The organism is Bifidobacterium sp. ESL0682 (assembly GCF_029392815.1).
Lineage (GTDB): Bacteria > Actinomycetota > Actinomycetes > Actinomycetales > Bifidobacteriaceae > Bifidobacterium.
In genome coordinates, this window is record NZ_CP113942.1 from 1,036,030 (window position 1) to 1,151,372 (window position 115,343).

Genomic DNA, 115,343 nt, shown 5'->3' on the forward strand with positions numbered 1-115,343 from the left:
TTTGATGCTATCTAGCAGAGTCCAGATTAGTTTCAGTCCTCATCTGGCTTGATGTCGAAACTGTTGAAGGTTTCGTTCTTCTCAGCGTCATCAGCAGCTTTTTCCGAAAGCTGCGTTTCTTCTGCATTCTCAGAATAATCAGACTGAGAATTTTCAGATTCATCTGCAAAAGCATTTTCTTCGGTCACTTGTGCAGGTTCCTTGCTGGAAAACATCTGTGAAATGAAGATGACGATGGCGACAACGGCGGCAGCGAGAATCGGGCAAATCCAGAAGATCAGCAGCTGACTCAACGGCTTGACGGCAAGACCAGCATTGTTGGCGAAAATCGCGATACCAGTGGAACGTGCAGGATTCAGAGCAGAACCGGTAATCGGATAAGTGAACATCACTCCGAGAGCATACACAGCACCCATAATCACAGGGGAGTGCGAAGTGGACTTGCCATCCTCACCGATGGAATATACCGAGGCAGCCACGATGATAATCGATGCAGCGACTTCAACGATGACTGCGAAAAGAATGCCGAAATTGACACCGGCCTGCTGCAGCTGGGACGAGGAAATGGATCCCTTGTCATAGCCATTGACTGCATTGGAGAGCCACATCTTGGCCGGAGCGGCCTTGGAAGTCGGCAGAACAAGCGTGGTAACGGCGCCGGCTGCGATTCCGCCGAGAACCTGCGCAATGATATAGCAGATTCCGCTGAATACCTTAGTCTTGCCAAGAAGCATGGCTGCAAGGCTCACTGCCGGGTTGAACTGGCCGCCGGAGAACTTGCCGAAGATGAAAATCATGGCGGCATAGGCCAAACCGGTGGCCGCAGCGACCAGCAATGCGCTCGGGCCGTAAAGCGACGGGCTCAAAGCCGAAACCAGATAGATAGCCAGAAAAATCAGAAAACTACCGACGAATTCGCCGCCGATAGCCGAGAATGATATACCTTTCGCACCTTTTTGACCGGTGTGTTGTGCTTGTTGTTGCGTCATTTACCGTTCCTTTTATTGACACGTCGACGATTAACGCCATACAAGCCAACATAATAGCAAAGGGCTAGTAAGTACTGTATAATTATCTTGATTGATGACTTTACGACGAAAAGTCGGAAGCCAGCAGATTGAAATAGTACGCGACGGGCCGGTTTCAAGCCGTTCCCGCAAGGCCACGTTGGGAGAACGATGCCACACGCATATTCACGTGCCGAGAAGGCACATCAAGAAAATTATGATGAGGGAATTCGCCTTCAAAAGCTTCTGGCACAGGCCGGTTTCGGCTCGAGGCGCAAATGTGAGGAGATCATCACCGAAGGCCGTGTAGAGGTCGACGGGGAACTGGTCACCGAACTCGGCACGCGTGTCGATCCCTCCAGTCAGGAGATTCGTGTCGACGGGTCGAGAATCCGCCTCAACAACAAGCACATCACCTTGGCGCTGAACAAGCCCAAGAAGGTGCTTTCGACCATGGACGATCCGAAAGGGCGCTATACGCTCCGGGACATCGTGGGCGACAAATACGAGCGCATCTTCCACATGGGTCGTCTTGACTACGAAACCGAAGGCCTCATTTTGATGACCAACGACGGCGAGCTGAGCCAACATGTGATGCACCCGCGCTACGAGGTCAAAAAAACGTATATCGCCACGCTAGATGGACGAATCAGCGGTAATATCTGCCGTCGATTGGTGACCCAGGGCGTCAATCTTGATGACGGGCTTATTCGCCTCGACCATTGCGCCATCATCGATTCCTCTCGTGACCAGACCATCGTCAAGGTCGTGCTGCACTCGGGCAAGAACCGCATCGTCCGTCGTATCTTCGGAGCGGTCGGCTTCCCCGTGCGCAGGCTTGTGCGTACGCAAATCGGGCCCATCAAGCTCGGTGACTTGAAGCCTGGTTCCTATCGCGTGCTTTCGCAGACGGAAGTTCGTTCGCTGGCCAAGGAGGTGGGTCTGTGATCCGTGTAGCCATTGACGGGCCCGCAGGCGTGGGCAAATCCTCGACATCAAAGGCGTTGGCCAAGTATTTCGGCTATGCCTACCTCGACACCGGTGCCATGTATCGTGCCGCCGCCTGGTGGTGCCTCAAGCAAGGCGCCAATCTGGACGCTGATACCGTAGATGAGCAGGCCATCACCGAAATGGTGGGGGACCTGTTCACCGGCGACCATTTTGATATCGGCGTCGACCCGGACGACCCAAAGGTTCTGGTTGACGGTGAAGACATCAGCGAGGCGATTCGTGATTCGAATGTCTCGTCCCATGTATCGAAAGTCTCGAATATCGTGCCGGTTCGCCATCTGCTCATCGCAGCGCAACGGGCCTATATCGATCGCGAAGCATCTGTCGATTCATTCTCGAAAGGTGCAGGAATCGTTGCCGAAGGACGCGACATCACCACTGTTGTCACTCCGAACGCAGAAGTACGAGTGCTTCTGACTGCGCGGCCGGAAGTTCGCCAGGCGCGACGTACCGGTCAGTCTGCTGCGGGAGCGGGTGTGGGCGCTGACAACGTCATTGCCCGTGACAAGGCCGATTCCAAGGCCACTAGCTTCCTTGAGGCAGCAGACGGTGTAACAACCGTCGATAACTCCGATCTCACATTCGAAGAGACGCTTGACAAGCTCGTCGAACTGGTCGATGCCGCTGCTGAAGAGCAGTCATACAAGCAGTACGCAGCGAATCTCGAAGGTTATGATCTAGACGAGGAAGACGAGGCGCTGCTTTCCGGAGAAACGGTAGATAGCGACAATACTGCCAAACAGAAGGCCGTCGGCGTGCTCGCCGTGGTCGGGCGGCCGAATGTCGGCAAATCGACACTGGTCAACCGTATTCTCGGCCGTCGTGCCGCCGTTGTCGAAGATACTCCAGGCGTGACGCGAGACCGTGTCAGCTACGACGCAGAATGGGCCGGAACCGATTTCAAACTGGTCGACACCGGTGGTTGGGAAGCCGACGTTGAGGGCATTGAATCCGCCATCGCCTCGCAAGCTCAAGTGGCCGTGGGACTCTCGGATGCTGTGATTGTGGTGGTTGACGGACAGGTTGGCATTACCTCTACCGATGAGCGCATCGTTAAGATGCTCCGCGAAAGCGGCAAACCCGTCGTATTGGCCGTCAACAAGGTCGACGACGGTGCCAACGAATACCTAACCGCTGATTTCTGGAAGCTCGGATTGGGCGAGCCGTACGGTATTTCCGCAATGCACGGCAGGGGAGTGGGCGATCTGCTCGACGTGGCCGTGGATACGCTGAAAAAGGCCAAGAAAACCTCCGGTTTCCTGACTCCGACCAATCTGCGTCGCGTTGCATTGATCGGCAAGCCGAACGTGGGCAAGTCTTCGCTGCTTAACGAGCTGGCGCACGAAGAGCGCAGTGTGGTCAACGATTTGGCCGGCACTACGCGCGATCCTGTTGATGAGATCATCAGTATTGGCGACGAGGACTGGCTTTTTATCGATACTGCCGGTATCAAACGTCGTTTGCATAAGCTCTCCGGTGCCGAATACTATTCGTCACTGCGCACGCAGGCGGCCATCGAACGTTCTGAGCTTGCGCTGGTTCTGTTCGACGCTTCGCAGCCGATTTCCGACCAGGATCTCAAGGTCATGAGCCAGGCTGTGGATGCCGGACGCGCCATCGTACTGGTGTTCAACAAGTGGGACTTGATGGACGATTTCGACCGCCAGCGGCTCGAGCGCCTGTGGCAGACCGAATTCGACCAGGTCACTTGGGCCCAGCGCGTCAACCTCTCTGCCAAGACCGGCTGGCACACCAATCGTCTGCTGACGGCGATGAACACGGCACTGGAATCATGGGACAAGCGCATACCCACTGGCAAGCTCAACTCGTTCCTCGGCCGTATCCAGTCTGCTCATCCGCACCCGTTGCGTGGCGGCAAACAGCCTCGCATCCTGTTTGCGACGCAGGCCTCGACGCGTCCACCGCGTTTCGTCATCTTCGCCACTGGCTTCCTCGAGCACGGCTATCGCCGCTACATCGAGCGTCAGCTGCGTGAGGAGTTCGGCTTCGAAGGCACCCCGATTCAGATCTCGGTGCACATCCGCGAGCGCAAGGCGAAGAAGAAGTAAAGTCATAATAAGTTGAATACGTGGGTCGTGAGTTTGCTATTTAGCCTTACGACCCATTTCTTTATTTTCATTTGCTTGAGAAGCCGTTTATCGATTCGGGGTTTTAACCGGGCTTAGCTGCCAACATTCCTTACTCTTTAATCGGTAAAAGATCAGTTGAATTAGCCTCTACTAATTCGGTTTCGGAGTCCTTATGTATAGCAATACAAGGTTTTTGTCCGACTGCGCCACGCCGATAGTAGTGCCCATGTCGCTCTTGTGCTAAACTTTTCTTCCGGTGCTTTGCACTGTTCGGGTCGTAGCGCAGTTTGGTAGCGCACTTGACTGGGGGTCAAGGGGTCGCGGGTTCAAATCCCGCCGACCCGACTGAAAACCGCTGGAATCGTTAGGTTCCGGCGGTTTCTTGTTTTCGGACGAAACCCGTTCCGGTAACGATTAGTAACGATTGCATACGCAACCCACTATCCCTGCGTTACCAGGGACGCATCAGTCGGTTTCGGATAATTCTGTTTCCCGAGCCCTTCCAACGGCGTCCGCCACCTCATCCAGACGCTCCGGCCACAGCCTCGCATACGTGTCCAGCGTGATGGTCGCGCTCCGTATGGCGAACTTAAATAAGTGGATGCGTATACTCTCGTCATCCATGTCTGCGAGCTTGGGAACCGGGTATGGCGGCCAATTTCGCATATCCATTCTTGGACACCGAGAATCAGTCTGTCGTGCCCGTCGCTTGCTACGTCTGATTGACACGGGCACGCTCTCTTCTCCTCCGAATCCTTATCTGCACCCGCAACGTGAACGTCTTGCCAATCCTGGTTGTCACATACGTTCGTTTGGGTTGGGCTTCCTTATGCTGAATCGCATTTTTGATCTGTCATGTTCGTTTTCTACGTATTTACGGTATGCAGCTGTCCGTATCCTGTCTATTCGTTATAGTTAGGGACATGTCTAGACACGCAGAGCGGCAGCCGATGCCTATTAGAATTCTTAAGACCATTTCAAGAGTACTGGCTATAGTCTGCTGGATGGTGGCCGCTATGCTCTGCATCATATCATTTACATGGATAGGCAAGGACTTTGGTACGTTTCTGGTCGGAATTTTCATTCTCGTCCTTCCCGTAGGTCTTGTCGGCTGGGTCTTCTGGCACTTCTCCAAATTGCGTCAACCCAATAGGACGATGTCCCATTCGCAGCAGGTAATTGCGCAGTCTAAGCTAGCGAAACATGAAACGGTCCAAACTGAAGCTGACATGACGCCGAAGACCAACCCTCACGCTGTAAAGTCACAAAAGCCTGATTTGAGTTCTATGGACGGACGTACCAAGGTCATTAAAACAACGAGTACGGCACTCCACAGTTTCAGCCATTACAACCTCGACAAGAAATTTACCGTAGCTGCACGAACCGCTGTCTGCGCCGTCATCGATACAGAGACCACAGGCTTCGGCGGAACTTCGCGTCTTCTCGACATCGGCATTGTTCTCATTGACCGGGATTACCGAATCATGGCGACTCTCACCCAGCTTGTCAACCCGCACACACCCAGCGACCCTGGAGCCGAAGCCGTCAATCACATCACACTGGACATGCTCGAAAACCAGCCTACCCCGGATCAGGTGCTCCCGCAGATTCTTGACGCCATACGCACTCTTCCCCTCATTGGCCACAACCTCAGCTACGACATCGACGTCATCAACAGGGAGGCGGCAATCGCGGGCATACAAGGGCTAGAACCGCAGCAGATCTGCGACACTATGGAACTCAGCATGGAAATGTTTCCCGAATCTAGGCATCATGCGCTGCAGGACGTCCTCAACCGTCTCCACATTCCTGAACCGGAACAACACCGTGCACTCGCCGACGCACTCCAGACATGGCAGGCCTACGAAAAGCTCTGTGCCATGGATACGCCACGAGCCGAGACCGAGGAAGAACAACAACAAGCCAGACGAGTGAGAGAGGCAAAGACCAACGACGTGATGCGGGCCCGCTATACGAACGGCAACGACACGACCCCTGTCAACGACAAGCCAGAAGGAGAACCGCTCCAAGCCCAAGGAGGCGGCGAGAACCTCAGCGAATGTTTGAAGCACCAAGATGTCCTGAGCAGATATCCTCGAGGCTCCTGGTTCTGGGTAACTACTGTCAAAGGACGAATCCGTTCTGGCAAATACAAAGGGTATCCGACTGTATTCGTCTACCTCGATGGAGAGGAGATAGGCTTCCTTGGCGAGCCTCTCATGGCCAAGCACTGGGGGCAGATACCTGACATGCCGACCATCGCACTTGCACACACTGTAAACAACGCGGACGAATCCAAACCGTTTAAAGCCAGAATCGAGTTACCTAAAGCGCATCAGCCGATTAATCTGGAACAATACAAAAAGACTGAGTGAATGCTACTCAGACATCTATAGATATTTCGCTCTGATGGTTTGAATCATTGTTCGTATAGATGTTTTCGCGATTCTTTTGCCTTTCTTGTGACTTTCAACGAGTCTTTGCGCCCAATTAAAGGCGCGATAGCATTCAGGTCGGTTATGGGACAAACATATTTTCCGCGGATTCTGTTTCGAAACATAGCCTTTGGAATCTCATATTCCCATTTCGGCTATTTTCTTTTATATATCTTTTTATGACACTCCGTGAATTGCCATTTGATTACGAATGCAAGTAACTCTCTGGCATTCCTCGGCGTAATCGCTAACAGCGACAGCTTCAGCGGCAACTGTGGCCATGGTCGTCGGCACGAATCAGGTCGTCGCTTCTACGGGCGTTCCGCCGTCGATGCGTCCTCACCGATTGGTGAAGCTACGATGACAGTGCCGTCATGAGTATCGTCTGAAACATCTCAGGCGCCAACAAAAAGAAGACCACTTATGTGCGTTTGATACCTCAGAGCATCAGCAGGGGAGGAGGCATCCTCCTGCATCGCGGATCCCAGTGAATAAGTTGCCACGTACTGCCCCTAGGACCAGCAAGATGGCCGCATTATCAGTCACAAGACATTTTGCACTGGGCAGAAGCTTCTTTGAGATCGACTCCTCGTTGGATGAGCTATGGAAGCAACGCACCACGGGCGAATGGCGGCGGCAGGGCATGGCCGAACGGTGACCCCAGCGACCCCAAAATGCTCGCTTGGTGCTACTTCACCATCGTCTGATCATCAGTGCAGTAGCAACAGTATGACCAGTGCACTGTTGACTAAGGTTATCGTCGAATATATTCTTGACGCGTTGTCCTTGATGGTAGCAGATCCGAAAAACATGGCCAATACCACGATGAGATTTCCCCCAAAAACAAAGAACGCAAGCAAGACTCTCAGTATCTGCAGCACCTGCGTTCCGCTGTCTAACTGATAGATGATGATTCCTGCCATCGCAACGACCTCCATGATCAGGAGGGTCAAAGTCACTATTCCGTCCCATCCCAATCCATGGGAGCCGGCCGGAGTGGGCGAATGGCCATCATCGTCCATGTCGTTGAGCCTGCGCTCTAACTCCACAATTTTTTGATGGTCGTTATCAAGCTGGCGCCGCAGCTCTCCATAGGCTTTCTTTGTCCTCGATTTGCCCATCGCTCTTCCTTTACTCCCTAATGTTTGAAAGGACTATTTTCATGATTGACCAGATTACCGACAGACAGCAGGTACTCGTGCCGGATCCGATGGGTGACCCGACCCCTGGCGGCCAAAGTCGACAGGGTGGACGGCAAGTTCGATAACGACAACCGGCGGATCAACAAACTGGAGCAGTCCGGCACACGAGCGAGCTGTTCGCCCGCACGCAAGACCACAACCAGCACGAGCATCAGCTACAGGTCGGACGCGAATATGTCAGACGAGGCTTCAACGGGGCCTGCCATGTGAGAATCCAACAACTTGAGCAGGACAAACGCTGCCAGGCTCGACTGCAACGACTGGGGCTACAACACGATGCCCCGCAACGGTAATGAGGCGTTTCTCCCATGCCCGTTCTTGTTTTTGCCGTCGCCATTCCGGTGATGGCATTTTCATATGCAAAAGTAAGGAGAAGAAAAATACGATTATCCTCAACAAGGCTTGCCCGCATCACAAGCTGGGTGTCTATTACGCGCGTCATTCGGTGGAACGTGTGCGGCATGACCTGAGGCGTATGTTGGTGGCGTTGGTGACGGTGATGAGCATCGATACCGCGCAGGTTCCCCGCGATTTCGTCATCGTGGGTGTGGCTTGACCGAATAGCGGAACCACCCGCAGGGCTGAACGCGGATGCGAAGCACCAGCTCGATTGGGCGACTTCGGCAGGAAAGAAGACCGGCGTCTACGCCTACGCGCAATCCGGCGACGCCCACTAGCTAGGTCGACGGGTCTACAAGCGATCTTAAAACCGTGGCGAATGCGTCGCAGTAGGATGGTGCGATGCTTACATGGCCACATCCCTCAAATGAATTGTCATCACCATCTTGCCTGCCATCGCGAAGCTGGTTGCTGCCATCGGTTTATGAAGTCTGTCAGTCCACTGGCCTCACGATCCTGCTTATCACCTCTGCGGCGACTTGCATGGGTGCGTGTATCGGCATCAGTGTCCTGCATGCCAAACCAGAACAGTCTGACCGTCGATCGAGAATGTGAAGACCAAAGATCCAACCAAAAGCGTACTGTACTAGCTTTGATGCCGGTGCAGAACGCTTTTTATTTAGAGGCGGATTCCACCGGTAATGTCAATGTGACGTCAGAAATCTCATCCCAGGCTGTGGTGGATATCGATGTCATATCTCCGGCGATAACTGGCATGGCGCTGCAACGATCCATGTCATAGAGTGTCAACGTGATTGGTGGCATGCACAGATAGGTCAAAGCGCGGATTTCCCCACTGTTCCCAAGGGTTAGTGACCAGCCCATTGATGTCGCTGTGGAATCCTTGCCGATGATAGCCATGTATAATCGGTAACGCTCTGGGAAATTTCTTTCTTCTTTATTGAGGAGGTAGTCCTTGCAATCAGACAAGGCTCCTGCCTTGTTGATGGTGCAAAAGTTGGAGATTATCTGCTTGCAAAAGGCCAGTGGCCTAAAAGACGGGATCTGTATAGCCAGACTCTGGTATTCTGGTTTGAGCTCATTGATCACAATTGTGTTCAACTGGTTGAATACACGTGAGAATTCCGGAACATAGTGGCGGCCGAAGTAGCTATTGCATGAATTGCAGAGGGCATCGTATCCCATTCCTCGTTGCGATTGCTGGTAGTGGATACCCTCACCGTTGCCTTGTCTAAGTCGGGAAATCGCATCCTCGGAACGGTATATTTTCGTCTTATTGGTATTCCCGGCCGATTGGGGCGGGATGTGCTCGAAAGTCAGTGGCCCATACTTACCGCAAACATGGCAATGTCCAATAGTTTTTCGCATATGAAAATCATACTCGTTTTGGAATTTTATATGAGTAAAAAGGTTCGCTGTTTACCTGATCACAATATGTCCAGTCAACATTGGAACCGTAAAAGAGCGATTCTATCGTCTCTGTCGTTTTATTGCATGATTTGAGAAATGGCTTTATTGCAACGTTTATCGTCATTATCGTTTCTGACAGTTTTCGACATTTAACGTCCAGCAGCAACAAGGGGTCGCGGGTTCAAATCCCGCCGACCCGACGAGAAAATCCTGGAATTCCAACGTTTTTAAGACATCGGAATTTCAGGCTTTTCGATTCCAGACACGATGCTCACGGGTTATAGGCCAAAAATGTGTCTACAGTCGGTAGCGTTTGGATATCTGATTGAGCGTGAAACTCGTTCCTGTCAATGCTGGTGCCCTAGTGATGGTAAGTCTGCCCTCGGGCGAGTGCTTCCATGCCTGAGCAGACAGAGCTCCTCTATCCGCTCGTCGGTACAGCGTGTACGACGAGTCGTGCGTAGGATTCCGGTTCCGTGGTGTGCAAGTGGCACCACCATTAGATGGTTTTGATTTTACAGCTGCCCGATCATGATTGTCATATAAGAAAGGAGGAAGGCCAGAACTGCAACACATGAGATGGCAAACCCAAATGCTTCTTCTTTTAGTAGCAAGCGCTCACGGTTCCATAGACGCCGCCAAAAGTCGAACTAGAAAACTGTTCTACAAGGAATGAGGCAAAGTTGTGCTGATATCCTGTTTTTTCAATTAAAAACCAAACTTCAATATCTTCCTGCTCTTGCTTGGGAGACCGAGGCATGGTGCGCTGATACTCCAGATCATCTGATGCACTTTGACGGCTCGAGATTCATGGGTCCATACAATAAGTAGTGATTAAAACTTCAGTTGTCGGTTTGAACGATTGTAACTCATACCTAAGTTCGCGTAAATTATCGGTATATTAGAATTTGCTTATCATTTACTATTTATAGTAAATGATGTATATACATCAGTCATTGAATTATGAATGGCGAACAGCTTTTGTTAGGACCGCATTATGGGAGATCAAGACGAAACGTCTATTTACGTATTTGATTTGGGTGTTATTCCCGGGGCGGATTTAATTTTTAAAAAAGTGTTGAAGTCTTTTCAAGAAAAATCGGGATGGTCGGAATCGGAAAATACCGAGTCCCGGGATTTGAATCACATCCAACATTTCTCCAACAAACAGCTTTCTGCAGAGTTATATATCGATAATACAGGCTTGGGATATATTGCAATTGCCGGAAAGAGGCGGGATTCGTTTTCAAGTTCTTTTAAAGAAATCGAGAAGCTCTCGAAGAAAGTGAAAACAAACTCCAGTCCTGTCCTAACCTCTGTTCTATCTTCGCCAAAGCAACTGAGGCATGTTCCTGCTGGTATGTCTGTATCAAAAGAGTTATCGATTCTCATCAATACTGAAACAGAGAGGTTTTATGTCAAAACCTGTCAGGGAAAAATTAGACCCGATGTCGAGGCTGACATAGAAAGTCAAAAAGCTCGGGTCGGTCGTTTTAAAGTCTCTCCACTTTTCAACGAGAAAGATTCTGCCTCGTTGGAAGAATCTGATAAATATTTGTCTGCAGCTCAAGAATATGTTGCAGCGACCTTTTCTGATAGCGATTCCTTGACTCTCAAGGCTGGTATTTTAGCGATTGATCTAGCCTCAATAGCGACTGTCGCTCAGCTTTTATTTTCGCTGTGGGACACTTTGTTCTCACACTGGGGAACTACGAAATCATCAGCTTCAACATTAAGGGACTATGCCGTCGTTGCTTTTGTTATTCTGCTCTTTCTAGTATTTCTTTTTGTCCTCAATTGGCCAAGGAAAAAGAAGAACAGTTAATCTTCACCCAATATGAATTTACATGCCTTGTGGATGCGATGTCTTTGCGTAACATGGCTGACGATAAATATGATTTCATCAGCTATTAATTGTTCACCTCTGAATCACTTCATGATGTTGCAGATATCCTCTGTAAGGCCTTTTGACATCTTGCCTTTGATCAGTTTTCTAGTTGTTCGGACGAATGGTCGTAGGTTCTTTGGATCAAGGCCATAACGGCTGCAGGTTTCGGCGATGCCAGCAATCTCATAGAATGCAACAGCTTGGTCTCCGGCTTCGAGTGTTTTCGGCAAGGGAGTGTCAGCTGGGAATAGGCTGCTAGGACGTATGATTTGTCGTCCTGTCGATTTCACCAGGAAACCTATGCCTGTCACTTTTGCCTGTCCGGCTTGACCGACCTGCGTTGCCGTAATGGATATCATCGGAGGCGCGCCGTCAGTAAGAAATATTGCGCTTCCCGTCGATATTTTAATTTTCGCCTTATCGCGTTGATTGTTCCAGATGCTCCAGATTAGAGTACCCAAAGAGATTGCGATTGCAAGGACGGGAAGGATATAGTCGGTGAGTATATTAGAGCCGTTGACCAGTTCGACTCGTATCACTGCGGATACTACATTCATGACAAATAGTATAGAGTCAAGGTCGGAGAGATAATGAACTTCTTTACATCGATTTCTTGGATTCGAGTTTTCTTAAGCGAACGACGATGGGGTAGTGTCCGGTAGTTTACGCAAATTGGGTTTTGGGCTTTGATAGGGGGCGTGGCCCCTTGCCTGTGTACGATTTTCAATCGTTGACAAAGAAAACCGATTGGAAGACAGGCGGGAACCATGCCCGATAACAGAATCATACAGGTCGACGAGTCCAAGTTCGAGACCGAACTTGACCGGATGGTGTCGAAGAATGTCGAGGAGATACTCAACGCCGAAGCCGAACCAGGTCGCGTGGGGCGTATAGGGAAATCGTTTGAAGGTTTATGCTCTTTTTATAAGCTCTTGTCTGATAGGAGGCGTCTGCGCGTCCAGGATGGTTTGACCAGCAGGCCTTTCCGCTGTGCGTAGACGAGCAGTGCGATTCCGACGGCTCCCATGATGACGACTGGAATAATGCTGGCTTCGAGGCCGAATTGGCCGCCGGTCATGAGATCGGGTCCGGACCATCGGGGGATCAGCCACGATCCCTGCCTGCCGTTGCCGGAGATCACGGAGCCGAAGATCGGGCCTTCGGCGATGTTCCACATGGCGTGCTCCCCGATACAGACCCACAGGGAGCGGGTGACGAAATACAATGCGGCGGCCAGGATGCCGTCCTCGATGGCTATGGCAAGCCCGCCCCATAGCGAGCCGTCCTGATTGCCCAGATGCATCAGCCCGAACGCCAGCGCGGAGACGGCCACCGCTCCCCATGAGCCGAGCCATTCCTCGACCAGCCGCAACAGCATGCCGCGCATGATGATCTCCTCCGCAATACCGGCGCATATGCCGCTGGCGAACAGGTCGATCCACGGATTGTAACCGGTGTCGAATCCCGTGACACGGTAATCGCCGGCGATGGCGAGCACGCCGACGCACACTCCGACCGCCGCGAATCCTATGGCTGCGCCGGCCAGCAGGCCGGTCCAGCGTGACGCGCGCAATTCCACGGGCCGGTGCCGGCGTTCCATGAAATGCACGACAACGACATATCCGGCGACTGCCGCCACGACCTCGGCAAGCATCTCGAAGAACATGACCGGTGAGTGCATATCGCCCACGCCGGCCTTCGCCATGCTTCCGTATCTGGCGATGCACACCAACCTCAGCAGCATCGAAGCCAGGACAAGCACCGCCATGAACACGCCCAGAAACACCAGCCCGCGCAACAGCACATTGAGCCTGCGCGGCTCCTTGGTTTCCTTTCCGCGCTCATACATGCGGTCTGGATGGTCTATGGTAAGCAGGTCCGCAGTTCGGGCCCATTTGTTCATTTTCATATCTTCATAATAAGGAACCATCTCGAAGAGCATGCCTTCCAGATCATGCCTGGCATGGAACCACCGTCCATTTCCTCAAATCATATTAACCTGTCATGTTGAAAGCCCATGTCACCCACAACACCAAGCCGGTACATCCTGTGATGGCGAGTGTGTCCGGGCCTTCCGGGTTTGCTGCGACCGGGGATGACGTTCCGGTTTGCGACAAAGCCGGACAAGGCATTCGCAAAAGTCCTATACGACGGGAAGCCGTTTGTTCAGGAACAATCCGATGTGATTCCTATTCATTGCAGCCGCTTGACGCTTCCATCAGCCCGCAGATCGTGGCGATGAACGCCGCTACCGTGATGGTCTGTGCGCTCGTGGCATGGCTGGCGTCCCGCCGCAAGACCGACTTCATCCCCAACCGTTGAATACACGCGTTTATCGTCAGCCTACGTCGATGGCAGCGCGATGGGGTTCAGTTTTTGGCTGAGAAAATACTGCTTCGTTCTGGTAAGGCTCATGTTCGGAGTCATTTGCCTTGTGCGTAATTGAGCAACAAATCTTGGATTCTGGGCATTGCCCAATGGATAAGAGCAAGGTTGGCGTAAACGGCAACAAGAGCGACGACTTGCCAGAACAGGTAGATGGTAAGCGGCGAAGTTCCGACCCGTCAATACACACTAATGTGCCAGACCATGAACGGTAATTCGATGAGGGCGGTCAAAGCTCCGGGCACATAGCTGTGTGTAAGTGGGCAGACGGCAAGATGAGGCAAAAGGTGGAAGGTATAGGCCACACAGCATGCCAGATACAAAGTGGTGTTGTAGGTGATGCCGCAGATGACTGATACGGCAGTGAGCAAAAACATTTCCTCTGCAATGCCGGCACATAGTGCCGGCCCATGAGTTACTTCACCGAAGAACAGATGTTTGACACGTCCTGCCGTTGCAACGTCTCGACGTTTCCAATCTGGAGCGAGAATCATCTCTTCAAAGTCGTGCAGGATGAATGCGATGGGCAGTACCCAGAAGCTCAGAAACATCGACATGATTATTCTTTCTGTATGGTGACATCTGTTACCTTATTGAAAATAGGTTCTGGACATTGGCGGTGTCGAGTCGATGACACACATCTATAGTGATTGTCACCCTTGCGGCTAGACCCTGACAATAGGAGAGGATAACGATGGAAGACGGGATACCGAATTCGGAACGTATGATTGTCGATGCGTTGTTCTCCAAGCTGGAGACAGAAAGCTTCGATTCTCTGACGGTCACGGAGATTGCTGCCGAAGCGAATGTGTCACGCAAGACGTTTTACAGGCATTTCACCGGCAAGAACGATGTAATCCGTTTCTATCTTGAGAAACTTATGTCTGGTCTGGTTGATGAGGACGAGCTCATGGTTGCGGTGCCGTTCACCCGATTCATTGTCCATTATTTCGAATATTTCATGGCCAATGCATCACGTCTACGACTTCTGAAAAGGAACAATCTGCTTGCACTAGCCGCACCTATCCAGAATCAGGTGTTTTCCGAGAGATTTCCGCGGCTGCATTTGCCGTGGCATGATCCAGACTTGGGCGACGAGCAGCTTGTCGACTTGTTCATGATTGGCGGTCTATGGAACGTACTCATCGACAATCTCGACAGTCAGCCGTTCGTCGACTCCGGAAGACTCGCCACGGAGCTCATGCACCAAGCTGCCAAACGAACCAAATATCTCAAGTAAAAGAACCGTTAAGCCAAAAATCTCGAAAGCTTAACAAGCCTTTGATTTGCACGATAAATCTACCATGCCTTCAAAGAACAAAGAAAAGGGGATGTGCCGACACGCCACGATTGGTAACACTGTTATCCGGAGCGTTATGATAACGCTGTTATCTTTTGTGAAAGAAATGATATAGGACAGTTGATGAGCGATTCAGAACAACGGCTATTGACGGAAACGGTCAAAGCAATCGAACAACACGGGTACCAGAATATTTCCCTGCGCAGTATCGCTTCTGCCGCAGGGTTAACCACGGGCTCGCTCTACCGCCATTTCTCCACCAAGGAAGATTTATTGGTTCAGGCGGGCTACGTGGTGTCAGACAATCTAGCTAAAAGCATTCTTTCAAGCGATGAAGAGCATACCAACGCATTCGACATGCTTCTGCACATCGGCGCCGAGCTCCTTTCACTCACGCAGACAAACCCGAATTTGATCGATTTCTTCTTCTACGGGCCTTTGTACGGCAAAGCTGCGAAAGCAGAATACAATGGCAAGCCGCCGGCATTCCTATCGAAGTTGAGTACAATCGTCGCACAAGCCTGTCAACAGTATCCCGACAGTGAAGATCCGAACCTCCTACTCACACAGGTTTGGGCGTTCATTCAAGGCTATAGCTCGCTTATCTGCCATGGAGTTGTTGCATACGACGAACAACTGCTCAGCGTGACGCTGAAGAAGCTTTTAGGTGTACCGCATCGTTGAGTTGGTTCTGACTCAATATTTTGATGAATTAAATCGTTGCTGAATGGAAATTGTTACTAGTAACAACGCACAGGAAAGGACACAGGATATGAGCAACTACGTCGTTGTATATTGTCATCCATATGAAAAGAGCTTCAACCATGCCATCCTTAAACGGATTCTTGACTCCTTGAGGAGTCAAGGGCATACTCCGCAGCTTATCGATCTCTATGCCGATGGTTTCAACCCCGTTTACGACAAAGAAGAACTAAGACTTTTCCATACCGGTGGAACCCATGACCCAATGGTCAAAAAATATCTCGGTATGATTCGTGCGGCTGACGCCATCATATTCGTCACGCCTGTTTGGTGGAACTCTGTTCCCGGAATGCTCAAAGGCTTTATTGACAAGATTATGAAAGAAGGTGAAGGATTGAGTCACACAGTCACTCCTACTGGTATCCACGGTGAGCTGAGTAATATTCGGCATACTTATGTTTTCACGACCTCTACTTCTCCCACTATTTATCTTCGACTTATGGCGGGTAATGGCATTGAACATCTATTCATGAACTGCACTCTCAAGCAGCTCGGCATGAAGCGACGCAAATGGATTAATTTTGGCGGTATCACGGGCTCTTCTCTTGAACGTCGCCTCAAGTATCTTGACAAGGTTTCTGAAATACGTTTCAAATAGATGTCGGAATGGAACTTTCAAGCAAAATACAAATTGCATGTTCCTGAATTTACATCTTCACCGTTTGATAAATCAACAGTGAAGGCTACGCGATATGGCCACATCCATTGGTTTGAAGGGTGAAGCCTTTTAAATTTCGTAGGTCTGCATCATCTCTCCAATTGGCGCAGACCTACGCGGGACTGAACGTTTGCACAGTCATAGCTTTTTTATTTTTTCGTATCAGGGTATTGAGTTTCGTATTTGCACTTCCTAGGATGAGAAATCCGACATGAGAAGGGCGGATGATGAACAAGACGAAACGACGTATCACAGTGCTGGCGGCTTCGGAAACAGGCAATGCTCTGGATGTGGCCGGCTGGCTGACGACTGCGGCAGAAAAGGTGTGCAGCAGTGTGCAACTTATCGAAGCGGGGGATTACGACCCGTTGTGGCTCGCTGCTGAAGATATCCTGTTGATGGTCACTTCCACTCAAGGCATGGGCGAACCGCCGACGCGAGCGCAAAGTTTCTATGACTCGGTGATGGGTATGTCATCAAAGCCGATGCAACACGTCTCGTTTGCGGTGTTGGGGTTGGGTGACAGCGCTTATATGGATGATTTCAATCGCATGGCCCGTGAATTTGACCGTCAATATGAGCTGCTGGGTGCTAGACGACTGACCGAGCACGGCGAATGCGATTACGACTACGAACAGACGGGGCACCCAAGTGGATCGAGAGACTGATTCCCCTAATTAAAAAGGAAATCCACGCTGGCGCCGATACTCAAGGCAATACCACGTCAAAGCTCAACGACACCGCGTCCAATGCCAAGCGGAACAAAAACGATGGCACATTCGAAGCAACGTTGATCGGCCGCACTTTGCTGACTGCTTCAGCTTCCAGCAAACGAGTTTTCAACATCAAGTTGCAGCTTAATTCCGCCGCTTCCTGGGAGCCAGGAGATATGGTCAGCGTGACTTACCTCAATAATGAAGCCACAGTTGATGATATTCTTTCACGGGTCACTCATAGCGGTTCAACTGATTTGAAAGCAAATATCGCCGAGTCATTGCTGACCCGAGACATCACGAAAAACGGCTTGGCGCTGATGAAAAGATATGCTCAAGTAGGTGGAAACCAGCAGTTGTTGAAGCTCGTGGCTGATGAACGCGCAGCTGTGTGTTGGGCGAAGAATCACCCTGTCACGTCCTTATTTGACGAGTTTCCATCAGATCTTGCGCTCAATGATCTGATGGATATTTTCACTGGCAAAAATTCAAGGTTATATTCGATTTCCAACCCATGTCCGTCTTCTGACAATATCGTAGAGCTGACCGTGAGTGAAGTGCGCTATTCGGTTTGCGACAAAATTCGTCAAGGCGCTTGCTCAGGATATCTGGCGCAAGCGCCGATTGGTTCGAAGATTAGAATCTCGATTGTGCCCGACCCTCATTTCCACATGCCTTCTGATAGCCGAACCCCGATGATTATGGTGGCGTTTGGCAGTGCCATAGCTCCGTTCAGAGCATTTCTTAAGAGCAACACTGCTGAAGAAAGAAGTAGTAGGCCGACATGGCTGATCTTCGGCGACCGTTCGCCCGATGAGGATTTTCTGTATCGTGACGAGCTGGAGCAGTGGGAGAGTGGCGGCAACCTGACAAGATTGGATACGGTGTGGTCGCGATACGGCGCAAAGCACCATATTCAGGATGCTTTGCCTGAAATGGGCGCCGAGCTGTTGCGCTGGCTCGATGCAGGTGCCGAACTATACCTATGCGGACACAATCGCGACACCTTGCAATCAGTGCAGGAGGCATTGCAAACGTCCATTGCAATCGCTCAAGCCAACGCTTCAGCCATGTCGGTGGAACCGAATAATGACGACGTTGAATGGGCAAGAGCTTATATGGAACGTTTGCGTGGTGCCAGCCGCATCCATTGTTGAGGCACAGGGCGCAACCTTTTGCTCAAGTCATACCGGTATCAGTTCTGTAACAAGTGGATGCGCGATAAATACGGCATTTCGCGTGAACTGGCAAGCTGCCGTATTTATCGCGGAATTGCCGCCAGCACCTTCTGTTCGTAAGCCTTGCGGCGTTCAGGCGTGTCTTTGTGGGAGTCCATGTTGCCCAATACGTCGACATGGACGAGCTTGATTCCGCAGTTGCGAAGGATGAAGTGCTTCCAGCGAGTAACGAGCGTGCCAGGCATACGAATGTAAACAGCCGGCCCTTGGCAGCTGGTGGTGATCGATGCGGTTCGGCCTTTGAGCAGTCCTTCTTCGAGAAGCTTGCCGTCAACGTGTCGGTAAGCAACGCGTGGAGTAAAGACGCGTTCAATCCAACCCTTGAGAATGGAGGGTTCGGCGGTCCACCATACCGGGAAGAAGAACGCAAGATGATTGGCCCATTTCACCTGTTGCTGCCAGCGGTTGGGCAATGTTTCGTCGGCCATGTGCCGGCGGTAGCCATAGCGCAGCACCGGGTCAAAGTCCGGTTCTTGGCTCAGGTCGATAATCTCGACATGATGGCCGAGTTCCTTGGCTTTTGACATGTATGCATGGGCGAGTCCAGCACTCATGCTCTGTGGATCCGGAGACCCTTGAATGACGAGAATGTTCATGTTTTTCCTTTGCGTTGAACGGAAACGGCAGGCCAAGAAACGTTTTGGTTTCGAGATCAATCATTCGAAAATCCAAGAAAAGTTGCTTTCGGCACAACCGTTAATTTAGATGACATGTCATGTTTATGAAGAATATCATTCAGGTGACATGTCATGTATAATCGGCGTGTTGTAGATACTGCACGAAAGGAACAGACAATGGACGCAGCAAAATGCCTGGAATTCGTTCGAGAACTGCGCTCGTTGAACCACGTACTTGACGCGAGACTCAACGAGGGGTTGCGCCCGCTGGGCATTTCCTGCGTACAGGCCGATGCGCTGATGGCCCTGCATGAATTGCAACCCTGCACGCTGAAAACCTTGTCGGCTCATCTGATCGCCGAATCCGGACACCCCAGCCGGCTCATCTCGCGTATGAAGAAAAACGGCTTGGTCGACGTAAAGCCGTCCGCAGCCGACGGCCGTGCCATGCTCATCAGCCTCACCGATCAAGGCGAACGTCTAGCAATGCAATCATCCCAAATAAGGCAAGGAATCATCAATGAACTCGATCTTGATGTTCAAGACATCATCGACGCAACCAAGTTCCTGAAAACCGTAGCAAAACAGGTTTCAGCTCAATAAAACGAACATTTTTACTGTTCATTTACGTTTCATCGGCTTTCCGCCCAGCAAGCTTTCAGAAAAGATAGTACAGTTGAAGACTATGTTTATCGGTCGTCCTTCGTTGGACGCCGCCGATGAAGACATTGAAAATCGACCACGAAAGAGGTGCGGCTTGGAAGACGCCTTCGAAGCTTCAGCGCAAAAGATGCACGAAGCGCACATGAGTGATGTCGCCATTGCCCAATTCAAACGACTGTATGAGGAATGGCAGAATAACAACGACAGCAGCTGGATCCGCGAGGATGACATCGAGCCGCTGCAGAATGTGCCTAGCTTCCACGATGTGTACAAGACCATCGACCACGACCAGGCCGTACACGCCTTTGCGAAGACCGCGTTCCTCAAGCTCAACGGCGGGCTTGGCACCTCGATGGGCCTCGACAGGGCGAAGTCATTGCTCCCGGTTCGTCGCCACAAGGCCAGGCCTATGCGCTTCATCGACATCATTCTTGGCCAGGTGACCACCGCCCGCCAGAGGCTCAACGTCCCGCTGCCGCTGACCATGATGAACTCGTTCCGTACCTCCAAAGACACCATCGAGGCCCTCACGGAGACCAAGAATTTCCAGCAGGACGATATTCCCATGGAAATCGTGCAGCATCAGGAGCCCAAGATTGACATGGAAACGGGCAAGCCTGTCCAGTTCCCGGAAAATCCGGAACTGGAATGGTGCCCACCTGGCCACGGCGATCTCTTCTCCACAATTTGGGAATCCGGACTTTTGGATATTCTCGAGGACAAGGGATTCAAGTATCTGTTCATTTCGAATTCCGACAACCTTGGTGCCCGCCCCTCTCGTACACTGGCCCAGTATTTCGAAAACACTGGAGCACCGTTCATGGTTGAGGTCGCCAACCGCACCTACGCCGACCGCAAGGGCGGCCATTTCGTGCGCGACAAGAAGACCGGTCGTCTCGTGCTGCGTGAGATGACGCAGGTCAACCCCGAAGATAAGGCAGCTGCCGAAGATATCGAGCGTCATCCTTACTTCAACACCAACAGCATCTGGGTGCGTATCGATGACCTCAAGGCCAAACTTGCACAACACAACGGCGTTCTGCCCCTGCCGATCATCCGCAATTACAAGACCGTCGACCCGACCAACCCCGATACGACGAAGGTGGTGCAGCTGGAAACCGCGATGGGTGCGGCAATCGGGCTTTTCGACGGCGCGATCTGCGTGCAGGTCGATCGCATGCGTTTCCTTCCGGTTAAAACCACCGATGACCTCTTCATCATGCGTTCCGACAGATTCCATCTGACCGATTCCTACGAAATGGAAGACGGCAATTATCTTTTCCCGGACGTCAAGCTCGACCCTCGTTATTACCGCAATATCGAGGATTTCAACAAGCGTTTCCCCTATGCGATACCATCCCTTGCAGCCGCCAATTCGGTGACCATCAACGGCGACTGGACATTCGGGCATGACGTTGTGTTTTACGGCGACGCAGTCCTCGAAGACCAAGGCAAGCCGAGTTATGTGCCGAATGGGGAGTTTGTCGGGCCACAGGGAATAGAACCTGACGAATGGCTTTGGTAAATACGAACGAGTTGGAACCGTAACGAAAATAAAGGACAGGTTCCAGCTCGTTCGCAGCGCTTTGTTCGCATTCCCGTTGATGAGCATGACAAGAACCGAACAATCTTACTTTGATGATTCGGTTCGGAATCCTCAGAAAGCGTAGAACACGCGGCAAAACGTGAGAAAAAACATTAAATTTGCGAAATTCCGCAATTTACCGGAAAAAGCATCTAATATAGATAAGGGTGTGAGTCACAAGGCACGCACTTTTACCTGAACATTAACGATACGTGAGGACTAATGGCAGAAGGAAGCAACGGAAGGCGACGTTTTTCCGACAAGTGGGGCAAGCACGAATTGGACGTGCTGGCTGTCCTATCATCTGCGTTCCCACAATGGTTGACTTCACGGCAAATTGCGCAGCGCGTCAAGGCTTATGCCGATTCATACGGTGAACTTGCAGATCAGGCGGCAAAGGCGGCATTCGCCAAGCAATTCCAACGCGATCGTGCGAAGTTGGCGGCCATGGGTATCGCCATCGAATCGCGTCAGCCTGAATATTCCTCCAAGTCGGAAGGCCAGGACTTCGCGTCATACCGTCTGCAGCTGGGGGACGAGCCAAGGGTTCGTCTGCGCTTCAAGCAGGAAGATCTGCCGGTCCTTGCGGCAGCAAACTATTTGGCACGTTCCATGTCCATTTCCTCTTCCTCATCCAAGCATGAGGAACAACATACTTCTCGTACGGCACCTCGTGTGCCGCAGACACCGACACCAGGTCTTGGCCTCGATTCGATTGCGCCAGGGCTTGGCACCCAGCCTATTCCCGACAACCTGATGAAGATCGTCGATCAGCGTCGTTTCGCCGCTACCATCGATGTGGACGGCGGGCATATGAATGTCGCCTACACGGATTCTGACGATCTCGCGATGTTCATGCTTGAGCACCCTGGTTCCTCCGTGGTTTCGCCGCAGGAAGCGGCGGACGCCTGGAACCGTAGACTCCATGCGGCTGAAAATTTCAAACTTGCTGACACCAGTCAGGGCGATGTCAGAGAGAGCATCGTCACGCCTTCGATCAACAAGACGACGGTGAATGACGAAGTCGATTCGGATGGTTCCAAGTCCCATTCCAAACGCAATTCCTCATTCCAGACAGGTAGTGAAGTCGACCGCCGGCTGAGGCTTATGCTCTTCCTCTCCGCCCATCTCGGCGAAGAGTATTCCCTTGAAGAGCTTGCCGAGCGTTTCATCGGCGAACCTAAAACCGAAGACGAAAAGAAAAAGGGCGTAGCGGTCATCCGCAAGGACATCAACACCCTGACCACGGTTTCCGACGACGGTGAGATGGCTGGTAGCCAGTTCTTCGACATCGATTGGTCGCTTTTGGATGCCGACGGCATCGTCTCAGCTACCAATTCTCTGGGCCTCGAGCGTCTGGCAGGCATCTCGCAGCAGTACTTGAGCATGTTGACTGCTTCGGTGAGCTATCTGGCCCATTCTTCATTGCTGCCTACCGAGCAGCGTGAACAGGCCGAATCGCTGTATGTTCGTCTGCGCCAGCATGTCAAGCCAGGGGAGACCCCATGGCTGAGCCTTACCGGTTACGAAGTCGAGCCACGTAGTTTCAGCGTTGTCAAGCGCGCCATTTCCACTGACTCTCTACTGGATATGGAATATACCGATGGCACCGGCCGTACGCGCCGTAAGCTGGTCGCACCCTCCAAGATCTTCGTGGATGAGGGCGTCTATTATGTAGCCGTCTGGACGGATGTGGCCAAGGCCGCTCCGAAGGACGAAAAGAAATTCGTCTCCAAAGATACGACCATCAACAAGGCTAACGGTTTGCCTCGCATCTGGCAGGTACTGCGCCTTTCCCGCATCGAAAAGGCTGAACTCGTCAAGCCAATCGCACAAGTCGACATTCCCGATGTTCCCGTTGCGGAATTGCGCAAGTGGAGTTTCGACAATGGAACGCCGACGGTCTTCGTCACCGATCAGCCCGATCTTCCATTCATCAAGACCTTGCCAGGCGCCACGGTCGAACCTTGCGGCGACGGAGAGAAAGTGCACCTGACCGTTTCTTCGGATTCATGGTTTGTGGCCTTCGCCATTGCTCATGCCAGGCATATCACGGCCGTTGCTCCGGAACCGCTGCTGACGATGATTCAGGCGCGTGCGCATCGTGAGCTCAGTCTTGAAGAGGGCGACAACAAGCAAGACTGAGTGGACAGCAGCCACAACCTGAAAATCATTGGAAACTGAACAAACGAGTTCGAAAGCGTGAGGTGGTTCACATGCCTTGGTGGGGTTGGATCATACTGGCTGTCATTATGCTTGCTGTGTTCATCATCGGCCTGATATATGCAGGAATTCACGCCATACGCGCGGCTCATAGCATAGCCGATACCGGCAGCAACGTCCAAGGCTATCTTTCCGTCATGCAGCAATCCTCCGATACGGATGAGGAAACTGCCGAACCGCCGCTTTTCACGCAGCCGCTTTCCACTGCCGCTCACCGCTATAGTCTCGCCCAAACAGCAGTCGAGCAGAGAAGAATCACCAAACACAACCGTCATGCGGAACATTGGGGTGTCTGGAAGAATCATCGCGTTCCTTTTACTGAGCCTGCGGCCGACAAACAGAACAGCAACGAACATACGAGCTGAATCCATCCAATTGGTTCCGGCCATTTTCATGAATCGACAGTTTCATATTTATGAGTCATTCACATCATTATCGTCATAACAATCATCGTGCAGACAATTTCGCCGATTCCGAGAAGACACCACGAGAGCAGTCGCGGGACGAACCCACACTTTCACCTTCGCAACGCTATGCCGCCTTCAAAAAAGAAGCTCCTACGAACGATCCGAAGCAGCACGATTCGCCAAGACCTTGCCATTTGAACTCGACCCCTTCCAAATCGAAGCCAACGAAGCACTCGAGGCAGGCAAGAACGTCCTGGTAGCGGCCCCTACCGGAGCAGGCAAGACCATCGTCGCGGATTTTGCGATGCATCTGGCCCAGCGCAACAATGTCAAGGCGTTCTACACCACACCAATCAAAGCGTTGAGCAACCAGAAATACCATGATCTGGTCGACCTGTATGGCTCCGAAAACGTAGGTCTGCTCACTGGAGATACTTCCATCAATTCGGAAGCGAACCTTGTGGTGATGACCACTGAAGTACTGCGCAACATGCTCTACGAGAATTCGAAACGCTGCGAGCCCTACGGTATGTAATCCTCGATGAAGTGCACTATTTGGCCGATAAATTCCGCGGTCCGGTATGGGAAGAAGTCATCATCCATCTGCCGAAGACGGTCAAAATCGTCGGGCTTTCGGCGACTGTTTCCAATGTGGAGGATTTCTGCGCCTGGATCGAGTCTGTCCGAGGTGCCACCCAAACTGGTCGTCTCCGAAAAACGTCCTGTGCCATTGGAACAGCATGTGATGGTTCAGACCGATGACCAGCACGAGCCCGAGCTTTTGGACCTCTATCGGCACGACAAATCCGGCGTGCAAACCGACAAACTGAATGCCAAACTCGTTGACCGTATCGACCAACTCGATCGAAGAGCCGCTTCACGCGCTCATGAAGAGCGCAGGGGAGGCAGAAACCGTCATCGCAGGGGAGCGGAGAACCGACACAGAACCGGTCAGATGCGGCGCTATACACCGCGTCGGTGGGCTGTTGTCGATGAACTGAACTTCATGGGACTTCTGCCCGGCATCTATTTCATCTTTTCCCGTAACGGCTGCGACGAAGCCGTGGAGCAATGCCTGCGTGCCGGACTGGAACTGACGACCAAAGATGAGGTGAAACGTATCCGAGCCATCGTCGATGAGATGGTTGAAGGGGAACTCGATCATGCCGATCTTAAGGCATTGGGGTTCGCACGTTTCCGTTACGCACTTGAAGAGGGATTTGCTCCTCATCATGCGGGCATGGTGGCGCTGTTCCGACAGATCGTCGAACGCTTGTTCGAAGAAGGCCTGGTCAAGATGGTCTTCGCCACCGAGACTCTGGCTTTGGGCATCAACATGCCGGCCCGCTGCGTGGTCATCGAGAAGCTCGAAAAATTCAACGGCGTCGACCATGTCACACTGACACCAGGCGAATACACACAGCTTACCGGACGCGCCGGCAGACGCGGCATCGACACCATTGGCCACGCAGTCATTGTCGATCATCGAGATTTCGTACCAGCCACTGCCGCTTCGCTTTCCAGCAAACGTGTCTATCCGCTGCATTCAAGTTTCAAACCGACGTTCAACATGGCCGTCAACCTGCTCAATTCCAGCAGCTATACCACCGCTCGTGACACGCTCGACCATTCGTTCGCACAATGGGAAGCGAACGAATCCGCCGAGGATCTTGAATCTCGTATTCATACCTTGCAGCATGCGGTTGATGGATATGAACAGGCGTTCAAGTGCTCCCACGGTGATTTCAAGGAATTCATGACCCTGCGTCAACGCCTTTCGTATCTGCAGAAAGACGAACGACGGCACCTCAAGCGTCGCAATTTCAATAGCGACAAGGAACGCACACAGGCATTCCTCACTCTGGACCGCCAGATTGACCAGCTGAAGCAGCAGGAAAGCGAACATCCCTGCAAATCCTGCCCAGACTTCCAGAATCATCTCAAATGGGGCCATCGTTGGCTACGCGAGTCCAAGGAGCTGCGTCGTATCAAGGGCCGTTACGAGTCCCGTACAGGCTCTATGGCACGTCAATTCGACCAGATCTGTAAGGTGCTCTGCTCTTTGGGTTATCTCAAGGAGACGACGGAGGACTACACCAATGAGCTGGAAGCCGGCCGAAACGACACCAGGCGAGAGAGTATATCGGCCGGAATGAGTATGTCCACAAGATCTGCCGACATTCAACAGGTTGACGAGCAAAAGCATGACCGTGATTATCGCCTTACCATGCGCGGCCAATTGTTGAGGCATCTGTACAGCGAATACGATTTGGTACTTGCCGAGGCAATCAGCGACGGCTTCTTCGACGGCTTGGAACCAGAGGAACTTGCCGCAACGTTGTCCTCTTTGGTATATCACGCGCGCAGGGGAGGAGACAGCGAACCTCGTCGCTACCCTGGCGGTCCGGATGGCTCCGTAGCACGGGCTTGCCGGAGTCTGAGAGAAGTGTTCGCCGATGTCGAAATGATGCGCGAAGATGCCGACCTGGACGAGTTGGAACCGCTTGATTTCGGACTGGTCGATGTGATGTATGACTGGGCCAGGGGAGAGGATCTAGCGCAGATTCTGCATGGTACCGAGCTGACTGGAGGCGATTTCGTACGCAACGCCAAACGTCTTTCGGACATCCTTCAGCAAATCTCAACGGCCGCTCCATACTACGAACACGATGACCCGCATCTGGCCGAGGCCGCAAAGAAAGCAAACCAGCTCGTCAACCGTGGCATTGTGGCGTATTCAGGCGTGGACTGACGATCCACCAAAGATCTGACTACGGGAATAATCCAATCGTCCGAACTGTTCTGTACTTTAGAAATAGATAATTAACAAGGAGAATGTATGGCGGAACGCAGCCTGCGCGGTATGAGTATCGGAGCCAAATCACTCGAATCCGATGAAAATGTTGATTTTGCGGCAAGAACCGATGTGACGTATGTATGCCCGAAAGGTCATCGTACGATCCTTCCGTTCGCAGAAGGCGCCGAAGTGCCTGTCGAATGGGAATGCCGTTGCGGTGAAGTCGCCAAGCGCGACGATGCTGACCCAGACGAGATCGACGAGATCAAAAAGCCGACACGAACCCATTGGGACATGCTCATGGAGCGTCGTACCGAAGACGAGCTCAAAGAACTGCTGGACAAGCGTTTGAAGATGCATCGTGAAGGTTGGTTCCCGGATTACGAGTGAGTCCTGAGGCACTCCGATAAATTATTTTTATTATGGCGATGACTGATTGATTGAATACTTACCAGTCATCGCCGTTTTATTGTTACTTGTGTAGTCGTATCTCTTAGAATCGCGCTCAGAAAACTTGGCTGGATAACTGAATTACTATTAGCTATAGCTAAATCGTTACACGAACATGTATTTGGCTGAGCAAATAGCTTGTTATATATTAGTTCCATATATCACCGAAATAAACGAGAATCATATATACTTACACAAATATCCGATAATGTACGTTATGTCAGATTTCGAAGAAATCTCGACATAACGTCGTCATGTTATGTGGCAAGCAAGCTTGCTTACATAACATGACGCACGCCCCCTATTGTTTCAGTACGAAGATACATATACAGCAGTGCAACGCAAAAAGAACAGCAATTATATTTGTCTTGCTGTTTATCATTTATTATCTGCTAATATTTGCCTGAGCTGAGCGACGTCCTAATATGCAGGTTCGAAATTATTTACTGTGCCGACTGCCTAATAATGAACTATCGATGCCTCTATGCTTAGATGTTTAGTTGACCGTTGTGTGATGACGCCTGGAAAGAACTTCGTTGATGATGCTTCTTTGAGCTTGTTTGGCCTGCAGATACATCAGGACCAGCTCGGCTACAAAAAAGATGCCCAGAATGATTGCTGAAGGAATACCCAACACGGAATACCAATGCCGTATCTCACCGCTGATTTGGTCATGCATCAACTTGTAGACACCGTAAGGCGCACAGCAGAGGAACATCGAGACGATCTGCATGATTACGACTGACCATTGCACAGTCTCGACCTTGCGGGAATCGCCTTTTTGCGCAGCGCTCCGTTGACGATGCAGATTGCACAGATTCCAAGAGCCCAAAGCAAGGAAAAAATCCATAAAAATCCTGGCAATACCGCACTTATCATATTATTCCTTTAACTTGGAAGCTGGTCTGTCTCAGTATAGCAATCAATGGATTATCGCAAGTAAATCACGAATGTCCTAGAACTGGTTACGTATCCTATAACGAACGTTCACGACGCTGAGTCTCCAGCTTTTCACGCATACGTTCAGCCGCGATTTCATCAATGGGTGAGGTGTGCAATGATGAGATGGATGAATCTGCAGGGGTGACATCGACGTGTTTCTCGTTTTCCAGATCGTGCTCGACTTGATGCCACAACTTCCCCACTGAAACGGCGAACACCGCAGTCCCCTGGTCAATCAATGCGAGTACCTGGTCGCCGTCCTGGCATTCCTTGACATCCTGACCATCGCAGATGATGGTCATATGCTCAAGGTCGGCGGTGCGCCGTCGGCTCAGAAAGCCGATAGCAGCGGTGACATTCTGCAGGTTGACACCTGTGTCGAGCAGTTTCTTGAAACCGCCAGGATAAGGACATCCTTGAAGGAATACAGTCTGCGGGAACCAGAGCCATGCGATGGCGTGATGGAGGGAACAACAATCTGTTTGCGAGCCCAATAGTCGAGTTGACGGTAGGTGATTCCGGCAACCTTCGATGCAACTGTTCCTCGATAACCACGTGTGGCATCGTCCTCATCGGACGAAGAAAACAACTCCCCCTGTACCGGTTCAGCTGATGCCGATTTCTCTGATGCCGCAGTCGATACGCGAGCAGAGATAGAAAAAGAACGGGAAGGAGAACCGGCTGCAGACAACGTGTCGTCATTCACGTTCATAGCCATGTCCTTTCCGTTCTTCAGCTTCGGTTTACGATATATCGAATCCTAAAACGTGTTATTTCGCCGACTCGGTTTGCGGAGCAAAGAACACCAGACGGAACTTCCCTATCATGATTTCATCGCCGTTCTTCAGCGCCGTATGGTCGACACGCTGGCGATTCACATAGGTGCCATTGAGGCTACCGGAATCAACCACTTCGAAAGTATTGCCGACGCGACGGAACATCGCGTGCACACGTGAAACCGTAGAATCGTCGAGCAAAATATCCGCATGCGGGTCACGACCGACACTGACCTCATCTTCGTCAAGCAGGTAACGCGAACCGGATACCGCTCCCCTGGTCGAAATCAACAAAGCTGAACCAGGCGAAAGCTTGGTGATGGTGTCGAGATCCTCTTCGGTCAGTGGACGGTCTCCGGCGGAGGTAACAGGAATATTGACAGCAGGCAGGCCGATGATGGTCGTTTCACCCGCGCTTGGAATCGGATTAGTCATGGTTCTATTCTACCGTTTTTGCGTACTGATATTGACCAACATTGCGAGTCTCGCTGATATCTACACTATCTGAGGGTGTCACAGTGACATCGGCACCGAATTTCACCTTGAACCGTGAGCCGACACCGCCAGCGATATTGACGGCGTTCTGCAGATTCTGCGGGTCGCCGATGGCTTTGACTACATACGGCGCCTTGAGATTCTGTCCGTCACATTCAAGACCCTTTTTCGTGTCCGTCACATAGGTCGAGGTGACCACACGAACGTTGTCCAACTCCATGACCTCGACGCTGCGTTGCGTAGCTCCTCCAGAAGCTGGAACATGGTCGCAGCATCGATGTTTTCCTTGGAGCCCTGCGTGATGGTGATGACAACGCCTTTGCCCTGTGCCGGCAACCTGCCGGACAGGATACCGCTGGTATCCTCGTTCTCCTTGGCGATACGCTGGGCTTCCTGCTGCTTGTCTGCAGCAGCTTTGAGCGAGTTGAGCTGGCCAGTGAGCTCGGTTTTACGTTGCTGGAGGTTCTGGACCTGTGTACTGGTCTCGCTGATGAGTCTGGTCAGTTCCTCCTCACTCATCGTCTCATAACTCGAGGTCTTGTTGTTGAGCTGGATGGCATAGCTGAAGCCGAGCAAGGCACAAAGCAATACGATGAGCAGACTGGTCATCAGTCTGGAAGCAATACCGCCCCCGATCCGCCGTGGCGGCTTCTTCCTGACCACAGGGAAGGAACCGGTGTCGGTTCGGTCGTTCTCCTTGTCGTGCGCATGCTGGATATGCATACGGTTGAGGATGTCGTGAGTTTTGTTATGCTCCATGGTTCATCAGCCTTTGAAGATGAATCGGCGAATGGCGGAGACATTGGAGAAAATTCGTATGCCGAGCACAACGATGACGGCCGTCTGCAGCTGGGATCCCACACCAAGCTGATTACCGAGCAGCACCAGCAACGTCGCCGTCAGCACATTGGAGATGAAGGAGATGACAAAGACCTTGTCGGAGAACGAGCGTTCAAAATAGGCTCTTGCCGCACCGAGCAGCGCGTCGAGTGCAGCCACCACCATGATGGGCAAATACGGTTGCAGGACGATGGGGATGTCCGGCTTCACAAAGATGCCGATGATGACCCCGACGATCAAACCAAGCACTGCCGCCATCATTTGCTCCTTTTCGCTTCGGTCACGTTTGTGGCCTCTGCAGCGTTCAATTTCAACGAATAGGATTTCGACACCTGAGGGTTGATACCTGCGGCGTTAAGCGTTCGGTAAAGCCCTGGCTGGGACTGGCTGCTCATCTGATCGGCCAAGTCTTTGGGATTGCCTATCGCTTCTATCTTATAGGGACTTGCCACCTGATTCACGCCTATGAGAATTGTTTGGCCGGCAGTGCGTACCGACGTCGACACGCCGATGCGGTATCCGTTGATGGAAATCGCTTCAGCTCCGGCTTTCCAAAGCTGCAACACAATATCCTGCAAGTCGGCGTCGGTGACCACCCGGATATGATTGGCGTTGCCGTCCCGAGGACTTACACCGCCTGTTTTGCCGGCTGAAGCGATGGGATCGGCCACAGTCATGACGATGCCCGGCCCCTTGACCTTCAAGGCACCATTGGCCATCTCGTCCTTCTGCAATACCGGGTCCTCGGAGGTGCTGGGCATGGAATCGGACTTTTTCACCACCTGGCTGTGCAGGTCGGTGACTTCAGAGGTAAGTTTGTTCAAGGCTGTATTTTGCTGTTGCAATTCCGAGATTAGGCTCGCGCGCACTTGCTTGCGCGGATCGGTATTGAGCTGACGAACGAAGACGCTGCCTACGCACCCTACAGCCACGCAAATGATAAAGACGATGACGCGGGTAAACCAAACCGAGAACGCAGAATGCGGTTTTTGCTGGGTGAGCAGGGCGTCCGAGAACAGCGGATCAAGCGGACGATTGGTCAGATCATCGATAAGACGCAAACTGTCATCGTCGACCTTACGGCGATGCTTGCGAGTGAGAACCTGCTCGTCTTCTGTGTCCGCATGCCAAGGTCCGAGACCAACCACGGCCTTCGAAAAGACAGCGCGACGTTTGCTGGGCAGTTCATCGACTCCCACGGCAAAAGACAGCGGCTCCCGCTCGAAGCCAGTCATTACTTGCCTGAGTCATGGCGCAACAACGTTATGCCCTGACGAATGTAGATATAACCGGCAAGCCAGTAGAGAACAAGACCCCAGATACCTGCGGCCAATGCAGCCAGATGAATGATCTGGGTGAACGTGTTGCTCCACAAATCGGCGAAGATGAGTGCCGCAATCGAGATCATCAACAGCGCCGTCCCGGCCTTCCCGACGAAGTGGACCGGCAAGGGACCATAATCATGCTGTGCCAGAATGAAAATCAGGATGAGCAGGATGAGGTCTCGCAATCCGACGATGAACAACATCCACCAAGGAATGATTCCCGCCAATCCGAGAGCGAGGATACTGCAGAAAATCAGCAGACGATCGGCAATCGGGTCCAAGATCTGTCCGATTTTGCTGACTTGGTTCCATTTTCGGGCGATGATGCCGTCCAAGCCGTCACTTGCCGCGGAAATGGCCAGTACGATAAGCGCAGCGACCATCTTGTGTTGGGCCGTCAACCACGAAATTAAGGGGATGGAGACGATGCGCAACAGGCTGATAAGGTTCGGGACCGTCAGATAGATATCCCGTGCATCCGGACTGTAACGAGTGATATTCAATGGTAATTTCATAGCCAGAGTTCAGATTCTCGAAGCTTGCAAAGCGGTGACGATAATGGCTCGTGCGCCGACGTCGTAGAGCTTGTCCATCGTCTGATTCACCTTCTCACGTTCCACCATCGCGCGCACCGCGCACCACTGCTGGTCATGCAGAGGCGAGATTGTGGGACTTTCCAGGCCGGGTGTGAGTGCCACGGCGGCGCCTACTTTACTCATCGGCACATCATAATCCATCATGACGTATCGCCGAGCCGTGAGTACGCCTTCCAAACGCCGCTTGAAGATGACAAGCTGCTTATCGTCTTGAGAAATATGAGGCGATCGAATAAGAATTGCCTCAGAGTGCAGAATCGGCTCTCCGAAGGTACGCAGACCAGCGTTACGCAAGGTGGTGCCAGTGGAGACCACGTCGGCGATGAGATCGGCTACGCCAAGCTGTACCGAAGATTCGACCGCACCGTCAAGATGGGTGATTTCGGCGTGCAAACCATGGGACGTGAGATAATCACGAACCAGCTTGTCGAAAGAGCTGGCAATGCGCTTGCCATCGACATCTTCGAGTTTTGGCAATTGGAGAATCGTTGGGAGCGGCGAAACGGAACGTCGAAGCACCGAAGCCGAGAGGAAGATCTTCTGTAGCAGCGGTATCGGTGTTCAGCAGCATGTCGCGTCCGGTGATACCTACATCAATGGCACCCTGGCCAACATAAATGGCGATATCAAGAGGACGAAGATAGAACAGCTCTACATTGTTGTCGTGATCCTCAACCACCAATTGGCGTGACTGGGTACGCAACTGGTACCCTGCCTCCTCCAGCAGACTCCATGCGGGCTCGGAAAGCATGCCCTTGTTAGGCACGGCAATTCGTAGCATTCTCTTTCCTCCTTCGACTCTCCACTTCCGCGTTCGCCTTCTCCATGACAAACGACTTTTTGCTATACGGCTTTATAAGTTCTTGTAAATATCTTCGAGACTGATGCCATGCTTAATCATCATCACCTGGATATGGTAGATGAGTTGACTCATCTCTTCGGCTGTGCGGTCGGCACCTTCATATTCCGCAGCAATCCAGGTTTCCCCTGCCTCTTCGTTGATCTTCTTGCCGATGAAATGGGTACCTTTGTCCAGCTCGTCGACGGTCTTTGAACCCGCAGGACGAGTCTCGGCCTTTTCGCTCAATTCCTTGAACAGTGATTCGAATGTCTTCATTGTTGTTCTCCATTGCTTTGCCGCACACCAATGCACGGCCTGTTGGGTTTATGCCCGGTATGCGGCCTCGGCCTGGGCGCGAATGTCGTCAATCGCCTTGGCGCGATCTTGGGCTCCATAAACAGCCGAACCTGCGACAAGGACGTCCGCGCCGGCTTTCGCCACGATAGGAGCGGTCTTGGGGCTGACGCCGCCATCGACCTGAATACGTGTACTGAGCCCGCGGCGGGTAATCTCATCACGAAGACGACGTACCTTGGCCATCTGATTGTCAAGGAATTTTTGGCCACCAAATCCTGGTTCCACAGTCATAATCAAAATCATGTCGAACTCGTCAAGGATGTCGAAAATCGGTTCGACAGGCTCGGCAGGACGAACTGCGAAGCACGCCTTGCAACCCATGTCGTGCAACTGACGCGCCAGACGCACCGGCGCATGCACGGCTCCCATGTGGAAACTTACAGAGGCCGCACCGAGCTTAGCGTATTCAGGAGCCCAACGGTCCGGATCCTCAATCATCAGATGCACGTCCACAGGCAGGTTCGTCACTTCGCAGATGCGCTCAACTACCGGCTCGCCGATGGTCAGATTGGGGACGAAATGATGGTCCATCACATCGACGTGAACCAGATCCGCATGGTCGATTGCCTTGAGGTCACGTTCGAGATTGCAGAAATCCGCTGAAAGAATGCTTGGTGCGATTTGAATGCTCATAGTGTTCTATCCTATGCGGTGCGAAAGACTTGAAAGCAATGTATAGCAACGAATACGCTTCGGATTCAACTGACATAGACAAATCTAAATCAGATGTCGAATTGAGTCTCAATGCCCATCAAATAAATCGTCAGCAAGGGCGCTCACTGCTTCTTTTCCTTGGCTCTTTTCTCATCTTCTGCAGCTGCACGTTCCTCAACTTCCGTCAAGGTGCGCAATCGCTCGGAGAGAGCAAACACGGGGCTGCCCACCCGCTGGATAACCACAAATGCCACCACGCCCAGAATGAAGACGATTATCGAGACCCATACGTTGACGCGTACACCAAGAATCTCATGCGCGAAATCGATGCGCAGCGCTTCGATCCATGTGCGACCCGCGGTGTACCACATCACATACGCGGCAAAAAGGCTTCCTGCCTTAAGTCGGTCCATGGCCTTGCGGCCTATCCAGATGATGAGGGCTGCGCCAATGAGGTTCCAGATCATCTCGTAAAGGAAAGTGGGTTGGAACAATGTACCGGTCGGGCAGGTCTCGCCGTCGTAGCACTGCTCGCCGTGGCCGATGGCCGAACCGGTCATGTTGAGTTTGAGTCCCCAAGGAAGCGTTGTCGGAGCTCCATAGAGTTCCTGATTAAACCAGTTGCCAAGCCTGCCCACCGCTTGGGCGACCAGCAAAGCCGGCGCCACAGCATCGGCAAGCAAGGCCGTCGGATAGTGTTTGTGACGGCACCACGCCCATGCAGCCAATGCGCCGAACAGCACCCCGCCCCAAATGCCAAGGCCACCGTTCCAGATACGCAATATCTCCATTGGGTCCCCATTGGGTCCGAAGAAACGTTCTGGCGTGGTCACCACATGGTAGAGGCGCGCACCGATGATGCCTGCAGGAACAGCGCAAAGGGTGATGTCGAGAATCTGGTCGAAATTGCCCCCATTTTTTCCAGCGACGATTGGTGATCCACATGGCCAGAACGATGCCCAGAAGGATGCACAAGGCATAGAAACGTATATCGATGGGGCCGATACTCCAGTTGCCGAGGGACAGACGCGGAATGACGATCTTCGAAATGTTCGGAGAGGGAATGTAGGCCAACGTCCGTGTTTGCTGCACATTCAAAATAGATCCTGGTGTCATGGTTCCTCAACAACATCTCGGCGATTTATGTATCCGACGGCTATCATACCTCGTTGTCACCACTGCTGATGTTCCGTCTTTTCAGCGACACACATCGTATACGGCGTCTTCGGGCTTGCGCTCACCAATCACCACCGGGACATGTCCGCCTTCGTCGAAGCAGGAACGCGCTCCGGTATGGCAGGCCGCCCCAATCTGGTCGACTTCGACAAGCAACGCGTCTCCGTCACAGTCGAGCGACAGACTCTTGACATACTGCGCGTGCCCGGAAGTGTCGCCCTTGCGCCAGTATTCCTGGCGGGAACGCGACCAGAAGGTGACGCGACCGGTCGTCAGCGTGCGACGCAACGCCTCGTCGTTCATGTAGCCCACCATCAGTACCTGCTTGGAGTCGTACTGCTGGATGACCGCCGTCACAAGTCCTTTGTCGTCGTGTTTCAGACGTGCTGCAAGACGGGGGTCCAAGGTGGTGCTGTTGTCGTAAATCGTGTCTTCATTCATCATTGAGGTCCTTAGTACTCTTGTATCCCAGATTTCGTCGCTGTCACAGCCGTTGTTGTCTGTCTTGCAACTCATATTGTCATATAACATCGTTGCCATGAGAGATGTCGCGAAACCTGAGGTTATTGTCTTCTTAGACTATTTGGCTGGTGACGATTCCCGCACCGTGATGCCATGTTCTTTCATGGTCTGCTTGACTTGAGCGATGGTCATCTTGCCGTAGTGGAAGACCGATGCTGCGAGCACCGCATCCGCACCGGCTTCGACGGCAGGCGGAAAGTCCTCAAGCTTGCCGGCACCGCCGCTGGCAATCAACGGGATGTTGACCACCTTGCGCACGGCTTTGAGCATCTCGATGTCAAAGCCGTTTTCAGTCCCGTCAGCGTCCATGGAGTTGAGCAGAATCTCGCCTACACCAAGCTCTTGCGCTCGTTGAGCCCACCAGAGGGCATCGATGCCGGTGGAATGGCGGCCACCCATTGTGGTGACTTCGAATCCGGATTTGGTGTGTTGCTCCCCTTGCTCACGTCGGGCATCCACGGAAAGCACCAGCACCTGGTTACCGAAACGCTGGGCGACCTGGCTGATCAGTTCTGGATTGTTGATGGCGGCAGTATTGACGCTTACCTTGTCAGCACCGCTACGGAGCAACGCGTCAACGTCATTGACTGTTCGAACTCCCCGCCGACCGTCAGCGGAATGAAAATCTGGCCTGCCGTGCGGGTGACCACATCCATCATCGTCTGACGATGACTGCTGGAGGCGGTCACATCAAGGAATGTCAGCTCGTCGGCGCCTTCGTCGTAATAGCGCCCCGCGAGCTCGACCGGATCGCCGGCATCACGCAGATTCTCGAAATGCACGCCTTTGACCACACGTCCGTCATCCACATCCAGACACGGAATCACTCGCACCGCCAATGACATAACACCACTCCTCATCGTCTACAAAACAATGTTATAAGCCTAGACTACAAATCCTGTCCGCACACCATCTATCTCACGAACGGACAGGACACGTTGCCGACGGGCGCGTACACGCTCGTGAGATCATGCACGTATGTTCTTCGCTGCCAACTGGCCGCAGGCGCCGTCGATATCCGAACCTCTGGTATCTCGCAATGTCGCCGTGATACCGGCGCTGTGCAGAATATCGAGGAAACGCTGCTCATCCTCGGGCTTAGAAGCGGTCCACTTCGAGCCTTCGATCGGATTCAGCGGAATCGGGTTGACATGCACCCAATTGTCACCGTAATGGTTCAGGCGGTGGGCCAGCTGCCGAGCATGTTCGGCTTGGTCGTTAATGCCGCGCATCAGTGCATATTCAATGCTCACACGACGATGACTGGCGAGATAGTAATCATGTGCGGCGTCAAGTACTTGTTCGGAGTTGAAACGCCGGTTCATCGGCACCAACTCGTCTCGAAGCGTATCGTTCGGCGCATGCAGCGACACCGCCAGACGTACTGGGATGCCTTCATTCGTCAACTTTTTGATGCCGGGAACCACACCAACAGTCGAGACGGTGATGTTGCGGGCTGAAATGCCGAATCCCTGTGGCTGCATGGCGCTGATCTGACGAACGGCGGACAGCACCGACTTGTAGTTGCCCATAGGCTCGCCTTCTCCCATGAATACCACGTTGCTCAGGCGCCCAGGCCCTCCGGCGACCTTACCATCTTCCATCGCCTTGGCGGCGACACGCACCTGTTCAAGAATCTCGGCTGTGGAAAGATTACGGGTCAGGCCCAACTGACCGGTGGCACAGAACGGGCAGCCCATGCCACAGCCCACCTGGCTGGAGATACAAAGAGTCGCACGATTCGGGTAGCGCATGAGCACCGATTCAATATGTGAGCCATCAAACAGCTCCCACAAGGTCTTGATGGTGGTGCCGTTGTCGGCCACCTGGTGAGTCACTTCCGTAATAAGGGTCGGGAAGAAGGCCTCTTGCGCAGCCTCACGTTTGTCGGCTGGAAAATCGGTGAACGTCGAGACATCATTGTTGAAATGCTCGAAATAATGGTTGCCGAGCTGCTTGACCCTGAATTTCGGCATTCCCAGCTGTTTGGCTGTTTCGATGCGTTGTTCGTCGGTCATATCGGCAAAGTGCAGCGGCGGCTTGCCGCGACGGGCATGGTTCTTGGCCAGCACATCGCGAAACGCACCGGAATTGCCACCTGCGGTCACACCAGATTCGGCCTCGTTGGCTTCCTCTGACATAGCACTTGTGGCTGTGGTTAAGGCTTCATTCATGATTTTCCCCATATACTCTGCATCCGCTAGTAATGATTCTGTATCATACGGCGAACGCAGCGATGTCCAACAGTAATCTGTCTCTTCCAACTTCCCGAAACACGGCAGGCAACACAGGCAAGAATGTGATAATTCTGGCGCGATAACGCTAATACGACAGCGATACTCTCAACAAAACCTGCCGTTATTTTCGACCATACGGTAAAACGCTACATCCCGGTTGCCCAAAGAAGAAGGGTAAAGAACGGCGCACATAGCAAGATCGAATCGACGCGATCTATGACTCCGCCATGACCCTTCAGAAGATGGCCCATATCCTTCAATCCCATGTCGCGCTTGAGCATCGAGGCGCAAAGGTCGCCGAACGTGCCGATGACGCCGACCATCACACCGGTGATAATCAGTACCCACCAACGTGCTGACCACAGGCTTGGATAGGTGATGGCAAAAATCGCGAAAGCGCCAATCATGGCGAAAAGGATTGAGCCGCACAGCCCTTCAACGGATTTCTTGGGCGAAATGCGTGGAGAAAGTTTGTGCTTACCGAGGAAGGCACCGAAGAAAAGACCACCGGTATCGGAAAGAGCAGGCAGGAAAATCACCATGATGGCATGCGCAACCGGGTGGCCGTTAAAGGTCTCCGGAAGGATGATGCACGAGGCCAGTACCAAAATATAGAGCACCAGAAATACCGACACAGCCACATTGTTGATGCTGCTTTCACCGGTTGTGCTAGTCGCCGCCGATGGCCCGGAGGATTTTTCTACGTTTTGTGCCGCTGCGAGTTTGCCTTCGATGGCTCCTGCAAGGCGCTTGCCGACGTTGTGCCGCATGTTTGCGGCAATGGCCACAACCACTGTCGAAACGGTAATACCCACACCCGCCGCAAGCACATGGTTGGGAACGTAATAGATCGAGAGCAACGTAGCTGCGCAGCACAGCCACAGCATCACCAACGGGATGTACAGGTGAACCGTGGCGAAAGAAACATGCAGCTCACGCAGCGCCAGAACCAAGAAAACGACAATCAACCAAACATACAGATCGATCCTGAGCAGCAGACAGGCAACGATGAGGACGATCAGGAAAACGGCGGTTGCAACGGCCTGGGGCATGTTACGCCCTGTCTTCTTGTTAATGTCATTGAGCGCGTTGCTCACCTCGTCGCCTGCCTCGTGCCGTTGTTTGTTGGTCATTGCCTTGTCTTTCGTGTCTGTCCGATTGATTTCCAATACGTTTTCCAAAAACGGAAAGACGCATCAATCACCGAATCAGACCTCCATGATCTCCTTCTCCTTGGCATCAAGAAGTTGGTCGATGGTCTCTGTGGTCTCCTTGGTGACCTTGTCGAGATCCTTTTGCAGACGGTCGCCCTCGTCTTCGCCCATATCGCCGTCCTTGACGGCCTTGTCGATGGACTCCTTGGCTTTGCGTCGGATGTTGCGTACCGCAACCTTGCCGTCTTCGGCCTTGCCCTTGGCGAGCTTGACGTATTCCTTGCGGCGGTCTTCGGTCAGTTCCGGCATGGTCAGATGGATGACGTTGCCGTCGCGACGGGTGCTGCCGCCGAGATCGGAGTCGCGAATGGCCTTTTCGACGGCGTTGGCCTGCGAGCCGTCAAACGGGGTGATAGACAGGGTACGCGGTTCCGGAACTCCGATGGAGGCGACGGCCTTGATTGGGGTCGGAGCGCCGTAGTAATCGACGACGAGGCCATTGAGAAGCGCCGGATTGGCACGACCTGTGCGGATGCCAGAGAAGTTCTCCTTCGTGGCTTCCACGGACTTGTTCATCTGTTCCTTGGCTTGTTCTACAGGATTTGCCATGTTGTTCTCCTTATAGATTCGCAAAACGAATCTGTTGCTTACGAGGTTGCTGTTGTTCTCAGCGATTGTTTCTGATCAACGCACCGACAAACGATGCATCGCGTATTATTGGATGACTTCCGATTCAAGGTTGGACACAAGCGTGCCAATCGGTTCTCCGACCAATGCCTTGGTGACATTTCCGGCTTCCTCCAAGCCGAACACACGAATATGCTGGTCGTTTTCACGAGCCATGGAAAGCGCCGCGGCATCCATGACCGCGAGGTTGTCGACCAATGCACGCTGGTAGCTCAAAGTCTGGAAACGCTTGGCGTTCGAGTCTTTACGAGGGTCGGCGGTATAGATGCCGTCAACACCGTTCTTGCCCATCAACACCTCATCGCAATGAATCTCCAGCGAACGCTGAATGGAGACGGTGTCGGTGGAGAAGTAAGGCATGCCCGCACCTGCGCCGAAAATCACCACACGACCCTTTTCCAGATGGCGGATGGCTTTCAGAGGAATGTAAGGTTCTGCGACCTGACCCATGGTGATGGCTGTCTGTACGCGAGTGGCCTGACCTTCCTGCTCGAGGAAGTCCTGCAAAGCGAGGCAGTTCATGACGGTGCCGAGCATGCCCATGTAATCGCCACGACTGCGTTCGATACCGGCCTGCTGAAGTTCTGCACCTCGGAAGAAGTTGCCACCTCCGACGACGATGGCGACTTCGACGCCTTTCCCGACCGCCTTGTGGATTTCCTGGGCGATACGGCGAATCACCGCTGTGTCGATGCCGATTTGGCCTCCACCGAAAGCCTCACCTGAAAGTTTCAGCAGCACCCGTCGAGCGTTATCATCCTTGGCATCGTTAGTCATCAGCGGCCTTTCTATCCTTATACAACGGCACATTACTGACTTATAGGTTATCCGTTCACAACGACAGCAACGTTTGTTGGCAGGTCTTGCCGTGAGAGGCTTCCAATCATTACGACTGACATCGTTGATGGGCAGTTGGACGAGCTTTACGGAATTGAAAATGAACTCTGGAACAATCTGAGTCCGAATCGGAAAAACTTGAACCTTGATATAAAAATGTTGGCTGGTATCAGAAGATACCAGCCAACATTCATGTGCTAATCAGCAGTAGGCGAAACAGTCGAGAATTACTTCTCGTCGCCCTTGCCTACCTCGATACGCGCAAAGGCAAGGAGCTCGCCGCCGGCCTGCTTGAAGAGGTCACCGACGGTCTTGGAGGTGTCCTTGACATATTCCTGCTCGAGCAGCACGTTCTCCTTGTAGAAGGCGTTCATGCGGCCCTCCACAATCTTGGGGATGATCTTCTCGGGCTTGCCTTCGGCCTGGGACTTCTCGGTGGCCACGCGACGTTCGGATTCGACAATATCAGCCGGAACGTCCTCACGCTTGAGCCACTTGGCGCCCATCGCGGAAATCTGCAGAGCGGCCTCGTGGGCAACGGTTGCGCCCTTTTCGTCGGTCGCGACGATGGCGACGATGCTCGGAGGCATTTCAGCGGACTTCTTGTGAGCATAGATCTCGACCTTCGGGCCTTCGATCTTGGCCACCTGGCCGACCTTGACGTGCTCGCCGAAGAGCGCTGCGGCTTCTTCCACGGTCTCCTTGACGGTGCCGTCGGCGGATGCGGCCGCGAGGACCTCATCGGCAGTGCCTGCGCCGGCCTTGATGACGTCATCGAGCACGCCATCGGCGAAGGCGACGAACTTCGGAGTCTTCGCCACGAAGTCGGTCTCGGAGTTGAGCTCGACGGCATAGCCGACCTGTCCGTTGTCGGTGTCGACCACGCGGGAGGCAATGGTGCCTTCCTGGGCGGTGCGGCCCTCGCGCTTGCCTGCGGCCTGGATGCCCTTGGCGCGGATGATTTCCTTGGCGCGTGCCACGTCGCCTTCGGCTTCGGTGAGCGCCTTCTTGACGTCCATCATGCCGGCACCAGTGTCTTCACGCACCTGCTTGATCAAAGCTGCTGTAATTGCTGCCATGTGTATCTCCTTGAAATGTTAATTGCTAATCAATGCACCAAAGGCGGTGCGGAAGCCAGAAGTTTCCGACACCGCCTTTTGCACGTGATGTTGGTCAGGCCTTTGCCTCTTCGACCTTGGTTTCCTCAACCTTGGCCTCAGCAGGGCTGGTTTCGGCGGTGGCCGATGCGCCCTCTGCAGGCTTCTCATTGTCCTTGAGCAAGTCCTTCTCCCAAGCGGCCATCGGCTGCTCGGACTTGTCTTCGGTCTTCTCGGCCTTGCCGCTGCGCTCAAGCAGGCCGTCGGCGACGGCATCAGCCATGAGGCTGGTCAGCAGCTCGATGCCACGAATGGCGTCATCGTTGGCCGGAATCGGATAATCCACGAGGTCGGGATCGGTGTTGGTGTCGACAATAGCGACAACCGGGATGTTCAGCTTGTGAGCTTCCTCAACGGCCAGCGCTTCCTTGTTGATGTCGACAACAAACATGGCGGAAGGAGTGCGGGTCATGTTGCGGATGCCGCCGAGCTGCTTCTCGAGCTTGTTCTTCTCACGCTGCAGGAGCAGGAGTTCCTTCTTGGTCAGACCGGAGCCGTGAACGTCGGTGAAGTCCATCTCTTCCAGTTCCTTCAGGCGTGCGACGCGCTTGGAAACGGTCTGGAAGTTGGTGAGCATGCCGCCGAGCCAGCGCTCGGAAACGTAAGGCATGTTGACGCGGGTGGCCTGGGCAGCGATGGCTTCCTGGGCCTGCTTCTTCGTGCCGACGAAGAGCACGGTGCCGTTGTGAGCGACGGTCTGCTTGATGAAATCGTAGGCCTTGTCGATCATATCGAGCGACTTGAAGAGATTGATGATGTGGATGCCGTTGCGCTCCATCAAGATGTACTGCTTCATCTTGGGGTTCCAGCGACGGGTCTGATGGCCGAAGTGCAGTCCTGCCTTCAGCATTTTTCGCTCATAGTGATCTGAGCCATGATAATGCTACCTTTCAGTCGGTTATTGCCTGGCCATGCGGGCCTGCGTGCAATGTCACCGCCTTGAGGCGAATCCATCGACCGACACAGTCCGTCACGTGCATGACGCGAATTTGTGCGCTTGGTTGACAATATTTGTTGGATTCCTAGGCAACGTGACCGCTTCGGAATCCGCTTTAGCGCACAATTCCTTAAAATAGCACAAACATGGTATAAAAGGCGGTTCTTCGGTATCCGCGTAACCTTGGCAGATATCCAGACCTGAAAAACGATAGCCAGATTGTTCTATGAATGATTCATCAATAAAAAAGTTGTCCGGACACCGACTTTTCATCGATATCCGGACAACTGACACGTCCATCACTGCTTTGCAGCTTGACTCATTGCGCCTCGCGCATGCGGCGCATAGCCTCTCGGCGTTCCTCTTTTTCGAGACGGTCGAGATAGATATGACCGTCAAGATGGTCGGTCTCGTGCTGCAGCATCCGACCCATGATGCCCGTACCTTCGACGACGATGGTTTTGCCGTCGAGGTTGATACCACGAACACGAGCATAATCGGCCCGTCGAGTCTTGTACCAGAGCTTGGGCACCGAAAGGCAACCTTCGTCGCCGTACTGCTCTCCCCTGGTCTCTTCGACGACGGGGTTCAGCACATAGCCAAGCTTGCCGTCGATGTTATATGAGAAGGCACGCAGGTTGATACCGATCTGGTTGGCTGAAAGCCCGGCACGTCCGGGATCGTCAACAGTATCCAATAGATCCTGCACCATATTGCGGACTGCCGGGGTTATCTCCTAATCGGTTCGCATGGGGTACGCAACACCGGATCGGGAACGACCCGAATCTCTCGTAACGACAATGCACTGCTCCTTTATATGTCGATGTTTCCGACACCATCACTCTTTCGTGGACGAATCCTCTTCCGACTGCTTTTCGCTTTCGGTTTCCTTCCAGGGATCGTCCTCACGTTCCGCCCGACGCGCACCAACATTCTGTTTGGCCTGCTCATAGGCCTCACGAACCTTTGGAGTCACCGCATCGGTGGCCTGGCGCACGGATTCAGCGGTCTTGTCAATGAATCCCGCAGCGGCCGAGGGGGCCGGCTTGATCCGTGCTTTTGGAGTATAGATCTTGGTGTTGATGAGATCGGCGTAATGCTTGAGCACTTCCGGGCGCACGACTTTCATGCTCGGGGTCAGCATGCCGTTCTCTTGGGTGAATTCGTCTTCGACGATAATGAACTTGCGTACCGATTCCGCTCGTGAGACCGAACTGTTGGCCTGATCGACATATTGCTGGACGTATGCGCGAACGGCGTCGTTTTGGCAGATATCGGTTATGGACATGTTTTCGTCCATGCCGTTGTTGCTCAGCCAAGAACGGACCATCTCGGGGTCGAGCTCGATAAGGGCCGAAATGAAGGGACGGCCGTCACCGATGACGACGGCGTGGGAAACGATCGGACAGGTGCCGATAGTGTCTTCCATCGGGGCGGGACTGACGTTCTTGCCGCCGGCGGTGATGAGGATGTCCTTCTTGCGGCCGGTGATGTAGACGAAGCCGTCGTCGTCGATCTGCGCGATGTCTCCGGAATGTACCCAGCCGCCCGGCTCGGTAGCTTCGGCGGTGAGTTCAGGCTGCTTGTAATAGCCCAGGAACACATCCTCGCCATTGATCAGCAATTCGTCATCGTCCGCGAGCTTGACGGCAATGCCGGTGCCCGGACGGCCCACGGCGCCGACCTTGTTGAAGTCTTGGAAGCTGACGATGCAGGGTGCAGCGGTTTCGGTCATACCATAGCCCTGAATGAAGGTGATGCCGTCCATGCCGTTGAAGAAATGCGCCAGATCGGCGTTCATCGGAGCGCCGCCGCAGGCGACGTACTTCAGGTTCGGGCCCAAGGCGCTGCGCACCGAAGCTCCCACCGTCTTCATATAGAACTTATGCTTCAACTGTTCGGCAAAGCTGTGGCCACGGCCTTCCTGCGCGTCTTTCGACCAACGCACGAAATGATCAAACGCCATGTTGAACACACGGCCCTGCAGCCCGGCGCCAGCTTTCTGTGAAGCGGCGTTGTAGACTTTCTCGAACACGCGAGGCACACCAAGCAGATAAGTCGGCTTGAACGTACGCAAATCGGTGAGCAAGTGCTTGGCGTTGGGTGTATAGCCCACAACGCCTTGGGCCCCGATGGCGACGTACTGGATGTAACGGGCGAAGCAATGGGCCAGCGGCAGGAAGAGCAGCAGCCTGCTTGGCTGATAAAGCATGTCGTCGAGCACAGCCCAACCGATGAAGGTCGTGGAAACGAAATTCCTGTGGGAAAGCATGACTCCTTTGGGAGCCCCTGTGGAACCGGAGGTGTAGACGATGGTCAGCATGTCATCAGCGCGCACTCGAGAGATGGCGTCGTCCAGTTCCTCGTCAGTGACCGACGTACCGAAATCAGATACCGCCTCCAGGCCGTCCTCCTGCAGATTGAACACATATTTGAGGCCATCGCGTTCGCGACGGAACTCCTCGAGCGTCTGCGTGTGTTCCGCATCGCCTCCGAAGGCAACAATCGGATCGACATCTTCGACAATGCCCTTGGCCTGTCGAGGCGAATCGGTCTCATAAATCGGCACACTCACCGCGCCGATGGCAGCGCACGCAAAGTCCACGACACCCCACTCATAACTGGTGGCGGCGTAGATAACAACCATGCTTCCGGCCTTGGCTCCCAGGCCCATCAGGCCCTTGGCCACTTTACGGACACGATCGAGCATCTGTTCAGCCGTGACGGTGTGCCATTGCTGGGTCGACTCGTCCAACCATTCGGCAATAGCACCCTTAGGTGCTTTTTCGGCTCGGTTGGAGAGCAACGAATAGATGGTGTCTTTATCCGTGGTCTTAGTGACAGGATCCAGATAGAATTCTCGCAACATGTTCCCAACTATACGCAACCGTAACCCCAATACTACGTTAGCGTAACTTTTGACTCCTCCAGATAGTCCCGTGCAGGATTCATCCAAGATCCGCAGTAGTGCAAATCCAACGCGAACCGGTGCGGCGCAGCACCAAGGTCACCCAATAGCTGTTTTGCCCCACCCCAAGGTTCACGACAATCTCAGTGGTATCAGGACTGACCAGTGTACCGTAGACGAGCATCGGCACCGCAGGCAGGTAGCAAAATTTGGCCTTGAGTTCCTTGTGAGTACGCAAGTGGTTTTCCAGCAGATATGACATCGTCTCCAGACGTTGGACACAGGGGCCGCTCAAGGCCTGCTGGAGTTTCTGGGGTGGCGTCCGACCTCGTACAACGTCGAGGCTCATGCACGCGATTCTGCATGACGAAAGGGCGAAACTCCGACATTGCGCCTCGCTCATCGTCGCTGGATAACAGCAAGAAATATGATAAGGAATCGGCCGGTTCGACAGTTCGACACGGATGGAACCGTCATAGCAGGGCAAGCCGGATGCCGGCGCACCCATTATCTGTGCGGGCTGCCGCATGGCCATGGTCTGTTCGTCGCTGTTCATCATCGAATCTCCTTGCAATCTATGGTTGGTATTCCTAGGGCACCAGATGATTTCGGCAAAGTCAACCTAGAATCGTTGAAACAAGGAAAAATCAAGATTTTTCGATGTCATTTTACGAGCTGGATATCAATCGTCTCTTTGCTGAAAAAGACAAGATGGTAAACAAAAAGCCATCCGTCGTTATCAACGGATGGCTTGCAGGAATTGTTCAGTCAATCAGCCCAAATGTGAGAGCGTGACTGCCACATCGCAATGCTGGAAGTTCTTGAGATCCACGTAGCCGGTAGAGGCCATGGCACGACGCAAGGCGCCGATAAAGTTGACCGTACCGTCGGCGTTATGGCTGGGACCAAACAGAATCTGCTCAAGCGGAGCGATCGTACCGACGTTCGTGCGCTTGCCGCGAGGAAGGGAACAATGACGCGCTTCGGCACCCCAATGCATGCCTTTGCCGGGAGCTTCGGTGGCGCGAGCCAACGGCGTGCCGAGCATGACGGCGTCAGCGCCCATTGCCAGGGCCTTGACGAACGAGCCTGACGTACCCATACCGCCATCGGCGATGATCTGCACATAACGTCCGCCGGATTCATCCATGTAATCGCGACGAGCCTCGGCCACATCGGCAATCGCCGTGGCCATAGGAGCATGGATGCCGATGGTGGAACGCGTGCCGGAAACCGCTCCGCCGCCAAAGCCGACCAAAACGCCTGCAGCACCGGTGCGCATGAGATGAAGGGCTGCAGGGTAGCTGGCCGCTCCCCGACAATGACCGGAACATCGAGGTCATAGATGAATTTCTTGAGATCCAGAGGCTCATGGCTTTCCGAAACATGTTCGGCCGAAACCGCCGTGCCACGAATCACAAAGAGATCGACACCGGCCTCGATAACGGTCGAATAGAATTCCTGAGTACGCTGGGGCGAGAGCGCTCCGGCGACCGTGACACCTGCGTCGCGAATCTCGTGAAGACGGCGGGTGATCAGTTCCGGTTTGATCGGTTCGGAGTAAATCTCCTGCATACGCGTGGTGGCAGCGGCCTCGTCAAGTTCGGCGATTTCGTCAAGCAATGGCTGCGGGTCGTCATAACGCGTCCACAATCCTTCAAGGTCCAGCACGCCGAGAGCGCCAAGCTTGCCCATGGCAATCGCAGTGGCCGGGCTGGTCACCGAATCCATCGGAGCGGAAAGTACCGGGACGTCAAACTGGTAGGCATCAATCTGCCAATCCGTTGACACATCCTGCGGATCACGGGTCCTACGCGAGGGAACAATGGCGACATCGTCCAATGAATAGGCCAAACGGCCCTTCTTGCCTAAACCGATTTCAATTTCCTGAGTCATGCCTTCAGATTACTTCCTCTATGTGACGAGCGACACAGCCTGGTCGCTGCGGCAGAAGCTGTCTCGCCAATCAGTCACCGCAACACCAACGACATATTCGGGCGAGATAATGATTTCATATTTGAAGTTGCGAAGAAAGGGCTAGCATGGAAAAAATCAAGGTGGAGGGCACCATCGCCGAACTTGACGGCGACGAAATGACCAGAGTGATATGGAAAGACATCAAGAACCGTCTTATCCTGCCCTATCTTGACGTCAATCTTGACTATTACGACCTTGGCATCGAAAACCGCGATGCCACCGACGACCAAGTCACCATCGACGCGGCCAACGCCATTAAGAAGCACCATGTCGGTGTCAAATGCGCCACCATCACCCCAGACGAGGCACGAGTCAAGGAATTCAACCTCAAGAAGATGTGGAAGTCACCAAACGGAACCATCCGCAACATCCTCGGCGGCACGATCTTCCGTGAGCCCATTGTCATCTCCAATATTCCGCGCCTGGTACCTGGCTGGAAGAAGCCCATCGTCGTGGCGAGGCACGCCTTCGGTGACCAGTACAAGGCCACGGATTTCAAAGTTGGCAAGCCCGGACGCCTGACCGTCACCTTTACGCCTGCCGACGGCAGCGAGTCCATCGAACACGTCGTCTACGACTATCCCGGGGCCGGCGTGGCCCAGGTGCAATATAATCTCGATGATTCCATCCGCGGTTTTGCGCGAGCATGCTTCAACTACGGGCTTATGCGACACTATCCGGTATATCTTTCCACCAAGAACACCATTCTCAAGGCATACGACGGCGAATTCAAGGACATCTTTGCAGAGGTTTACGAGACCGAGTACAAGGAGCGCTTCGAGCAGGAAGGACTCACCTACGAGCATCGCCTGATCGATGACATGGTGGCCAGTACGATGAAATGGCATGGCGGCTACATCTGGGCCTGTAAGAACTACGACGGGGACGTGCAGTCCGATTCCGTCGCACAGGGCTTTGGATCGTTGGGGCTGATGACTTCGGTGCTGATGACACCGGATGGACAGACCGTTGAAGCCGAAGCCGCCCACGGCACGGTAACCCGTCACTATCGCCGCTGGCTCAAGGGCGAGAAAACCTCGACCAATCCCATAGCCTCGATCTATGCGTGGACCGGCGGGCTCAAGCAGCGCGCCAAGCTTGACGGGACTCCTCAGGTTCAACAGTTCGCGGAAACACTCGAACGGGTCATCATCAAGACCGTGGAAAGCGGAAAAATGACCAAGGATCTGGCGATGCTCATTGGCCCGGACCAGTCGTGGCTCGACACCGAGGGCTTCATGGATGCGCTGGATGAGGGACTCAATAAGGAACTGCTCCAACAGCAATAATGTGATGCCCTCTTCGATTGGCGTTTGACAGATGCCGTCGTACCTGTGATTTGGCGATTGCGGGGACGACGGCACTTTCATATCGGCCTGAGACTATTATCGATATCGAATGTTTGAAAGCACGGCAAAGGACGGAATATGACCAAGCACAACGGGCATTCCTTGGCACGTTTTGTGGCTTTGGCCCTTACAGCGGCACTGACCATGGCATCGGCTGCTTGCGGATCCGGGCAGAACAACGGGGAAACCACATCTATCGATACCACCAAACTACCTGAGAGTTCGGTCGCGGCAAAAAGCGAAGTCGTGATATTCACCCCCTCGGACGGCATTTCCATTTCCGCGCATACCCCACTCAACAAATGGGCCAAGTTCGTTCCCGTGTTGACCAAAGCGTTAACCAATGCTGGCTTCCTCTCCAAGAACATCGCCACAAAAACCGACGCCAATCTGACCAAGCAGAGCGATGACGTTCAGGATTACGTGGTCAATCAGCTCTCATCATCATCTGCAGACAAGGACCGTCACACCATACTGATCGTCGCTCCGGCGACTGACGGAAACGTTGGCAACGAACAGTATGGCGATTACCTCACCAATCCTGTTGACGCCCCAAATTCAGACCCAGATAATCCAGTCAGCAATGTGGCGGCCACCGGCGCCAGTGATTCGGCATCAACCCAAGGTGATGCCGACAAGCAGCAAAATGGGTCGAACAGCAAAGATGCGGCCGAGGCGAAAAAACGGCTGACGAAATCGTTAAAACTGGCACAGAAGGCCGGTGCTCATACCGCCATACTGGCCAACCCCCTTGCAGGATTTACTCCGGATTTCTTTGTCAGCATGTCCACGCCAAGGCAAATCGGCACACTTCAGGCACGCCAGCTCGTCTCGAAACTCGCGTTGGAAAAGACCACAACGAACCACCCCAAGTCCATTGAAGTCATGCTTCCTATCAGCGACAATGACAACGCTGACGACACGTCCAGGGAATTCGCCAGCGAGGCGTTCAAAGGAATATGGAATGTGCTGGGGCCGTATTTCAAGGACGGGCGTGCGATAAGCCCTTCGAAGACCCTGAGCGGCATGAGTACCGAAAAGGATTGGCAAGCCGTTTCCTTCAAAGCCTCAAAGACCTCAGAAGTCCGCGATGAACTCGACACCCGCTTGGTGGGCTCATCGAAAGATGCACAACCGCACCATGTTGACGGTGTCATCGCGATGAACGATTTTGTCTCTTCTGCCGTCGTCGATGAACTGACGAGCCTGAAATACAAGGGAAGCGCCGCGGATATCAACCCCGAAATCGAGGTGTCGGGCATCGTCGGAACGCTCACCGGCAAGCATAACCTGAATCGACAGGCCGTGCCCAAGCCCAAAGACGACAAGTCAGCGAATACCAACGAGGAGTCGGAACCGCAGATGAGCAGTGACGGCAACATGGCATGGCCGATTGTGACTGGATACGGCTCCTATGTAGACATGATTCCCGATGTCGTCAACGGCAAGCAGTGGATGACCGGCATGGAGAACATCCAGAAGCTTTCCCGCGATATCGCTTCTGTCAGCAGTGCGATTGAAGCCGGAAAGCCCGCAGCGGGGCCCTCATACGTCAAATCCATGTCCATCGATGGCAAGGAAACCAATGTCATCCATGAGAAGCCTATGGCCATCAGCGCCGGAAATCTGAAGAAAACGCTGATTGAACCGGGATACATTTCGCTTGCGGACGCGGGATTGTAAAGCAACCTTCGCAGCCTTATTAACGGATTTATCCTGCTTCATTGACCGCTTTCAGCACTATTTTTCTCGATGATGCCAGCTTCTGCGGATCTCGATATTCATGTTTAGCCTTTCTGACTCCCCAATGCACGCAGATTCCTGTGCAATGGTCCGAGACTCCGGTCACCGTGCCGATCGGCAGCCCCTTTTTGACCGGAGTTCCCATTGGCAACAATGTCTGTGCCGGTTCCAATGTCAGCGTCAAGCTTTTGTGTCGAATACTCACCACTGATTTTCCGGCGACGCTGCCGGCGAAACTGATAAAACCATCCGCTGGTGCCAAAAGCTGAGTGCCTTCGACAGCAGCGACGTCCACGCCGCGATGCCCCGGTCCCCACACTTGCGCTGGTGCCTTGAACTGTCGTGTCACCACATGCGGCATGACCGGCCAGCGCATGTCTGCCTTGCAACCCGTAGTGTCTTCGACCGAAGGGCCTGATGACGCGATAGGTTCGACAGAACCCATCGAATACTCCTCAATACTGCCTATTTCACTCATAACAGCACCGTCAACAGCTTTATCGGCAACGACCACCACTTCATCAGCCTCGGCCGCCAACGCCTTGTGTTGGCCCATTCCGAAACCCGTAAACAAGACAGCGAATACGCACAGCAGCGTCACGAAGCTCCAGACGGCACTGGTCATACGTTCCTTTCGCTTTTCCCTTGCTCGTAACAGCCGATCCTGTTTGATTTTTTGTTTCCTTGTTTCTTCCATGAGGGTTAGCCTCCTTTGATTTCATAGCGTCCGAACCAGCGTTTCGAGTTCCACTATGGCGCACATCTGACAAGAGACGAAGGAAAAACGAGTGATGTGGTCGAACGTTCGCAGTTATCCACAGCTTCGGGCGTGTTGCAAAATCCGTCCACCAGATATTCATGGTTTCTTTTCTGCCGGGTATAACCTGAATATCAAAACCGAAAGGAAATCACAGCATGACCTCAAGAAAACAAACGACGAACAACGACGCTAAGAAGCAAGATAGTGAAATATCGAATACCACCGATGGTCTCGAACGCTGCTGGCCGCAATCGTATCTTGGCTTAAGCCATGACATGCTCGTTTATCATGACACGGAATGGGGTGTGCCGTGCTACGACTCCCAAGCTCTATTCGAGCGTTTGGCTTTGGAAGCCATGCAGGCCGGACTTTCCTGGAACACCATCATCAACAAACGCAAAGCCATCGATGTCGCATTCCATGATTTCGACATCGAAGAAGTCGCTCGAATGACTCCGGAAATACCGAAACTGATGGAGAACGAAGGAATCATCCGAAATCGCCGCAAAATCGAAGCCATCATCCACAACGCCCAAGTCGCCTGCCAACTGGATATGCCGTTCGCCGATTATATTTGGCATTTCGCGCCGGATGGGCCCAGCATCAACAGGCCGAAGAGCCGCGATGAGGTTCCGGCAGTGACCACGGAATCAGTCGCGATCAGCAAGGCCCTCAAAAAGGACGGATTCAAGTTCGTAGGCCCCACCACCGTCTATGCCTATATGCAATCGATGGGCATGGTCAACGATCATTTACAGGGGTGTTTCTGCTGCCCGGCGCGATGATATCTTGCATAGAAAGCCTGGCGTCTTCAGAGATTTGAATTCCAGATAAAGAAATTCGGAAATATCGGCCACGAAAATGTACCGGCAGCAACAGGCAACCCCGCCACATCGTCCTTATCGCCTTTACATGCAGGGATACATTTGGATACATCAACATTGCTTCGACTCATGCGTGCATAAAGAAAAATCCTCAGAACCTTAAAGATCCTGAGGATTTCATTCCGCTCCCGCAGCTGGGCTTGAACCAGCGACATTCTGATTAACAGTCAGACGCTCTGCCAACTGAGCTATGCGGGAATGTCCCGTACGAAGCTTGAAGCACCGCACAAGAAATATATAATATACGAGAATCGTCATCGTGCAACTCCAATGGCGTGTCGCTTGGTTTTTGCGGGATGTCGCGACTCAGATAGGCGCTTCACACACTGATGACGTTCATGGGCATCGCGGAATCGATAGGGAAATCCGGATCGGACGGACGTACGCCAGCTTCAACCAGGTTGACGCCCAGCATGGCCACCATGGCGCCGTTGTCGGTGCACAGTTTGATCTGCGGGATACGTACTTCGACGCCATGCTCCTTGCCGACCTCGAGCAGCTTGGCGCGCAGCTGAGAATTGGCGGAGAAACCGCCTCCGACGATCAAGGTCTTCGAGTCGTATTCCTCGCAACCGTGCATGGCCTTGTTCGCCAGCACTGTGGCCACAGAATCCGCCAACGAGGCACAGACATCATCGACCGGAATTTCCTTGCCGGCCGCCTGCTGAGCCTCAACCCAGCGGGCCACGGCGGTCTTGACACCGGAGAAACTAAAATCGTAGGGGTGCTCTTTGCCGGCCTTGCCTTTGGTGAGCCCCTGCGGAACCTTGATGGCATGCGGGTCGCCCAACTGTCCGTGTCTGTCAATATGAGGGCCGCCAGGATAGGGGAAGCCCAGCAAGCGGGCAACCTTGTCGAAGCACTCCCCCGCAGCATCGTCGAGCGTCGTGCCGACCACATCGACATGTCGAGCGACATCCTCGACATGCAGCAGCGAAGTGTGTCCGCCGGAGACGATCAACGCCAGCGTATCCTTCGGGAAGGGGCCAAACTGCAGCTGGGTGACGGCAATATGGCCGATGACGTGGTTAATGCCGTAAATCGGCTTGTTAGCGGCCCATGCAAGGGCTTTGGCACCAGATACACCCACTGCAAGGCAGCCGGCCAGTCCGGGCCCCGCAGAGACGGCGATGGCGTCAACGTCGGAAAGCTCCATGTTCGCGTCGGCCAAGGCCTTGGAAACCACGGGCACGAACGCCTCGGCGTGCGCACGCGAGGCTATCTCCGGAATGACACCGCCATAGCGCGCATGCTCTTCCATGGAGGAGGCGACCACGTTGGAAACGAGCGTGCGCCCGCGGACGATGGCCGCTGCGGTCTCGTCACAGGTCGATTCGATACCCAGTACTGTCGGTTCGCTCATTGTTCTTGCTCCATATTCCTTTTCGCGCTGCTGAAACCAATGATAGGTTCTTCAAAATCCAAGGCCATGCCAATGGCATCAACATCTCCAGGTTGATAGTAATGCCGCAGCAGACCGATATTCTTGAAGCCTTTGGAACGGTACAAACGTTGCGCGGCCTCATTGTCCGCACGTACTTCGAGCCTGATGCGACGCACATGGTACATGCACGCATATCGGATAAGCCTGTCGAGCAGGTTTCCGCCGATGCCCTGTCTGCGATAACGTTGATCGACTCCGACGCTCATAATCTGTGCCTCATGGTCGGCATGCCACATGCCGGCGTACCCGCGCATAGTCAGCGTAGGTGAAACCGTGACTGGCATCTGCCGAGAGCCTGGGGCAGCATTATGGACGGTTTCCATCAAACCTGCTGCTTCGGAGGCATCCGCTATATCGCCGATATATATTCTTGAGGGATCAATCAACTCGTGATGCATCGTCTCGCGCTTCCAAGCCTGCGAGCCAAAGAGACGGGCATCAAGCGAGGTAACGCTGTCAAGCGCCCATTGCGGCTCAAGTTCATCGAATGAGACAATCATGCTCTATCGCTCACGCCTTCGTCGCGCCCGCATGGTTGAGGACATGCTTCAGAGGATTCGGCACCGAAACGTCAGGACGGCGCAGATACAACGGTTCCACCGGCTTGATCGATTCAGATGCATGACCGCCGGCTGTGGTGGCTTGCAAACCCTCTTGATCGGGCTTGAACCCGTTGGAAGCCAGGGCACAATCGGCAAAGATCTCCAACCCGGCTGCCCTTGCATCGAGAACGGACGCATCGATGACACTACCCAACATTGCGCCGAATCCCTGCCAGGCCTCGGCGTATTTGGCTGCGCCGTGGCCGACGATGTCAATGCGATATTCACAGGACATGTCGAGATTCTCGATGGCTTGGATAACACGTTCAACGATATGCTGAGGATAATCGATGTCCATCTGGACCACTGTGGAAATATCAGCTCTGCAGTGTCCGTTCTCTGTCCCATTCGCAGGGCTGCCGATACCTGCATCCGCACCTTTGTCTGCATAAAGAGCAAAGTAAAGCTGACGCCGCCTGGCATCATTGACCGCGAGGGTGAGATGCTGGACATTGCTTTTCCCGTCAGAAGGTGTCACTTCGTTGAGGAATACGCAATCAGCCAGTCTGGCGTCCCCATGCCGTTTCAGTTGCATCATCCATGCTTGAGGCTCGAGAATATCCTGTCCGAGCAATGACGCGCCCGTGGCGAACGCCATGGCCTTCGCCGCCACGACACCGGCGCGCAGCCCGGTGAACGGTGCTGGACCGACGCCGACGACGATATAGTCAAGGCCGTTGGAAGCCAGCCCGGCCTGCTTGACGGCTTTGCCGACATTGACCTGCAGCCGTTCAACATGGGTACGCGAATCGGACTCCACAATGGGTTCGTGGCCCAAGACTCCGACCGTGGAACCAAACGAGGTGTCGATGACCAACGTGTTCGTCATGTTTTGTTCTCCTGACATTTCACGCAACCCGATACGCGATTGACTCTTCACCACGTATCCGTGCCGCTGTTACTGTACAACGCGGATATAACCGTCCGCCACCGCTCAGCTGCTCAGCCTTGTAGAATCGTTTGCAAATCCGTGTCGAAACCCTGCCAACGCTTGCCTACCGGAACAAAGGTAACCGTGCGCATGCCGTCTCCCGTAAGTTCAGCGTCGGGATTGCCGGCTTCGGCCTGGATCACCGCCTCATCCAGTGGCCGGTCGATATGCACTTCAAGGCGCTCCTGGGCGAAAGCGGAAGCCATCTGTTCACCCCACTCCATAAGAATCACCGTATGTTCGCCCGGGTCCTCGAGCTCCTCGTCCAACCCCAGCGATTCGAGCTCATCGAGGAGCCTTTCAACCGTATCCTGCCCCGGAGCGAAGTCGTTGCCACCAAGCCGATAGGCGTCGACATGCACCAAGTGAGCTGACGAGCTGTCGGCAAAGCTGCCGTTCAATTCACGCGCAATGGTGAAAGTCGGCGAGACGATGGGATCGGAGATATGAAGACCGGCGCCGAAACCCTGTGCAAACGTAGTCTTTCCTGCCCCCAAAGGGCCGGAAAGTAGAAGCACGTCACCGCCATGCACTAAAGAGGCAACCCGAGTTCCCAAGCGTTGCATATCCTGCCCGGTGGGCACTTCGATCATATATGGAGATTCTTCTGTCATACGTTCATTCGTCCTTTGTGGCTTATCAGCTCGATGGAACGCTCCAGCGCATACATCGGGTCGCCACCGTTGGTTTTGTTCTGCTCGTCGGCCCATGCCAACGTCTGGATACAGCGTGAAAGCCCCTCCGAAGTCCAGCCACTCAGTTGACGGGTCGCATTGCGGAGCACCCACGGATTGGTTTTGGCCTCGGCTTGCGAAATTTCACCGGAACGCACGGCCGAGGCCTTGGCGAGCGTTCTGAGTTTCATGGCCAGAGAGCCGACGAGCGCGATAGGATCGGTGCCTTGGGCAACAGCCGCACGCATATCGATGATGGCTTTGGCGTCGTTACCGGCGAGCGCCGCGTCCGCCACTTCGAATCCTGTGACTTCGGCATTGCCGGTGAGATACTGATTGACCAGCTCAAGCCCGATGGGGTCCTCATCGAAATCGAAACAAAGCTGAGAGCACATCGCAGCCAGTTCGCCCGTTTTGTCTCCGAGCACCGCCACCAGTTGCTGGGCGGCGGCCGGGTCGATGCGACGATGTTCGCGCTCAAAACATTGGATGACAAAGTTCAATTTCGCATCGGCACGTTTGAGGTCTGGAACGTCTTTCTTTTCGGCCCCGGCTTTGGTCAACCTGTCGATGACCCTTTTGCCTTTTGCCCACCATCGTGTTGGGCGATGACCGTCCCTGTGTTCTCGGATGGATTTTTGGTCATGGAAGCGCAGTAGTCGACCATCGTATCAGCCAAAGAATCGTCGGCGTTCTGGACGTGCCGGATGATGACGATGGAGCTGGAGCTCAGCAGGGATGGGCTCACGGCCTCGTCGAAGTCGTACTGACTTGCATCCGTCGCGTCGAGTTCGATGATCTCCGCTTCGGGATCGTTCTTCGCGGCCCGATCACGGCAATCGCGAACCTGCTGTTGGTTAAGGAACTCGTCGCCGCCAATAACTAACACGAATCGGGTCCGCTGTTTGCTTCGTTTTGCAGCCATCACATTCCTCGATTCGCGGTTCTGCCGAAAATGTCTGTAACGGGCGCAGGTCTTCTGGCACCCCTATCCATGATATTCAATGTGCTGTCACAGGTGGACATACGTCGTGTCATCGGTATCAGTCGGGCTGCCAAAGCCGTTCGAACATCTGTTCGGTTTCTTTGAGCCATATCGCTCCTTTGCTACGTAACCGCATGAGACACCCACCATTGCGGACCACTGAGCCTTCGGTATTATGTCTTCTCGCCATAGCGGACAATACCTTGCAAAGCAAGACTATGCCTATTTCACAGACCACGACCGCCAACGTTCCCCCTATTCCACCAGCCCATGGAACGGTCGCCGATTGCGAACCTCCGATGGTATCCGCGCACCACTGCATCACCGCTGTCCCACAGCTTGATAGCCAGACACACGCAAACGCTAGATGAGGAGCACATGACGACAGTACCAATCCCGCCAGTCCGGTCAATGTAGAGAAATCCACGAACGGCGCCACCAACAGATTCGCCGGCACCGAAAGCAGCGGCAATGTCGGAGTCATCAGCACCTGTATCGGCACAGTGAACAGCTGTGCGGCAATAGTCACCGACATACCGTCGGCAAGAAATTCTGGCAACAATATCGAGAGCCGCTCTGCAATGGGACCGGCACAGAGCACGATTCCAAGCACAGAGGCGCAGGAAAGCGCAAAACCGTAACTTCTCGACATTGTAGGATCGGCGAGCAACGTGAAGACGACCGTCCAACTCAATGCACTGATTGCCTGCGGTCTTCTGCCGATAAACATGGCTAAAGACGCAAAGACCCCCATAATCAACGCCCGCATCACTGAGTCGGAGGGATACATGGCGCTCGCGAGCGCCACATAAGCCATCGCTGTCAGCAGCGAGACAATCTGACGTGGCAACAGGAATCTCGCGCAACCTGAGCGTATCAGACTTCCAATCAGCGCGAAATGACCACCGGATACGGCCATGAGGTGCATGATGCCGGAATCCTTGAAATGCGTCTCCAATAGTGTGGCGAACGTTGCATTGACAGGCTCATGCTGGATCGCGCTCGCACCCATGAAATCCTGACCCAAAAGCCCGATTGTCAATCCCGGAACCAGCACCCGGCCTTGCTCGGAAAGTCCCTCGGTCACAGAAAAGAACGAACGCTGCATGGAATCCACCAGCCGCTTTACGGGCGGGGCGCGTTCGACCATCCGAGTTTCAGCATCATCGCTCAGAGTCAGCCAGATCGGCCGTACACCATATCTTGCGATTTGCATTGTGCCGGCGGTCGCCACAGTCTGCCCATCCGAAAGCCTGCCACAAGCCGGTTTGTTGGCGTACAGGACGATACGCGACCTGCTGTCCTGCCATATGCCTTCATAGCCCAAACCGACCAGATGCGCATTCGCCTGACAATCGGCCTGCCATGAACTCGCTGCCGTTACCGGAGAGTCGAGCCTTACCATCACCTCAACCTTGTTTTCGCCTTCTCTGGCGAGTGCTGTGGCCGGATCTCGATAAGCCAAGACCTCGCTGCCCATTGCGGTGATGAACGCAGCGAGCGCCGAACAGACAAGAACAGTAACCCATATCGTCCTGTTCCCGCGAGATCCGCACGGTTCCCGTGAAATCGTGGATCTCAGCGAGGGAGTTGCCTCTTTCATGGTTTTCTGATCTGTTATAGACTGTGGATCCGTTGCCGATGCCGTCAAGACCCGGTCACCTATTTCATGCTCGGATTGTCGCTGTCGACGGTTCCTCGACAAAACCTGAATTCCGGGTTCGACAATAGATTGCGAACACTCTGAACCATCCTGACGACTCCCGTTATGGCTCAACCATCGGCGAGATACGACAAGCAAAACAATCAGACCGACAAACAGCAAAAACAATACGAGCGCCGAAAAGATGGTTTCATCGTGCAACGGACCTATCAATCTGCCCACGGCCCTGACCAATACTGAAACCCAAGATGAAGAGCCGTTCATCCCATCGGCATCATGGTTCGTTGAAGACGAGGAGTCCGGCTGGCCTGTCCACAGAACGAACAAGGCATGCGAGGCCAGCAATGCAACCCACATGCACAACGCCACCGGCAGCATCCGCCAATCACGACTGCCTTGTTCGCTGCCTCGTTTGTCGTCAGGGCCTTTGTCTTGATAAATACCAGAGCTTTTCATCAGACCGTCACCTGCCCACGTATCTTCTCCAACGTCTTCTGTCCGATACCTGAGACTTTGAGCAGCTGATCAACACTGTTGAAACGGCCGATTGACGATCGATAGTCGATGATTTTCTGTGCCATCACCGGGCCAACACCCTTGATTTGCTGGAGCTGCGTGCTGTCGGCGGTATTGAGGTTAATGAGATTGCCTTGCCCCGTTGCAGTTTCGGTTTGAGTCGGCGGATTCGCCGATGACGAATCGCTACCAGCCTCTGCATTTTGTCCGTCAGTTCCAGCCAAACTTTGCGAAGGGCCTGAACCACCACCAGCTCGAGAAGTGTTTCCTTGTTCGCGTTTGGAACTCTTGGATTGCGGTCCCGAACTCACTTCGGAACTTACCGATGAAGCTTCGGTTTGCTGCCTGTTGTAGTTGACCGCCTGCGTCACCAGCATCGTCAGGCTCGCGCATAACGCCACCACCAGTACCAGAATCACGATGACGGCCTGCGTGGGCCTGAACACCAGTCTGGGTATGGTTCGCTGTGCCGAAGCCGATTGTTCAGCTGCTGACCTATTTGGAGCAGATCCCATTGCAGAATCAGGATCACCGACTTTCAAAAGCTGGCCAAAACTTCCTTCATCCTTCACCGGCTCGTTTTCCGGTTCGATAAGCCAAGTGTCAATTGACGGCAACGGAGGAAGTCCGACCCGTAAAAGTCCTTCGTCCGGATTCTGCCCGTCTCCCCTTTCTTTGAAACGGGAACGATTGTCCTCATCCGCATATCCCGTGGAAAAGACGTTGCCGGCATAAGCTCCGTTGAAATCGTCTTTTGCACCACGTTGCCCCATGGAGGCAAGACGGGACTGTGGGATGGAACCATTGTCGCGACCATCTTGGCTAAACTCATTCGGAGACATGGCAGACGAATACAGCCGCGCCGTTGCAGTCCGTTCTTCGTCATGTGCTCTGTTTCCGAAATGAATATTCATGCCTTAAGCTTGGTTGAACAGGCATCAAAAGTCGAGCCAAAACGACCACTGTGGTCGAATGGTAAGGGTTATCCACATTTGAGGCGTGTCATATCCTTACCCATCGAATCGTCCACATTCGTCCCAAACATACAGATAAAAAGCCTATAGCCATACAACGCATATTTTTGGCTGAATTCAGTCAATAGACCATCCGAAATTCTTCTTTTTCGAATTCCTGATTTTTTATGAATACATTTATTTCATCCGAAGAGAAAGCAACGGAACAAACAAAAGGTGGCACCGGAATTGAATCCGGTGCCACCTTATTCGTCCTTTACGCCAGACGGCCGTTCGTTATCATCTCAAAACACCGTCTAACAGCAGTGGTTTACCCCTTACTCCGCCGGCACAATCGAGACGATCTTCGGCGCCTTGACGATGACCTTGCGCGGTTCCTTACCACCCAAACGGTCGGCGACGGCCTTCAGAGCCATCTCCTTGAGCTCGTCAGGGTCGATCGAGGGGCTGACCTCGAGCTTGGCACGAACCTTGCCCTTGACCTGCACGACGGCGGTGACGGATTCCTCGCCCACGTAGCGCTCGTCGACCTTCGGCCACGGCTCGTGTGCCAGGGACTCGGCATGGCCGAGCTTCGACCAGAGTTCCTCACAGATATGCGGGGCAATCGGCGAAAGCATGAGGATCAGCGGTTCGACGGCGGCGCGCGGCACCGACTTCAGGCCGGTCAGGTGGTTGTTCAACACGATGAGCTTGGCGATGGAGGTGTTGGGGCGCATATGCTCCATCTCCTCGGTGACCGCGGCGATCGTGTTGTTCAAAAGCTTCAGTGTCTTGGCATCGGGAGCCTCTTCGGAGACCGTAACCTCGCCAGTGTTCTCATCGACGACATTGCGCCAGAGGCGCTGCAGGAAGCGCATGCCGCCCACGACGTTGCGGTCGTTCCATGGGCGGGACTCGTCGAGCGGGCCCATGCTCATCTCATAAAGACGGAACGTATCGGCGCCATACTGCTCGTACATGTCATCCGGGGTGATGATGTTCTTGAGGCTCTTGCCCATCTTGCCGAACTCGCGGTTGGCGTGCTCGCCGTTCCACGTGAAGGTCGGCTCTCCGGACTTGTCGGCCGGACCTTCCTCCACTTCGGCGGCGGGCACATACTGCCCGCGGTCGTCGGTATAGGCATAGGCCTGGATCATACCCTGGTTGAAGAGCTTGTGGAACGGTTCCGGCGAATCCACATAGCCCAGGTCGAAGAGAATCTTATGCCAGAAGCGCGAGTAGAGCAGGTGCAGCACCGCGTGCTCGACACCACCGACGTAGAGGTCCACGCCGCCGGTCTTGCCGGATTCCTGGTTGTGGTTCGGGCCCATCCAATACTCGTACTCGTCGGAGTCAACCATGTGCTCGGTGTCGCTCGGATCGAGGTAGCGCATGTAGTACCAGCAGGAGCCGGCCCAGTTGGGCATAGTGTTGGTGTCGCGATAGTAGGTCTTGGGACCGTCGCCCAAATCAAGGGTGACCTTGACCCAGTCCTCGTTGCGACTCAGCGGTGCCTCGGGATTGCTTTCGGCGTCCTCCGGATCGAAGGTCTTGGGGCTGTAATCCGGCACGTCGGGCAGGTTGATCGGCAGCATTGAGTCGGGCAGCAGGTGCGGCACGCCGTCCTCGCCGTAGACGATCGGGAACGGCTCGCCCCAGTAACGCTGGCGGGAGAAGAGCCAGTCGCGCAGACGGTAGCTGACGGTGCCCTTGCCCACACCGGCGGACTCGAGCCACTTGTTGACCATCTCGATGGCATCGTTGACGCGCAGGCCGTTCAGGTCGAGCGCGTCACCCTTCGCCGAAGTGGAATCGGTCGAGGAATTGATGACGATTCCGTCGTGCGAGACGAACGGCGCCTTGCCTTCATAAGCGCTCAGGTCGTCACCGGAATCAGGCAACGGCTTGACGGTGTAGATGACCGGCAGGTCGAACTTCTTGGCGAAGTCGTAATCGCGCTGGTCGCCGCCGGGCACCGCCATGATGGCGCCGGTGCCGTAGTCCATCAGCACGTAGTCCGCAGTGAAAATCGGCAGCTTGTCGCCGGTGATGGGGTTCACGGCATAGAGACCGGTGAACAGGCCGGTCTTCTCGCCACCCTCGTCGACGCGATCCTGCGCGGTCTTGGATTCGGCCGCGAGGCGATAAGCCTTCATACCCTCGGCAGGTGTGGCGTAGCCGCCCTTCCAATCCTCAGGCGTGTTCTCCGGCCATGCTGCGGGAACGTGATGGAGCAAGTCATGCTCAGGCGAGACGACGGCGAAAGTGGTGCCGAACAGTGTGTCAGGACGAGTGGTGTAAATCTCCATGTCCTGCTCGCCGTCAGAGGTGTCGACCTTGAAATGAACCGAAGCGCCGTGGGATTCGCCGATCCAGTTGCGCTGCATCAGCTTGACCTTCTGCGGCCAGTCGATGATGTCCAAATCTTCGATCAGACGATGGCCATAGGCGGTAATGCGCATGGACCACTGGCGCAGCTCACGCTGGAAGACCGGGAAGTTCCCGCGCTCGGACTTGCCTTCGGCGGTGACCTCCTCGTTGGCGAGCACCGTTCCCAGGCCCGGACACCAGTTGACCGGCGACTTGGAGATATAGGCCAGACGGAAATCGTTCAGGACGTCGGACTGTTCGGCTTCGGTCAACTCATCCCATTGCTTGCCGGAATCCTCGAACCCCGGAATGGCGCGCTTGCCGGACTTGAACTGGTCGATCAACGTGTCGATGTGGCGAGCAGAACCTTTGCCGCCATCGGGACGGACGAAATCAGGGTCGTACCAGGCGTCATAGATGCGCGAGAAAATCCACTGCGTCCAGCGCATGTAACCGGGGTCGATGGTGGCGAAGGTGCGGCGGTTGTCGAAGCTCAGGCCCATGCGGTGCAGCTGGCGACGCATGTTGGCAATGTTGGCCTCGGTGGTGACGCGCGGGTGCTGGCCGGTCTGTACGGCGTACTGCTCGGCGGGAAGGCCGAAGGCGTCATAGCCCATGGCATGCAGCACGTTCTCGCCCTTCATGCGGTGGTAGCGGCTGACGACATCAGTAGCCAGATAGCCAAGTGGATGGCCGACATGCAGGCCCTTGCCGGAAGGATACGGGAACATGTCCATCGCGAAGTACGGGGTGCGCCCGTCGGCGAGGTTGCCGTTGCCGTCCTTCAGATCGCCTTTGACGTTCGCGGCCCAGAAGGTGCCCTTGTCATCCCAGGTTTTCTGCCATTTTTCTTCGATATCCTGCGCCATCTTGGCGTTGTATCGGTATGCCGGAACACTAGTAATATTGGCGCTCGAATCCGCGCCCTTCTCATTGTCGCTCATAAATAGGATTATCGTGGCTCAACTGGACACAGGGCGCCATGTTTCCGCAAGGTGGTCATACCCATCTGAGAATGCTGCAACTCTGGCAGCAAACCATGATTCCATCTCTACAGTCGATAGCTCTTCAGCTTGAGCGAGAAGGAACGCTGGTCAACGACGCATCATTGCCGCATTGAGGGATTCCTCTGGGCTGTAGCCGATGTCCTGGTGCATGGTGTCGGCGGCTTTCTGCCAAGTGCCGTCCTTGACCATATCGGCGAGAATAGTGTCGATCTTTTTGGTCAGTTCCCCGTCTGAGGGACGAATCATGACGGCATGTCGGATCTGGGAGACCTGCGCGACTGTCTTCGCCAACGATGCGGACGATGCCGAAGCCTCTGATCCCAGAACGGTTACGTCGTGCTCAACAACGTTCGAAGCCAGACCGTGGAGAATGGCCACGTCGGCCGCAACCGCATTCGCTTCACCCGAAAGCAGGGCGGTCAGGCATTGCGGATAGGTGTCACGTTCCTGAATCTTTACGGCAGGGAACGCGGACGCAAGTGCATGTCCATCGGCCATGCCCTTGACCGTGCAGATATTCTGATTGTTCAATGACGATACACCGGTGAAGCTCTGTTGCTGGCTTGTCGGCACCATCAAGCCCAATGGGTCGACAAGATAGGGCTTGAAGTCCCGAATTCCCGGCCTGGGCCCGATGTGATATCGGCAGGCGTGGCGGAGATGAACATATCCGCTTTCGATTCTTCCAATGCCTTCGTGGCGGTCGAAACATTGACGGCTTTGTAGACGATCTGCTTCTGCGCGTACCCGAGTTTCTGGGCCACGTAATGGGCGACCTCGATATCAAAGCCCGAGTATTTGCCTTCGTGGTCGAGTCCAAGGCCCGGCTCATCGTTGGAGACGGCTATGGCGATCGTCGGACCTTCAGGCACCTTGGCTGAAGGCGGGGCCTGAGTCGGCCCACATGCCGAAACGGAGCACAACAGGCCGATGCCACAGCAGAGCGCGAGTAATGATTTAAAGCGCTTATGCACATGTTCTTTCCGCGGCGAAGATACCGCATGCAATCCCAACAACCGCATTCGAGAACCCCTACTTGAACAGTTTGGAACGGGTCAGCCACCAAGCCGCAAGACCGGTGATGACCATGGAGATGGCGATGACGATGAAGAAGCCCCAGCGCGAACCGGTGAACGGCATACCGAACATGCCGTCCTGGAAGTTCATGCCGTACATCGAGAAGATCAGCGTGGGAATGGAAAGCACGATGGAGATGATGGTGAAGATTCTCATCACGTTGTTCAGGTTGTTGGAGACGATCGAGGCGGAGGCGTCGGTCATGTTCGCGAGAACGCCGCTGTAGATGTTCGCCATCTCGATGGCCTGCTTGTTTTCGGTGATGACGTCGTCGAGCAGGTCTTCGTCTTCTGGGTACTGCTTGATGTGCGTGAGCGAGTTGAGTTTTTCGGTGACCCTCAGTTTCTCCATCACGATTTCGTTGGACTTGAGGCTGGTGGTGAAATACACCAAGGTCTTCGACAGTTCGAGCAGCTGCAGGATCTCGCGGTTCTGCATGGAATGCTGGAGCTTCAATTCAAGATTGTCTGAACTGCGGTCGATGATGCGCAGATAACGCAGGTACATGGTGGCGTTGCGGTAGAGAATCTGCAACACGAACCGTGTCTTCATATAAGTGTTGAACCCACGGATGGTGCCTTCCATGAAGGGATGAAGCACCGGGGTGTCCTGCATGCAAACGGTGATGATCGTATGCGCGGCGACGATGATGGCGAGAGGGATGGTCTCGTAGTGGTCACGTCCGTCACGCTGCTCGACGGTGGGGATATCGACGATGATCATCGTGTAATCGTCCTCGGCATCGACGCGCGAACGTTCCTCGTCATCCAACGGGGCACGCAGATCGGCCAGATCGACACCGGTCTGGGAAGAGACGGTGGCAAGCTCGACGTCGGTTGGGTTTGACAGACAGATCCAAGAGCCGTCTTCCAGCTTGTTTATCTGTTCGACCTGCCCATTGATCGTATTGAACATTCTCAACATGTCTGCCACCCGCCTTTCGCGTTATTCGCTGTACGGTTTCCGCAGGAGACACCGGCTTGCGTGCCGAGCGTCCTGGCCACCGAAATACCTGCCATTGCGCCCCGCAAAAGCAACGTCATTCCGGATTCCTGCTGCTAACCCAAAATTCAAGGATAACCCCCAGCCGGAACTTTTGGGCCGAATTTAGCCCTTGGAGTTGCGTAATACACAAATGGCGACGGCTTTGTTTATCGGTTGCCATCTTTGATCCAATCAGAAGACGCTGAGGGCACATACCTTACGATTCTCCAATATCGAAAGGCGCACACCCGGTTACCGCCTCAGACCGTCTCGGTGACGGGCAGCGGCTCCATCAGTTTCATGCCGGGATATCGCAGGTCCTCGGGCCCGTTGGACCAATCGGCGATCGTTGATATCGCAGGTCCTCGGTTGAATTCCGCAAGCGTCCAGTTATAGCTTCCATCGGCTTGAGCACTGGGTTTCAAGGTCGTCCAGTAGGCATTGGGAATATTGCCGAGTTCATCGATCTCGGGGTCCATACCGAGCAGCGTTTCGACCGTTGCGGCGATGAACGACCCGTGGCTGACCAGCATCAGAGTGGTCGGGGTATCATCCTGCGCATTCTCGTTGAGCAGCTCGCATACGGCCTTCGCTCCCCTGGCACCCACATCGGTACGCGATTCGACGTCGTATTTGGCCTCGCCACCCTGATGCGCACGCCAGGAACGATAGGCTTCGGCATCGAGCGCCTTGATTTCGGGACGCGTCATGCCTTCCCATTGCCCGAAGCTGCGCTCGCGAAGACGCTTATCGAGCGTTACCGGCAATCCGAGAATATCGGCAAAAGCATGAGCGGTCTGTGCTGCGCGGAAAAGATCGCTGGAAATCACCTTCATGTTATGCTTGGCCGCGGGTACCTTCTGGTATTCGCTGACATCGCTCTGCTCCGCTGCCTCCGGACCAGGCTGCGGCAGAAGTTCGGGCTTGCCTGCAACATTGCTGACTTTCGCCCAGTAATAGCGTTTCGCCAACTCCAAACCGGTCTGATCGACCTGCCATTGGCCGATGATGTCGAGCGGAACATCGATCTGCCCCTGCAAGCGGTGAACGACGTTATATGACGTCCTTCCGTGCCTCAATAAAATGACTTCGTCGATCATATTCGCTCCGTTTCCGGGTAGTCCCCCATCATCTGGCACACAGATATGTGCTTTCTCACTATTTTCATTGTGCCGCACCCCACCGATGAAAGGAACGCCGGAGGCCGTTCCCGTTCATCTGTACATTGCCTTTTCTGCATCATACAAAGAAAGAAAACACCGAAACATGCTGCACCATCGAATAGTTACTTCACGAAAAGCATCCACACTACCCAGAGCACCGCAATGACCGCATACGGCCAGAAATGCGCCCTGCTGATGGCGATGAACTCGCGAATGAAGGCCGTTGGCCAATAATAACCTTTGGTGTGGCTTCCCACACCGTCGGATTTGAGCCCCAGTTCGCGGGCATATTCGCCGGCACGGAACACATGGTAATCGCTGGTGACCACGGCGACACGGTAGGGACACGACCTCCGATCCTTCATCCGTTCGACACGATCTGATCGGTGTTCGGCAATCGCCGATGACGACAGAGACTTCGGCGAATCGCCGACATCCGATGCTGTAGATTCGTTGTCGCCAGAAGACAGGATATGAGCCGATTGAGTCGCGTTGCTTCTTGCGTCCATGATTACTTTGGAATTGCGCAGGTTCTCAAAGGTGGTCGTGGACTGGTCCTCCTTGAGAATCGAGCTGGCCGGCACGCCTCTTTCCTCAATCAGGTACCGTTTCATGGCCTCAGCCTCGCTGATTTGCTCGTCAGCCCCTTGCCCTCCGGAAACGACGAACATGTCCTTCCCCCTTGTCGTTTCCATAAATCAACGGCTTTGTCAATTCTTCCTCGCAACAGCGGAGTCGGCTTCGTTCCCTGCAGCCCGGCACCGAGAATGACGATGTAGTCGTATCTTCTGCGTCGTGGAAGAATCCGGTAAATCGTGGAGTACGCGAGCAACGCCGCGAAGGTGAAGAAGAACCAGAGGCCTTCCAAAACGATGAGAAGGCCGATACCTTTGCCCCAGCGAGGCGCGTGGAAATAAACAGTCAACGGATACACGACCATGCAAGCCATCATCACGACGGCCAGCAATGCGGGCAAAACGGTCGAAAGCGCAAAGCCTTCGTGCCTGACGACAACAACGGTATTGATCAGCAGAAAGCTGACGACAATAACCGGCGCGAACACAGCTACCAGCATAATGGGGATGAATGCCCAATCCCGCCAGAAATCAAGCAACAACGCGCTTGACAGACACAGTACGAACGCAGCAAGCCATACGGCGTTTCGGAAGCGCCGAGGTTCTTGAATAACCGACACCACCAGCAACAGGCCGAACACCGCACTCGGCCCATACAGCAGCGCGATCTGCCACCAATCGGTCATACTGTTCCCCCTCATCGTGGGCCTGGCCTGGTGTTGGTATCGTTCAGGAACCGCATCCTGATATGGCTTGGAGAAAAGAAGGTATGAAAAAGGCCGAAAACTTGATGAGAAGTTTTCGGCCAACCTGTGGAGCTAGGGAGATTCGAACTCCCGACCCCCTCCATGCCATGGAGATGCGCTACCAGCTGCGCCATAGCCCCGGTCTTGTTTATTTATCAGCTCCTTGCGAAGCCTTAGATACTTTACAACAAACTTGCCAGATGACAAAACCGGCGTGTCGCCCAATGTTCCAAAATCCTTCAGACCCCTCAAATACCAACGAAACTGAGCCATCTGGTACCGTCACATACGCTTATCAATGCGCCGTCACACGTTGATGGGCAGGAACGAATGTTCACATTCATCCCTGCCCATCACGTTGTCCACGGAACGATCGCCTATTCCACGCGCTTATTTTCCAGTCGAATGACTGGAGCCGGTACCACCTTTGGACGTTCCGGATTGGCTGCCGGAAGTCGAACCATTGGTGGTGGAACCATTCGAGCCTGAGCCTGTTCCCGTTCCTGTACCGGTCGACTCTCCAGCAGACCCGGAATCCGTGCTGCTACTGCCGCTATGGGAAGTGTCGGTGGAACTGCTTCCGGAATGGCCGGATTCAGAATTTCCGTTGCTGCCAGTCGTGCTTGAATTACCACTGCTCGACGTGTCAGAACCTGAGCCAGTTCCGGAACTAGAACCGGAGCTAGAACCAGAAGCGGTCCCCGTACCGTTCCCGGTCGTCGAGGAACCAGATCCACTTGACGTATCGGAATTCCCTGTTGAACCGGAATTGCTTTTGCCAGTGGAACCATTCTGCTGGTTGCTGCTGTCGGTATTCTGGCTGTCTTGTGTGGAAGTGCGGCCAGAATCATCGCTTTGCTGTTTCGGAGTTTTGGTGCTCGAATTGGTGACGATGTTACGCACCACGTCATCGGTACCTTGCCCCTTGGTGACTACCGAGATAATACCTGCCGTCACGCCTACAGCCACCAAGGCGCTGACTACCGCCACAATAACGGCGACGCGCTTGTAACGCTTCTGACGCGAGGACTCAAAGGTATGAATATGCCCGTCATGCTGCCCCGGCCCTTTGAGCTTGGTTGGCGAGGCAACAGCCTTCCCGGGTTCGCCGTTGTTCACAGGCGACATCACAGTGGTTTTGCCCGAAGCAGGCAGCTTCATGGCCTGAGTGGCACCGGAATCGCCGTTCCCCCGTTTTTGACATCGCCTTTGGCAGAGACCAAAGCCTTGGTCGCATCTTTTTTGCTGTTTTCAGGCTCCTTCTTGCCGGTCTTCGCCAACGCGGCCAGACTCGAGGAAGTGCCGTCCAAACGCAATGTAGACGTGCCGTGGGCCAGAGGCGAGACAACGTCCGCATTCAACTGTCCATGATGCTGTGCATCAGAGCCGATGACTCGGGTCCTGTCGTCCGCTTCGGAGCCTCGAGCTATTTCATCCTCAGGCTCATCGCCAGGAGTGCCTTCCTGGAATTTTTTCCGGATTCATTGAGCACATTCTGATAGATCTGCGAGGCGACCGCCGAGACGATGGAACCGACTGCCACACCGATTACCGAACCCGCAATGCCGATTTTTGCCGACAACAGGAACGAAGTGACCGCAGCAAGCGCGCCGGCTATGATCTGCGAGACCGAAATTCCCTTGAAAAAATTCTTCATGGTCCCCAAGATTAACGAACCTGATTGAAGAAAGCTGGAAAGTAGACGAAACCTTGCTGAACGCTTACAGATTTTGGCTGTGAGCCAATGAATTCCGCATTATATTCACGCCAGATGTGCAAATCAGCCCCGATAAACGAGCGAGTCCAGTATCAGTGTTTGACATGGTCGATTGCCCAGTCCTCCATACAGCGTACGGCGTTAACAATGATGGAACGGCGCAAAATGGACATGAGCACGGCAAGGAAAATGAAGGCAAAACCGATCAACGTGGTCAGGCGCAACTGCGTGCCCCAGAAGACGACGGAGAAGAACTCCGAGAACAGACTTTCCGTGCACATCACGATCGAAGCCGACGATGCTGAGACATGGGCCAGGCCGATGTTCTGCATGATCTGCGCCAACGTGGTGGCTCCGAGGAAAAGATAGAGGAAACTGACGATGATCTTCGGCTCCAGCCATGAGGCATCGGGCGCAGGTTCGGTGAACAGCGCCCCGACAAAGAATAGAATGGCCGCCACGGCGAATTGTGCAAAGGTGATGGCGATGGCGTTGAATTTCTTCGAGTAGACACCCAGATAGGTGAGATTGAAGGAGAACACGATCGCGCAGCCGACGGTGAGGATATCGCCAAGCGACAACGACAGCGAAAGCCCGCCCGGTTTCAGAGCCACGAATCCCACGCCGACCAGGCAAATCACACCGGCGATGATATTGACATTATGAGGACGGTTCCTGCTGACGCACCATGAAGCGAACGGCGTCAACACGCAATAGACGGCGGTCAGAAACGCGCTGCGACCCGGATCGATGGTCAGCAGACCTTTGGTTTGCAACACCATCGTGCCCCAATAGGTGCCGCCGACGAAGATTGCCGGCAGGATCATCGACCTGTTCAACGAGGGAATGATGGTCCTATGGAAAAGGACAAGCATCACGAGGCATGCCCCGGCGGTGCGCATGGTCATCATCCACTGAGGCGGTATCGCCGTCATCGTGATCTTCGATACCAGATAGCTGCCACCCCACAGCGCGGCGCAGCCAAGCAGCATAAGACGGGCCAGATTGGGCGGAAAATTGCGGGAAAGACGACTGCGCAAGCCGGGGAAACCTCGACGTGCGGCACCGGTTTCTGTCACAGATGAATGCTCTTCAGACGAAAAAGCCACGTGACTCTTATCCTCGAGCATCTCCGACGTGTTGGCATCGTTACCAGCAGCCATGTTAGCCTTTCTCTCTCGGCTCTTGTCTAAAGGCGATATAACACACGAACCGGTGCCGGTCACGTTTCTCTTCATGTCCGACACCTGCACCACACGCAGCCATGTCACGCCAATAGGCATTCAAACCATTTCCATTGATATCTAAACTAAGCCATTGCCTTTCCACGACACGCTTAGAATCACAACGAAACAGCTCCCACTCGCACATTTCACGCGTTGGTTACATTTTTGCGCAGTTGAAGCCCGTTGAGCACAAAAACAGAGCTGCAAACAGTTGGCGAAATCAACACGTTCAAACACCGAAGATCGTAAGCAAACAATCGCGAGACTCGCGGTGAGTAAGGTCACACGATTCTATTAGTGAACGCAGGCATGAGGAAGTAAGATGAAAGCGTATAGCAAGCAGTTCGAACGAAAGGACAGCATCATGGCAACTCTTACCCCGGAAATGAAGGAATTCATCAACAACAATCTCGCGTGGATCGCCACCGTCAGCAAGGAAGGCCAGCTCGACCTCGGCCCGAAGATGTCGATGTTCGTGCTTGACGACAACCACCTCGCCTATCACGAGCGCACCGCCGGCCAGCACTACAAGAACCTCGAAGACGGCAGCCCGCTCGTCGTCAGCTTCGCCAACCTTGAGGAAAAGAAGGGCTACCGCTTCCGCGGCAACGTGACCCTGCATTCCGACGATGCCATCTATGATGAGCAGGTCAAGGTTGCCGAGCAGAACGGCACCAAGAAGCCGGCTGTCATCCCCGTGCTCGAGATCACCGAGATTCAGGATCTCTCTGCCGGCGCCAAGGCTGGCACCACCATCAGCAAGGACTGATTGGATAGGTTATAGGTCTCTTTTTCTCCTTTCAACAACAAAATTGAGGGTTCCAGATAATGGGGCCCTCAATTTTTATTCACTGGTCTTCGCTCTGACCACTATGTAAAATTCAATGAAATGCACTGCAACGTTAGACCAGAAAACTCGCATCTTGATTCAAATCATCACTCCATTCAGCATTAAGCCATAAACTCCATCGAAAATATAAATTGTCTTGCTTATGTATCAATATGTTCACGTAGTTTTTGTGTAGTTTGTAGTATTTGTGGTAGTTGTGCTTTGCCGGGTTTCCTAGGGGTTTGACATCTGCAAACCAAACCTCACGCCGTAAGCGTGCCTGGAGGAGCTCAATGTGCAGTAAATTCTCGATTGATCTCGATTGGGACTCAATCGGCCAGAATTTTGGAATCGACGAAAGCAATATTTCAAGGGACACCCTTCCCAGCCGGACGTTTTTGGTCAAGCCCAAACAGAGTATCGGGCTCATCGCTCAAGGCAAGGACGGCACCAGACATCTGCGCGGTGCAAGCTGGTCTTTGATACCCCGTGCCAGCGCCACAGACAACCTGTCTTATTCCACCCACAACGCCCGAATTGAGTCCGCAGGATTCCGGGCCATCTATTGCGAGTCGCTTGCCCACATGCGCGCCATCATCCCCGCTTCCGGCTATTTCGAACCACATAACCGTCGCCCTTTCTATTTCCATGCCCCGGATGATCAGGTCCTTGCAATAGCCGGCTTGTATTCCTGGTGGCGTCAGACACCGTCGTCGCCTTGGAGGTTGACCGCAACCATGATGACCTGTGCGGCCAGTGGCGGAGCAGCGACAATCCACAATCGCATGCCGTTGCTGATATCGGCGAATATGAGGGACCAATGGCTCGACCCACACCAAGACGGCTCATCCATTCTTGATGCGGTACACAAATCAGGAGAACGTCTTTCCCAACGTCTTGAATTCCATGAGGTGGCGCATATTTCCGGTGATGGGCCACATATCATCAAACCGGTGAGTGAAGACTCTCCGGCAAGTCTTTTCTAGCCGTTATGAAACCCGCGATTCCTTCCGCAATGGTTCACGATACTTCTCGATAAGCCGAACCCCACGCTACGTTGCATTATGAGAGACAATGAGCGTAGCGGTTGACCGGTCATGCCTAAACGCAATGAGGTCAGCCAATCATATACACAGGTACCACAACAAAAGGACTATGAAACCATGACAGCAAACCGTATCAACGTAGGCAATAGCGATCTGAAAGTATTCCCATTGGTCCTTGGCGGCAACACCTTCGGCTGGACCAGCGACGACAAGACCAGCGACGCCGTGCTCGACAAGTACGTCGAGGCAGGCGGCAATTTCGTGGACACGGCCGACGTCTATTCGGCGTGGGTCCCCGGCCATTCCGGCGGCGAATCGGAAATCGTGCTTGGCCGTTGGCTCGCCACGCGTAAAAACCGCAACGATATGGTCATCGCCACCAAAGTCAGCGAACATCCTCAGTATTCAGGACTTTCGGCCAAGAACATCGCTGCAGCCGCCGATGAATCCCTGTTGCGTCTCGGAACCGATTACATCGACCTCTATTACGCACATTTCGACGACGAGAAGACACCGCTTGAGGAAACCGTTGCAGCCTTCGACAAGCTGGTCAAGTCGGGCAAGGTGCGCGCCATCGGCCTTTCCAATTATTCGGCCGACCGCATCGAGGAATGGTTCAAGATCGCCCGCGAGAACGGCTATGCCCTGCCCGTCGCCCTTGAGCCGCAATACAATCTCGTCGCCCGTGGCAACTATGAGAAGACACTGGCTCCCGTAGCCAAGCGCGAACAGCTGTCGGTATTCCCCTATTTCGCACTGGCCGCAGGCTTCTTGACCGGCAAATACCGTTCTGCCGCCGATGCCGAAGGCAAGGCGCGCCAAGGCATGGTCGCCGATTATCTCACGCCTGACGGCTTCGCACTGATCGATGCGCTCGACAAGGTGGCCAAGGCTCACAATGTCGCCATCGCCACCGTCTCGCTGGCCTGGCTGCGTCATCGCCCGCAGGTCGCCGCGCCCATCGTCTCCGCCCGTATTCCCGAGCAGCTGCCTGATCTGCTGGCTTCCAGCACGCTCACGTTGAGCGATGCCGAGGTCGACGCACTTAACAAGGCTTCCGAGCCGTTTACCAAGTAATCTCGATTCATAAGCGACTTCAGTCGTTTTAAACAGATAACACTATTCCCATCCTGATTTCATAATCATGGATGGGAATTTTTCATGCCTCTGAACGATATTCACTTCAACTATTACGGGAAGCCTCAGATCAACAAATAAAGATTCCGCAACCGTCCCATGGGACCATTTCAGGATTACTTATATCGCCGATACCACCGTCAACAACGGCTAAGAAACTCGATGCTCGACGTGCAGCAACGGCGTAGCATTGCCGTCTTCGTAGATATCGGCGTGCGGTGTCTCGTCCAGATTCATATCGACATGCAATTTGGCGTTGCTTTCACGGGCTTTGACATCATAGGCATAGTGCCGGTTTTCAAGCAATGTCGGTTCCGTGGTGGCGTCAACCATCCACGGACGAGCGCTTCTGATGGCGGTCAGCTGACTGGTGAGCCGATACATCCATTCGCCATCACGGGGCAGATCTCCCGGCCTTTCCGGGTACTCGGGACGAACAATGTCATCACCGCCGACGCCATCGGTTTTGTCACCCGGCATCGCCCGTTCATCACCGTAATAAATCGAAGGCGTGCCACCGACCGTGAAAAGAACGACCGCCGCCATTGCAAGCTTTTCCTCGTCCTGAATCTGACTCGCAACCCTAGTGACATCGTGGTTTCCGATGAACGTCTGGGGTATAAAGGTCTGCAAGAACATATTGTGACGCTTGAGGCACCAGTCCAGCTCGAAGAAATTCCCGTCCTTAAGACTGCTCCAGATCGCCTTCCACAGCTCGTACTGGGTAACGGTGTCAACGGTAGAATCATGCACGAATTCCGGGTAATCGCCTTGGATGGCTTCACCCATAAACCACGCGCCAGGAACCTCATGGCGTACGCGCGGCAGCACTTTCGCCCAGAATGATGCCGGCACCGTCATGGCCGCGTCGAGACGCCATGCATCCACGCCACGGCGCATCCAATACGTCATCACGTCGGTCACCAGATCGGCGACACGCGGCGCATCATGGTTGAAAGCTGGCAGAATGGCATGACCTTCGAATTGTTCATACTCCAGTGTGCCGTCCTCGGCCAAGGAAAAACTGAACATGTCGTCATTGCTATGTTCGATGGGCTTGCCGGCTTCCAGCTCGGCTTGTGCTTGTTTCAATTCGCTCTGAAATTCCGGAAAATCTCTGCCGACATGGTTGAAAACCCCGTCGAGCATCAAGGCAATACCATGCTCGTGACAGGCGGTGACCAGTCGGTCGAAGCTTGCGTCATCACCGAGCCTAGGGTCGATAGTATAGAAATCGATGGTGTCATAGCCGTGGGTATCGGAATCGAAAATAGGACCGAGCAAAAGGCCGTTGCAACCCATGTCCTTCATGTAATCAAGCCAATTGACCAGTCGGTCAAGACGCGGCATCTTCTGGCGTTCTGTGTCGGATTGCGGACGCACCGGAGCCCCACAGAAGCCCAGAGGGTAAACCTGCCACCAGATCCTACGGCTCATTTCGTTCATTTCGCGCCTCGTTTCGTGTCAGGTTCCCAAGTCGACGCCAACACCATCATCAACTCTACCAGTAGCAATCTAGCCGCACGGAAGGCTCAATGAACTCATCACGTAGCCGATTACATTATCTTCATCAACAAAAAGAGGACTGCCCGCCTTCGAGAAATGCAATAAAAGCATAGGTTTAAAGCCTGGAAGCAGGGCAGTCTCAGCGAAAAATCGAATCAGAGCTTAGGATTCTCCCATTCGTCGGTATCGGCGATGGCCGGTCCGTGGTTGTAATCGGAAAGCGCCCAACGTAACGGCTTGCCGGCAATGGCGATGGGAATGAGTCTGGCCCAGTGAGCGTTGCGCATCGAGAACACCGCGCTGTTGGCATCAGCGTCGTCATCGGCATCGAGCAGCGTGCGGACCGTATCGGCAATGCACGCACCGTGCGAAAACACGTACAGATCGGTGTCAGGCTCGGCTTTGTCTGCCCACTCGGCGATGGCCTGCGACGCCCGCTGCCCCACGTGCTTATCGGGTTCGACGTTGTGTTTGAGCTCGCCGCTCTCACCATGAATCCACGAGATGAAATCATCCGGGTACTTCTTCATGATGTCGCGGGTCGCCTCGCCTTCCCAATCACCATAATTCCGTTCACGAACACGAGGATCGGGGTGGACCTCCTCGCCGATAAGGTCGGCGAAGGCGTGTGCGGTGGCCATAGCACGGCCAAGATCGGAGGCGACAATCAGGCGATGCCGCTGCGTATCTTGTTCTCCGTCGACATAAAGCTCTTTCAATGCACGACCGGTCTGTTGGACCTGCCAGTTGCCTACCTCGTCCAGAGGAATATCGATGGTACCTTGGACACGACCAGCGGCGTTGTAAGCAGTACGTCCATGACGCACCAACGTCAATGACCGAACGTGAACATTGGGATCGAATAACGTGCTGAAATCCATCGCTTGACTCCTAACGATGCCGATGAAGTTGTTTACAGTCTAAATCCTGGGATGCTGTGCCACAGGTTCAATACCAAATAGCATTGTTCGTTCAAGTTCGACAGCCGTTTATTGAGCTGCAGAAGCGTTTTCGGCCGGTTGCGGAAGCTCAAGGTCGATAGCGGGGCAATCCTGCCAAAGGCGCTCAAGGTCATAGTATTGGCGTTCTTCCTCATGCATGATGTGAATCACGAAATCGCCATAGTCCAAGAGCACCCAACGTGCCTCGTCGAGGCCTTCGCGGCTGAGTGGCTCCAGCTTGCCGCCTTTGGTATACAGCTCTTTTTCGACTTCCTCGGCCACGGCCAGCACCTGGCGTTCGCTGGAAGCGGTGGCGATGAGCATGGCATCGGTGATGGCGATGGGGCCAGTGACGTCGAAGGCAACGATGTCGGTGGCCTTTACCCTGTCGGCGGCAACCGCCGCCAGACGCAGGGCTTCAATCGTGGATTGCAATGCTGACATAAATCAACGCTCCCATTCGGGCTTCCAGCCCTCTACTACATGTTGTGTGTTCTCTGAATATACCATCGAATCGTCCGGTACCGCGTGGCGGATGACCGAACCGGCTCCGGTGGTGACGTTGTCGCCGACCTCGACCGGTGCCACAAATAGATTTCCGGCACCGACATGGACGTTGGAGCCGATGTGGGTGCGGTTCTTGTGTACACCGTCGTAATTGGCGGAAATGGTGCCGCCGCCGATATTGGTGTGCTCCCCCAGCTCGGCATCGCCCATGTAACTCAGGTGCGGCACCTTGGTACCCTCACCGATGTGCGCCTTCTTCATTTCGACGAATGCGCCGGCCTTCGTGCCCTTTTCGAGCACATTGCCCGGGCGCAGATAGGTCCACGGGCCGATATTGGCATCGGGGCCGATATGCGACTCCTGCACACGGCTGCGCTCCACGGTGGCGCCGGCTTCGATATGGGCGTCAATCAACGTGGTGTAGGGCCCAATAATCGCATTCTCGGCAACGGTGCTATGTCCCTGGAGGAATGATCCGGGCAGCACGGTGACATCCTGTGCCAACTCGACATCGTCCTCGATCCACGTGGTTGACGGGTCGAGAATCGTCACTCCTTCACGCATCCAATGCTCGCAGATGCGCAGGTTGTGCTTGCAGGAAAGATTGGACAGTTGCACACGGTCGTTGACGCCTTCGACGCTCAGCGCATCAGGCGCAGCGAAGGCACCGACCTTGCCGTTCTTTCGCGCACTTTCGAGGGCATCGGTCAAATAGAACTCACCTTGCGCGTTTTGCGAATCCAAGCCCTGTACCGCCCTGGCAAGCACATCTGCATCAAAAACGTAGACGGAAGTGTTGATCTCATGAATCGCGAGTTCGTTGCTGTTGGCATCCTTCTGCTCGACGATGCGCAGCACGCTGCCGTCGCTGTCTCGGATGATGCGGCCATAACCTGTCGGATCATCGAGATTGGCAGTAAGGACGGTGGCATCGTTGCCGCTCGTCTTATGAAAATCAATCAGGGCATCGAGTGTGGCCGTATCCAGCAATGGCATATCGCTGGCCGCGATGAGAACCGGACCGGTGAGTTGTCCTTCGGAATCCAGCTGTTTCATGGCGCATTGCACGGCGCGGCCAGTGCCGGGAATATCATCCTGCTCGACGATTTCGACCTTGTCATTGTAGCTTTGCGCAGCCTTGCTCACGCGCTCCGCCTGATAATGAACGACCACGGCGAGCGTGTCGGGATCAAGTGCCGAAACAGAACTCATCACACGTTCGAGGAATGTCTTGCCGGCAAGTTCGTGAAGTACTTTGGGCTTGGACGAGCGCATACGCGTTCCTTCACCGGCTGCGAGAATTATTGCTGCACTCAATGCCATATCTACTCCAATTCCGATGCTTCACAGCGAAACACACTTGCGGATACACAAATCGGCTGGCACCCGATATACGGAATGGCAGCCGACTGCAAAAAGTTCCTCCACCTGGATTCGAACCAAGACTAAGGGTTCCAAAGACCCGTGTGCTGCCTTTACACCATGGAGGAATAGTACGGTCTCATGACCGAACCGTTTTTCTATTATGCTGGTCACCTCTGACAAGCCGACACGCTCAATGCCGAATCATCGAACATATCGGCTTGCACGGCTAACCACAATCTGAAACCGTATGAGCACCGGCCGGATCAGGCGAACAGGAAGCCTTGTCCGTGATGTTCGGGATAGGTGTCGAAAAGCTTGGCGACCGAGCCGTCCTCGAAGACGGCCTTGACTGCGCTGGCGAGCAACGGAGCGATAGAAAGCACGGTAAGCCCGTCCCAACGCTTGATTCGTCGATGGGCACGGTGTCGGTCAGAACGACCTCGCGTGCACCGCAGTTCTTGAGACGGTCGACCGCAGGGCCGGAAAGCACGCCGTGCGTGGCGACGACGGTGACGGACTTGGCGCCGGCCTGCTTGAGCACGTCACAGGCGCCGACGATGGTGCCACCGGTATCGATCAGATCGTCGACCAGGACGCAGTCCTTGCCGACCACATCGCCGACCACACGGTTGGAGGTGGCGTGGTTCGGACGGTTGATGTCACGAGTCTTGTGGACGAAGGCAAGCGGGCCGCCCCCGAGACGCTGCGCCCACTGCTCAGCCACACGGATACGGCCGGCATCCGGGGAGACCACGGCCACGTTGTCGAGATTGCCTTGGAACCGGTCACGAATGTAGTCGACGAGAACCGGCATGGCGATCAGGTGGTCGACCGGGCCGTCGAAGAAGCCCTGGGACTGTGCGGCGTGCAGGTCAACGCTCATCACACGGTCGGCACCTGCGGTGCGCAGCAGATCAAAAACAAGTCGGCAGGAAATGGGCTCGCGACCGAGATGCTTCTTGTCCTGGCGGGAGTATCCCAGCAGCGGGCAGACGGCGGTGATGGAACGGGCCGAGGCACGCTTCAACGCATCGATCATGATGAGCTGTTCCATGATGGCCTTGTTGACGTCACCGGCATGGCTTTGCAACACGAAGACATCCGCGCCGCGCACCGATTCGGTGTAGCGCACGTACATCTCGCCGTTCGCGAAATCGTATGCTGTAGTCTGCAAAACGTCGATGCCAAGCTGGTTAGCGACGTCTGCCGCCAGCTGGGGATGGGCCCTGCCGGTGACGAGGATGAGATTCTTACTGGGCTTTCCTTCTAGGATTGCGCTCACCATATCTCCAAACGTTATCGTCTGTATGAACCACAGCCATACTAGCTTCTCAACGCGACGGGGACACACTCGGTTCGTTCACATCGGATTCGTCCCGATCGCGCAAGGCCTCTGCATGTTTGAAAACTGACAAGAACTCATGAAGCACGGCATAGGCACAGAATACATTCAACGCTACAAACACTGAACCAACATATCCATTGTGCAGCCATTCTCCGTTGGAGACCGATAGCATCTGCAAAAGAATAATCACTGAAAGACATACCTGAACAATACGAAGCTGGATCTTTTTCATCGTCATACCTCCATTGGTAGTACCAATTATTGAAGAAAGTATAACATACCGAAATCGTGAAGCTGATTATTTCTCAATATAAAGCCCGTGCTTGGCGATGTATTGCACCACGCCGTCAGGGACGAGGTACCACACCGGTTCACCATGCAAGACGCGGTGACGAACATCCGTGGAGGAAATGGCCAGTGCGGGAATCTCAAGGGTGTCGACCTCGACCTGGGTGCGCATGTGCTCCGGGCTGGTGTAGCCGGGGCGAGTGACGGCCACAAAGTGCGCGAGGTCGAACATGCTCCGTGCTTCCTTCCACTTGAGGATCTCGGCCACGGCGTCGGCACCGGTGATGAAGAAGAGTTCGGCGTCGGGATTCAACGCGTGGATGTCACGCAAGGTATCAATCGTGTAGGTGACACCAGGACGGTCGATATCGACGCGGGAAACGGTGAATTTAGGGTTCGAGGCCGTGGCGATGACAGTCATCAGGTAACGGTCCTCAGCGTTGGTGACATGCTTGCCCAGCTTGAAGGCCGGTCGACCTGTGGGCACGAAGATTACTTCATCGAGATGATAGACCCAGGCGACCTCGCTGGCCGCGACCAAATGGCCGTTATGAATGGGATCGAACGTGCCGCCCATAATGCCGATGCGGCGACGACCGTCTCGTAAATGCCGGGTATTGGGCTGCGACCCCGGAGTCTCAATGAAATTCGGATCGGACACCGACGACAGCCCTGACATCTTGCGGGACTGTTCCGGCGACTGCAATAACCTATCCGAAACAACCGAGGGAGACATTTCGTCTGGATTGGTCGCCTGCGACTGGATAGTGCGGTCGTCTCCTGCGGGCTCAACAGGATTCGAAGAGACGCTCATGCCTTACCTTCACTTGCGTCTTTGGCATCACCGGCGTTCTTGGCCTGCTCTTCCGTCTCTTCACGCTTCTCGTCGGCCTGTTCGGTCTGTTCCTCGATGGCTTCGACAGTGGTGTGCTCGCTCGGGTCGATCTTGCCCATGTCCTCGTCGTATTCGTCCTGCACGACATGACGAATCTCAGCGAAGGTGGGAATCGGGAAATCGGGCTGGTACAGGCGACGCACCGAGGCAACACATTCGGTGGCACGGACCAGCAGATCGTTCATCGCATCGACGTTGCCTTCAGACTCCTGCTTACTGAATTCGGCAATGTAGTGTTCCATCGCGGCAAGTCGTTCCGCAACCGTCTTCTTACCGTCTTCATCGAGATCGACCACGTCGTCCGCGTCCATCTCCGGCCATCCGACGAGGGCGGCATCCGCATATTCGAGGGAGGCACGCTGGTCCGCGGTGGCGATACCGTCCTCGACCTGGACCAGAAAGACATAGCGAACGATGGCAAGACGCTCCGAGGCAATTTTCAAGCCGATTCGCGGGTCATTGATGTCGATGCCACGGTCTTTGGCGAGCTGGTAGTCGGCCTTGATTCCGGTCTGTTCCTCTTCCTGTTCAGCCTCACCGTTTTCCTGCGGCACTTGACCGTCTGTTGTCGCGGTCATCGGCTGGTTGTCAGGATTCTGATTGGCGGAAATATTGCCTTCAAGACTTCTGCTTTCGCCGTCAATACCAGCGTCGCCCTTGTCGTGTTCAGCGTCGTTCATATCGTGTCCTTCGATTGTCATCAGGCCCGCACCTGACCGGTGCCATAACCAATCCATTTGGTCGTGGTCATTTCAGTCAAACCCATTGGCCCGCGTGCATGCAACTTCTGGGTGGAAATGCCCAATTCAGCTCCAAAACCGAACATACCGCCATCCGTGAACCTTGAAGAGGCATTGGCCATGACCACCGCCGAATCGATACGTTTGGTGAAGCGCTCGACGGTGCCGTAATCCTCGGAAATGATGCATTCAGTGTGACCAGTGGAATGGGCGTTGATATGCTCGATCGCCTTGTCAAGAGAACTGACCACTTTGACGCCCATTTTCAGCGCAAGGTATTCGGTATCCCAATCCTCATCGGTGGCATGCACCAAGCTCAGATTTTCTATGGTGCCTTGGTCGATGATTTCATAGGCTTCGTCGTCGGCGTGCAGCTCCACTCCGGCATCTGCGAGCGCCTTGGCGGCAAGCGGAAGGAAATCCTTAGCAACATCGCGGTGCACAATGAGCTTTTCCGCAGCGTTGCACACACCGACGCGCTGTGTCTTGGCATTCAGAATAATCGGGATGGCTTTGGCAAAATCCGCCGCCTTGTCGACGTAAATATGAACGTTGCCGGCGCCGGTCTCGATGACAGGGACCTTGGAATTGCGCACGACAGACTGGATAAGGCCTGCTCCCCACGCGGCACCAATACATCGATGTGTCCACGCGCCTCCATCATCGCCGTGGCACCCATGCGTCCGAACTTGTCTACAGAAGTGACCAGCGAAGCGTCAAAACCTTGCTCCTGCAACGTTCTTTGAATAATGTTGAGCGTTGCCTCGTTGGTGCGTTGCGCCTCGTGACCACCACGCAGCAATACCGCATTGCCGGATTTGAGACACAGTGAAGCGACATCGACGGTAACATTCGGCCGAGCCTCGTAAATCATTCCGAACACGCCTATCGGGACACGCACTTCGTTGAGCCTCAGACCGTTGGGCAGCGTCGAGCCGCGCACGATCTGGCCGACCGGATCGGGAAGCGTGGCGACATGGCGAACACCATCGGCCGCGGCCTTCACACGCGCTTCGTCGAAGAGCAGACGGTCGAGCTTCCCTCGCTCATGCCAGCCTGCTTGGCGGTATTCATATCACGTTCATTGGCTTCGGCGATGGCTGCGCTTCCGGCATCAAGCTCGTCGGCAATGGCATTGAGCAGCGTGTTCTTCTGTTCGGTGTTGGCGAGCGCCAGCACTCCTTGCGCCTTGGCCGCTGCATCCCCCATGGAGCAGACCTGTCGGAACACTTCCGGGTCAAGAACCGCAGAATCCTTGCCGCTGTTTGCGACCATAACGTTCTCCCAAATCTTGCAATCCGCTTGTATGGATCCGTTGCGTTTCGCAATCCATACAGAACGGATACCGCTTTATCTGTTTGTCGATAATTATAGATCTTGCCACGCTCAAATGGCATCAGAACCATTGATTTGGACACCTTTGCTATTCGACCTTGCGTTCCGTTAGACTGGGATATCAGAAAATCCGAGGATACCAGCCACAACAAAACGAGGCATTTGTGATGAACACCACTTTTCACAGCACCAGAAGCAACTCCGCAAGTCTGACGAGCCGTCAGGCCATCCGCCAAGGACTCGCCGGCGATGGCGGTCTGTTTGTCACCGACGACCTCGGCAAACAGCAAGTTGACGTCGCGTCATTGATGGGCAAGCCGTATCAGGACATGGCACGCACCGTGCTGGGTGTACTGTTGCCGGATTTCTCGGCTTCTGAGCTCGATGCATGCGTACACGCGGCCTACGGCTCCCAATGGCTCGATAGCGCCATCACCCCGTTGAAACCGCTGGGAGACGACTACATCCTCGAACTGTTCAACGGACCGACCAGCGCGTTCAAAGACGTGGCGTTGCAGATACTCCCCCAGTTCATGGCGCGTACCACTTCCGAAGAGTCTGCGACGAACGACAAGGTAATGGTACTGACGGCGACCTCCGGAGACACCGGAAAGGCGGCGCTCGCAGGATTCGCGGATACCCCCGGAACCGGCATTACCGTCTTCTATCCCGAAGGCAAAGTCAGCGAGATCCAACGTCTGCAGATGACCACCCAGACTGGTTCAAACGTGAATGTCTGCGCGGTCAAGGGCAATTTTGACGACGCACAATCGGCGGTCAAGCGCATTTTCGGCAACAAGAATCTGGCAACGAAACTAGAGGAAGGCGACAGCGTCTCACTCTCTTCCGCCAATTCCATCAACGTGGGACGACTCGTGCCGCAGGTCGTCTACTATTTCTCGGCCTATGTACAGCTCGTTGAACGCGGCACCATCAAGGTCGGCGATGAAGTCGAATTCGTGGTGCCCACCGGCAATTTCGGTGACATTCTCGCCGGTTACTACGCCAAGAGGCTCGGATTGCCTGTCGGCAGGCTCACCGTGGCCAGCGACCGCAACAATGTACTCTTCGATTTTTTGACCACAGGCACTTACAACCGCGAGCGCCCGTTCTATCAGACTACTTCACCTTCGATGGACATTCTGGTCTCCTCGAACCTTGAACGCATGCTTTACTACATGTCCGACGGTGACACCGAGCTGATTCGCAGTCTGATGAACGACCTGCAGAGCAAAGGCTCATTTACAGTTCCCGAAACCTTACTGAAGAGCATCCGTGAACTGTTCTCCTGTGGTTGGGCCGATGAGAATCAGGTCAGCGAAGCCATCACGGGCTGCTGGAACGCCAACCACTATGTCATCGATCCACACACCGCCTGCGGCTACCATGTCCTTGAAGAGTCGCCTCGCGACACTGCCATGCCACGTGTACTGCTGAGCACCGCCAGCCCGTATAAGTTCCCACGCGTGGTCGGCAAGGCGCTCGGTCTCGACACCGCCGGCACCGACTTCGATTGCATGGACTGTCTCTCTGCGGCAACCAGCACAACTGCCCCCAGGAACCTGCGTGGTCTGGAGCATGCAACAGAACGTTTCACAAATGTCATTTCCATCGACGAGATGCCCGATTACGTGAGGAACGCTTCCCAAAATCTATAGAAGCCCGAGTCATACGCACAGAAGGGGGCTTGCAACGACGTATCCAGTCGTTGCAAGCCCCTCCTTATATCTAACTTCACGATTCAGTAATTTATAGCTCCTTGCGCTGATAAATATGAACGGAAATCAGGAACGAACAGACGCAAGCCACGACAGAGACAAGGACAGCGATGAGCGCAGCCCAAGGCACGACGCCAAGTTTCGCCGTCATCATCCATTGCAGCATGCTAGTGCACATGTCACTCGATATGAATTTTTCAATGAGAAATATGATGGCAAAGAACAGCAGGCCCAGTATTGCGAAGCTCCACCCCATGGCTTTGGTAACCGAAAATTTGTAGAAAATGGGGATCACCACACTGCCGAGGAATAGGGCAACGCCGAATACGCCCAATCCCAATCCGATGAACGACGAAACCGAAGGCTCATCATGGTGAAACAGAACGAACAGGCAAAGCACACCTTCAACGGCAGTGATGACATCGGTCGCAAGGCCCAAGGCAAACCGTGCGGAAACCTGGTTGAACCTCGACGCCGGCACAATGCCATTCATCATGATATTGCCTGTCGTTTCTTCATTGTTGAACACCATCATAACGAAGAAAGCCGCATATACGGCACACATGGCAATCACCGCACCAGCCGCTCCTGCCATTACGGCTTCATTATCAACAACGAAGGCAATTAAGGTAAACGCCAATGGTAACAGTGCCAAAATCCATGCTGAGCCTTCTCCCGAAGCGGTCAGGCGCAGGTAATCGATACACATCGATCGTTTGATTTGTTTGATATCCATGTTTTTCATCGTGCATTACTCCCCTCTTCGTGACGTTGTGGGCCAGCGGCTCGTCCATTAGTCAGCCGGATGATGTCATCGATACTTACCGGATCGACATGCAGCTCAGGATTGGCTTGCACAAGCTCGGCGATTCCTTCCGTATGCACCAAGGCATCAAAGCCGGTGAGATAGCTACGGATGCCCACAGCAACTGGGCTGACGGCATCAAGTTCGTCCGGACCTCCCTTGACGAGTCTGAATGCGTCATCAAACTCGTCTTTGGCACCAGTGAAATACAGTTTGCCTTGCGTGATATAGGTGATTAGATCGGCGGCATGTTCGAGGTCACTGGTGATATGAGTGCTGAACAGCACACTGTGCTGCCCATCATCAACATAACGCTGCAGAATATCCATCAGATCGTCGCGCGCCAGTACGTCGAGACCACTAGTCGGTTCGTCCAGAATCAGCAATTTGGCATCATGGCTCAGGGCTGCGGCGAGCATAAGCTTCATCTGCATGCCACGGGAAAGGTCCTTGACCTTCTTTTTGGTGTCGATACCGAATTGGCCGAGGTAATCAACGAACAGACTGTGATTCCATGTCGGATACGCCGCAGCCATGGATTTCTCGGCCATCTTGACCGTCCAGTAAGTCGAGAAATAACTGGAGTCGAAAACAATGCCAAGCTGTTCCTTGACTTTCACCTCGTCGGTGATGTTGTCGAAGCCCGCCACGCTGATTGACCCGGCATCGCGATGAATCATGTTGAGGATCAGCTTGATAAGTGTGGATTTGCCGGCGCCGTTAGGGCCGATAAGGCCCATGATGTAGCCCATCGGCAAGTCAAACGTCACTGGGCCCAAACCAAAACCGGAGCTGTAACGTTTTGCCGCATCGGTGATGCTCAACGCCATAGGCGCTGCATCCGTACCGACGGAAGCATTTTCTATCTCTTGCTTGATTGTCGTAGGTGATGACTGTGTCATCATCATGTTCCTTTCCTGTTCGCCGATGAACCGATAAAGTTTGCATCAAGCCAGTCAGCACAGTCACTTGGACAAATGAAGGCTGGCAAGCGCTCGAAAATAACGCTTATCTCCTTCTATGCATCTTGCCAAGTAATTTCCGCTAGGCTTTCTTGTACTCGTTCTCGAGCATATCCATCAGGTCAATGAGGGGGATGTCTGCGGCTTTGGCAGCCACTCCCACCTGGCGCAAAGCATTACGCACCTGGCCGGTGAGCTTCTTCTTCATCCGTTCGTCGCCTTTCTCGGCGATGAACGAACCTTGCCCTGCACATTGACGATGATGCCTTCATCCGCCAACTCGTTGTAGGCACGGGTGACGGTGAGCACGGAGATACGCAGTTCTCGGGCCAGCTTGCGCAGGCTTGGCAACGCTTCCCCACTCTTGAGCTCACCATTCAACACCGCCTCACGGATTTGACGTTTGATTTGCTCGTAGATCGGTTCTCCGGACACGGATGAGATGATCAGTTTCATCTATGCCCCTTTCTGTTGCTGATCAGTGTGCAGCAAAACTCTCGATTGATACCAACAGTTTTACTGTTCAATAAAACTATATAACAGTTATATCAACTGTGCAAGTCTGGACTATAACAGTGATGTTTCTTTACAATCACAGGCTTCAACGCCTCTCACGAAGCCATTGTAGACAAATCCATTATTATTTTGAACGGCACTCGTCTCACAACGCTTTTGGAGCATCGGCGAAATCATGAATCATTCCATCGGCAATCGTCGCAATTGCCGACCTATCTGTCAATGAATAATCATCTTCCATTGCCCACACATGCATGCCCGCAGATTTTGCGGTTCTCACCGCGTCCAACAGGTCTTCGAACACGGTGCAGTCCGACGGCTCTACACCTAGACGCGACGCAGCGAGAAGGTAGATTTCGGGATCGGTCTTGTTTATGCTTTGCGTTTCCTCGACACTGATCACCGTCTCAAAACAGTCGGCTATACCAACATGTTGCATCGCGGGTTCTCGCAGCACCGGTGATAACGACGTCGCCACGGCAAGCCTTGCACCGCTGTCTTTGAGATAATGCAAATACTGCGAAGCATTCGGCTTGGGATCGACATGCGCATACGCTTCCACAGCCATCCGATTCCATTCGGCGATCAGATCATCGGCGGTCTCCGGCAACGCAAAACGCTCGATGGTATAGCGGGCCACTTCATCGGAGCGCATCGAAGATACCTTCGCCATATAGTCATCAGGCAACGGAATATGCCGACGTCCAAAGAAGTCGATATCAATCTGATGCCACAGATCCATGGAATCCAACAGTGTCCCATCAAGGTCGAAAATCGCCGCCTTGCCCTCGTTCGCTTTCATATTCTTCTTTCTGACGTAATAACGGAAGTCGCTGGTGGCTGGGATATGCGATGTTCGGGACGCTCCTTGGCCGCTCGGCCGTGTCTTATGCCCAAACATCGCATATCCCAGCCACCAGCTAATGCTACAGGAAGCTAACTGGACTTACTCGTACAAGTTAACAGCCTGAAGCGAATACATTCATAGTCTGCTGGAATCCAGCAATTCTTTGGCATGGCTGAGGGATGTGGCGGATTCGCTACCGGAGAGCATTCTGGCGATTTCATGGATACGGGCATCACCGGTGACCTCGTTGACCGTTGTCTCGACTGTTGCCTTTGAACCAGAGTTCTCGGATTCTGCTTTGCCTTTGCTGACCACGAATTGAGTGTCGGCCCACGAGGCCACCTGGGCCAAATGGGTCACCACAATGACCTGGGAGGTTTGGGACAGCTTCGCGATGCGCCTGCCCAGTTCCACAGCAGCCTTGCCGCCCACTCCGGCGTCGACTTCATCGAAGATGAACGTCATATCGCTTGAACCGGAGGTTCGCTTTTCGGCGACAGACAACTCCAGAGCCAGCATGAGTCGGCTCAGTTCACCGCCAGAAGCGCTTTTGCCCATTGGTAGCTGTGGCGAGCCCGGGAATGGGGTGAACAAGAATTCGATGTCATCAATGCCTGTTGCATCCAACGGCCATACGGAGGAAACATGCTTCACGGTGTCATCATTCTCAGATTTCAAATCTCCGGACGATACCGCATCACGACGAACCACTCGAATCTCCAAACCGGCGCCCGCCATGGCCAGTGCAGAAAGCTCTTTGGTGACGCTGCCCGCCAAAGCCGCCGCTGCGAGTTTGCGCTTCTTGCTCAGCACAGCTGCCGCCTTCATGGCATCATCGAACGCCTGTTCGCGTTGCGCCTTCAGTTCGTCAAGCTTTTCGGGTGATGCATCGAGATCTTCAACTTCGAATGCGGCCTTATCCCTCCAAGCTATGACATCCTCAAGCGTCGGCCCCCAGCGACGAATCAGTTCGTCAAGCTCATGAATGCGTGAGTTGATCGCGTCCAAACCCTCTGCATCCTCGTCGGTATCCATTTCGTTGGAAAGCGAGAACACGATATCGGAAAGATCGGCGTTTAGCGATTCCAAGCGCTCTGCAGCCTCGCTAAAAGTCCCTCCAATATGGATGGAACGCAATGCTTGGACGGCATGGTTGATGGCATCCGTCGCACCTTGTGCATCATTGTCCGAATCAACCGACGAAGCGTCCAATGCCGAAAGCGCAGAACTGACACCCTGTACGATTCCGGCAGCATTCTCGACACGCGAACGCTTTTCCTTAAGTTCTTCATCCTCGCCAGGTTTGGGGTCGACTTTGTTGATCTGTTCGATGGATTCCCGCAGATAATCGGCACGTTGCAGGGCAGAGGCCTCCTGATTGGTGAGGTTGCGAAGTCGTTCATCAACCGTCTGGAACTTTTCCCAAGCCGCGCGATAAGACTCCCTCTCTGCCTTGTCATCGGCGGCCATATCCAAAAATTCCCGCTGCCGTGCGGGTGAGGCAAGCCGCAGTTGATCAGCCTGTCCATGAATGGTCACCAATTCAGCCGCGACCTTGCCCAGCACGTTTCTGGGAACACTATGACCGCAAAGCACAGCCCGGGAACGTCCCGATGCCGGAACCGTACGAGAAAGAAAAAGCTCGCACCGCCCGATTTCGTCGGGATCCGGGTCGGTAGCCTCACCGTCGGTGTCGAGTACACCGGCATCCTGGGCGAGACCGGCTGCCTTGCCGTTCTCGTCGACATCGAAAATACCTTGCGCCCACGCCGAATCCGCTCCAGCGGCAACCCGTCCGACGTTGGCCGTAGCTCCAGAAATGAGCCGTATCGCGCTCAGCAACATCGATTTACCGGCACCTGTTTCACCGGTGATGGCAGTCATGCCCGCACTTGGAGCCAACACTGCAGAGCGTATCGGCCCCAAGTTACAAACTTCCAGTTCCTCAAGCATCAGGTTTCACCTTTCAGACGCATCGTCGCTCGTCGCGTTCTGCGACCGATCCTTGTTTTCGTTGGCGATCATATGTTCACGTTTGCGTTCCTCAAGCAGTGAGCGCTGACGCAGGCTGACGCTTGGCAGGTTGAATTTCGTGACGAGCCGGTTGGTGAACGGAACGCCTGAAAGACTGGCAAGACGCAACGAATGAGAAGAGAGCCGAACGGTGGTGCGGGAACCATATTCAAGCTCCATCTTCCTCCTGCCGTCGCAGCAAATCCACCCGGCCGTCAGCGAATCAGGCAGCACATCGACGGAGAAACTCGAATGCTCGCCGATAATCATCGGACGAGCGAACAGTGCATGGGCGGCCAGCGGAATCAGTTGCAACGCCTGAACATCAGGCCAAATAATCGGCCCGCCTGCCGAAAAAGCATAAGCCGTGGAGCCTGTCGGCGTGGAGACAATGACGCCATCGCAGCTGAATGAACTGGCCTCTACCCCATCGACACCCACCGACAGCTCGATCATGTGGTCACGTTCTTCCTGCTGGACGGTGACATCGTTCAAAGCCCAATCATTGAACGTTCTCTTTCCGTCCGCTGAAGTGACGGAAACGCTGGCCAGTCTGCGTTCATCGATGGAATAGTCATAATCGGCCACCCGAGCAATGGCTTCGCTCAACTGGAAGCTTTCGAATTCGGCAAGAAAACCGACATGCCCAAGATTGACTCCGAGAATCGGAATCTCAGTATCGTGCACCAATTCGGCGGCACCGAGAATCGTGCCGTCACCGCCCAACACCACCACGATTTCGGTATCATCGCTGACCACTTGCGAACATTCACCGAATTTCGGAGGCTCCAAACTTTCCACAAGCTTGACGACGAAACCGGCATGCTGCAATTGTTCGACCGCCTCACGCACCAGAAGACTGGTCTCGCGCAGCCGAGCATGAGTGACCACAACCGCATGCCGCTTCCCGCTCATCGTCTTGCCTCTTTCGTTTCCATCGTCGATATCAAATCGACGTTTTATCCATATCCTAACCGGATAGTGTCTACAACCACGAGCTTACTCCGCGCCGTCAAGATAACGGATGAAGTGGTTACCGTCTCCCGCTTTCCTGGAATCACAGTGAAATCTCATCAATTCCAAGCGTGATTCGAATTCTTGCTTGAAAAACTTGAAGGAAATCTTGAGAAAAATCAAGATTTCTTGATTTTTACCTATTTTTCGGCATTGAGCTTTCCATTGGCTCGGAGAACCGGTAGACAAGAGACAGGTCTTTACCATTACAGACGCTGCAAAGAAGAACGAAAGAGACACGAAAGAGGGTGAGGATGAATCTCAACACCTTTGGAGGCCTTGTCAAGGATGGCGATTACGACGTCCTCATCACCCACGGCAACGCTGTACTTTCCGAACATGCCACCTTCGACACGTTGGTAGTCAAGGGAATCCTGCAAACAGGAATATGCCAAGGGAGACGGATAATACTCGATGGCGGTTTGCTCAGCAGTTCATCGGATATCATCTCGGATTCAATTTCCGGGCACGGCAGCATCCGTGCCTCTGCGTCGATACGTTCCACCCATGTCGATTTCATCGGTGACCTCATCTGCAATCAACACTTGGCCATTCGTGAACGAATCCGCGTCAACGGGCTAGTCGACACCCGTTCGTTTCAGGCTCGTAACGCCAACATTATCGGACACATCAACGTTCATAAACACCTCGAAGCCGACAGTCTTTCAGTACAGCCGATGCATACCGCGATGTTCGAACGCTTCGGCATGAGCGAATACCTCAAACCCAACGAGATAGAAGGTATCGAAGCCAGAACGGTGACGCTTTCCAACACCATTTGCGGCAGTATCATTGCCGATACCGTATGTCTGTCGGGCAATACCCATGCTCGGAAAGTGTTATATGACGATGATTTGAAACTGGACAGGACTTCCAGTGTAACTGTCATCGAACACCCATGGAAGGAGGAAGATGATGATGGACTTCAGCGCAAGGTCGCGTAGAGCAGGTATTCCTCGTTGCCGTGTGTGCCTTGTATTGGCGACGGACAGGTGGACACCACCTTAAGTCCATTGGTCTCGGCGCAATTGCAGACCGTTTCCAGTGCTTTCTGACGTAGCCTAGAGTCCTCGACCACGCCGTTTTTGCCGAGATGGCCCTTGCCCACCTCGAATTGCGGCTTGACGAGAAGTACGATATCCGACGGCTTTGAAGCGATTCTCGCGACGACAGGAATCACATACGTCAGCGAAATGAACGACACATCGGAGACAATGAACGAGGGACGATACGGCAAGTCCTCCGGTTGCACATCGCGGATATTGACGCCGCTCATCTCGATAATGCGAGGATTCGAGGAGATGCGTGAGTCAAGTTGTCCATGTCCCACGTCCAAAGCGATGACCTGCTCAGCACCATGGCGAAGCAGCACATCGCAGAAACCGCCTGTGGAAGCACCTATATCCAGACAATATTGGCCTTTAGGAGTTGGCAGGCCGTCACTGGCAAACTGTTCGAAGGCGCCAAGCAATTTGTAGGCGCCACGGGAAACATAATCGTCACCTTGATCGACGGAAACATCCGTTCCGTCGGCAACGTTAAAAGAAGTTTTGGAAATAAGCCGGCCGTCGACGCGAACCTTGTCGGAATGAATGAGACGCTGCGCCTGGGTGCGGCTGTGCGCCAAATCCGCAGCAGCCATATAAGCGTCCAAACGCATCTCATTCATCCTTTCCAAGCATTGTTGATAACGGAAGATTTACGCTCTTTGCTGGTTGTCCAAGTCCTCACGAAGATCGGCAAGAATGCCTTGGAACATATCGATTTTCTGTTCATCATTCATGGCAGCAAGACCGTTGAGTTCAGGGTGACGCTCACGCAGAGTCTCAACAGAGGCTTCACTTGGCATGTCAGTGCCATCGGATTCGCCAGCCTGAGAACCTTGACCATATTGCGAAGCCATGATCGATCCTCCTAAAGTTTGAAATCAGGAAGCCGCAGATTCTCGGTATCAACATTCTCGTTGTCAACCAGGTTCCAAAGCAGAGCGCACGCGGCACGCAACGCATTGATGTCCTGAACATCGCTGACACGCACCTCGTCTCCGACAAGCTCAGCCGTGGCGTTTTCGCATTGCCACTGGGTCGTCGACACCGAATGCGGTGCCGGCATCGTCTGATGAAGATCACGCAAATCACGCGCGATATAGGTCGGCCGCAGATGTGGTGCCGCGAGCATCAACTGCTTCGGATCGGCAACACCGGTAAGTACAACGAGAGAATCATAGCCGCCACGATTACCAGCCTCGATGTCGGTATCGAGCCTGTCGCCGATGGCGAGGCAACGCTCCTTCGGCACCAACGTGGCACCATCGTGCGAAGCCAACAGTCGTGCCTCATCATACATCGCCGACTCTGGTTTGCCGGCGGAAGCCACCGGTTCAACACCGGTGGCGGTGATGACGGCCTGGACCATCGCGCCGGAGCCCGGAGCAATGCCCAGCTCGCGCGGAATCGTCAGATCCCTGTTTGTCACGAAATACTGGGCCCCTCGCTCCACGGCAAACGAGGCATTGGCGAACTCGTTCCAGGTGACTTCCGGATACCATCCCTGCACGACGGCAACCGGATTGTCTTCAACCCGATCGACGACAGTGAGGCCTTGTTTCTCCAATTCCTCATGCAGATGACCGGCACCGACCATGAAGACCTTGGCGCCTTTCGGCACTGCACGGGCCACCATACGCGCGGCGACCACCGAAGAAGTGATGATCTGCCAAGGCTCGACCTCCAAACCGAAGCCGCGAAGCTGATCGGCCACGGTCTGCTGATAGCGCGAGGAATTGTTGGTGGTATATTCCACCGTCATCCCAGCCTGCTGTGCCTTGGTGATGGATTCGCTGGCGTAATCCACCGGGTCATTGCCCCGGTAGACCACACCATCGAGATCAAGCAATGCGAGACCATAGGCCTGTTCAATCGGTTCTTCGGTAGCCTTGAGCACTGTTTGCCTTACTCTTCCTCGCCAGACTCGTCTTTTTCGTCCGCGACTTCCTGCTCTACAGCAGGATCTTCGGAACTATTGACGCCTTCGGCGGCTTCTTCGGCGGGCAACTCGTTTTCATCCTCATCCGCGTCGCCTTCGGTTTCCGCCTCGTCGTCCTCACCGACTTCACCCTGAGCCTCTTGCTCAGCCTCGGAGTCCTCGGAGTCCTCGGATTCATCCGGTTCGCCGGATTCGTTGACGATTTCGGAACTGTCAGCGTTTTCCTTGGCCGTGGCTTCGGCGCTTTCCTGCGCTTCCGGAGTCTCGGGGTCAAGAGCGGACTGAGACTGGTCGTCGGTATCGGCGTCCGTATCCAACTCCTCGCCTGCAGCTTCGTCGGATTCGGAATCCTGACCATCCGCATCTTCATCAGACTCGTCAGAATCCGAATCGCGGTCATAATCCTCGTCATCTTCATAAGGATCGGGCGCATACTGCGCATCGTCCTCGGTGATGCCGAGTTCTTCCATCATATCGTCCGGCAGACGTTCGAGGTCGTAATCGATGACCACTTCTTCGGCGTTCTCGTCGTCCTCATCCTCGTCTGCATACTTGTTTTCAAGCTGCTCGATGACGGTGTCAAGGTCAGCGGCCTCATCCCCGTGTCCGGACTCCTCAAGGAAGTACTGCTCGGCCTGAAGTGCACGCATGCGATAGGCACCGGGAAGTCCCTTGGTGTCAGCCAACTTGCTGACCACGTCGGTGGCCTTGTCCCAAAGCCCGAGGTCACCGAGCGCGCCGGCATAGACCAGGAACATCTCAGCCTTGGATTCGCCGGAAAGCGTCTTGGCATCGTCGGACATCGCCATTTCGATGGCGCGCTTGGGATTGCCAATTCCACGTTCGCAGTCGGCAATGAACGGCAGATAGTCGTTGTAACCGTTCATGCGGTGCGCGGTACGGAATTCCTTCAGCGCGGTCTTGTAATCGCCTTGACGGTAGGTGATGAACGCCAGCGTCTCGCGAGAGAAGTCGATGCGGGAGGCCTGATGGGCCACCCATTCGGCGTGATCACGTGCAGCCTTCGGGTCGCTTTCCTCAAGCGCATAGGCGGCAAGGATGTGCAGTCCGGTGTTCTCGGCATGTTCCTTGGAAAGTCCCCTCAGACGTTCCTTCTCGTCCTTGGAAAGCATCGACCACTCCATGCCCTTGGGCATACGCGGCTCACCGGGGCGACGGTCGGTATACGGGTTCTGCGAGGGGAAAGACATCGTGCCGTCGGAATTGCGGCGCGGACCATTATGCATATATTCTTCGCGGCCGTCATTGTGGAAACCGCCACGACGGTCGTCACGTCGGTCGTCGCGATGGTTGTTGTAGCTCCTGTATCCGCCGCGATCGCCATCACGACGATCATCACGGTGGAAGTCCCTACGATCATTGCCGCGGGAGTTATAGCCGCCCCTGCGGTCATCATTGCGATGGAAATCACGACGCTCGCCATCACGACGATCATTGCCACGATAGCCGCCACGCCTATCGTCATCGTGCCCACGGTAACCACCGCGACGGTCGTCGTCATGGCCACGGTAACCGCCGGAACGATAGCCGCCACGACGATCATCATTGCGATGGAAGTCCCTACGATCATCTCCACCGCGATAACCGCCACGCCTGTCATCGTCGTGCCGGTATCCACCCTTGTGGAAGTCACGCCTGTCGTCACGGTGGAAATCACGACGCTCGCCGTCACCGCGATAACCGCCACGTTCACCGTCACGGTGGAAGTCGCGATGTCCACCATTGCCGCGGTAACCGCCACGCCTATCGTCGTCATGGCCACGATAACCACCGGAACGATAGCCGCCACGACGATCATCATTGCGATGGAAGTCCCTACGATCATCTCCGCCGCGGTAACCGCCACGTTCGCCATCGCGATGGAAATCACGACGTTCACCGTCATGGTGTCCGCGATAGCCGCCGCTGCGTTCTCCGTCACGACGGTCGTCACGGTGGAAGTCGCGATGCCCGCCGTTGCCGCGGTATCCTCCACGTCGATCGTCATCGTGACCACGGTAACCGCCGTGGCCACCCTTATGGAAGCCACCGTGGTTGTTGCCACGATACCCGCCGTGGCCCTTATAACCGCCGCCAGAACGGGACGAACCGTGACCGTATGAGTTGCCGTCGCGGTTGCCGCGCTGTTCTTCTGCCATATTGCTTATACCTTTTGCTTGAGTTTGATCGTCCCGATATCTGAATTGGGAGGGACGACCGAAATATTGTTTCTTCTGTTAGATTCTAATAGCCGTGTTGAGGGGTCTGACGTCAGCCAAGCTCCACAGCGCCAACTGCTTTCTTGCCACGCCGGATGAGCGCGAAACGATCGGCTAGGAAGTCCTCGCCGTCCAGTTCCTGGTCCTGGTCTTCGACGCGCACGTTGTTGACATAGACGCCACCAGACTTGATGGTCTTGCGCGCCTCGGAAATCGACTTGAACAGTCCTGCGGAGACGGCGGCCTGAGCCACGCGTTCGCCGATGACGGCCTTGGCGAAAACCTTCTCGCCTTCCTCGTTCTCGATCTTGAGGCCTTCGATGGAGGATTCCAGCATGTCCGAACCGATGGACTTCAAGTCGCCGCCACGCCCGAACAGCGCGGAAGCAGCGTCAATCGCCTCCTGCGTGGTTTTCTCGCCATGCACGAAGCTGGTGACTTCCCATGCCAGGGCCTTCTGGGCCTCACGGGCGCCGGGGTTGACCTCGGCCTCGTGTGCGAGGCGCTCGATTTCATCCTTGGGCAGGAAAGTGAAGGCCTTCAGAAGCTTCAGCATCTCGCCGTCGGGCTGGTTGTACCAGAACTGATAGAACTTGTAGGGACTCAGCATCGTCGGGTCGAGCCAGACGGCATTGCCTTCGGACTTGCCGAATTTCTTGCCCTGACTGTCGGTGATGATGGGGCTGGTGAACACGTTGACGTTTTCGCCGCGCACCTTGCGAATCAGGTCGAGCCCGCTGGTGAGGTTGCCCCACTGATCGGAACCGCCGAGTTGCAACGTGCAATTGTATTCATCATAAAGATGCAGGAAATCGTTGCCCTGCAGAACCTGGTAGCTGAACTCGGTGAAGGAGATGCCTTCATCGGACTTGAGTCTGCGCGCCACGGTGTCCTTGGCGAGCATGGTGCCCATGCGGAAGTTCTTACCCACGTCGCGCAGGAAATCGATGACCGACATCCGCGCTGTCCAATCGTAATTGGAGACAAAACGCACTGGATTATCGCCATCGGTCACCAGAATCGTGCCGATCTGCTTCTTGAGCCTGCGCGCCCAGCCTTCGACGACGTCCTTGGGATTCAAGGTGCGTTCACCGCTTTGACGCGGATCGCCAATCAAACCGGTGGCACCACCGACCAGAGCGACGGGATGATGGCCCGCTTCCTGGAGATGACGCATGTTGATGAGCTGGACGAGATTGCCAATGTGCAACGAGGCGGCGGTGGGGTCGAAACCGCAGTAATAGGTAATCGGCCCATCGTTCAACGCTTTGGCGAGCTGATCCCGGTCCGTGGACTGGGAAATCAGCCCGCGCCAGTTCAATTCATCGAAGAGGGAGTCGAATCCCGCTTCCTTGAAGTTGGTGACGTGAGCCATAACCGTATTCCCCTATTCTTTTGTATCAAAACAACCAGAGCCGAACGGCTCTTGAACCAATCCATTTTCGCAGATGACAGCGACACAGCAGTGTCGCCTCGATTGTGGGATTTCCTTGACCTTGACTCAACCGGATCTTCACCGCTGTTGGTATCCACGAAGTGGGGCCACTGAGTGGAATCAGAATCTTACAGTGCGGTCACTTGGCAAGGAAACCAAGCTGTTACTGGGCTTCAAACTGTTGCACGAATGCGCTTCCGAGCTTGGCGATCACGCCGTCAACCATGTATTGGTAGCCCTGTGCGCTGGGATGGAAATGGTCGGGCGAGAAGAAATCCGGTGCGTCGGCATGCACGTTCTCGTGAATCATGTCGACGTAGGTTGCGTGATATTCGGCACAGACTTTCTTGCTCACCGCAGCCTGCTCGTCCATCTCACGCTCAAGCGCTCGACGCAAAGCACGACCCAGCGAGGGCTCGTGCTGCATCTGGCCGGGACTCAGCACGACGATATGGTCGCTCAGCGGCTTGGCCTCTTCGAGTACGGAGCCAAGGTCATCCCGCCATTCGTCGAGCGTGCGGTTCGCCATGATGTCGTTCGATCCAGCACAAAGCACGAGGATATCGAATGTCTTGCCGGTTTTGAGCACTTCGGGAAGCAACCGGTAACGCACACGACGCATGGTGGCGCCCAGCTTGCCATGCGCCTCCCAAGCGACATCACGCCGAAAAGCTCTAGCGAATCCCTCTGCGATGTCGGGAACAAGACCCTCCTGTTGGTCTTGTGTGCCGCAACCGGCGATCATGGAATCTCCAATGGCGCAGACCGTCAATGGTTTAGCGGCATCAGGCACAGAGGGGTCAGACGCCGACGGTTGCTCCGAATGCTTTTCGACATCGGCGGCCTTGAACTTCTTGATTCCAGACGGTTCCCCGCCGGGAGCCTCAGCCAAATGAATCGTGTGCTTCGCCCACAATGCCTCAAGGGTCGCCACCGGAGTCCCGATTCCCAACGTCATACGTCTCACGCCTTTCCGCTTATTATCAAGCTTTCAGCATGCCATCGTACTCAGAGCGTTGTCGAAATCACCTCAATGTGTCTGGTTTTACATAGGCCGGTCCATCGCTGACGGAATCGGCAAACGCTTCAGCCTTCGCTGCCGCCTGCTTGGCTTCCACAATCTGCTCGCGTACACGGACGGGTGCGGTACCGCCCTTGCCGTTACGCTGGTCGACGGAACCTTCTACGGAAAGAACCTTGCGAACCTGGGGCGCGACATCGGCAGACAGGAAATCCTTAAACACAGTGACGAAATCGTCGTCGCTCAAATCCCAGAGCTCAACGCCACGGCCTTCTGCCAATTGGACGCAGGCGCCGGAAAGCTCGTGGGCGTGGCGGAACGGAACACCCTGTTTGACCAACCATTCGGCTATATCGGTGGCCAGGGCGAAACCAGTTGGCGCTTGGGCCTTGAGACGATCGAGATCGAAGACCATCGTGCGCACCATGCCGGCGAAGGCAGGCAACAAGGTCTCAAGAGTGTCGACCTGGTCGAACACGGCTTCCTTGTCCTCTTGCAAATCGCGTGCATAGGCGGTCGGCAGGCCTTTGAGCGTGGCCATCAGGCCGGTCAGATCGCCAATCAGACGACCGGACTTACCTCGGGTGAGCTCGGCGATGTCGGGGTTCTTCTTCTGCGGCATGATCGAGGAACCGGTGGAATAGGCGTCGTCGAGGCGCACAAAGGCGAATTCCTGCGTGTTCCAGATGATGATTTCCTCGGACAGACGGCTCAGGTCAACGCCGATCATGGCGGCAATGAACGAAAACTCGGTCACCAGATCGCGGCTTGCTGTGCCGTCGATGGAATTGGCGGTCACTCGCGAGAATCCGAGTTCATGGGCCACAGCTTCCGGGTCAAGTCCAAGTGTGTTGCCGGCCAGCGCGCCGGAGCCATACGGGCTTTCATCCATGCGTTTGTCCCAATCGGCAAGCCGTTCAACATCGCGCAGCAGCGGCCAAACATGGGCCATCAGCTGATGGGCAAGCAGAACAGGCTGGGCGTGCTGCATGTGCGTGCGCCCAGGCATCACCGCTTCTCCGGCCTTCTCTGCTTGACCAATCAACGCGTCAACTACTCCAAGCACCAGGCTGGCGACTGTGCGCGCATGACGGCGCAGCCACATGCGGATGAGGCAGGCGATCTGGTCGTTGCGCGAACGTCCGGCGCGCAGCTTGCCGCCGAGCTCATCCCCTGCAATCTCGAGCAGACCACGTTCCAGCGCGGTTGCCTCGTCCTCGTCATCTTCGACAGGCTCGAACTCACCCGAATCAACGAGTTTCTGCAACTTGTTAAGCGAGTCTTCCATCTGTTTTAACTCATCATCGCTGAGTAATCCGGCTTTACCTAGTGCTCGCGCATGAGCACGTGACCCAGCGATGTCATCGTCGGCCAGCCGCCAATCAAACTGTGTCGATTTAGAAAGCCTAGCTAGTTCCGGCGAAGGTCCGGACTTAAACCGTCCGCCCCACAGCGCCAGATGCTCATTCCCCTTATTATCCTGCTCCGTCATAAAGATTCATCTTTCTCGTATTATCAAATAGTCAATTTCACAATTTTTCATCAGTCAAAGGAGGGACTGGGATATGCGATGTCCGACCGTAAAGACTTGGCCAGAGCGGCCCGGAGCGTGTCGGACATCGCATATCCCAGTCCCTCCCCCACAGTCAGTGACCTGAAATATAAGGATTGTTAAACAACGTTTTAATAATCCAAACCAATTATTCGACGGAGTTATCCGGCACTTCGATGCCGTTGCCGAATTTGACGTCGCGAGCGGCGGCAACCTTGTCGGGCAGGCCGTAGATCGAGATGAATCCGTTGGAGGCGTTCTGGTCGTAGGTGTCACCGGAATCATAAGTGGCGAGCTTGTAATCGTAGAGCGAGGAGTCGCTGCGACGGCCGGTGACCACGGCACGTCCTCCATGCATGACCATGCGAATCTCACCGGAGACGTAGCGCTGCGTGTCTTCGATGAACGCGTTGAGCGAGCGGACTGCAGGCGAGAACCATTGAGCGTCATAGACCAGTTCGGACCAGCGCTTGTCAATGTCGCGCTTGATACGATGCTGTTCGCGTTCGAGGCAGCAGTTCTCCAGCTCTTCGTGTGCAGTGATGAGCGCCACAGCACCTGGCGCTTCGTAAAGTTCACGCGACTTGATGCCGACCAGACGGTCTTCAATCAGATCGATGCGGCCGATGCCCTGGGCTCCGGCACGACGGTTCATCTCTTCGATGGCCTGCAGCGGGGTGACATCCTTGCCGTCGATACGCACCGGCACACCCTGTTTGAATTCGATGACGACTTCATCTTCAACCGGCGGGAAGGCCGGGTCGTCGGTATAGGTGTAGCAGTCCTTGGTCGGTCCGTTCCACGGATCCTCGAGGAAACCGGTCTCGATGGCGCGGCCCCAGACGTTCTGATCAATGGAATACGGGCTCTTTTCGGTCTGCGTGATCGGCAGATCGTGGTCCTTCGCGAACTGAATCTCGACGTCGCGGGTGAGCGAGAGGTCACGAATCGGGCTAATGGCCTTGAGTTCCGGGTCAATCGAGGCGATGGAGACCTCGAAACGCACCTGGTCGTTGCCTTTGCCGGTGCAGCCGTGCGAGATGGTGTCGGCACCGAACTGGTGGGCGGCACGCACGAGGTGCTTGGAAATCAATGGACGAGAAATGGCGGAAACCAGCGGATAGACGCCTTCGTACTGGCATTGGCCTTGAGCGCCAACATGCAGTATTCCTTGGCGAATTCCTCACGGGCGTCAACGACATACGCCTCGACGGCACCGCAGGCCAGCGCGCGCTGGCGAATGGTCTCAAGGCTTTCACCACCCTGACCGACATCCAGAGAGACGGCGACGACATCCTTGCCGGTGCGCTCCTTCAAGTACGGAATGGCCACAGAAGTGTCGAGACCCCCGGAATATGCGAGTACGATGCGGTTCTTTTCGCTCATAACAGCCCTTTCTTCAAAGCTTTATACGTTTAATATACGTCGGTTCGTATAAATATTCAATTTGATTTGTGGTTTGTCCGAATTTTGAGACAGCTTCGCTCGCACATCCACTCAAAATCAGGGCGAACAATGCATATATTGCATTGGCCGTTATCGTTTATTGGCGCCTTGCCCACGCGAAACGATATCGAGCAACCATTTCACACGTCCGACCGCAGCGTCATCGTCGCTACACACCAACAGCACCGTGTCATCGCCGGCAACCGTGCCCAAAATGTCGTCAATCGGCTGCTTATCGATGACGCTGGCCATGTATTGCGCCGCACCAGACGGGGTATGCACAATAACCAGATTGCGCGCGGCCGCAGCCGAGGTAATCAACCCTGAAAGTCCGCGCGAAAGCTGCTGATCGATTTTCTCAGCAGTTACGTCATCATGCTCCGGCTCAACGCCAAGCGTATACGCCATCTCGCCGCTCTTGAGCCTGGTCTTGACCGCTTTCATCTCATCGAGGTCGCGGCTCAGTGTGGCTTGTGTGACCTCAATGCCCCGATCGGCCAATAGCTGTGAAAGCTGAGCCTGCGAGGAAACCACCGAATTGGTCAAAATATCCTGAATTACGCTCAGACGCGCCGTTCGGTTCATCGGATGACGCAGCACCGGCTCGTCCTGTGAGCCATCGGACTGCAAGCCGTCCTGTAAATCATTTGTATGCATGGAAATATCGTTTTGTGCATCCATAACGTTGGTAATGTCAGAATCCTCCATATCGGTCATTTGAGCAAATCCTTGTCATCTCGCTGTTTGCCGATCAACCAGGTAAGCAGCGCCTTCTGCGCGTGCAACCGGTTCTCGGCCTCGTCCCATACCACCGATTGTGGTCCGTCGATGACGCTTGCCGTGACTTCCTTGCCTCGGTAGGCAGGCAGGCAGTGTTGGAACATCGCATCCGGCTTGGCGAGCTTCATCAGTTCGTCGTTGACCTGGTAATTCCAGAACGGCTTGGAACGCACGGCATATTCGCCCTCCTCGCCCATTGAGACCCACGTGTCAGTGAAGATGCAATCGGCGTCGGCCACGGCTTCGCGCGGATCGGTGGTTACCAGAATCGAACTGCCGTTTTCGGCTGCTATACGTTCGGCATCTGCGACGATTGTCGGGTCAGGCAGGAAGCCCTCCGGCCCGGCAACGCGCACATTCATGCCAGCGGTTGCACCGCCCAACAGGTAGGAATTCGACATGTTGTTGGCCGCATCACCCAAGTAGGCGATGGTCATACCTTTGAGCGCGTCGACTCCCCGCGATGCTGCGCAATAGTGAGGAAATCGGCGAGAATTTGGCAGGGATGGAACTGGTCGGTCAGAGCGTTGACCACAGGAACAGTGGCATATGTTGCCATCGTTTCCACACGGTCCTGGCCGAAGGTTCGCCAGACGATGGCGCTGGTCATGCGAGTGAGTACGCGTGCCGTGTCGGCCACCGGCTCACCGCGACCCAGCTGGGAACCGGACTTGTCGATAACCAACGGGTAGCCGCCAAGTTCCGCGACTCCGACGGAGAAGCTGGACCGCGTACGCGTGCTGGGCTTGTCGAAAATCACCGCCACCCCTTGCGGGCCTTCGAAAGGCCGACGGTAATAGCGATTCTTCCAGAACTTCATGCCCAGTTCGAGTATTTCCTTTTGCTCATCATGGGTGACATCATCATCACGCAGCATATGCCGCAATTGACCTGCCATAGCGTCTCCTTATCATCGCGTTTCACTAATCAAACGCATCATCTACCTAAAATATACCGCATAATTACCAAATATTCGTGTTCTATCCGCATATTGGTATATATACTTTCAGTCGTCCGGCAAATCCGACGGAATCTGAGCCAGAATCGACACCGCCTCATCCACATCGGCGGCGGTGACGATCAGCGGTGGCGCGAGACGCAAAGCATCGGACGCGACAGCGTTGACAATCAGGCCGTGGTCCAGAGCCCAGTTCATCGCGGCGTGAGAGCAAGGATGCGCAAGCTGGATGGCATTGAGCAGACCCCGGCCACGCACGGAAACGAACAACGGATTGCCGCAGGTCATAATGCCGTTGCGCAATTGCTGGCCACGCACCTCAGCGTTGGACACCAACTCGTCTTCTTCAATAACCTGCAATGTCGCCAGGCCGGCCGCCGCAGCGAGCGGACCGCCGGCGAAGGTCGAGCCGTGCAGCCCCGGCGAAAAGAGCGAAGCCAAAGGCTTACCGAACGCAATCATGCCACCCATTGGGAATCCACCGGCGACGCCCTTGGCAAAGGTGATGATGTCGGGGATAATGCCGCCGGAGAGGTCCTCCCGTTGGAAGGCAAACCATTTGCCGGTGCGTCCGATGCCGGTCTGTACCTCGTCGATGATCATCAGCGCATGATGCTCGTCGCAAAGCTGACGAACACCTTTGACATACGACGGGTCAAGCGGCCATACGCCTGCCTCGCCCTGAATGAGTTCCATCATCACCGCGGCTACCGGACCCACGCCATTTTGGCCAGTCTTGTCGAACGCATCGCGCATCGCCCGCAAGTCTCCGGCCTCCACGAACTCAACGGCAGGAAGCAGCGGGTTGTACGGCTCACGAATCGAAAGCTTCCATGTGGCGCTCAGAGCGCCCATTGTCCGACCGTGGAACCCCTTGGTCAGCGCGATGATTCGTGCCGGCGCACCACCCTTTTCCGGGTCACCACCAGACAATGTCTTGCCGTACAGTTTTGCCATTTTCATGGCAGCCTCATTGCCTTCGGCTCCGGAATTGCCGAAATAGACACGCGATCCTTCGGGCGCCCCGGCAATCTCGAGTAGCTTCTCCGCCAACTTGATTTGCGGCACAGAAGCGAAATAGTTGCTGACATGCGCGACTTTCTGCGCTTGTTCATTGACTGCCTTGACCCATTGGGGATGCGCATAACCCAGCGAGTTGACGGCGATGCCCGCAAGGAAGTCGAGATACTCGTTGCCATCCACGTCCCAGATGCGCATGCCCTGGCCGCGGTCCATCACTCGCAGTGGCGTGCCGAAGGCGTGGGTGTGCACCTCCTCGTATTGCGCGATCCATTGCTTGCTTTCCGAGCCGATCGGAGTCTGACCAGTTTCGGATTCATTGACCAAGCTATCTGCTGTCCTCGTCTCCGGATTGTTGTTGTTCATACTCTTGCACCTTCTAAGTTTTTTGATAATTCATTGTCAGTGGATTTGTCGCCAGTGCGTTATCGGATTGCGATGATTAGATCGAAGTTGATGTCTATATGACATCGCGATATCTCATATATTCAAATTAACGGCCCTTAGTGGGCTCATCCGCATCATCGTTTTGCACGTTCCGATTTCGTCGCAGTTTCATGCCATCACCCGGCACGACCATGGTGCCGATTCCCGCGCTGGTGAACACCTCATTCAAAATGGAATGCGGTTGACGGCCATCGATGATGTGCGCTCTCGACACCCCTCCATCGAGCGCGCGCACGCAAGCGCGCATCTTCGGCACCATGCCGCTTTGCAACTTCGGCAGCACTTCACGCAGACGGTCGATGCCAATGGAACTAATCAACGAATTCCTGTCAGGCCAGTCTGCATAGAGGCCGTCCACATCGGTGAGAATGACCAGCTTGCGAGCATGCAAGGCCACCGCAAGAGCAGCGGCGGCAGAGTCGGCATTGACATTGAATACCTGTGTAGGATCTTCGGCGTTGGGTGCAATCGATGAGACCACAGGAATCCGATCTTGCGCAATCAGACTTTCCACCGCCGAAGGGTTGACCTCGGTGACCTCGCCCACCAATCCGATGTCGGTTTCCACCCCGTCGATCAGCGGACGGTAACGTCTGGCACCAAACAATGAGCCATCCTCCCCAGAAAGCCCCACGGCGTGAGGACCGTGCGCGTTGATCAAACCGATTAGCTCGCGCGAAACGGAACCGGTGAGAATCATGCGAACCACCTTCATGATTCCCGGGGTCGTCACACGCAGACCTGCCTTGAATTGAGAATGAATGCCAAGATCCTTGAGCATGGAGGAAATCTGCGGGCCTCCTCCATGCACCACAATCGGATGCATGCCGACCTGACGGAGAAAGACCATATCCTGTGCGAAGCAGCGCTTCAGGTGCTCGTCGACCATTGCGTTGCCGCCATATTTAATCACAATGCGTTGCCCAGCGAATTCCTCGAGCCACGGCAGGGCTTCGATGAGCACCTCGGCCTTCTGCCCATCCCTAAGATCGTTGTGTACATTGAACGTGTGTCCGGAATCTTCCGGCATCGGTTCAGTGATTTGCTTTCCTTGCGCTGTCATCAGAGCCCTTCTTCTTGCTGCCATCGCATTATCATAATTCGATAATTAAAGATACACAGTACTTCACTATCATTTGAGAGAACGTTGCAAGTTCATGCCGAAAAGTCATTCTTGAAGCGACTTGCAGGAGACGTGCCACTCGCTGGTTTGAACATCGCCAAGTGCATGTCAGGATTCGTAATCGGCATTGATATGCACGTACTCGTGCGTGAGATCGTCCGTCCAAACCGTGGCGTTTTCGTCGCCGTGGTTGAGATTGATGTCGATATCGACTTCGCGGTCGACCATACTAACCTCGGATCGGTCAACACCTGCACCGCCACGTTCGCAGACACGTACGCCATTGATATCCACGGTCACCTTGCTGGGTTCGTAAGTGGCCACAGTAACCGGAACAGTGCCTAACGAACTGACGATACGTCCCCAATTCGGGTCATTGCCGCTGATCGCACATTTCAACAGGTTCGAGCCCGCCACAGCACGGGCGCAGGCAAGGGCCGCGTCTTCAGTTGCCGCCCCGCTCACCGTTACCTTGATGTCATGGCTGGATCCCTCACCGTCACCAATGATCTGCCGAGCCAGACTGGCGCACGCTTGGCGGACCAGATCCGCAAATTCGTTGGCCTCAGGCACGACGCCGGAAGCCCCGGAAGCAAGCAGCAACACCGTATCATTGGTGGACATGCAGCCGTCCACGTCGATACGGTTGAACGACTTGTCGACGGCAGCCGACAACGCCTCCTGCAATTGCGAGGAATTGACTACGGCATCGGTGGTGATGACACAGAGCATGGTGGCCAGTTGCGGAGCAATCATCCCCGAGCCCTTGACCATACCACCTACGCGATAGCCGGAACCTTGCAGTTTCACGGTTTTCGGCTTGGTGTCCGTGGTCATGATAGCCGTCGCCGCGTCCATCCCGGCCTGCTCGCCGTTATCAAGTGCCGTCGCAGCACCTTCCACGCCACTGAGCACCTTGTCCAATGGCAGCAGCTCGCCAATCAAGCCGGTGGAGCATACTGCAACGTCATTGACAGCAATGCGCGATTCATCAGTTGCCGCAACGGTTGCATCCGAATGCCGCCTCGAATTGGCGCTGTCCGCTTTATCGTTTGCCGCAACATTGTTGGAACCCACTGCCCCATCGTTGAGCACCTGCGCAACCTTGGCCGCACTGGCTGCACTCTGCCCGAATCCCTCTTCACCAGTGCAGGCATTGGCTCCACCGGAGTTGAGTACGACCGTCTTGATATGCCCATCGGCCACGGCTTTGCGCGACCATTGAACCGGTGCCGCGCAGAAACGGTTGGTAGTGAAGACCCCAGCCGCAGTGTCTAGCGGCCCGTTGTTAACCACCAATGCCAGATCGTTCTTCGCTTTGTTGGCCGAAATGCCCGCGTTGACGCCGGCGGCCGAAAATCCCTTTGCAAATGTCACGCTCATGGCGTCACCCCTATCGTTGTCAGCCCTTGATCTTCGGGAAGCCCGAGCGCAATATTCAGTGATTGCACCGCCTGCCCGGCCGTTCCACGGTTCAGATTGTCGATGGCCGCGAAGCCATACAAGCGGCCGGCACATCGATCAACCGCGACCTGTACCTCGGCCGTGTTGGAGCCCAGCACGTTAGCTGTTACAGGCATCTCGCCTTCACCCAGCAATTGGATGAACCGCTGGCCCTCATAGGCTTTGAGCCATACAGCTCGAATATCCGCATCGCCCATCGCCGCACCTTTGTCGCTCAATTTGGCGGAGACCACGGCAAGAATGCCGCGGGACATGGGTACCAATATCGGCGTAAAACCAACCCTGATGCCCTTCGCTAATTCACTGCACGAGAAAGCATTATTCTCTCGAACATTCGTAAGCCCGTTGCTGCTTGCATCGTCAGCATCATCCATGTCAATTTCTTGGTTGAAATGACGTTCGGACCCTGACGAAGCGAGACTCTTCTTGTCATTCATGTCGGCGCAGGCCGCATGCGCAAGATTCTGCACAATCTCAGGAATATGCCGATGAACCCCACCTACCGAATACGGCATCGCCGAACCGAAAGCCTCGGCAGCCAAAAGATTCGGCCGTTTGAGATTCTTGCCTGCCCCGGAATAGCCGACCGCCAAATCAGCCACAATGTCGTCAGCTTGCACCAGTCCTTCAGCAACCGCCGGCTGGAAAGCCAACGTTACCGCCGTGACATTGCATCCGGGTCCAGCGACGAATTTGACACCTGCAACCCCTTCTGTCTCCGCCGCCGTTACCGAGTGGCAGTCTGTCGATTGACGGTCTTCGATGGCATCATTGTCACCGCCATCTACAACTCGTCGAACATTACCCAAAAGCTTTTCGCGTTGGCATATATAATCACCCGCAGCGTTCTTACCGACGATCAGCTCAGGCATACCGTAGACCCAAGGCTGATGGAACTTGCCACCGTAATATTGTGCCCACGCATCACTGGATTCCAGGCGGTGGTCGGCCCCAAGATCGACTATCACGCGATTGGCATGCAGCTTTTCGGCCAGCGCCCCGGACACGCCATGAGGCAGCGCTAGCACGATGATGTCGTGTCCATTGAGCGCTTCGGGTGTGGTCGGCTCAATGACCATGTCCTTAAGCACCGGAATATGCGGCACATGTTTGCCGAGCTTGTCCCCGGCTGAAGAGTCGCCCGTCACCGTAGTGACTTCGAACGACGGATGCTCCGCCAATATCCGTAGCATCTCACCCCCGGCGTATCCGCTGGCCCCAGCCACCGCCACCGTCAACCTGCCCATGGCATCCCCTTCCTAAAAGTTGATGCCAACACTACATATATTCACAGTGACGTATACTTATACATTCACATACTGGACAGTCATTTTATGTCTTTGGTGCGAAAACGTAAATAACACAACATAGCTGCCTTGACTGTCATAAATAAATATATCGATTACTTCGTAGCAAGAATCCGATATATGAATAATAATTCATCATTGAGTAAGCATTTATATAGTAGGTTTCTTCCAACACTAAGCAAAATGTCCTCATTTCATTGTTGAAATGAGGACATTTGAGATACTTTTCTGCGGTCTTAGGCACTGAACTGGTCACCGCTACCGGAGCTGCCTGAGCCATCGGAACCATACTGACCCATCATCTGCTGCATCAGGCTGTTCATATCGATACCTTTGGAAACCAGCCAAAGCTCGAAGAGCGTGGCAATCACACCCAGGACCATGCACACGGTGGCCACCCAGAAACCCTTCATATGGTATTTCTTCGTCCGCCACATCGAAACGGCTCCGGTGATGACCGGCAGGAACGTGATGGGCAGGAACAAGAGGATAATCGAGACAATCGCCATCGGGTCCCAATGACCCTTGAGCGGGTTCTGAACCGGATCGTTCATATCGATACCGTTGCGGATGTCGGGCTGATAACCCGGTGCACCAGGGCCTCCCAGAACATTTTGACCGTTGTTGTATGGCTGGCCGTAAGGGTAATTCTGGTTATTGCCGTAACCATTGCCGGACATCTGACCATATCCGCCATATGGCATGTTGCCTTGATTGTTTGGGTTGCCTTGGTTGCCCTGATATTGACCCATACCGTTGCCATGGTTACCGAACTGGGCGCCCTGCTGTTGACCATTGCCTTGAACGTTGGAACCCTGGCGAGGCTGGTCGCCATTGCCGTTCTGCCGTGGCGGTTCAGGCTTGCCGTACACATATGGATTGTAATTGGATGAGAACTGGCTGGCCATTGCGCCGAACTCCGGAACTTTGACCTGCCCGTATTCCGGCTGCGCAACAGCCGGTTGGGATTGAGATTCGGCGACCGCGCCGGTATTGCCGTTGCCGGACGTGGCATCAACGTCATTGCGCGGTGTTTGGCTCGAGTCTTGCCCGGCCGGCTGCGAATCATTGGACGGAAAAACGTTGCCGTTCGGTTCCGGGCTGTCAAACGGGTTTTGAGATTCGTTCATCGTGCCACTTTCCATATCAAAGACAATATATTATTACGGAGTTTACGCTGCTTTAGCACGTAAACTCCGTAATCCTACGACATTCTCAGATGTCTTTTTGGTTTTATTCAGCTTTCAGGCTCTCAGCTCGGCTCCGATGGCCTTTGCCCTATCGACAATAGCCTTGCGGATGGCTTCCGTGTCGTCGCTGGTAAGCGTCTTATCCGGAGAGCGGAACGTGACCGAGTAGGCCAAGGACTTCTGGTGCTCGCCCAGCTGATCGCCGGAGAACACGTCGAAGAGCTCGATGGACTCGAGGTTGTCGCCCGCAGCTTCTTCAATGACCTGCTGCAATTGCGCGGCAGTTACCGTATCCGAAACCGTGAAGGCCAGATCCTGCTTGACCGGCGGGAAGGTCGAAATCGGCTTGGCCTGCACCGGCTTGCCGCTCAGCGTGGCGAAGAGGGCGGTCAAGTTGAGCTCGAACGCGGCAGAATGTTCGGGGAAGCCGAGCGCCGTGTTGACATGCGGATGCAGCTCGCCGACCATGCCGACGAACGTGTCGCCTGCCATGACCTTCGCTGCACGGCCCGGATGCCACTGCATCGGCACATCCTGCGGTTCAGGCTGGACGATTTGAACCTTGGCGCCAAGGCGGCCGGTCACACGGTTCATCGCTTCGATGGCATCGCTGTAATCGACATCGCGGCTTTCACCGAGCCAACCGGTTTCGACGGCCTTGCCGGTGAAAATCGCAGCAACGTGCAACGGCTGCTCGGGAAGTCCGGCATCGAGCGCCTTCAGCTGTTCATCACTTGGGCGCTGACCACCGGGCAACGCCGGAATGGCTGGAGCATTCGGATCCCAAAGGTAGACGTGGCCAATCTCATACAGCGCGATGTTCTCAAGGCCGCGGCGCAGGTTGCGCTGAACGGTCTGCGCGAGCGTCGGCAGGACTTCACGACGCAGGTACGGGCGGTCACCAGCCAGCGGGTTGGCGACTTCGACGCTTACCGGCTTGATTTCGTCAGCATCGTAACCGAACGCCTTGAAATCGGCATCGCCGACGAACGGGTAGCTCAACGTCTCCACCAAGCCGTATTCAGCCAGTTCATTGGCCACATCGCGCTGACGCTGCTGGTCGGGAGTCAACCCGACTTCGCCTTCAACAGGGGCAGGAGGCATGGTGACCGGAATCTCGTCATAACCTACCAGGCGAGCAATCTCCTCGACCAAGTCGCAGGGCATGGTGATGTCCGGACGCCAGGTCGGAGGCACCACGGAAATATGGCCTGCTTCCTTGCCGTCGCTGACCTTGCAGCCAATGTCCTCGAGAATCTCGCGGATACGCTTATCCGTTGTGTCGAGCCCGGTGAGACGCTTGGTCTCGGTGAACTTGAAGTCGATGGATTCGCGCGGTTGCGTGTTGTTGACATCAATCGGAGTGTCGGAAGGTTCGCCGTGACCGTACTTGGCCATCAGATCGGCGGCCATCTGTGCGGCTGCAGGCTGAAGCTCATAATCCACGCCACGCTCGTAGCGCTTAGATGCCTCGGACGGGGTCTTGTGACGACGCGCGGAGCGGGCGATGGTCACCTGATCGAAGTGTGCGGATTCCAAGAGAATGTTCTTGGTTTCAGCGGTGACTTCGCCGTAGAGTCCGCCCATAACGCCGGCCAAGCCGAGAATCCTCGAACCGCGCTTGCCATCGGGCGAATCCGTGATGAGCAAATCTTCGACACTTAGATCGTGCTTCTTGCCGTCGAGCGTGGTCAGGGTCTCACCCTGGTTGGCGCGACGAACGACGATCGGACCGCTAATCTTATCGAGATCATAGGCGTGCATCGGCTGGCCCAAGTCCATCATCACGTAATTGGTGACATCCACAGCCAGCGAGATCGAACGCATGCCGGCACGAATCAGGCGGCGACGCATCCAGCTCGGCGTCTCAGCCGACGGATCGAAGTTGCGTACAGTACGTGCATAGTAGCGATCGCAGCCGGGCACACCGTGAATCGGGTTATTGTCTTCGATTTCGACTTCGATATCGCCCTTGCCGTTTTCGGCAACATTCGGGGTCTTGGCATTCAGCGCATCGACCGGATCGCTGTAGGCTGCACCGGTGGAATGGTGGTACTCACGCGCCACACCACGATACGAAAGCGTATAGCCACGGTCTGGAGTGATGTTGATCTCCAGCACCGGCTGATCGAGATGCAGCAGATGCATCGCGTCGTCACCGGGCTTCAATGCATCGGCTTCTTCCTTGCTGAATCCATAATGGTTCAGCAGAATGATGCCGTTGTGGTCGCTGCCCAAGCCAAGCTCGCGCTCCGAAGCGCACATGCCGTCGGAGATGTGGCCATAGGTCTTGCGCGGCTCGATCTTGAAATCGCCGGGCAATACCGCTCCAGGAAGGGTGACGACGACCTTTTCGCCAGCAGCCATGTTCGGCGCACCGCAAATGATGCCGCGCGGCACCTTATTGCCGTTCTCGTCGGTGTCGTTGTACTCGTCGCCAACGTCGATGTGGCACCAGTTGATAATCTTGCCGTTCTTCTGCGGTTCGGGCGTGCAATCGACCACATAGCCGACCACAATCGGGCCAGTGACCTGAGAGGAGTGAATCTCCTCTTCCTCAAGGCCGACATGAACCAAATCCTTGGCAAGCTGCTCATACGTGAGACCAGCCGGAACCTCGACGTGCTCCTTGAGCCAGTCAATATCTACCATTGGCATTGTTGGTTCACTCCCCCATCACAAACTGTTTGCTGAAACGCACGTCGCCTTCAACGAGGTCGTGCATATCGTTGATATCGTGGCGCAGCAGCAATGTACGCTCCATGCCCACGCCGAACGCGAAGCCGGTGTAGACGTCCGGATCGAGGCCAGCGCTACGCAGCACGTTCGGATTGACCATGCCGCAGCCGCCCCATTCAATCCAACCAGGGCCGCCCTTCTTATCGGGGAACCAAAGGTCGAGCTCAGCGCTGGGCTCGGTGAACGGGAAGTAGCTCGGACGCAGGCGGCTCTTGGCCTCCGGACCGAACATCGCAACGGCCAGTTTGTCGAGCACACCCTTGAGATCACCCATTGTCAGGCCCTTATCGACAGCCAGCGCCTCGCACTGATGGAAGACAGGAGTATGCGTCGCATCGAGCTCATCAGTACGGAACACGCGGCCAGGTGAAGCGATATACAGCGGCACACCACGAGTCAGCAGCGCACGCACCTGATCAGAGGAGGTCTGCGTGCGCAGAACCATGTTAGAACCGACGAATCCGGCGGCGTCCTTGGCCTGATTGCCCTTGACGTAGAAGGTGTCCTGCATCTGGCGGGCAGGATGGTCCGGGCCGAAGTTCAGCGCGTCGAAGTCATACCATTCGGTCTCCACTTCAGGACCCGCGGAAATCTGCCAGCCCATGGAGATGAAGAGATCCTCGACATCCTCCATCAGCTTCGGCAGCGGGTGACGGGCACCCAGCGGCTTGCGATTGACCGGCAGGGTCATGTCGACCGTCTCGGAAGCCAGTTGCATGGTCTCTTCTTCAGCCTTGACCTGTGCTTCCTTCAAACCGAACGCTCGTCCGAAATCAGCGCGCAGCTTGCCCATGAGCTGGCCGGCACCCTTCTTCTCGTCCTTCGGCAAGCCTCCGATGGCGCGGCTGGCCTGCGTCATCGCCGAATCGGCCCCGGCATACTCCGTCTTGATGGCTTTGAGCTCCTCCATAGTGGAGGCACTCTTGATTTTCGAGATGCCCTCGGCGACCGCATCGGTCACCGCTCCCGCATCGAATGACGCACTCTGTGCCACGAGTACCCTTTCCTTCAGTTTTTCTAAACCTTGAAACGTCTGCGATTCCAAGCGCAAAAGTCATGAATCCCAAGCATTTACAGCCTTTTCATTGTTTCAATATGACTCGACATAGTGCCGTGCCGGTTGACGTCCGTTTTCAGCGTTTCAAAACCGTCATATCAGGCCAAGTTCTACCGGCGTGACGCAGCATCACGAGCCATAGCAAGCGTAAACAGCATCACCGAAGTACTGGTGGCAAGATTCAATGATTCAGCCTTGCCATAAAGCGGAATCGAGACGATGCGCTGCACACGCTCCAGGATGTCGGCAGGCAGACCACGAGCTTCGTTGCCGAACAGAATCACACGGGAAGCGTTCTCTCGTCCACCATCATCTTCCAGCGTTCGCGGATTCTCAACCACATCGATCAATGATTCCGGCTTGATTTTTTCGGTGCCGTATACGTCGGCCGCCATGACTTCACGTTCTTGCGTTTGTGCCCACGCAAAGAATTCCTCGGTGCTCATCGTGACCACCGGCAGGTGGAATAACGAGCCTGCCGTGGAACGAATGACCTTCGGATTGAACCGGTCGACGCAATCGTCGACGAAAATCACGGCCCGGCATCCGGCGGCGTCGGCCGAACGGATCACCGTTCCCGCGTTGCCCGGGTCACGAATCTGCCAGAACGCAGCAACAGTATCGTTTAACGCATCAGAATCCGACGGACTTCCAGCAGATTGCATGAATTCGTGTGCCGCATCACCACTCGGTCCGGCGTCGTTGAAGACATCCGTTCCACGAGTGGCAACATTATGAACAACTTTCGTATCGTCCGTATTGTCAGCCGCACCATGTTCAAATTCTCGAGCCATCCGATCTTGCGCGATTTCCAAATCGCCGACGGCGACGATGCCCTGCGCATCCGTGCTCATACGATGCATGACGTCACCAGTCACCTGATGGATATACAGCCCCTGCCCATCAGCCTCGCGTGCGATATCCTCGACCACCGGTGAAAGCAGATCGGATTGGTGTTCGTCCAATTGCACATAGCAATCCGTGACCACCTCAGGCATCCAACGCACGACTTCACGCACGGATTGCGGTCCTTCGATGAGAAACTTTCCGGCTTTCTTGCGGGCCTTGTTCTTCTCGAGCTCCGCCACGCGGCGCACGCGCTCGGACTTGGGATTGTCGATGATGTGCTGATTGAAAGGCATGGTTACACTTTACGCGAAGTTATTGCCATCGCGACTCGGACAGAGCGTCTTCAGATGGTCATACCCGGCAAATCGCTGCGAATTGATACCGCGAACATCAATCAATGATCAGGCAATAATGAAGTGTCTCAGCCAAATCAGCCAGCTATCCTCACCCGCCGAAGAAGACGAAAGTGCCGGCGATGGCGGCGGCGATCAACGAGACGGTGGGAACGATGGCGCAGACAATGACGAAAGCCCAATCGCGGGTATGGACGTGGCTCACACGAGCGTGGGTGCGCGGAATGTCGCCGCCGAAACCTCGAGCCTCCATCGCGGTGGCCAAAGTAGTGGAACGGCGGATGGAAAGCACCAGCAGCGCGAACGTCTGCGGGAAGAACGCCTTGACCTTGTTCTCATCTCCCAGACCGCGCGAACGGCGGGAGGCGGTGAGCGCGGCCCAATCGTCTCGAAGCACCGAGAAGAGGCGCATGCCGGCAAGTCCACCGTAGACGAAACGGTCAGGCAGATGAAGAATCTGGCTGAACGAGTCGGCCAGGTCCGTGGTCTCCACGCCCAACACGGCGATGATGGCCGGTATGCCGATAGCCAGAATGCGGATGCCGGTGGCGAGCGCCAGCACCGCAGAACGGTCGGTGACGGTAATCATCGCCCAATG

96 protein-coding genes, 4 tRNA genes and 18 pseudogenes (2 of these 118 only partly in view) are annotated in these 115,343 nt (G+C 54.6%); 32 read left to right on the forward strand and 86 right to left on the reverse strand.

The annotated features are described in order from the left end of the window. A protein-coding gene (locus OZX57_RS04395; protein ID WP_277162936.1) for a DUF3017 domain-containing protein crosses the window boundary here: on the forward strand, positions 1 to 5 show its 3' end. Its footprint begins 283 nt before the window's first position; the window shows 5 of its 288 coding nt (coding positions 284–288); its start codon lies off the left edge, out of view; its stop codon occupies positions 3 to 5. A 27-nt stretch (positions 6 to 32) separates the two neighbouring features. On the opposite strand, the gene OZX57_RS04400 is transcribed toward OZX57_RS04395, so the two are convergent. Beyond that, positions 33 to 989, reverse strand: a complete 957-nt coding sequence (locus OZX57_RS04400; protein ID WP_277162865.1) for an aquaporin — start codon at positions 987 to 989, stop codon at positions 33 to 35. 189 nt (positions 990 to 1,178) lie between these two features. On the opposite strand from OZX57_RS04400, the gene OZX57_RS04405 reads away from it, so the two are divergent. The 5 genes from OZX57_RS04405 to OZX57_RS04425 all read left to right on the forward strand — a co-directional run bounded on the left by OZX57_RS04405 (position 1,179) and on the right by OZX57_RS04425 (position 7,250). Continuing rightward, positions 1,179 to 1,955: a pseudouridine synthase gene (locus OZX57_RS04405; protein WP_277162866.1), complete on the forward strand. Its 777-nt coding sequence runs from the start codon at positions 1,179 to 1,181 to the stop codon at positions 1,953 to 1,955. Continuing rightward, positions 1,952 to 4,087 (forward strand): bifunctional cytidylate kinase/GTPase Der, encoded by a 2,136-nt coding sequence (gene der, locus OZX57_RS04410; protein WP_277162867.1) that lies wholly within the window; start codon positions 1,952 to 1,954, stop codon positions 4,085 to 4,087. Before OZX57_RS04405 ends, der begins: the two co-directional genes overlap by 4 nt. A gap of 292 nt (positions 4,088 to 4,379) precedes the next feature. Further along, a tRNA-Pro gene (locus OZX57_RS04415) sits at positions 4,380 to 4,453 on the forward strand. An 884-nt stretch (positions 4,454 to 5,337) separates the two neighbouring features. Next, on the forward strand, positions 5,338 to 6,483 hold the full coding sequence (locus OZX57_RS04420) for a 3'-5' exonuclease (RefSeq protein ID WP_277162868.1): 1,146 nt from the start codon (positions 5,338 to 5,340) through the stop codon (positions 6,481 to 6,483). A gap of 635 nt (positions 6,484 to 7,118) precedes the next feature. Next, on the forward strand, positions 7,119 to 7,250 hold the full coding sequence (locus tag OZX57_RS04425) for a hypothetical protein (RefSeq protein WP_277162869.1): 132 nt from the start codon (positions 7,119 to 7,121) through the stop codon (positions 7,248 to 7,250). A 3-nt stretch (positions 7,251 to 7,253) separates the two neighbouring features. Here OZX57_RS04425 and OZX57_RS04430 read toward each other — a convergent pair whose 3' ends face one another. Continuing rightward, positions 7,254 to 7,664: a hypothetical protein gene (locus OZX57_RS04430; RefSeq protein WP_277162870.1), complete on the reverse strand. Its 411-nt coding sequence runs from the start codon at positions 7,662 to 7,664 to the stop codon at positions 7,254 to 7,256. Between the two features lie 93 nt (positions 7,665 to 7,757). Between OZX57_RS04430 and OZX57_RS04435 the strand changes: the two genes are divergently transcribed. The 3 genes from OZX57_RS04435 to OZX57_RS04445 all read left to right on the forward strand — a co-directional run bounded on the left by OZX57_RS04435 (position 7,758) and on the right by OZX57_RS04445 (position 8,422). Next, positions 7,758 to 7,955: a hypothetical protein gene (locus OZX57_RS04435; protein ID WP_277162871.1), complete on the forward strand. Its 198-nt coding sequence runs from the start codon at positions 7,758 to 7,760 to the stop codon at positions 7,953 to 7,955. 82 nt (positions 7,956 to 8,037) lie between these two features. Continuing rightward, entirely contained in the window at positions 8,038 to 8,301 is a 264-nt protein-coding gene (locus tag OZX57_RS04440) for a hypothetical protein (RefSeq protein ID WP_277162872.1), read from the forward strand. Next, positions 8,291 to 8,422, forward strand: coding sequence for a hypothetical protein (locus tag OZX57_RS04445; protein WP_277162873.1), 132 nt, complete (start codon positions 8,291 to 8,293; stop codon positions 8,420 to 8,422). Before OZX57_RS04440 ends, OZX57_RS04445 begins: the two co-directional genes overlap by 11 nt. A 337-nt stretch (positions 8,423 to 8,759) precedes the next feature. Here the strand turns inward: OZX57_RS04445 and OZX57_RS04450 are convergent, their stop codons facing one another. Further along, entirely contained in the window at positions 8,760 to 9,290 is a 531-nt protein-coding gene (locus OZX57_RS04450; protein WP_277162874.1) for a hypothetical protein, read from the reverse strand. A gap of 897 nt (positions 9,291 to 10,187) precedes the next feature. On the opposite strand from OZX57_RS04450, the gene OZX57_RS04455 reads away from it, so the two are divergent. Beyond that, complete coding sequence (locus tag OZX57_RS04455; RefSeq protein WP_277162875.1) at positions 10,188 to 10,346, forward strand: BsuBI/PstI family type II restriction endonuclease; 159 nt, start codon at positions 10,188 to 10,190, stop codon at positions 10,344 to 10,346. 166 nt (positions 10,347 to 10,512) lie between these two features. Then, positions 10,513 to 11,340: a hypothetical protein gene (locus OZX57_RS04460; protein WP_277162876.1), complete on the forward strand. Its 828-nt coding sequence runs from the start codon at positions 10,513 to 10,515 to the stop codon at positions 11,338 to 11,340. 104 nt (positions 11,341 to 11,444) lie between these two features. Here the strand turns inward: OZX57_RS04460 and OZX57_RS04465 are convergent, their stop codons facing one another. Both OZX57_RS04465 and OZX57_RS04470 read right to left on the reverse strand, forming a co-directional pair. After that, positions 11,445 to 11,960 (reverse strand): hypothetical protein, encoded by a 516-nt coding sequence (locus tag OZX57_RS04465; RefSeq protein ID WP_277161511.1) that lies wholly within the window; start codon positions 11,958 to 11,960, stop codon positions 11,445 to 11,447. Between the two features lie 365 nt (positions 11,961 to 12,325). Then, positions 12,326 to 13,345 (reverse strand): CPBP family intramembrane glutamic endopeptidase, encoded by a 1,020-nt coding sequence (locus tag OZX57_RS04470; protein ID WP_277161512.1) that lies wholly within the window; start codon positions 13,343 to 13,345, stop codon positions 12,326 to 12,328. A gap of 62 nt (positions 13,346 to 13,407) precedes the next feature. Here OZX57_RS04470 and OZX57_RS04475 point away from each other — a divergent pair, with 62 nt between their 5' ends. Next, entirely contained in the window at positions 13,408 to 13,725 is a 318-nt protein-coding gene (locus OZX57_RS04475; protein ID WP_277161513.1) for a hypothetical protein, read from the forward strand. A gap of 242 nt (positions 13,726 to 13,967) precedes the next feature. On the opposite strand, the gene OZX57_RS04480 is transcribed toward OZX57_RS04475, so the two are convergent. Beyond that, entirely contained in the window at positions 13,968 to 14,345 is a 378-nt protein-coding gene (locus tag OZX57_RS04480; RefSeq protein WP_277161515.1) for an HXXEE domain-containing protein, read from the reverse strand. A 137-nt stretch (positions 14,346 to 14,482) separates the two neighbouring features. Here OZX57_RS04480 and OZX57_RS04485 point away from each other — a divergent pair, with 137 nt between their 5' ends. From OZX57_RS04485 to OZX57_RS04505, 5 genes are all read left to right on the forward strand, one after another. Continuing rightward, a complete protein-coding gene (locus OZX57_RS04485) occupies positions 14,483 to 15,028 on the forward strand; it encodes a TetR/AcrR family transcriptional regulator (RefSeq protein ID WP_277161516.1) in 546 nt (181 codons plus the stop codon). A gap of 183 nt (positions 15,029 to 15,211) precedes the next feature. Beyond that, positions 15,212 to 15,772 carry a TetR/AcrR family transcriptional regulator gene (locus OZX57_RS04490; protein ID WP_277161517.1) on the forward strand — a complete coding sequence of 187 codons (561 nt, stop codon included), beginning with the start codon at positions 15,212 to 15,214 and terminating at the stop codon, positions 15,770 to 15,772. 88 nt (positions 15,773 to 15,860) lie between these two features. Next, positions 15,861 to 16,448: an NAD(P)H-dependent oxidoreductase gene (locus OZX57_RS04495; protein WP_277161518.1), complete on the forward strand. Its 588-nt coding sequence runs from the start codon at positions 15,861 to 15,863 to the stop codon at positions 16,446 to 16,448. A gap of 284 nt (positions 16,449 to 16,732) precedes the next feature. After that, entirely contained in the window at positions 16,733 to 17,176 is a 444-nt protein-coding gene (locus OZX57_RS04500) for a flavodoxin domain-containing protein (protein WP_277161519.1), read from the forward strand. Next, positions 17,125 to 18,378 carry a hypothetical protein gene (locus tag OZX57_RS04505; protein ID WP_277161520.1) on the forward strand — a complete coding sequence of 418 codons (1,254 nt, stop codon included), beginning with the start codon at positions 17,125 to 17,127 and terminating at the stop codon, positions 18,376 to 18,378. Before OZX57_RS04500 ends, OZX57_RS04505 begins: the two co-directional genes overlap by 52 nt. 104 nt (positions 18,379 to 18,482) lie before the next feature. Here OZX57_RS04505 and OZX57_RS04510 read toward each other — a convergent pair whose 3' ends face one another. Next, a complete protein-coding gene (locus OZX57_RS04510; protein WP_277161521.1) occupies positions 18,483 to 19,055 on the reverse strand; it encodes an NAD(P)H-dependent oxidoreductase in 573 nt (190 codons plus the stop codon). Positions 19,056 to 19,253: 198 nt separating this feature from the next. On the opposite strand from OZX57_RS04510, the gene OZX57_RS04515 reads away from it, so the two are divergent. From OZX57_RS04515 to OZX57_RS04545, 7 genes and pseudogenes are all read left to right on the forward strand, one after another. Then, positions 19,254 to 19,679 carry a winged helix DNA-binding protein gene (locus OZX57_RS04515; RefSeq protein ID WP_277161522.1) on the forward strand — a complete coding sequence of 142 codons (426 nt, stop codon included), beginning with the start codon at positions 19,254 to 19,256 and terminating at the stop codon, positions 19,677 to 19,679. Between the two features lie 187 nt (positions 19,680 to 19,866). Further along, positions 19,867 to 21,264: a UTP--glucose-1-phosphate uridylyltransferase gene (locus tag OZX57_RS04520; protein ID WP_277162937.1), complete on the forward strand. Its 1,398-nt coding sequence runs from the start codon at positions 19,867 to 19,869 to the stop codon at positions 21,262 to 21,264. A 282-nt stretch (positions 21,265 to 21,546) separates the two neighbouring features. Continuing rightward, complete coding sequence (locus tag OZX57_RS04525; protein WP_277161523.1) at positions 21,547 to 23,469, forward strand: WYL domain-containing protein; 1,923 nt, start codon at positions 21,547 to 21,549, stop codon at positions 23,467 to 23,469. Between the two features lie 71 nt (positions 23,470 to 23,540). Further along, positions 23,541 to 23,912 carry a hypothetical protein gene (locus OZX57_RS04530; RefSeq protein WP_277161525.1) on the forward strand — a complete coding sequence of 124 codons (372 nt, stop codon included), beginning with the start codon at positions 23,541 to 23,543 and terminating at the stop codon, positions 23,910 to 23,912. A gap of 146 nt (positions 23,913 to 24,058) precedes the next feature. Continuing rightward, a pseudogene (locus tag OZX57_RS04535) lies at positions 24,059 to 26,043 on the forward strand (DEAD/DEAH box helicase); the annotation flags it as partial. A 138-nt stretch (positions 26,044 to 26,181) separates the two neighbouring features. Beyond that, positions 26,182 to 26,706, forward strand: a pseudogene (locus OZX57_RS04540) (DEAD/DEAH box helicase); the annotation flags it as partial. 87 nt (positions 26,707 to 26,793) lie between these two features. Next, complete coding sequence (locus OZX57_RS04545; protein WP_277161527.1) at positions 26,794 to 27,141, forward strand: RNA polymerase-binding protein RbpA; 348 nt, start codon at positions 26,794 to 26,796, stop codon at positions 27,139 to 27,141. Between the two features lie 556 nt (positions 27,142 to 27,697). Here OZX57_RS04545 and OZX57_RS04550 read toward each other — a convergent pair. The 23 genes and pseudogenes from OZX57_RS04550 to OZX57_RS04660 form a co-directional block, all read right to left on the reverse strand. Next, the gene (locus OZX57_RS04550) at positions 27,698 to 28,051 is read right to left on the reverse strand and encodes a hypothetical protein (RefSeq protein WP_277161528.1); all 354 of its coding nucleotides are present in this window, start codon (positions 28,049 to 28,051) and stop codon (positions 27,698 to 27,700) included. A 124-nt stretch (positions 28,052 to 28,175) separates the two neighbouring features. Beyond that, positions 28,176 to 28,798: pseudogene (locus OZX57_RS04555) on the reverse strand (MerR family transcriptional regulator). A 115-nt stretch (positions 28,799 to 28,913) separates the two neighbouring features. Further along, entirely contained in the window at positions 28,914 to 29,354 is a 441-nt protein-coding gene (locus OZX57_RS04560; RefSeq protein WP_277161529.1) for an FHA domain-containing protein, read from the reverse strand. Between the two features lie 4 nt (positions 29,355 to 29,358). After that, positions 29,359 to 30,173 (reverse strand): annotated as a pseudogene (locus OZX57_RS04565) (DUF881 domain-containing protein). A gap of 6 nt (positions 30,174 to 30,179) precedes the next feature. Next, positions 30,180 to 30,512, reverse strand: a complete 333-nt coding sequence (locus OZX57_RS04570; protein WP_277159368.1) for a small basic family protein — start codon at positions 30,510 to 30,512, stop codon at positions 30,180 to 30,182. Beyond that, positions 30,512 to 31,489 carry a DUF881 domain-containing protein gene (locus tag OZX57_RS04575; RefSeq protein ID WP_277161530.1) on the reverse strand — a complete coding sequence of 326 codons (978 nt, stop codon included), beginning with the start codon at positions 31,487 to 31,489 and terminating at the stop codon, positions 30,512 to 30,514. Before OZX57_RS04575 ends, OZX57_RS04570 begins: the two co-directional genes overlap by 1 nt. After that, positions 31,489 to 32,082: a CDP-alcohol phosphatidyltransferase family protein gene (locus OZX57_RS04580; RefSeq protein WP_277161532.1), complete on the reverse strand. Its 594-nt coding sequence runs from the start codon at positions 32,080 to 32,082 to the stop codon at positions 31,489 to 31,491. Before OZX57_RS04580 ends, OZX57_RS04575 begins: the two co-directional genes overlap by 1 nt. A 21-nt stretch (positions 32,083 to 32,103) precedes the next feature. Next, positions 32,104 to 32,956, reverse strand: a pseudogene (hisG, locus tag OZX57_RS04585) (ATP phosphoribosyltransferase). 72 nt (positions 32,957 to 33,028) lie between these two features. Further along, a complete protein-coding gene (locus OZX57_RS04590; RefSeq protein ID WP_277150926.1) occupies positions 33,029 to 33,292 on the reverse strand; it encodes a phosphoribosyl-ATP diphosphatase in 264 nt (87 codons plus the stop codon). 48 nt (positions 33,293 to 33,340) lie between these two features. Further along, the gene (gene rpe, locus OZX57_RS04595) at positions 33,341 to 34,006 is read right to left on the reverse strand and encodes a ribulose-phosphate 3-epimerase (RefSeq protein ID WP_277161533.1); all 666 of its coding nucleotides are present in this window, start codon (positions 34,004 to 34,006) and stop codon (positions 33,341 to 33,343) included. A gap of 143 nt (positions 34,007 to 34,149) precedes the next feature. Beyond that, positions 34,150 to 35,143, reverse strand: a pseudogene (gene lgt, locus OZX57_RS04600) (prolipoprotein diacylglyceryl transferase). Between the two features lie 81 nt (positions 35,144 to 35,224). Beyond that, complete coding sequence (gene hisI / locus OZX57_RS04605) at positions 35,225 to 35,644, reverse strand: phosphoribosyl-AMP cyclohydrolase (protein WP_277162939.1); 420 nt, start codon at positions 35,642 to 35,644, stop codon at positions 35,225 to 35,227. A 138-nt stretch (positions 35,645 to 35,782) separates the two neighbouring features. Then, a pseudogene (locus tag OZX57_RS04610) lies at positions 35,783 to 36,585 on the reverse strand (HisA/HisF-related TIM barrel protein). Between the two features lie 108 nt (positions 36,586 to 36,693). Further along, positions 36,694 to 37,899, reverse strand: coding sequence for a 23S rRNA (adenine(2503)-C(2))-methyltransferase RlmN (gene rlmN / locus OZX57_RS04615; protein WP_277161534.1), 1,206 nt, complete (start codon positions 37,897 to 37,899; stop codon positions 36,694 to 36,696). A gap of 209 nt (positions 37,900 to 38,108) precedes the next feature. Next, the gene (locus tag OZX57_RS04620; protein ID WP_277161535.1) at positions 38,109 to 39,095 is read right to left on the reverse strand and encodes a phosphatidate cytidylyltransferase; all 987 of its coding nucleotides are present in this window, start codon (positions 39,093 to 39,095) and stop codon (positions 38,109 to 38,111) included. 75 nt (positions 39,096 to 39,170) lie between these two features. Beyond that, positions 39,171 to 39,725: a ribosome recycling factor gene (gene frr / locus OZX57_RS04625; RefSeq protein WP_277161536.1), complete on the reverse strand. Its 555-nt coding sequence runs from the start codon at positions 39,723 to 39,725 to the stop codon at positions 39,171 to 39,173. Between the two features lie 105 nt (positions 39,726 to 39,830). Further along, positions 39,831 to 40,580 (reverse strand): UMP kinase, encoded by a 750-nt coding sequence (gene pyrH, locus OZX57_RS04630; protein ID WP_277161537.1) that lies wholly within the window; start codon positions 40,578 to 40,580, stop codon positions 39,831 to 39,833. A gap of 287 nt (positions 40,581 to 40,867) precedes the next feature. Beyond that, positions 40,868 to 41,719 (reverse strand): translation elongation factor Ts, encoded by an 852-nt coding sequence (gene tsf, locus OZX57_RS04635; protein WP_277161538.1) that lies wholly within the window; start codon positions 41,717 to 41,719, stop codon positions 40,868 to 40,870. Positions 41,720 to 41,813: 94 nt separating this feature from the next. After that, a pseudogene (gene rpsB / locus OZX57_RS04640) lies at positions 41,814 to 42,673 on the reverse strand (30S ribosomal protein S2). Positions 42,674 to 43,053: 380 nt separating this feature from the next. Continuing rightward, positions 43,054 to 43,535, reverse strand: a pseudogene (gene def / locus OZX57_RS04645) (peptide deformylase). A gap of 37 nt (positions 43,536 to 43,572) precedes the next feature. After that, positions 43,573 to 45,603 (reverse strand): AMP-dependent synthetase/ligase, encoded by a 2,031-nt coding sequence (locus tag OZX57_RS04650; protein ID WP_277161540.1) that lies wholly within the window; start codon positions 45,601 to 45,603, stop codon positions 43,573 to 43,575. Positions 45,604 to 45,682: 79 nt separating this feature from the next. Then, on the reverse strand, positions 45,683 to 46,201 hold the full coding sequence (locus OZX57_RS04655) for an Rv3235 family protein (protein WP_277161542.1): 519 nt from the start codon (positions 46,199 to 46,201) through the stop codon (positions 45,683 to 45,685). Between the two features lie 213 nt (positions 46,202 to 46,414). Next, positions 46,415 to 47,538: pseudogene (locus tag OZX57_RS04660) on the reverse strand (GuaB3 family IMP dehydrogenase-related protein). A gap of 146 nt (positions 47,539 to 47,684) precedes the next feature. Here OZX57_RS04660 and OZX57_RS04665 point away from each other — a divergent pair. Both OZX57_RS04665 and OZX57_RS04670 read left to right on the forward strand, forming a co-directional pair. Next, the gene (locus OZX57_RS04665) at positions 47,685 to 48,908 is read left to right on the forward strand and encodes an NADP-dependent isocitrate dehydrogenase (RefSeq protein WP_277161543.1); all 1,224 of its coding nucleotides are present in this window, start codon (positions 47,685 to 47,687) and stop codon (positions 48,906 to 48,908) included. A 138-nt stretch (positions 48,909 to 49,046) separates the two neighbouring features. Further along, positions 49,047 to 50,651, forward strand: coding sequence for a hypothetical protein (locus OZX57_RS04670; protein ID WP_277161544.1), 1,605 nt, complete (start codon positions 49,047 to 49,049; stop codon positions 50,649 to 50,651). A 28-nt stretch (positions 50,652 to 50,679) separates the two neighbouring features. Here OZX57_RS04670 and OZX57_RS04675 read toward each other — a convergent pair whose 3' ends face one another. Further along, complete coding sequence (locus tag OZX57_RS04675; protein WP_277161545.1) at positions 50,680 to 51,408, reverse strand: M23 family metallopeptidase; 729 nt, start codon at positions 51,406 to 51,408, stop codon at positions 50,680 to 50,682. A 218-nt stretch (positions 51,409 to 51,626) separates the two neighbouring features. On the opposite strand from OZX57_RS04675, the gene OZX57_RS04680 reads away from it, so the two are divergent. Continuing rightward, positions 51,627 to 52,256 (forward strand): DNA-3-methyladenine glycosylase I, encoded by a 630-nt coding sequence (locus OZX57_RS04680; protein ID WP_277161546.1) that lies wholly within the window; start codon positions 51,627 to 51,629, stop codon positions 52,254 to 52,256. Between the two features lie 224 nt (positions 52,257 to 52,480). Here the strand turns inward: OZX57_RS04680 and OZX57_RS04685 are convergent. From OZX57_RS04685 to OZX57_RS04780, 20 genes and pseudogenes are all read right to left on the reverse strand, one after another. Next, positions 52,481 to 52,553 (reverse strand) — tRNA-Asn (locus tag OZX57_RS04685). A 121-nt stretch (positions 52,554 to 52,674) separates the two neighbouring features. Next, the gene (tsaD, locus tag OZX57_RS04690) at positions 52,675 to 53,718 is read right to left on the reverse strand and encodes a tRNA (adenosine(37)-N6)-threonylcarbamoyltransferase complex transferase subunit TsaD (protein WP_277161547.1); all 1,044 of its coding nucleotides are present in this window, start codon (positions 53,716 to 53,718) and stop codon (positions 52,675 to 52,677) included. Beyond that, the gene (gene rimI, locus OZX57_RS04695; protein ID WP_277161549.1) at positions 53,715 to 54,299 is read right to left on the reverse strand and encodes a ribosomal protein S18-alanine N-acetyltransferase; all 585 of its coding nucleotides are present in this window, start codon (positions 54,297 to 54,299) and stop codon (positions 53,715 to 53,717) included. The genes tsaD and rimI overlap by 4 nt, the downstream gene beginning before the upstream one ends. Before the next feature lie 10 nt (positions 54,300 to 54,309). After that, complete coding sequence (tsaB, locus tag OZX57_RS04700; protein ID WP_277161551.1) at positions 54,310 to 55,230, reverse strand: tRNA (adenosine(37)-N6)-threonylcarbamoyltransferase complex dimerization subunit type 1 TsaB; 921 nt, start codon at positions 55,228 to 55,230, stop codon at positions 54,310 to 54,312. Positions 55,231 to 55,343: 113 nt separating this feature from the next. Continuing rightward, positions 55,344 to 55,946, reverse strand: coding sequence for a tRNA (adenosine(37)-N6)-threonylcarbamoyltransferase complex ATPase subunit type 1 TsaE (tsaE, locus tag OZX57_RS04705; protein WP_277161552.1), 603 nt, complete (start codon positions 55,944 to 55,946; stop codon positions 55,344 to 55,346). Next, positions 55,943 to 56,931: pseudogene (holA, locus tag OZX57_RS04710) on the reverse strand (DNA polymerase III subunit delta). The gene tsaE and the pseudogene holA overlap by 4 nt, the downstream one beginning before the upstream one ends. A 118-nt stretch (positions 56,932 to 57,049) precedes the next feature. Next, positions 57,050 to 58,594 (reverse strand): ComEC/Rec2 family competence protein, encoded by a 1,545-nt coding sequence (locus OZX57_RS04715; protein WP_277161553.1) that lies wholly within the window; start codon positions 58,592 to 58,594, stop codon positions 57,050 to 57,052. Positions 58,595 to 59,109: 515 nt separating this feature from the next. Continuing rightward, on the reverse strand, positions 59,110 to 60,012 hold the full coding sequence (locus tag OZX57_RS04720) for a helix-hairpin-helix domain-containing protein (RefSeq protein WP_277161554.1): 903 nt from the start codon (positions 60,010 to 60,012) through the stop codon (positions 59,110 to 59,112). Positions 60,013 to 60,461: 449 nt separating this feature from the next. Further along, on the reverse strand, positions 60,462 to 63,440 hold the full coding sequence (gene leuS, locus OZX57_RS04725; protein ID WP_277161555.1) for a leucine--tRNA ligase: 2,979 nt from the start codon (positions 63,438 to 63,440) through the stop codon (positions 60,462 to 60,464). 150 nt (positions 63,441 to 63,590) lie between these two features. Continuing rightward, a complete protein-coding gene (locus OZX57_RS04730; RefSeq protein WP_277161556.1) occupies positions 63,591 to 64,079 on the reverse strand; it encodes a transporter substrate-binding domain-containing protein in 489 nt (162 codons plus the stop codon). Beyond that, positions 64,079 to 64,477 (reverse strand): transporter substrate-binding domain-containing protein, encoded by a 399-nt coding sequence (locus OZX57_RS04735; protein WP_277161557.1) that lies wholly within the window; start codon positions 64,475 to 64,477, stop codon positions 64,079 to 64,081. The genes OZX57_RS04730 and OZX57_RS04735 overlap by 1 nt, the downstream gene beginning before the upstream one ends. 58 nt (positions 64,478 to 64,535) lie before the next feature. Further along, positions 64,536 to 65,504 carry a magnesium transporter CorA family protein gene (locus OZX57_RS04740; protein WP_277161559.1) on the reverse strand — a complete coding sequence of 323 codons (969 nt, stop codon included), beginning with the start codon at positions 65,502 to 65,504 and terminating at the stop codon, positions 64,536 to 64,538. Positions 65,505 to 65,824: 320 nt separating this feature from the next. Beyond that, positions 65,825 to 66,664 (reverse strand): histidine phosphatase family protein, encoded by an 840-nt coding sequence (locus tag OZX57_RS04745; protein WP_277161561.1) that lies wholly within the window; start codon positions 66,662 to 66,664, stop codon positions 65,825 to 65,827. Between the two features lie 185 nt (positions 66,665 to 66,849). Then, positions 66,850 to 67,398 (reverse strand): YdcF family protein, encoded by a 549-nt coding sequence (locus OZX57_RS04750; protein ID WP_277161563.1) that lies wholly within the window; start codon positions 67,396 to 67,398, stop codon positions 66,850 to 66,852. Further along, positions 67,338 to 67,988 carry a hypothetical protein gene (locus tag OZX57_RS04755; RefSeq protein ID WP_277161564.1) on the reverse strand — a complete coding sequence of 217 codons (651 nt, stop codon included), beginning with the start codon at positions 67,986 to 67,988 and terminating at the stop codon, positions 67,338 to 67,340. The genes OZX57_RS04750 and OZX57_RS04755 overlap by 61 nt, the downstream gene beginning before the upstream one ends. Before the next feature lie 127 nt (positions 67,989 to 68,115). Beyond that, positions 68,116 to 68,188, reverse strand: a tRNA-Ala gene (locus OZX57_RS04760). A 250-nt stretch (positions 68,189 to 68,438) separates the two neighbouring features. After that, on the reverse strand, positions 68,439 to 69,209 hold the full coding sequence (locus tag OZX57_RS04765) for a hypothetical protein (RefSeq protein WP_277161566.1): 771 nt from the start codon (positions 69,207 to 69,209) through the stop codon (positions 68,439 to 68,441). Then, positions 69,206 to 69,409: a hypothetical protein gene (locus OZX57_RS04770; protein WP_277161567.1), complete on the reverse strand. Its 204-nt coding sequence runs from the start codon at positions 69,407 to 69,409 to the stop codon at positions 69,206 to 69,208. Before OZX57_RS04770 ends, OZX57_RS04765 begins: the two co-directional genes overlap by 4 nt. Before the next feature lie 65 nt (positions 69,410 to 69,474). Next, positions 69,475 to 69,705 carry a hypothetical protein gene (locus tag OZX57_RS04775; protein WP_277163012.1) on the reverse strand — a complete coding sequence of 77 codons (231 nt, stop codon included), beginning with the start codon at positions 69,703 to 69,705 and terminating at the stop codon, positions 69,475 to 69,477. A 152-nt stretch (positions 69,706 to 69,857) separates the two neighbouring features. After that, positions 69,858 to 70,757, reverse strand: coding sequence for a DMT family transporter (locus OZX57_RS04780; protein WP_348637180.1), 900 nt, complete (start codon positions 70,755 to 70,757; stop codon positions 69,858 to 69,860). Between the two features lie 598 nt (positions 70,758 to 71,355). Here OZX57_RS04780 and OZX57_RS04785 point away from each other — a divergent pair. The 3 genes from OZX57_RS04785 to OZX57_RS04795 all read left to right on the forward strand — a co-directional run bounded on the left by OZX57_RS04785 (position 71,356) and on the right by OZX57_RS04795 (position 73,943). After that, complete coding sequence (locus OZX57_RS04785) at positions 71,356 to 71,760, forward strand: pyridoxamine 5'-phosphate oxidase family protein (RefSeq protein ID WP_277161569.1); 405 nt, start codon at positions 71,356 to 71,358, stop codon at positions 71,758 to 71,760. A gap of 353 nt (positions 71,761 to 72,113) precedes the next feature. After that, entirely contained in the window at positions 72,114 to 72,806 is a 693-nt protein-coding gene (locus OZX57_RS04790; protein ID WP_277161571.1) for an SOS response-associated peptidase family protein, read from the forward strand. Positions 72,807 to 72,983: 177 nt separating this feature from the next. Further along, positions 72,984 to 73,943 (forward strand): aldo/keto reductase, encoded by a 960-nt coding sequence (locus OZX57_RS04795; RefSeq protein ID WP_277161573.1) that lies wholly within the window; start codon positions 72,984 to 72,986, stop codon positions 73,941 to 73,943. A 210-nt stretch (positions 73,944 to 74,153) separates the two neighbouring features. Here the strand turns inward: OZX57_RS04795 and OZX57_RS04800 are convergent, their stop codons facing one another. The 10 genes and pseudogenes from OZX57_RS04800 to OZX57_RS04845 form a co-directional block, all read right to left on the reverse strand. After that, the gene (locus OZX57_RS04800) at positions 74,154 to 75,449 is read right to left on the reverse strand and encodes an alpha-amylase family protein (RefSeq protein ID WP_277161575.1); all 1,296 of its coding nucleotides are present in this window, start codon (positions 75,447 to 75,449) and stop codon (positions 74,154 to 74,156) included. 215 nt (positions 75,450 to 75,664) lie between these two features. After that, positions 75,665 to 76,390: a histidine phosphatase family protein gene (locus tag OZX57_RS04805; protein WP_277161577.1), complete on the reverse strand. Its 726-nt coding sequence runs from the start codon at positions 76,388 to 76,390 to the stop codon at positions 75,665 to 75,667. A 108-nt stretch (positions 76,391 to 76,498) separates the two neighbouring features. Beyond that, complete coding sequence (gene rsfS / locus OZX57_RS04810; protein ID WP_277161579.1) at positions 76,499 to 76,894, reverse strand: ribosome silencing factor; 396 nt, start codon at positions 76,892 to 76,894, stop codon at positions 76,499 to 76,501. Positions 76,895 to 76,897: 3 nt separating this feature from the next. After that, positions 76,898 to 78,280 carry a bifunctional UDP-N-acetylglucosamine diphosphorylase/glucosamine-1-phosphate N-acetyltransferase GlmU gene (glmU, locus tag OZX57_RS04815; protein WP_277161581.1) on the reverse strand — a complete coding sequence of 461 codons (1,383 nt, stop codon included), beginning with the start codon at positions 78,278 to 78,280 and terminating at the stop codon, positions 76,898 to 76,900. Between the two features lie 96 nt (positions 78,281 to 78,376). Beyond that, positions 78,377 to 78,447: transfer RNA gene (locus OZX57_RS04820), tRNA-Gln, on the reverse strand. A gap of 138 nt (positions 78,448 to 78,585) precedes the next feature. Beyond that, positions 78,586 to 79,607, reverse strand: a pseudogene (locus OZX57_RS04825) (ribose-phosphate diphosphokinase). A 46-nt stretch (positions 79,608 to 79,653) separates the two neighbouring features. Next, the gene (locus OZX57_RS04830) at positions 79,654 to 79,905 is read right to left on the reverse strand and encodes a hypothetical protein (RefSeq protein WP_277161583.1); all 252 of its coding nucleotides are present in this window, start codon (positions 79,903 to 79,905) and stop codon (positions 79,654 to 79,656) included. Between the two features lie 60 nt (positions 79,906 to 79,965). Continuing rightward, positions 79,966 to 80,691, reverse strand: a complete 726-nt coding sequence (gene nadD / locus OZX57_RS04835; RefSeq protein WP_277162940.1) for a nicotinate-nucleotide adenylyltransferase — start codon at positions 80,689 to 80,691, stop codon at positions 79,966 to 79,968. A 74-nt stretch (positions 80,692 to 80,765) separates the two neighbouring features. Beyond that, positions 80,766 to 81,356 carry a phosphoribosylglycinamide synthetase gene (locus OZX57_RS04840; RefSeq protein ID WP_277162941.1) on the reverse strand — a complete coding sequence of 197 codons (591 nt, stop codon included), beginning with the start codon at positions 81,354 to 81,356 and terminating at the stop codon, positions 80,766 to 80,768. A gap of 194 nt (positions 81,357 to 81,550) precedes the next feature. Then, positions 81,551 to 82,799: pseudogene (locus OZX57_RS04845) on the reverse strand (glutamate-5-semialdehyde dehydrogenase). Between the two features lie 293 nt (positions 82,800 to 83,092). On the opposite strand from OZX57_RS04845, the gene thrC reads away from it, so the two are divergent. Then, complete coding sequence (thrC, locus tag OZX57_RS04850) at positions 83,093 to 84,583, forward strand: threonine synthase (protein ID WP_277161585.1); 1,491 nt, start codon at positions 83,093 to 83,095, stop codon at positions 84,581 to 84,583. A gap of 91 nt (positions 84,584 to 84,674) precedes the next feature. Here thrC and OZX57_RS04855 read toward each other — a convergent pair whose 3' ends face one another. The 6 genes and pseudogenes from OZX57_RS04855 to OZX57_RS04885 all read right to left on the reverse strand — a co-directional run bounded on the left by OZX57_RS04855 (position 84,675) and on the right by OZX57_RS04885 (position 90,701). Next, positions 84,675 to 85,388: an ABC-2 transporter permease gene (locus OZX57_RS04855; RefSeq protein WP_277161587.1), complete on the reverse strand. Its 714-nt coding sequence runs from the start codon at positions 85,386 to 85,388 to the stop codon at positions 84,675 to 84,677. Continuing rightward, entirely contained in the window at positions 85,385 to 86,278 is an 894-nt protein-coding gene (locus OZX57_RS04860; RefSeq protein WP_277162942.1) for an ABC transporter ATP-binding protein, read from the reverse strand. Before OZX57_RS04860 ends, OZX57_RS04855 begins: the two co-directional genes overlap by 4 nt. A gap of 214 nt (positions 86,279 to 86,492) precedes the next feature. Next, positions 86,493 to 86,866: pseudogene (locus tag OZX57_RS04870) on the reverse strand (GntR family transcriptional regulator). A 205-nt stretch (positions 86,867 to 87,071) separates the two neighbouring features. After that, entirely contained in the window at positions 87,072 to 87,728 is a 657-nt protein-coding gene (locus OZX57_RS04875; protein ID WP_277161593.1) for an HAD family phosphatase, read from the reverse strand. A gap of 180 nt (positions 87,729 to 87,908) precedes the next feature. Then, complete coding sequence (gene recN / locus OZX57_RS04880) at positions 87,909 to 89,726, reverse strand: DNA repair protein RecN (RefSeq protein WP_277161595.1); 1,818 nt, start codon at positions 89,724 to 89,726, stop codon at positions 87,909 to 87,911. Positions 89,727 to 89,732: 6 nt separating this feature from the next. After that, positions 89,733 to 90,701, reverse strand: coding sequence for an NAD kinase (locus OZX57_RS04885; RefSeq protein WP_277161597.1), 969 nt, complete (start codon positions 90,699 to 90,701; stop codon positions 89,733 to 89,735). Between the two features lie 353 nt (positions 90,702 to 91,054). On the opposite strand from OZX57_RS04885, the gene OZX57_RS04890 reads away from it, so the two are divergent. Next, the gene (locus tag OZX57_RS04890) at positions 91,055 to 91,744 is read left to right on the forward strand and encodes a hypothetical protein (protein WP_277161598.1); all 690 of its coding nucleotides are present in this window, start codon (positions 91,055 to 91,057) and stop codon (positions 91,742 to 91,744) included. Here the strand turns inward: OZX57_RS04890 and OZX57_RS04895 are convergent. The 19 genes and pseudogenes from OZX57_RS04895 to OZX57_RS04985 form a co-directional block, all read right to left on the reverse strand. Further along, positions 91,726 to 92,460 carry a TlyA family RNA methyltransferase gene (locus OZX57_RS04895; RefSeq protein ID WP_277161600.1) on the reverse strand — a complete coding sequence of 245 codons (735 nt, stop codon included), beginning with the start codon at positions 92,458 to 92,460 and terminating at the stop codon, positions 91,726 to 91,728. The two genes, OZX57_RS04890 and OZX57_RS04895, sit on opposite strands and share 19 nt — an antisense overlap. A gap of 39 nt (positions 92,461 to 92,499) precedes the next feature. Further along, positions 92,500 to 92,703, reverse strand: a complete 204-nt coding sequence (locus OZX57_RS04900) for a hypothetical protein (protein ID WP_277161602.1) — start codon at positions 92,701 to 92,703, stop codon at positions 92,500 to 92,502. A gap of 11 nt (positions 92,704 to 92,714) precedes the next feature. Then, complete coding sequence (locus tag OZX57_RS04905) at positions 92,715 to 93,743, reverse strand: HAD-IIA family hydrolase (RefSeq protein ID WP_277161604.1); 1,029 nt, start codon at positions 93,741 to 93,743, stop codon at positions 92,715 to 92,717. A 317-nt stretch (positions 93,744 to 94,060) separates the two neighbouring features. Beyond that, positions 94,061 to 95,944 (reverse strand): annotated as a pseudogene (locus tag OZX57_RS04910) (helicase); the annotation flags it as partial. Between the two features lie 112 nt (positions 95,945 to 96,056). Then, positions 96,057 to 97,379 carry a tyrosine--tRNA ligase gene (gene tyrS, locus OZX57_RS04915; protein ID WP_277161606.1) on the reverse strand — a complete coding sequence of 441 codons (1,323 nt, stop codon included), beginning with the start codon at positions 97,377 to 97,379 and terminating at the stop codon, positions 96,057 to 96,059. 223 nt (positions 97,380 to 97,602) lie between these two features. Further along, positions 97,603 to 98,397 (reverse strand): GDSL-type esterase/lipase family protein, encoded by a 795-nt coding sequence (locus OZX57_RS04920; RefSeq protein ID WP_277161608.1) that lies wholly within the window; start codon positions 98,395 to 98,397, stop codon positions 97,603 to 97,605. A 67-nt stretch (positions 98,398 to 98,464) separates the two neighbouring features. Continuing rightward, on the reverse strand, positions 98,465 to 99,952 hold the full coding sequence (argH, locus tag OZX57_RS04925) for an argininosuccinate lyase (protein WP_277161610.1): 1,488 nt from the start codon (positions 99,950 to 99,952) through the stop codon (positions 98,465 to 98,467). A 208-nt stretch (positions 99,953 to 100,160) separates the two neighbouring features. Beyond that, positions 100,161 to 101,398 (reverse strand): annotated as a pseudogene (locus OZX57_RS04930) (argininosuccinate synthase). Between the two features lie 150 nt (positions 101,399 to 101,548). Beyond that, a complete protein-coding gene (argR, locus tag OZX57_RS04935; protein ID WP_277162943.1) occupies positions 101,549 to 102,115 on the reverse strand; it encodes an arginine repressor in 567 nt (188 codons plus the stop codon). Positions 102,116 to 102,171: 56 nt separating this feature from the next. Beyond that, positions 102,172 to 103,136 (reverse strand): annotated as a pseudogene (gene argF / locus OZX57_RS04940) (ornithine carbamoyltransferase). 108 nt (positions 103,137 to 103,244) lie between these two features. Beyond that, entirely contained in the window at positions 103,245 to 104,582 is a 1,338-nt protein-coding gene (locus tag OZX57_RS04945) for an acetylornithine transaminase (protein ID WP_277161612.1), read from the reverse strand. Positions 104,583 to 104,709: 127 nt separating this feature from the next. Further along, positions 104,710 to 105,693, reverse strand: coding sequence for an acetylglutamate kinase (gene argB, locus OZX57_RS04950; RefSeq protein ID WP_277162944.1), 984 nt, complete (start codon positions 105,691 to 105,693; stop codon positions 104,710 to 104,712). A 201-nt stretch (positions 105,694 to 105,894) separates the two neighbouring features. Next, positions 105,895 to 107,169 (reverse strand): bifunctional ornithine acetyltransferase/N-acetylglutamate synthase, encoded by a 1,275-nt coding sequence (locus OZX57_RS04955; protein ID WP_277161614.1) that lies wholly within the window; start codon positions 107,167 to 107,169, stop codon positions 105,895 to 105,897. Continuing rightward, positions 107,166 to 108,497 (reverse strand): Asd/ArgC dimerization domain-containing protein, encoded by a 1,332-nt coding sequence (locus OZX57_RS04960; RefSeq protein ID WP_277161616.1) that lies wholly within the window; start codon positions 108,495 to 108,497, stop codon positions 107,166 to 107,168. Before OZX57_RS04960 ends, OZX57_RS04955 begins: the two co-directional genes overlap by 4 nt. Positions 108,498 to 108,793: 296 nt before the next feature. Then, entirely contained in the window at positions 108,794 to 109,687 is an 894-nt protein-coding gene (locus tag OZX57_RS04965; RefSeq protein ID WP_277161618.1) for a hypothetical protein, read from the reverse strand. Between the two features lie 114 nt (positions 109,688 to 109,801). After that, entirely contained in the window at positions 109,802 to 112,405 is a 2,604-nt protein-coding gene (gene pheT / locus OZX57_RS04970; RefSeq protein ID WP_277161620.1) for a phenylalanine--tRNA ligase subunit beta, read from the reverse strand. Positions 112,406 to 112,412: 7 nt separating this feature from the next. Then, a complete protein-coding gene (pheS, locus tag OZX57_RS04975) occupies positions 112,413 to 113,480 on the reverse strand; it encodes a phenylalanine--tRNA ligase subunit alpha (protein WP_277161622.1) in 1,068 nt (355 codons plus the stop codon). Between the two features lie 173 nt (positions 113,481 to 113,653). Further along, positions 113,654 to 114,685, reverse strand: a complete 1,032-nt coding sequence (locus OZX57_RS04980) for an RNA methyltransferase (protein ID WP_277161624.1) — start codon at positions 114,683 to 114,685, stop codon at positions 113,654 to 113,656. 151 nt (positions 114,686 to 114,836) lie between these two features. After that, positions 114,837 to 115,343, reverse strand: a pseudogene (locus OZX57_RS04985) (ATP-binding cassette domain-containing protein) (it continues 2,176 nt past the right edge of the window).

What these genes read in the sequence shown, in the direction of transcription:
- OZX57_RS04400 (WP_277162865.1), bottom strand. Translation starts at nt 989, where the DNA reads ATGACGCAACAACAAGCACAACACACCGGTCAAAAAGGTGCGAAAGGT.
- OZX57_RS04405 (WP_277162866.1), top strand. Translation starts at nt 1,179, where the DNA reads ATGCCACACGCATATTCACGTGCCGAGAAGGCACATCAAGAAAATTAT.
- OZX57_RS04420 (WP_277162868.1), top strand. Translation starts at nt 5,338, where the DNA reads ATGACGCCGAAGACCAACCCTCACGCTGTAAAGTCACAAAAGCCTGAT.
- OZX57_RS04430 (WP_277162870.1), bottom strand. Translation starts at nt 7,664, where the DNA reads ATGGGCAAATCGAGGACAAAGAAAGCCTATGGAGAGCTGCGGCGCCAG.
- OZX57_RS04440 (WP_277162872.1), top strand. Translation starts at nt 8,038, where the DNA reads ATGAGGCGTTTCTCCCATGCCCGTTCTTGTTTTTGCCGTCGCCATTCC.
- OZX57_RS04450 (WP_277162874.1), bottom strand. Translation starts at nt 9,290, where the DNA reads ATGGGATACGATGCCCTCTGCAATTCATGCAATAGCTACTTCGGCCGC.
- OZX57_RS04455 (WP_277162875.1), top strand. Translation starts at nt 10,188, where the DNA reads ATGAGGCAAAGTTGTGCTGATATCCTGTTTTTTCAATTAAAAACCAAA.
- OZX57_RS04460 (WP_277162876.1), top strand. Translation starts at nt 10,513, where the DNA reads ATGGGAGATCAAGACGAAACGTCTATTTACGTATTTGATTTGGGTGTT.
- OZX57_RS04465 (WP_277161511.1), bottom strand. Translation starts at nt 11,960, where the DNA reads ATGAATGTAGTATCCGCAGTGATACGAGTCGAACTGGTCAACGGCTCT.
- OZX57_RS04470 (WP_277161512.1), bottom strand. Translation starts at nt 13,345, where the DNA reads ATGCTCTTCGAGATGGTTCCTTATTATGAAGATATGAAAATGAACAAA.
- OZX57_RS04475 (WP_277161513.1), top strand. Translation starts at nt 13,408, where the DNA reads ATGTTGAAAGCCCATGTCACCCACAACACCAAGCCGGTACATCCTGTG.
- OZX57_RS04480 (WP_277161515.1), bottom strand. Translation starts at nt 14,345, where the DNA reads ATGTCGATGTTTCTGAGCTTCTGGGTACTGCCCATCGCATTCATCCTG.
- OZX57_RS04485 (WP_277161516.1), top strand. Translation starts at nt 14,483, where the DNA reads ATGGAAGACGGGATACCGAATTCGGAACGTATGATTGTCGATGCGTTG.
- OZX57_RS04490 (WP_277161517.1), top strand. Translation starts at nt 15,212, where the DNA reads ATGAGCGATTCAGAACAACGGCTATTGACGGAAACGGTCAAAGCAATC.
- OZX57_RS04495 (WP_277161518.1), top strand. Translation starts at nt 15,861, where the DNA reads ATGAGCAACTACGTCGTTGTATATTGTCATCCATATGAAAAGAGCTTC.
- OZX57_RS04500 (WP_277161519.1), top strand. Translation starts at nt 16,733, where the DNA reads ATGATGAACAAGACGAAACGACGTATCACAGTGCTGGCGGCTTCGGAA.
- OZX57_RS04505 (WP_277161520.1), top strand. Translation starts at nt 17,125, where the DNA reads ATGCGATTACGACTACGAACAGACGGGGCACCCAAGTGGATCGAGAGA.
- OZX57_RS04510 (WP_277161521.1), bottom strand. Translation starts at nt 19,055, where the DNA reads ATGAACATTCTCGTCATTCAAGGGTCTCCGGATCCACAGAGCATGAGT.
- OZX57_RS04515 (WP_277161522.1), top strand. Translation starts at nt 19,254, where the DNA reads ATGGACGCAGCAAAATGCCTGGAATTCGTTCGAGAACTGCGCTCGTTG.
- OZX57_RS04520 (WP_277162937.1), top strand. Translation starts at nt 19,867, where the DNA reads ATGCACGAAGCGCACATGAGTGATGTCGCCATTGCCCAATTCAAACGA.
- OZX57_RS04525 (WP_277161523.1), top strand. Translation starts at nt 21,547, where the DNA reads ATGGCAGAAGGAAGCAACGGAAGGCGACGTTTTTCCGACAAGTGGGGC.
- OZX57_RS04530 (WP_277161525.1), top strand. Translation starts at nt 23,541, where the DNA reads ATGCCTTGGTGGGGTTGGATCATACTGGCTGTCATTATGCTTGCTGTG.
- OZX57_RS04545 (WP_277161527.1), top strand. Translation starts at nt 26,794, where the DNA reads ATGGCGGAACGCAGCCTGCGCGGTATGAGTATCGGAGCCAAATCACTC.
- OZX57_RS04550 (WP_277161528.1), bottom strand. Translation starts at nt 28,051, where the DNA reads ATGGATTTTTTCCTTGCTTTGGGCTCTTGGAATCTGTGCAATCTGCAT.
- OZX57_RS04560 (WP_277161529.1), bottom strand. Translation starts at nt 29,354, where the DNA reads ATGACTAATCCGATTCCAAGCGCGGGTGAAACGACCATCATCGGCCTG.
- OZX57_RS04570 (WP_277159368.1), bottom strand. Translation starts at nt 30,512, where the DNA reads ATGGCGGCAGTGCTTGGTTTGATCGTCGGGGTCATCATCGGCATCTTT.
- OZX57_RS04575 (WP_277161530.1), bottom strand. Translation starts at nt 31,489, where the DNA reads ATGACTGGCTTCGAGCGGGAGCCGCTGTCTTTTGCCGTGGGAGTCGAT.
- OZX57_RS04590 (WP_277150926.1), bottom strand. Translation starts at nt 33,292, where the DNA reads ATGAAGACATTCGAATCACTGTTCAAGGAATTGAGCGAAAAGGCCGAG.
- rpe (WP_277161533.1), bottom strand. Translation starts at nt 34,006, where the DNA reads ATGAGCATTCAAATCGCACCAAGCATTCTTTCAGCGGATTTCTGCAAT.
- hisI (WP_277162939.1), bottom strand. Translation starts at nt 35,644, where the DNA reads ATGAATGAAGACACGATTTACGACAACAGCACCACCTTGGACCCCCGT.
- rlmN (WP_277161534.1), bottom strand. Translation starts at nt 37,899, where the DNA reads ATGAATGAAGCCTTAACCACAGCCACAAGTGCTATGTCAGAGGAAGCC.
- OZX57_RS04620 (WP_277161535.1), bottom strand. Translation starts at nt 39,095, where the DNA reads ATGACCAACAAACAACGGCACGAGGCAGGCGACGAGGTGAGCAACGCG.
- frr (WP_277161536.1), bottom strand. Translation starts at nt 39,725, where the DNA reads ATGGCAAATCCTGTAGAACAAGCCAAGGAACAGATGAACAAGTCCGTG.
- pyrH (WP_277161537.1), bottom strand. Translation starts at nt 40,580, where the DNA reads ATGACTAACGATGCCAAGGATGATAACGCTCGACGGGTGCTGCTGAAA.
- tsf (WP_277161538.1), bottom strand. Translation starts at nt 41,719, where the DNA reads ATGGCAGCAATTACAGCAGCTTTGATCAAGCAGGTGCGTGAAGACACT.
- OZX57_RS04650 (WP_277161540.1), bottom strand. Translation starts at nt 45,603, where the DNA reads ATGTTGCGAGAATTCTATCTGGATCCTGTCACTAAGACCACGGATAAA.
- OZX57_RS04655 (WP_277161542.1), bottom strand. Translation starts at nt 46,201, where the DNA reads ATGATGAACAGCGACGAACAGACCATGGCCATGCGGCAGCCCGCACAG.
- OZX57_RS04665 (WP_277161543.1), top strand. Translation starts at nt 47,685, where the DNA reads ATGGAAAAAATCAAGGTGGAGGGCACCATCGCCGAACTTGACGGCGAC.
- OZX57_RS04670 (WP_277161544.1), top strand. Translation starts at nt 49,047, where the DNA reads ATGACCAAGCACAACGGGCATTCCTTGGCACGTTTTGTGGCTTTGGCC.
- OZX57_RS04675 (WP_277161545.1), bottom strand. Translation starts at nt 51,408, where the DNA reads ATGGAAGAAACAAGGAAACAAAAAATCAAACAGGATCGGCTGTTACGA.
- OZX57_RS04680 (WP_277161546.1), top strand. Translation starts at nt 51,627, where the DNA reads ATGACCTCAAGAAAACAAACGACGAACAACGACGCTAAGAAGCAAGAT.
- tsaD (WP_277161547.1), bottom strand. Translation starts at nt 53,718, where the DNA reads ATGAGCGAACCGACAGTACTGGGTATCGAATCGACCTGTGACGAGACC.
- rimI (WP_277161549.1), bottom strand. Translation starts at nt 54,299, where the DNA reads ATGATTGTCTCATTCGATGAACTTGAGCCGCAATGGGCGCTTGACAGC.
- tsaB (WP_277161551.1), bottom strand. Translation starts at nt 55,230, where the DNA reads ATGACGAACACGTTGGTCATCGACACCTCGTTTGGTTCCACGGTCGGA.
- tsaE (WP_277161552.1), bottom strand. Translation starts at nt 55,946, where the DNA reads ATGACAGAAGAATCTCCATATATGATCGAAGTGCCCACCGGGCAGGAT.
- OZX57_RS04715 (WP_277161553.1), bottom strand. Translation starts at nt 58,594, where the DNA reads ATGAAAGAGGCAACTCCCTCGCTGAGATCCACGATTTCACGGGAACCG.
- OZX57_RS04720 (WP_277161554.1), bottom strand. Translation starts at nt 60,012, where the DNA reads ATGTCTCCGAATGAGTTTAGCCAAGATGGTCGCGACAATGGTTCCATC.
- leuS (WP_277161555.1), bottom strand. Translation starts at nt 63,440, where the DNA reads ATGAGCGACAATGAGAAGGGCGCGGATTCGAGCGCCAATATTACTAGT.
- OZX57_RS04730 (WP_277161556.1), bottom strand. Translation starts at nt 64,079, where the DNA reads ATGGTGCCGACAAGCCAGCAACAGAGCTTCACCGGTGTATCGTCATTG.
- OZX57_RS04740 (WP_277161559.1), bottom strand. Translation starts at nt 65,504, where the DNA reads ATGTTGAGAATGTTCAATACGATCAATGGGCAGGTCGAACAGATAAAC.
- OZX57_RS04745 (WP_277161561.1), bottom strand. Translation starts at nt 66,664, where the DNA reads ATGATCGACGAAGTCATTTTATTGAGGCACGGAAGGACGTCATATAAC.
- OZX57_RS04750 (WP_277161563.1), bottom strand. Translation starts at nt 67,398, where the DNA reads ATGTTCGTCGTTTCCGGAGGGCAAGGGGCTGACGAGCAAATCAGCGAG.
- OZX57_RS04755 (WP_277161564.1), bottom strand. Translation starts at nt 67,988, where the DNA reads ATGACCGATTGGTGGCAGATCGCGCTGCTGTATGGGCCGAGTGCGGTG.
- OZX57_RS04765 (WP_277161566.1), bottom strand. Translation starts at nt 69,209, where the DNA reads ATGAAGCTGCCTGCTTCGGGCAAAACCACTGTGATGTCGCCTGTGAAC.
- OZX57_RS04775 (WP_277163012.1), bottom strand. Translation starts at nt 69,705, where the DNA reads ATGAAGAATTTTTTCAAGGGAATTTCGGTCTCGCAGATCATAGCCGGC.
- OZX57_RS04780 (WP_348637180.1), bottom strand. Translation starts at nt 70,757, where the DNA reads ATGCTGCTTGGCTGCGCCGCGCTGTGGGGTGGCAGCTATCTGGTATCG.
- OZX57_RS04785 (WP_277161569.1), top strand. Translation starts at nt 71,356, where the DNA reads ATGGCAACTCTTACCCCGGAAATGAAGGAATTCATCAACAACAATCTC.
- OZX57_RS04790 (WP_277161571.1), top strand. Translation starts at nt 72,114, where the DNA reads ATGTGCAGTAAATTCTCGATTGATCTCGATTGGGACTCAATCGGCCAG.
- OZX57_RS04795 (WP_277161573.1), top strand. Translation starts at nt 72,984, where the DNA reads ATGACAGCAAACCGTATCAACGTAGGCAATAGCGATCTGAAAGTATTC.
- OZX57_RS04800 (WP_277161575.1), bottom strand. Translation starts at nt 75,449, where the DNA reads ATGAACGAAATGAGCCGTAGGATCTGGTGGCAGGTTTACCCTCTGGGC.
- OZX57_RS04805 (WP_277161577.1), bottom strand. Translation starts at nt 76,390, where the DNA reads ATGGATTTCAGCACGTTATTCGATCCCAATGTTCACGTTCGGTCATTG.
- rsfS (WP_277161579.1), bottom strand. Translation starts at nt 76,894, where the DNA reads ATGTCAGCATTGCAATCCACGATTGAAGCCCTGCGTCTGGCGGCGGTT.
- glmU (WP_277161581.1), bottom strand. Translation starts at nt 78,280, where the DNA reads ATGGCATTGAGTGCAGCAATAATTCTCGCAGCCGGTGAAGGAACGCGT.
- OZX57_RS04830 (WP_277161583.1), bottom strand. Translation starts at nt 79,905, where the DNA reads ATGACGATGAAAAAGATCCAGCTTCGTATTGTTCAGGTATGTCTTTCA.
- nadD (WP_277162940.1), bottom strand. Translation starts at nt 80,691, where the DNA reads ATGTCTCCCTCGGTTGTTTCGGATAGGTTATTGCAGTCGCCGGAACAG.
- thrC (WP_277161585.1), top strand. Translation starts at nt 83,093, where the DNA reads ATGAACACCACTTTTCACAGCACCAGAAGCAACTCCGCAAGTCTGACG.
- OZX57_RS04855 (WP_277161587.1), bottom strand. Translation starts at nt 85,388, where the DNA reads ATGAAAAACATGGATATCAAACAAATCAAACGATCGATGTGTATCGAT.
- OZX57_RS04860 (WP_277162942.1), bottom strand. Translation starts at nt 86,278, where the DNA reads ATGGCGTTGAGCATCACCGATGCGGCAAAACGTTACAGCTCCGGTTTT.
- OZX57_RS04875 (WP_277161593.1), bottom strand. Translation starts at nt 87,728, where the DNA reads ATGAAAGCGAACGAGGGCAAGGCGGCGATTTTCGACCTTGATGGGACA.
- recN (WP_277161595.1), bottom strand. Translation starts at nt 89,726, where the DNA reads ATGCTTGAGGAACTGGAAGTTTGTAACTTGGGGCCGATACGCTCTGCA.
- OZX57_RS04885 (WP_277161597.1), bottom strand. Translation starts at nt 90,701, where the DNA reads ATGAGCGGGAAGCGGCATGCGGTTGTGGTCACTCATGCTCGGCTGCGC.
- OZX57_RS04890 (WP_277161598.1), top strand. Translation starts at nt 91,055, where the DNA reads ATGAATCTCAACACCTTTGGAGGCCTTGTCAAGGATGGCGATTACGAC.
- OZX57_RS04895 (WP_277161600.1), bottom strand. Translation starts at nt 92,460, where the DNA reads ATGCGTTTGGACGCTTATATGGCTGCTGCGGATTTGGCGCACAGCCGC.
- OZX57_RS04900 (WP_277161602.1), bottom strand. Translation starts at nt 92,703, where the DNA reads ATGGCTTCGCAATATGGTCAAGGTTCTCAGGCTGGCGAATCCGATGGC.
- tyrS (WP_277161606.1), bottom strand. Translation starts at nt 97,379, where the DNA reads ATGGCTCACGTCACCAACTTCAAGGAAGCGGGATTCGACTCCCTCTTC.
- OZX57_RS04920 (WP_277161608.1), bottom strand. Translation starts at nt 98,397, where the DNA reads ATGACGTTGGGAATCGGGACTCCGGTGGCGACCCTTGAGGCATTGTGG.
- argH (WP_277161610.1), bottom strand. Translation starts at nt 99,952, where the DNA reads ATGACGGAGCAGGATAATAAGGGGAATGAGCATCTGGCGCTGTGGGGC.
- argR (WP_277162943.1), bottom strand. Translation starts at nt 102,115, where the DNA reads ATGCATACAAATGATTTACAGGACGGCTTGCAGTCCGATGGCTCACAG.
- OZX57_RS04945 (WP_277161612.1), bottom strand. Translation starts at nt 104,582, where the DNA reads ATGAACAACAACAATCCGGAGACGAGGACAGCAGATAGCTTGGTCAAT.
- argB (WP_277162944.1), bottom strand. Translation starts at nt 105,693, where the DNA reads ATGCCGGAAGATTCCGGACACACGTTCAATGTACACAACGATCTTAGG.
- OZX57_RS04955 (WP_277161614.1), bottom strand. Translation starts at nt 107,169, where the DNA reads ATGAGCGTGACATTTGCAAAGGGATTTTCGGCCGCCGGCGTCAACGCG.
- OZX57_RS04960 (WP_277161616.1), bottom strand. Translation starts at nt 108,497, where the DNA reads ATGGGCAGGTTGACGGTGGCGGTGGCTGGGGCCAGCGGATACGCCGGG.
- OZX57_RS04965 (WP_277161618.1), bottom strand. Translation starts at nt 109,687, where the DNA reads ATGAACGAATCTCAAAACCCGTTTGACAGCCCGGAACCGAACGGCAAC.
- pheT (WP_277161620.1), bottom strand. Translation starts at nt 112,405, where the DNA reads ATGCCAATGGTAGATATTGACTGGCTCAAGGAGCACGTCGAGGTTCCG.
- OZX57_RS04980 (WP_277161624.1), bottom strand. Translation starts at nt 114,685, where the DNA reads ATGCCTTTCAATCAGCACATCATCGACAATCCCAAGTCCGAGCGCGTG.